Source organism: Actinomycetota bacterium (genome assembly GCA_035640355.1).
Taxonomy (GTDB): Bacteria; Actinomycetota; UBA4738; order UBA4738; family HRBIN12; genus CALGFI01.
This window is the reverse complement of record DASQWI010000021.1, coordinates 1-89,210: the sequence shown is the minus strand read 5'-3', so window position 1 is coordinate 89,210 and position 89,210 is coordinate 1. Positions and strand designations below refer to the sequence as shown.

Sequence of the window (89,210 nt, the reverse complement as noted above, 5' to 3'; positions counted from 1 at the left end):
CGAGCGAGATCGGGACCCAGACGTAGCCGATGTTGCGCTCGAGGCGGGGTGACCAGATCAGATCGGTGACGGTGCCGACCGGCTCGCCCCGGTGCAACGCAGGGCGCTTCTCGGCGAGCTCGAAGGGGAGCGCTTCGCCGGGCACCTCGAGGCCGACGAGCTTGCGATCGACGCCCCGCGCCCGGATCTCCTCGAGCGCCGCCTTGCCGATGTAGTCGGCTGCCTTCGGCTCGACCAGCCGCTCGAGCCCGGTCACCTCGAAGGGGTTGTTGTCGATCGTCATGTCGGAGCCGTAGTTGAAGATGCCGGCCTCGATCCTGCGCGCCTCGGATGGCGCGATGACGCGAAGTCCGTGAGGCTCCCCGGCGCGCACGATGCGTTCGAACAGCTCGTCCGCACGGCTCGTGTCCTGCAGATACAGCTCGAACCCGACCTCGCCCGTCCATCCGGTCCTGCTGACGACAACGCGGATGCCGTCGACGTCCGCTTCGGCGCAGAAGTAGTAGCGGAGGTCGGCAACCGCGTCGCCCAGTAGGTCACGCACGACGTCCTTGGATCGCGGACCTTGGATCTGCAACGGGGCGACGTCCGCCTCGAGGATCTCGACGTCGAGTCCTCGCGCTCCTGCCACGCCGGCGAGGTACAGAAGCGCGTCCGAGTCGGCGAGGGCAAGCCAGAACCGGTCCTCGGCAAGGCGGAGCAAGACTGGGTCGTTCACGATGCCGCCCCACGGCGCAGTGATCAGCACGTATCGCGCCTGCATGACCTCGACCCTGGACAGGTCGCGGCACGTGATCGAATCGATGAGCTCGAACGCGTCCGGACCGCGCACCTCGATACAGCGCTCGACCGCGACATCCCACAGGGTGACGTCGTTCACCAGCGCCCAGTACTCGGTTATCGGATCGTCGTACAGCGTCGGCAGCAGCATGTGGTTGTACAGACCCCAGCTCGTGCACCCGTGGCGCTTCGTCGCGTCGAAGTACGGCGACTTCCGGTACCAGGGCTGGACGTAGAACGTGAAGGTCTCGGACGGCACGATCGTCAGCGCGCGCGTTCGAGCCGCATCAGTTGAGTGAGGGATCGAGCGGCATCGTCGCCATCAGCCGGTACTTCGGCCCTTTCCGTCGCACGACGGCGCTCCACAGATCGTCGGGCTCCTCGGTGAACACGTCCTCGACGCGGGCGGACTCGACGATCCACGACCCCTCTTCGATCTCCCGCTCGAGCTGACCGGCACCCCACCCCGCGTAGCCAGCGAACACACGTGCGCGCCGCAGCGGTCCGATCCCTTCGGCGTCGACGCCGTCGGGCAGGAATCCGATCGAGCCGAACGCGATCACCTCCGCGAGCTCGGGACGCTCGAAATCCGCGACGACGACGGCAGACTGCGGCTGCACGGGACCACCGACGAACACGCGTTGCCCCAGCCCGACGAGCGTTGCCAGGGGAGGCGCGGCATCGACGACGTCGACCTCGGTCGCTCGGTTCAGCACGACGCCAACGGCGCCTGCATCGTCGTGATGGCCGACGAGCACGACTGCCCGCCGGAAGTTCGGGTCCCACAGCGACGGACCGGCGACGAGGAGCGAACCACCGAGCGACTCCACGGGTGCATCATCCTCGACAAAGCCGCTGCGCGACCATGACTACGACACCGGGATGTCTTTGTTCGTATCGAGAAACGGAAGCGTCGCCGTCACGGCCGGTACCGGCCCGTCCTGGGAGAGCACCTCGACCTCGTTCCCGGGCGCGGCGAGCTCGATGGGCACCCACGCGTATCCGATGTTCCTCTTCAGTCGGAACGAGTACGACGCGCTGGTCAGCCGGCCGACCGTTTCGCCGCGGTGCCGAACGTCCCAGAACTCCTCGAGCCACAGACGGAATGGGTCGCCGCCGATCTCGACGCCGACGAGCTTGCGATCGACGCCTTCGGACGCGATGCGCTCGAGCGCTTCCCGGCCGATGTGGTCGACTCCGGGTTCGACGAGCCGCTCCATCCCCGTCACGTGCAGCGGCGTGTCCGCGATGCCCATGTCGTTGCCGTAGTTGAAGATCCCCGCCTCGAGCCTTCGTTGGTCGGACGGCGCGATCGCCCGGATCTCGAACGGACGGCCCGCTTTCATGACCCGGTCCCAGAGCTCGGTACCGCGCGCGCCGTCGCACAGGTAGATCTCGAATCCGACCTCGCCGCTCCACCCCGTTCGGGACACCACGACGGGGATGTCGCCGACCGAGCCCTCCCAGCACCGGTAGTACCGGAGGTCCGCGACCTCATCGCCGAACAGCGATCGGATCACGTCCTTGCTCCTTGGCCCCTGCACCTGCAGCGGCGAAACGTCGGGCTCTCTGATCGACACGTCGAGTCCGGCGAATGCCTGCACGCCGAGCGCAAACAGGAGCGCGTCGGAGTCGGCGGTCGACAGCCAGAACCGGTCCTCGCCCAGCCTCAGCAAGATCGGGTCGTTAACGATTCCGCCACCGGGCGCGATGATCGGCGCGTACTTGCACTGCAGCACTTCACAGCGCGAGAGGTCTCGGCACGTCAGTAACTGGGTGAACGCCGCGGCGTCTGGGCCGGTGATCTCGACCTGCCGTTCCACCGCAACGTCCCACAGCGTGACGTGGTTGACCAGGTGCCAGTACTCGGCCTCGTCGTCGTCGTACAGCGTCGGGATCAACATGTGGTTGTACAGGTCCCAGCTCCGACAGCCCGCCTCGACCGACCGCTGCCAGTACGGCGAACGCCGGTACCACGACGCCGTGTAGAACGTGAACGAGTACGGTTCGTTCATCTACTTCAGGACGCCGCGTCTGCGGTCGAGCCGTATCTCGCGGACGCAGTTGTACGCCGGGATGCCGCAGACACCGCCGCCCCCGTGCGTCGCGCTCGAGCACTGGTACAGCCCGTGGATCGGCGTGCGGTAGTCGGCGTAGCCGGGCGCCGGCCGCAAATGGAACAGCTGATCGGCCGACAGCTCGCCGTGGAAGATGTTGCCGCCGATCAGGTGCCACTCGTTCTCCATGTCGTACGGGCCGATCACCTGTCGCGCGATCACGGACTCCTTGAACCCCGGCGCGGCGTCGTCGTAGGACTGGATCACGCGATCGGCGTACGCCTCGAGTTCGTCCCGGTGCGGCTCCTTCGACCACTCGTGGGGCACCCACTGCGTGAAGAGCGACACCACGTGCGCGCCCTCCGGAGCGAGCGACGGATCGAGCGCCGTCGGGATCACGCCGTCGCTGAACGGGAGCGTCGACGCCTTGCCCGCGCGCGCTTCCTCGAACGACCGTTCCAGCTGATCGATCGACGGCGCGATCTCGAAGCCGCCGCTGTAGTCGTTCCACTCGGGGTCCGCGGCCAGTGTCGGGGCCTTGGACAGCGCGCAGTTGATCTTCACGACGCCCGAGCGACTGGACCAATGCTCGATATCGCTGACGAACTCGTCCGGCAGCTCGGCCCGATCGAGCTGACGCAGGAACGTGATCTGGGGGTGACACGCCGTGATCACGATCGGCGCGCTCAGCTCGTCGCCGCCCTGGAGGGCGACGCCTCGCGCCCTTCCGCCGCGAACGAGTACGCGCTCGACCTTGGCGTTCGTGCGGATCTCGGCGCCGAACGTCCTAGCGCTCCGTTCGATCGCCCCAGCGACGGCGCCCATTCCTCCCTCCGGCACGCCCCACGAGCCAAGCGTTCCGTCGCCAACGTCGCCGATCGAGTGATGGGCCATGACGTAGCCGGTCCCCGGCTCGTACGGGCCCGCCCACGTGCCGATCAGCCCGTTGATGGCCATCACCGCCTTCACCTGTTCGGACTCGAAGAACCGGTCGAGGATGTCTGCCACGCTCATCGTGAGCAGCCGCGTGACCTCGCCCACGGTTCGGACGTTGAGACCGCGGAACCGCCACGCCAGACGGATCTGCTCGAAGAGGTCGCGCGGCCGCTTCGACCCGAGCTTGGGCGGCGTCGTCATCAGCAGCGGACCGAGCACCCCCGCGAGCCCAGCGATCCACGCGTCCCACCGTTCGATCGCGTCGGCGTCCTTCTTGGAGAACTTCGCGAACTCCTCACGGTTCTTCGACGTGTCCTCGTACTCGATCATCAAGCGCCCATCGGGGAACGGAACGACGTACGGGCCGACCGGATGCACGCGGTATCCGTGTCGCTCGAGTTCGAGGTCCCGGATGATCGTGTCGGGCATCAGGCTCATCACGTACGAGAGCGTCGTCACCCGGAACTCGGGATGATCGGGCCACGGTTGATCGGTCGCCGCCGCGCCGCCCGTCTTGTGTCGAGCCTCACAGACGACGACGCGAGCGCCGCTCTTGGCCAGGTAGGCCGCTGCCACGAGGCCGTTGTGGCCTCCGCCGATCACGATGGCGTCGTACGTGTTCGCCTGCATGCCGTAAGCGCGCATGGAACCACATCGCTGAACGGCCGTTCAAGCCGACCCGTCAGGTTGGATGAACGGCCGCTTCGCTCAATCGTGCCACCCGCCGGAACGCCCGGGGGGCCTGATCATGACGATCACTCCGGCGCGAGAGCGACGGGCTCGCCGAGGACGGTGGCTCCCGGCGCAGCCGGCGGCGGGATGGATTCGTCCTCGGCGACCGGCCGCAGGTTCCGCAGCGGGACCAGCAGCACCGCGGCGGCGAGCGCCGTGGCGCCGCCGATCAGGTACACGCCCTGCGGTGTCACCGCGTCGAGCACCGGTCCCGCGACGATGTACGAGATCGCCAGTCCCAGCGAGATGACCGCCTCGAACGCGCCCATCGTGCGACTCCGGATCGCGTCGGGCGTCCGTCGTTGCATGATCCCGTTCTCCGCCACGATCGTGAGCCCGTCCGACGTGCCCATCACGAGGAGCGCTACGAGCACGAGCGCGAATGCCGGCGCGAGACCGACCCCGAACGCCGAGATGGCGATGCCGAAGGCCGCGGCGACGAGCCATTTTGGTTCGGACCGGCGGTTCATCCAACGGCCCGCGGCCGAGCCGAGCACCGAGCCGAGCCCCCAGCACGCGATCAGGAACCCGAATCCAACCTCTCCCGCGTCGAAGTGCTCGGCAAGGGGAGCGTCGGCGACCATGCTCATGCCCATTCCGATGACGAAGACGAGCCACGCGGCTGCCAGGCGCCGCAGCACGGCGTCACGCCACAGGAACGTGAGTCCCGCCGCGAAGCCGTCGTGCTCGCCGTGCTCGGCTGGTTCGCGGTCATCCTGGAACCGGGCGTGCACCGAGAGCGTGATCAGGACCGACAGGACGAACGAGACCGCGTTGATCCCGAACACCCACGACGCGTCGCCGAAGGCCGCGAGCAAAACGCCGCCGATGACCGGCCCCACGGCGATGCCCGCGTTCACACCCACAGTGACGAGGCTGTTCGCCCACGACAGGTGCTCGTCGTCCCGAATCAGCGAAGGGATCGCGGCACGCGACGCGGAGAAGAACGGCAGCTCCGCGAGTGCCGAACCGAACGCGAGCGCGATCAGCAGACCGGCGTCGTCAACGATCGCCATCGCGGCGAAGAAGCCCGCCGAGACAAGCTCGGACACGATCATGACGCGGCGCCGGTCGAAGCGGTCGCCGAGCGCTCCGGCGAACGGCCCGAGGATGCCCGCGACGCCGAACGTGAGCAGCAACGACAGCGCCTGCATCCACGGCGAGTGCGTCTGGTCCCAAACGGTGAAGCCGAGCGCGGTGTACGCGGCGGCCCCGCCGGTGATGGAGATCAGACGGCCGGCCGCGATACGACGAACGGCGGTCCTGGGCGGCGTCGGCTTGGTTGAGGTGCGCATCGGACGACTCCTACGGCTCGGTGGAACGAGGGTTTCGGTGTTCTGGGAGCCCGCCGGGCGGCGGGCGCGGGTGTTAGCCCGCAGCCGGGAAGGGCATGCGGAGGCCCTTCCGATCCCTGATGAACACCTGGAGTCGCAACATAGCCGCGGAAGGATAGCACGCGATCGCACGCCGTTGGAAGAGCTCCGTCGCGAAGTTCGTCGACGTTTCGATTCAGTCGGGCAACACGATGAACCGCGCGGGACCGGCCTCGATCTCGGCGCGGATCCGTTCGATCACGTCGGCGGGCACAGGGCTGTCGAGGGTAAGTCCCATCAATGCGGTTCCGCCCCGCGTGGGCCGGCCTACGTCCATCGTCGCGATGTTGATCTGGTGTTCGCCGAGGATCGTGCCGACCTTGCCGATGATCCCCGGCCGGTCGATGTACGTGAAGAACAGCATGAACCGCGCCGGCGCCATCTCGATGTCGTAGTCGTTCACCTGCATGACCCGTTCGGCGTTCCGCTTGCCGACGAGCGTTCCTGCGACGCTCACCGGTCCCTCGTCGGTATCGGCGCGGACGTGGATCACGTTCACGTAGTCGCTCGAGACGGTCGAGCGCGTCTCGCTGATCGCGATCCCCCGCTCCCGAGCGATGGTCGGCGCATTCACGTACGAGACAGGCTCGTGAACGACGCCGGACAGCACCCCCTTCACCACGCCGAGGGTGAGCACGCGCGTGTCGCTCTCCGCGATCCGGCCGAGGTACTGCGCCTCGACACGCCGAACCGCGCCCGGCGCGAGGCCGGTGACGAGCGCGCCGAGCTTCTGCGCAAGCGGGAGGTACGGCCGGACGGTCTCGGTGACCTCGGCCGCTGCCGAGACGTTCACGGCGTAGGGGACGAACTCCCCGGAGAGGGCAAGCCGCACCATCTCTGCGATCGCGGCCCCGGCCTTGTCCTGCGCCTCCGCGGTGGCGGCCCCGAGGTGCGGCGTGACCACGACCTGATCGAACTCGAACAGCGGCGAATCGGTGGTCGGTTCGGCCTCGAACACATCGAGCGCGGCGCCGGCGAGCTTGCCGTCCTCGATCGCCTTCGCCAGTGCATCCTCGTCGACGATGCCCCCGCGCGCCGTGTTCACGATCCGCGCGCCCTCCTTCATCAGCGCGAGCTCGCGTTCGCCGATCAGCCGTTCGGTGTCGGGCGTCCGCGGAAGGTGGATGGAGATGAAGTCGGCCTGCACGAGAAGCGCCTCGACCGTCGGCATGAGCTCGATGCCCATCTCCTTGGCCCGCTCCTTCGGAACGTACGGGTCGAACGCGATCACGCGCATACCGAACGCCGTCGCCCGCTGCGTCACGAGCGCGCCGACGCGTCCCAGGCCGAGGACACCGAGCGTCTTGCCTTGGAGCTCGACGCCCTGGTACTTGGCGCGGTCCCACTGTCCCGACTTGAGGTCGTCGTTCGCGCGGGGGATGTTGCGCGCCTGCGCGAGCATGAGGGCGATCGTGTGCTCGGCCGCCGACACGATGTTGGACTGCGGCGCGTTCACCACCATGACGCCACGTCGCGTTGCCGCCTCGACGTCGACGTTGTCCAGACCGATGCCGGCGCGTGCGATCACCTTGAGGTTCTCGCCGGCGGTGATCACGTCGGAGGTCACTTCCGTCTGCGAACGCACGACGAGCGCGTCGTACGGCGCGACCGCCTGCTCCAGGTCACCGTCAGCGAGCTCCAGGCGCACGTCGACCTGGAAGTCGCGGCGAAGGAGCTCGAGCCCCGCATCCGACAGCGGCTCGGTGACGAGGACCTTCATGTGTGTTCGCTAGCCGCGCTCGGTGCCAGCCCCGTCCCTGGAGGCGTGCTCCTGAAACACGCCCTCGGCGGCGGCAACCGCCGCGCCCCGCTTCACCGGGTAGCCCAGCCGTTCCAGCGTCATCTCGAGCGCGGCGAGCCCGCGCGCGATGTCGAGCTCGCTGTAATAGCCGAAGTGCCCGATGCGGAAGACCTTCCCGCGGAGCGGTCCCTGACCCGGCGCGATCACCACGCCGAAGTCCGAACGGATCCGGTCGCTGATCGTGTCGGCATCGATCCCCTCGGGCGCGCGGATGGCCGTCACCGTCCAGTTGTCCTGCAGCCCCTCGCCGAACAGGTCGAGGCCGAGCGCCTGCACGCCGTCCTTGACCGCGCGTGACAGCATCTGGTGGCGACGCATCGCGGCGTCGACCCCGTCCTCGAAGTAGAGCTCGAGCGCGGCGGCGAGGCCCTGCATCACGCTGATCGCGGGGGTCCACGGGTTCTCCGGATGCGGCAGCTCGGCATACCGCTTGTACGAGCTCCAGTCGAAGTAGAACCGTGACATCGTGGAGCGCTCGTGCGCCTGCCATGCGCGTTCGGAGATCGCGACGAACGCGAGCCCGGGTGACGCGGACAGGGCCTTCTGCGACCCGCCGACGGCGACGTCGACCCCCCACTCGTCGAAGGCGAACGGAACCGCGCCCAGGCTCGAGACGACGTCGACGATCACGAGCGCGCCCGCGTCGCGCGCGACGCGCGCGAGCTCTCGAACCGGCTGGATGACGCCCGTCGACGTCTCGGAGTGCGTGAGCAACACCGCCTTGACGCGAGTCTCGGCGAGCGCGGCCGCGACGTCAGACGGGTCGACGCGACGGCCCCACTCGTACTCGACGGTCCGAACGACGAGCCCATGCGCCTCGGCGAGCTTGGTCCAGCGCTCGGAGAAGTAGCCGGCCAGTGGCACGAGCACCTCGTCCCCGGGCGAGAGGACGTTCTGGACCGCCGACTCGAGTCCGCCCGTTCCCGATGACGTCATCACCAGCACGTCGGCGCGATCGGTCCGATAGAGCTGCTTCAAACGCTCCGTCACCTGTCGCATCAACGCGCCGAAGCCGGGTCCGCGGTGGTAGACGAGCGGGCTGCCTTGCGCCAGCAGCACCTCGGGCGGGATCGGCGTCGGCCCCGGGGCAAGGAGGATCTCGGGCCGGTTCATCCGCATTGCTCCTAACGGGGGGTCGTTCGAGGAACGAACGCGGTCAGCGTATCACCGGCACCGCTGCGTCCCGACAGCGATCGCGGACGTCAGGGTGCGATCAATTGCTCGGCGGCTTGAGCTTTCGCAGATCGACCTCGGGGTCGGCGAGCCGTGCGGGGTCCGGGCGGACGCCCCCGACGATCAGCGGCATCGAACGGCGCACATCGTGCTTCCAGTTCATGCTGAAGGTCGAGAGCAGCCGGCCGTCCTTCAGCAGGAACGCGGCGAACCTCCGCTCGTCGACGTTCCCTCTGATCACCGTCTGGTCCCATTCGGTCGCGAACCCCGACATCTGGATCTCAGTGTCGTACTGGTCGGACCAGAACCAATGCGCGTCGTCAAACACCTCGTTCGCGCCGAGCATGTTCTTCGCGACGTGCTCCCCCATCTTCAACGCGTTGTCGAAGTGCTCCACGCGGATCGACCCGAACACCGGATGGTCGTGCCGCGCGACGTCGCCAATCGCCCAGATCCCGTCGATCGACGTCCGCAACGTCGCGTCGACGGGGATGCCGTTGTCCGTGGGAACGTCGCTCTTCTCAGCCACCTCAGTGACCGGTTGCACGCCGATACCGACGACGGCCATCTCGCCCTCGATCCTCCGACCCTCCTTGGTCACGAGCGCCTCGAACCGGCCGTCACCCTCGAACCGTTCCGCCCCGTCGTGGAAGATCATCTCCACGCCGTGATCGCGGTGGAGCGCCTCGATCGCTCCGCCGAGCTGGGGACCGAGGACTCGTTCGAGCGGCGTGCCGGCAAACTCGACGACGGTGACGTCGAGGCCGAGCTGCCGCAGCGACGCAGCGACCTCGGCGCCGATGAATCCCATCCCCACGAGGACGGCCTTGGACGCGTTCTTCGCCGAGCTCCTGATCGCGTCGGCGTCCGGCGCGAAGCGAAGGTCATGGACGCCCGGGAGCTCGAGCCCCGGAAGCGGCAGCCGGCGGTTGCGCGATCCAGTCGCAATGACCAGCTGATCGAACGCAACGCGGCTGCCATCGCCGAGCTCGACCTCTCGGGCCGATACGTCGACTCGCTCTACGCGAACACCGAACCGCGCATCGACGTTGTTCTCCTCGTACCACTCCGGAGGACGAACGAGGTGATGGTCCGACTCGCCGCGGAGGTACTCCTTCGAGAGCGGTGGCCGCTCGTACGGCGGCATCGGCTCCTCGCCGATGAGCACGACGTCGCCGTCGTATCCGGCGTCGCGGAGCGATCCGGCCGCCGTGCCTCCGCCTTCGCCTGCGCCGACGATGACGAACGTCGTCATCGGTTCCGGAGTCTCATCGCGGGCTGAACTTCCGTGCGGTGCCGATCGTCACTGCTCGTTGATGAACACCTGGACCTCGCCGCCTTCGACGCGTAGCTGGAACGAGTCCACGGACTCGGTCGCCGGTCCGCCGATCACCTCGCCCGTCGTGACGTCGAACTGACTGCCGTGACACGGGCACTCGACGGTCGTGCCGTCGAGCTCTCCTTCGGCAAGCGAGCATCCCTGGTGCGTACAGACGTCGTCGAACGCGTGCAGGTCGCCTTCGACGTTCGCGATGGCCACCATCCGGTCGCCCGCGCCGAACGAGCTCATCTCGCCCTCGGCGACCTCACCCTCCGGCCCGACCTTGACCCACTCACCAGCCATGCTCGATTCCCTCCTGATGTCTTGGCCCGATGACGTGGCCGCTCGACCCTCGCTGTACTTCCGTGATGCGGCGCGAACGTGCGGCAGCGTATCGCAACCCGCTTTGCCACTCCGACTACCTCAGGCGCGGCGCCGAGCGAGCAGATCCGGCGTCAAGTAGCCGACACCCGCGACGAGATACAGCCCGGCGAGGATCAGGAACCCCCACCGAAAATCGATCGGGAGCATCGACGGGATCAGGGCACCAGCCACCCACGCCACCTGGAACACGACCTCGTACCGAACGAACACGCGCCCGTGCGCGCCACCCGGCGCAAGGCGCTGCATCAGACTCTGGAACGCGAGCCGCCCGAGCTCGGCAGACGCGCCGACGACGACGCCGAAGACGACGAGAACCGGTAGCGAGAACGCGACGAACGCGAGCACCGCACCGATCCCGGCGCCGATCACGCACGCGACGACCACCGCCTCTTCTCTCAGCGATGACGGGAGGCGGGGCGCGATGAGATCGCCGACGTAGCCGCCGGCCGTTCCGGCCGCGGCGAGGACGCCGAACCACCACGCCGGCTCGCCGCTTCGTCGAAGGGCGAACGCCAGCGCGAAGAGCAGGAACCCGGTCGCGGCGCGAAGGCCGGCGGCCCCGATCGCGGGCGCCGCGAGGGCGGGGATCGCGCCTGTACGGGTCACCTCGGCCTCGCCGCCGCGGAGCCTGGGGTGGGGCAGTCGAAGGTTCAAGAGCGCGGCGACCGTGTACGTGATCGCGGCGCCGTACAAGGTCGCCTCCGCGCCGCCGAACCGCAGCAACACCAGGGCGGGCCCGGCCCCCAACACCGCACCGGCCGCGGCGATCCGGCCGAGCCGCGCGTTCGCGCGCACCAACCCCTCGGTGCGACCGGCGTACGCGACGGCGAGCCCGTTCTTGGTGATCGCGTGCACCTTCGACAGCGCCAGGAGGATGAACGCCGCGGGGAACAGCAGGAGCGTCCCGAACCGCGGAGCCGCGTACAGCGCCACGACGGCGCGCCCGAGCGCCGCGACGAACGAGATCTGGCGCCGGGGCCCCGCTCGGTCGAGTAGCGGGACGAGGAACGGAGCGGCGAACGCCAGCGGCGCCGTCGTCAAGGCGAGGTAGAGCGCGACACGCCCTCGCGCCTCCCCCACCGGAAGGTCGAAGAACACCGAGCCGGCGAGGGCGATCGCGACGAACGCGTCACCCGCGACGGATACGAGGTGAGCGAGCCCGTACCGCTCGAGCGGTTGGTCGGAGCGCCACATGCGGCCGATCGGACTGATCAGCGCCTCGAGCAGACCGACCAAACCGAGCAGGATCAGCTGCCACCACGGGTACCGCCGGGAAGCCGGATCGACCCTCACCGGCGCGATGAGCTCAGCTCTCCGACAGCCGCCGGAGCAACAGCTCGCGGACGGCTTTGGCGTCCGCCGAGCCGCGCGACTTCTTCATCACGGCACCCAGGACGGCGTTCAGGGCGCCCTCCTTGCCGCGGCGGTACTGCTCGACCGGCCCTGGGTTCTCGGTGATCGCTTCCGTTACCCACGTCTCGAGCGCAGACGTGTCGGTCACCCGGCGCAGCGCCCGGCGATCGACGATGTCGTCCACCTCGTCGCCCGTCTCCACGACATCCTCGAGCACCTGTTTCGCCGCGGTCTGCGACAACGTTCCGTCCTCGATCAGCCGCACGAGGTCGGCGACGTGCTGCGGCGTCACCTTCGTCTCGTCGAGCTCCACGCGCGCCTTGTTCAGCAGCCCGGCGAGGTCCTGCGTCACCCAGTTCGCAGCGGCGCGCGGATCGGCACCGAGCGCGACGACGTCCTCGAAGAACCGAGCGGTCGACGTTGAAGCGACGAGGAGCCGTGCCTGTTCCGGTTTCAGCGCGTGGCCGGCCACGTAGCGGGCGCGCGTTGCAGCGGGAAGCTCCGGCAGCGATGCGCCGACCCGATCGACCCACGACGGCTGCGGAGCGAGCGGCGGAAGATCCGGCTCGGGGAAGTAGCGGTAGTCGAACGCCTCCTCCTTCGAGCGGAGCGTGTGCGTGCTCCCCCTTTCCTCGTCGAAATGCCTGGTCTCCTGGACGAGCGTCTCGCCGGCATCGAGCGCCGCGCGCTGCCGCTGTTCCTCGTACCTGAGAGCGCGGTCGAGCGACCGGATCGAGTTGAGGTTCTTGATCTCGACCTTCGTCCCCAGTTCCGCAACCCCGACTCGCCGCGTCGAGATGTTCGCGTCACACCTGAGCGAACCTTCCTCCATCCGAACATCGGACACGCCGACCGCCTCGAGGGTCGCGCGGAGCTCGGCGAAGTACGCGCGCGCCTCGTCGGGTGAGCGCATGTGGGGCTCGCTCACCACCTCGACGAGCGGGACGCCGGCTCGGTTGTAATCGATCAGCGCGTAGTCGGCCTGATCGATGCGCCCGGACCGACCGACGTGCGTCGTCTTTCCGGTGTCCTCCTCCATGTGCACGCGAGTGATCCCGATCCGACGGGTCTCGGCGCCGACCTGGATCTCCATGTGCCCATCGATGCAGATCGGGAGGTCGTACTGGCTGATCTGGAAGTTCTTCGGCATGTCGGGATAGAAGTAGTTCTTCCTGTGGAACAAGCTCTCATCGGCGATTCGGCAGTTGAGCGCGAGCCCGATCCGAACGATGTACTCGATCGCCTTCGCGTTCGGGACGGGGAGCGACCCGGGGAGACCCAAGCAGACCGGGCACACGTTGGTGTTCGGCGGCGCGCCGAACTCGTTCCTGCACCCGCAGAACATCTTCGTCTCGGTCGAGAGCTCGACGTGGCACTCGAGGCCGATGACGCTCTCGTACTCCGCCATGACGCGCGAAGCGTATCCGACCGCCGTGACCCTCCTTACGCACCACGGGGCAACCCGAGGCAGTCCAATCGGTAACGGGCGAGAACCAATGAGGGGACGAATCGCTCGAGAGCGCCGCTACAGTGGCTCGATGAGGCGGGCGAACCATGGTGACCGCACGAGCGCCTCCCCCGCAATGATCTGGACCGCCCTCACGGCCGTCTACATCATCTGGGGCACCACCTATCTGGCGATCCGCGTTTCGAACGAGACGCTCCCACCGCTGATCGCCGCGGGGTTCCGGTTCTTCGTCGCCGGGCTCGTGCTCTACGCCGTGACGGTGCGGCGCGGCGACGTCGAGGGCGACCGTCCGACGCGCCAGAACTGGATCGCAGCGGGCCTCGTCGGTGCGGGTCTCGTCGCGGGGGGGAACGGGCTCGTCGTGCTCGCGGAGCGAACGGTTCCATCGGGCACAATCTCGCTGATCATCGCGCTCGTTCCGTTGTGGATGGCGCTGGTCGATCGGGTGCTCCTGCGACACGAGGTCGGGTGGCTGACCACGATCGGCCTGGTCATGGGGTTCGGCGGCGCCGCGCTGCTGATCGGCGGGACGGCGTTCGACGGGTACGCGCCGCTGTCGGGTCTCCTCGTCGGCGTCGTCGCCTCGATGAGCTGGACGGCGGCGTCGCTCTATTCGCGCAACGCGCCGCTCCCGAAGCGTCCGCTGGTCGGAGCGGGCATGGAGATGTTGATCGGTGGGCTGATCCTCGTCCTCGCCGGCGTCGCGCGCGGCGAGATCGCGTTGATCCGGTACGAGGACTTCTCGGTGGAGTCACTGCTCGCGCTGGGCTACCTCATCACGATCGGGTCATGGGTGGGCTACACCTCGTACGTGTGGTTGCTCCGGAACGCGCGCACATCGCTGGTGTCGACGTACGCGTACGTGAACCCCGTCGTCGCCGTGTTCCTCGGATGGCTCATCCTGGACGAGACGATCACGCTCCGAACGTTCATCGCCGGCGCGATCGTCGTGATCGGCGTCGCCATCATTATCTCGACGGGCCGACCCGAGCGCGGTGAGGAATCCGGCGACGATTTGCCTGAACGCGAAGAAGCCGTCGCCTAGCGCTACGCGGCGAGGTCCGTGACCAGTCGAGGACGTCCGTCGAAGGCGATCGATTCCTCGAGCGCGAACGCCGTCCGGAGCACCACGTCCTCGCGCAGCACCGGCGCGGTGATCTGCAAGCCGACCGGCAGGCCCTTCTCGTCGAGGCCGCTGGGGATCGAGATCGCCGGCATGCCGGACAAGTTCGCCGGGATCGTGAACACGTCGTTCAGGTACATGGCGAGCGGGTCGTCGACCTTCGCGCCGATCGGGAACGCCGTCGTCGGAGACGTCGGCGACACCAGCACGTCGAAGTCGCTGAACGCGGCCTCGTAGTCGCGGATGATCAGCGTCCGCACCTTCTGGGCCTGCCCGTAGTAGGCCTCGTAGTAGCCGGCCGAGAGCGCGTACGTCCCGAGCATGATCCGGCGCTTCACCTCGGCTCCGAACCCCGCGCCCCGCGTCCGGGTCATCATCTCGACGGAATCGGCGCCGTCGACGCGCAGCCCGTACCGAACGCCGTCGTACCGCGCCAGGTTCGACGACGCCTCCGACGGCGCGATCAGGTAGTACGCCGACAGGGCGTAGTCGGTGTGTGGCAGCGACGTCTCGCCGACGGTGGCGCCGAGCCCGGCGAGCCGGTCGATCGCGTCGCGGACGCTCGACTCGACGCCGGCCTCGACGCCCTCGCCGAACGCCTCGCGCACGACGCCGACGCGGAGGCCGTCGATCCCGCCGTCGATCCCCTCCGTGTAGTCGCGTCGCGGCGTATCGAGGCTCGTGGCGTCAAGGTCGTCTTTCCCGGCGATGCACGAGAGCAGCGTGGCGGCGTCGCGAACGCCTCTCGTGAACGTCCCGATCGTGTCGAGCGACGACGCGAACGCGATCAAGCCGTACCGGCTGATCAGCCCGTACGTCGGCTTCAACCCGACGACGCCGCAGAGCGACGCGGGCTGACGGACCGAGCCGCCCGTGTCCGTCCCGAGGGCCCAGATCGCCTCGCCCGCCGCGACCGCCGCCGCGCTCCCGCCGCTCGAGCCGCCCGGCACCATCGCCAGGTCCCACGGGTTGTGCACCGGCCCGAACGCGGAGTTCTCGTTCGACGAGCCCATGGCGAACTCGTCGCAGTTCGTCTTACCGAGAAGGACCGAGCCGTCCTCTTTCAGTCGCTTCCACGGCGTGCAGTCGTACGGCGGCACGTAGCCGTCGAGGATCTTCGAGCCGCACGTCGTCTCGACGCCGCGCGTGGAGAGCACGTCCTTCAGGGCCAACGGGATGCCGGCCACTGCCGGCGCGCCGCCCGACGCGATGCGAGAGTCCGCCGCTGCTGCTTGCTCCTGCGCAGCGTCCCGGCGACGGGCCAGGAACGCGCGGACACGGTCCTCGACCGCCTCGGTCCGTTCGAAGCACGACGCGGTGATCTCGACGCACGACGTCTCGCCGGCGCGAAGCATCGCGCCGAGCTCCGTTGCGGTGCGGTCGCAGAGCGCAGTCACGTCATTCGACCTCGACGATGCGCGGAACCTTGAACCGGTCGTCCTCGACCTCCGGCGCGTTCGCCAGGACCTCCTCGACGGGGAGGCTCGGCGTGAGCTCGTCGGGGCGAAGCACGTTCGACCGCGGGATCGCGTACGCCGTCGGAGGCACGTCCTCCGTCGCCACCTCACCCACCTTCGCCGCGTTGTCGAGGATCACGGCGAGCTGTACGCGGAGGCGTTCCTTCTCCTCGTCGGAGAGCTCGAGGCGCGCGAGCCGAGCGACGTGATCGATGTCAATCTCGACCGGCACGCCCGAAGTCTAGTCGCGAGCTCTCAGTCGCCGTCCCGGAGGAGGCGTTCGGCCGCCTCGGGCGTGAGACCGCTTAGCCTGCGTTGGCCGAGTCGCCGCAACAGCTCCCGCCAGCCGGGGTCGTCACCGAGGGCGGATCGCAGGATCGGCCTCGCCTGCTCGATCATGTCGTACTGCGTCGCCATCCTGACGGCCGTCCAGAACGACAGCTCCGGATTCCCCGGAACGAGCGCAAACGCCGCCTCCGATTCCTTCGCCGCGGCTTCGACGTCGCCGGCATCGCTCAGCTCGGACGCTCGTTCCTCGTGGTCGTACGCGCGCTTCAGCCGGAGCAGCCGAGCGAGCTCGTGGAGCGGCTTTGGATGGTCGTCCACGCGAACGTCGACGAGCACGTCCTCCCACGGCTTCTCGGTCCGCTCCCCCCGAACGACCAGGATCCTCGCCGCTTGCTTGCCACGGATGTCGCCGCCTTCGGCCTCGGCGGCTTCCAGCGCGGCCAGGAATCGGTCGGCGAGGTCGCCCCAGGTCGTCTCGAACGCGACGGTCATCGCATCCCACACGGTGTCTCGACGCATCATGTTCGCCTGGCACGAGAAGCCGTCGCCGATCCGGTGGCCGGCTTCGGGGATGCAGCTTTCGCCCGTGTGAACGGCGACGCCGCCGTGCGCGTCGAGGACGGCCACCTGCCGGTGCGCACGCTCCTCGTCCATCGCCACTCGTTCCGCGAGCGCCTCGGAGGCGCTCTTCCCCGAGCGCATCAGATCGAGCGCGAGCGGACCGTGGTCGATCAGCGCCGATGCCTGTGTGGCGACCGCACCGACGCCCGCCTCCGCCCAACACACGATGCCCGCCGCGAACCAGTGCGACTGCACGGCGACGCCAAGGTCGCCCTGGTCCGGATCGCGAGCGACGATCGAGTACGTCATCGCGTCACCTGAACAGCCCGAACCGCGGCTCGACGCGCTGGGCCATCGCGGCGGCGGCGAACGCGTTTCCCACGAGCCACACGTCGGTGATCGGGCCGACGCCACCGGGGACCGGCGTGATCGCCTCGGCCCTCAGCGCGACGCCGTCGAAATCGAGGTCGCCGACCATCCGCGTCTTGCCGGTCGATGCGTCCTTCACCGCGTTGATGCCCACGTCGATGGCGATCACGCCGTCACGAACCATCTCTCCGGTCACCAAACCGGGTTTGCCCGCGGCCACGATGAGGATGTCCGCCTGTCGTGTGAAGTCTCCCAGCCGTCCCGCCGCAGCGGTTCGGCTGTGCGCGGTGATCACCGTCATGTTCCGCTCCAGGCCGAGCCACTGCGCGGGCTTTCCGACGCTGTTCGAGCGGCCCACGACGACGAGCGTCCGACCGGAGTAATACGTCGACGCGTCGTGGCCCTGAGACGTGACGTACGAGTCGAGCAGGTAGAAACACGATGCCGGCGTCGACGGCAGGAATCGCGGTTGCCCCTGGGCGAGGAGACCGGCGTTCAACGGGTGCACGGCCTCGATGTCCTTGGTCGGCTCGAGCGCGCTGTTCACAGCGGCTTCGGGAACGTGGTCGGGTAGCGGTTGCAACACGAGCACCCCCGTCACGCGAGGATCGGCGTTCATCTTGCCGATCGTGGCCACGACGTCGGCGAGCTCTGCGTCCGCGGGGAGGCGTTCGGAGACATACCGGTACTCGAGCCCCTCGGCGAGACGGCGCACGTGCTTCTCGTACGCCTGCGCGTCGAAGGACTCGCCCACCATCACCGTGGCCAGCCCGGGACGAACCGCCGAGAGCCGCAGAACGCGCAGCTCCTCCTCGATCTCTGCTCGGAGCTGCTCGGCGACGGCGTTGCCGTCGATCACGGTCGCACCCATCGTCACGCCGGCCCGAGCCGGCTCATGAACTCGTCCTCGTCGATCACCTCGACGCCGAGCTCTTCGGCCTTCGCCAGCTTCGACCCCGCGTTCCCGCCGGCCACGACGAAGTCGGTCTTCTTCGAGACGCTCGATGCGACACGCGCGCCGGCCGCCTGCGCCGCCGCGGTTGCTTCGTCTCGCGAGAGGCGATCGAGTCCGCCGGTGAGCACCAGCGTCTTGCCTTCGAGCCTTCCGCGTCCGGATCGCTTCGGCCGTTCGTCGGCCATCCGAACGCCGGCGACACCGAGCTTCTCGAGCAGCGCGTTGTTCTCCGGATCCTGGAACCACTCGTGCACGCTCCGGGCGATCTCCAATCCGATCTCCGGAACATCGTCGATCTGCTCTGCCGACGCCTCGCTCAACCCGTCGATGGAGCCGAACGCCCGAGCGAGCACCTGCGCGACGTGCGTACCGACGTGCGGGATGTTCAGCGCGACGAGCAGGCGCCACAGCGGCTGCTTCTTCGCCTTCTCGATCGCCGCGAGCAGGTTGGTGATCGACTTGTCCGCGAATCCCTCGAGCTGTGCCAGGTCATCCGCAGACAGCGAGAAGATGTCGCCGGGATCCTTGATCAGTCCCCGGTCCAGGAGCTGGATCCCGGTCTTGTACCCGAGGCCCTCGATGTCCATCGCGCCGCGCGACGCGAAGGCGAACAGCCACTCGATGTTCTGTGACGGACAGCCGCGCTTGTTCGGACAGCGCCGGTACGCCTCACCGGGCCGTCGGACGAGCTCGGTTCCGCACGACGGGCAGCGCTCCGGGAACGTCCACCTCCGGGCGCCGCGCTTCCGCTTCGACAGCACGGGGCCGACGACCTCGGGGATGACGTCACCGGCTCGTCGAACGATGACGTGGTCGCCCACGCGGACGTCCTTGCGAGCGACCTCGTCCTCGTTGTGCAGCGTCGCCGTCGTGATGGTGACGCCGGCGACGTGTACGGGCTCGAGGTTGGCGAACGGGGTGACGATCCCCGTACGGCCGGTGTGCACGTCGATGCTGCGGAGCACGGTCGTGCGCTCCTCCGGAGGGAACTTGTAAGCGATCGCCCACCGCGGAGCATGGCTCGTGGCGCCGAGCTCCTCCTGCAACGGGATCTGGTCCAGCTTCACCACGACGCCGTCGATCTCCCAATCGACGCTGTGGCGGTTCTTCTCCCAGTGGTCGAGGTAGGCGATCACACCGTCGAGGTCGTCGACGACCTCGCTGGTCGGCGCGACGGGGAGCGCTGCGTCGCGGCACCATGTGAGAAACCCGGAGTGTGAGTCGAACCTGATCCCCGCGGCGAACCCGAACGAGTGCACCCACAATGCAAGTGGACGGCTCGCCGACACCTTGGGGTCCTTCTGTCGAAGCGAGCCCGCCGCCGCGTTCCGAGGGTTCGCGAACGGACGTTGTTCCGCGTCGAGCAGCTGTTCGTTCAGCCGTTCGAACCCCTTGACCGACAGATAGATCTCTCCGCGCACCTCGAGGTACTCGGGCGGGTCCTTCACCCGCAGTCGCTGCGGAACGCTTCGAACGGTGCGGACGTTCGCGGTGATGTCCTCGCCGATGCGGCCGTCGCCGCGCGTCGCGCCCTTGGCGAGCAGACCCTTCTCGTACGTCAGGGCGACGGCAATGCCGTCGATCTTCGCCTCGCACGAGTACCGAGCACCGGTCCCCACCGCCCGCTCGACCCGTGCCGCCCACGCCTCGAGCTCGCCGTGGGAGAACGCGTTGTCGAGCGAGAGCATCCGCGCGCGATGCTCGACCGGCGCGAATAGGTCGGCGGGCGAGATTCCAACTCGCTGCGTCGGGCTGTCGGGCGTGACGAGCTCGGGAAACCGCTCTTCCAGCGAGGCGAGCTCGCGCGTGAGCTCGTCGTACTCGGCGTCGGAGACCTCCGGGTCGTCCAGCACGTAGTACCGGTACGAGTGGTAGTTGAGCTGGTCGCGGAGCTCTTCGACGCGCACCTGTGCGCCGGCGAGCTCGCGCTCCGTCTTGGAGACCTGCTTCTGGGCGGCGCTCACGCGGCGAGCTCCACGGGCCCGGCGAGGCCGATGCGATCGCCCACCACGACAACCCCACCGAGAACGCCGCGAACCTTCTTGAGGTAGGTGAGCGCTCCCGCGAGGCCGTTCTTCTTCGGCAGGATGGCCTGAACGCCGGCAGCCGCGGCGTCCGCGAGCATGCAGGAGTCCGCCAACACGGCGAGACCGTCGACGGGCGTATGCCCGTGGCCCATCGTCATCGAGATGCCGACGCCCTGCTTGCTCGGCGGGACGACGATGGCAACGGTCGAGTCGTTCGACCGGCGAAGCACGGTCAGCTTTTGCCGGCGCCGTCCGAGGATGAAGTAGTCGCCGCCGCAGTTCACCGTGACCTCATCGACCTCTTTCGCCAGGAACCGGCCGACGTGGTCGGTGACGGCGCCTTGGAAGGAGTACATCGGACCGACGCCGGCAAGGCGAGCCGCCGCGACGATCTCGCGCACGATCTGAGGCGCATCCTCGGGCACCGCGATGGGTCGCTTGCTGTTCCCGACCTGGGGATTCCGCAGCGTGTAGGCGTGCAGCTGCTCCCAGAACGAAAGCGCCGCGGCACGTGACTCCTCGTTGATGTCCTTGCCCGCCTGGATGTGCAGGGTCATGTCCTGCACCTGGATCTCGAAGGTGCGGGGCTTGCGCCGGAGGAGTCTCATGCGTGCATGCCTTCGCGTTGTGACGGGCGGATGATATCCGCAGGCAGGCACGCGCTCCGGGTGCGTCGCGGCGACGCGAGGACCGCGCCCCCATCGAACGTCAGCGGATCGAACGAACGATCCTGCCGCCGCCGAGGAGCTCGTCGCCGTCGTACACGACGACGCTCTGGCCGGGCGCGACGCCGCGCTGCTGCGTTCGGAACTCCACGCGCATCTCGCCGGCCGTCGACTCGACAACCGCCGGAACGTCGTCGCCGCGGTAGCGCAGCCGGACCTCAGCCTCGAACGGTCCGTCTGCCGGCGGTTGTCCGGCCACCCATGACACGCGATCGGCGACGAGCGCCCGCCGCCCGAGCAGGTCGCCCGTCCCCACGAGGACACGGTTGGAGGAGGCGTCCACGTCGACGACGTACGTCCGCTCGCCTGTCGAGACGCCGAGTCCGCGCCGCTGCCCCACCGTGAACCGGAACGACCCGTCGTGTTCGCCCACGACCCGGCCGTCGGCGTCGACGATGTCCCCGCTCCGAACCAGTGACGGCATATGCGTCTCGAGGAACGCCGCATGATCGGCACCGGGCACGAAGCACACCTCTTGCGAATCGGGCTTGGTGGCGACCGGCAGCCCGAACCGCGCCGCCAGGCCTCGCGTCTCCGCCTTCGGCATGCCCCCCACCGGGAACAGCGATCGCGAGAGCTCGCCCTGGCCGAGCGTGTGCAGCATGTACGACTGATCCTTCGCCACGTCGTGACCCTTGCGCAGGTGCCACGTGCCGCTCTCGTCGCATACGGTCCGGACGTAGTGACCCGTCGCAACGTGGTCGATGCCGAGCTCGTTCGCGCGCCGAAGGAACGCGCCGAACTTGATGTGCTCGTTGCAGCGCGTGCACGGGTTCGGCGTCCGGCCGGCCTCGTGCTCGGAGAAGAAGTCGGTCAGGACCGTCTCAGCGAACGTCTCGCTCATGTCCACGATCTCGAACGCGAATCCGCCGATCCGTGCCACCTCGGCGGCGTCTGCGCGCGCCGCCGGACCGCAACAGCCGTGGTCGACACCGTCGGACGAGTGGATCAGCTCCATGTGCGAGCCGAGCACCTCATAGCCCTGCTCGCGCAGGAGGCACGCCGCAACCGACGAATCAACACCGCCGGACATGGCGACGAGCACCGATCCCTTGGAAGGCATGACTCGATGCTACGACGCCCTGCGCCGCACGCCTCGGCAGGACTGGTCGAGGAAGGGCGCGGGTATCCTCGCCGAGCGGATGCAGATCGTCGTGTTGATCAAGTACGTCCCCGAGCCGCTCGGCACGCCGACGCTCGGCGACGACTTCCTGCTCGTCCGGGAGGGCGTCGAGGGCGCGCTCGATCCGGGAGACGAGTACGCCGTCGAGGCGGCCCTCCAGCTCGTCGAGGCGCAGGGCGGCGAGGTCACGCTCGTCTCGATGGGACCCGAGGTCGCGATGTCCGCGATCCGCAAGGGGCTTTCGATGGGCGCGCACCGGGGGATCCTGGTCTCCGACCCGTCGCTCCGTGGCGCCGACGCGCTCGTGACGGCCAAGGTTCTGGAGGCCGTTGTCCGGCGGAACCCATTCGATCTAGTCCTCGCCGGGGTCGAGTCGACCGACGGCTATACCGGCACGCTCCCGATGACCGTGGCCGAGCTCCTCGGCATCCCCAGCGCGACGTTCGCGCGCACGGTCGAGGTGTCCGACGGGATGCTTCGCATCGAGCGGCAGACGGAAGGCGGATTCGACGTGGTCGAGTGCCTACTGCCGGCGCTCGCCACGGTGACCGGAAGCGCCGCCGAACCTCGCTACCCGACACTGAAGGGGATCATGTCGGCGAAACAGAAACCCGTCGAGCAGGTCACGATCGGAGACCTGGGCCTTGCGGCCGATGACCTGAAACCATCACAGCGCGTCACGGCCGCAACTCCGGCTCCCGAGAAGGGACCCGGCGAGATCCTGCAGGCCGGCGACGACGCATACGCAAAGGTCGCGGACCTCCTGGCCGACGCGAAGGTGATCTGACGTGATGATGTGGGTCTACGCCGAGGTCACGAACGACGGGCCCAAACCGTCGGCGCTCGAGCTCCTCGCCAAGGCCCGCGCGCTCGGCGGCGACGTCGCCGCTATCTCGCTCGGTCCCGGGGCGACAGCGTCTGCGAACGAGCTCGGCGAGCACGGGGCCGCAACCGTCTACGCCAGCGACGACGAGGCGTACGACGATGGCCTCGGGCGGCCGCAGGCGTTCGCGCTCGAAGCGCTCGCGCGCGAGCACTCCCCTGACGTCATCTTGTTCTCGACGAGCTACGACGCACGTGACGTCGCGGGTCGTCTGCAGGCGCGGCTTGGCACCACGTTGATGAGCAATGCCACCGACGTGCCGGGCGACGACGCCGCGCAGGCGCAGATCTTCGGGGGGAGCCGAATCATCGACGTCGCGCTCGAAGGCGCCACGCCGAGGCTGGTGCTCGTTCGCCCCAAGTCGTTCGTCCCCGAACGCGTCGGCGGAAGAGCGAACGTCGTGCCGGTCGACGTCCAGATCCCCGACGACCTGCGGTCGGCGAAGCGCGTCGAACGCCATGAGGAAGAGGCGGCGGGTCCGAAGCTCGAGGACGCGAAGGTCGTCATCGCCGGCGGCCGCGGCCTGCAGGACCCGTCGAATTTCAGGCTGCTGGAAGAGCTTGCCGAGGCGATCGGAGACGCAGCCGTCGGCGCGAGCCGCGCGGTCGTCGACGCTGGCTGGGTTCCGTACAGCTACCAGATCGGCCAGACAGGCAAGGCGGTTCGCCCCGAGGTGTACATCGCCGTTGGCATCAGCGGTGCGACGCAGCACGTCGTGGGGATGAAGGCGTCGAAGCGGATCATCGCGGTCAACCGTGACGGCGACGCGCCGATCTTCCGCCTGGCGGACGTGGGGATCGTCGGCGACGCGCTCAGCGTCGTTCCCAAGCTGATCGAGGCGATCAACTCCCGACGGGGGTCCGGGGGGTAGCACGGTGAGCGAAGCGAACGTCGTGCGAACCCTGGTCTCAACCCTCTGACTGGCGTCGGGATGATCGGGGCCCGGTTCGACGACCTGACGCCGGGCCAGGAGCGCTCGTTCGAGTTCGCGGATCCGGTGGGCGTTCTCGAGGCCCGACGCGCCGACGAGGTCGGGCCGATCATCGCTGCCGCGGAGGCCGCCGCGTCGCGAGGGCTCTGGGCCGCCGGGTTCGTCGCGTACGAAGCCGCCCCGGGACTCGACCGCGCTCTCGTCGTGCGCGAGCGAAGGGCGGGAGATGTCTTCGACGACCTGCCGCTCGGGTGGTTCGCCCTGTTCGACGCCAAGATCGACGTTGCCCCGATGCAGCCGGTGGCGGCGCGTTCCACGCTGCACGAGGCCATGCCGTGGCGCGCGTCGGTCGATCTCGCGCGATACGAGACGACGATCGAACGCATCCGCGAGCTCATCGCCGCCGGCGAGACGTATCAGGTGAACCACACGATTCGGCTGAACGCGCGGATCCGCGGCGACGAACGCGGACTCTACCGCGACCTTGCGCTCGCTCAGCGAGGGGGGTTCGCGGCATACCTGAACATCGGCCGGTATCGCGTCCTGTCGGCCTCTCCTGAGCTGTTCCTCCGCGTGGACGGCACCCACGTGACGACCCGACCGATGAAGGGAACCGCGCCGCGCGGGCGCTGGCTCGAGGAGGATGAGCGGATCGCCGCGGAGCTCGTCGCCTCTGAGAAGGATCGCGCCGAGAACGCGATGATCGTCGATCTGTTGCGGAACGATCTCGGGCGCATCGCTCTCGCCGGCACGGTCGCGGTGTCTCGGATGTTCGAGCCGGAGCGCTACGAGACGGTATGGCAGCTCACGTCGACAGTTGCCGCCGATCTCGCACCCGGAACTGCGCTCGTCGACGTGTTCCGGGCGCTGTTCCCGAGCGGTTCTGTGACCGGAGCGCCGAAGGTTTCGACGATGCGCATCATCCGGGACGTGGAGGACTCACCGAGGGGCGTGTACTGCGGCGCGGTCGGATACCTCGCGCCGAGCGGGTCCGGCGAACCGCGGGCGAACTTCGGTGTGGCGATCCGAACCGTGGTCGTCGACTCGCAGTCGGGAACGGCTGAATACGGAGTCGGCGGCGGGATCACGTACGACTCTTCGCCGGAAGCCGAGTACGGAGAGATCCTGGCGAAGGCCCGCGTGCTGTCCTCGGCCCGGCCTGCGTTCGAGCTGCTCGAGTCGATCCGGTTCGAGCCGGACGAAGGGTTTCGTCACCTGTCCGAGCACCTCGAGCGGCTTCGGTCGTCAGCTCAGTACTTCGGGTTTCGGTTCGATGCGGAGTCCGCCCTGGCGGCGTGCAAGCGTGCGGTCGAGGACGCCGCCGAGCCGGTGCGGATCCGACTGACACTCGCACGTGACGGAACGGTCGACGTCACCTCGAGCGCGCTCGAGCCGAGCCCTGGGCCGCGCGTGCGGCTGGCGATCGATGACGAGCCCGTCGATCCGGACGACGCCTTTCTGTTCCACAAGACGACGCTGCGGGAACCCTACGAGCGCCGGAGGGCGAAGCGACCCGATACCGACGACGTCTTACTCGTCAACACTCGGGAAGAGGTCACCGAAAGCACGATCGCCAACGTCGCCCTCCTGTTCGGCGACAGATGGGTCACACCACCACTCGACGCGGGGCTCCTGCCCGGCGCTTACCGTGCCGTGCTGCTGCGCGATGGGACGCTGACCGAACGACGCGTGACGCTCGACGAGCTTCGTCGCGCGGACGATGTGGCACTCGTCAGCTCGGTCCGGGGGTGGCGGGCCGCGGAGATCGTCCCGTGAACCTCGACGACGTACGCACCGTGCATCTCGGGCAGTTCACGCATGAGCACGCCGAGGAGATCGCCGGGGAGCTGGAACACGCGGGGATCGCCTGGTGGTACAAGGCGCCCGGCTTCTTCAGCCAGATCTGGGAGCTGGGCGTTCGGCTGTTCGTCGATCGGGATCGCTTGGACGAAGCGCAGGCCATCGCCGCGAAGGTGTTGGCGCGTGGTACATCGGCAGAAGAACGGGACGGGCCCTCGCGAAGCGAAGGCCCGTCCCACGGCGAGGACTACCCCGAGGGGGAGGGCTCCTCGTCCGGCCACACGTAAGAGTGCATGCGCTCTTCGTCGAGCGGGCATGCGCAGAACGGGCATCGCGGCGGCCGCTCGTAGACGAGCACCGCGTTCTCGCAGAAGGGGCACTCCGCCTCCCGCATGTCGGGGGCGTCGACCTCGTCGTTCAACATGAGCGCTCGCTCCGTTCCGGGGGGGAGCAGTCCTACCCGAATTTTCGGGAATGGCGCGAACGCGCTTGACGAGACCTTCTTCTTAGGCCGGACGCACGCGAGTGCGGCCGCACTTCTACTGTCTTCGGAACCGTTACGCGGCTTCCATCTCCTTGCGGCTACGGCGTTTGCCGCGCGAGATGTACTCGTGTACCGGCTCGTGTTGCCAACAGAAGTTCCACTTGTTGTAGATGGACAGCTTGGTACTGCAGCCCTCGGCCGCACACACTCGATCACCCGAGTACGTTCGGTTCGCCCGAGGGAGTTCGCGGACGCGGGCTCCGCGGTAGGCCGTTTCGCTCATGCTCTCTCCTCGGTTCAGCTCAGGACCCGTCCCCCGACCTGGTCCTCAGCTATTCGAACCGCGGAGGGCGCCGGTTCGTTCCCGAGGCACCCGAAACCGCCCGAGGGCGGCCCAGGACGGCCCAAGTCGAACGTCAGCGCTCGACAAGGCTGTCCAGGACCGCCCGCGTGGGGGCGGTGAGCTGGATGACCCGGGCCTCGAAGCCCAGCTCCTCCCAGAACTCCATCGCCCCGCGGTTCGGCGCGAACGTCTTGAGCTCCACCCAGTCGATCTCCCGTTCCGAGGCGAACCGAGCGGCCTCGGCCACGAGCTCCCGACCGACTCCGCGGCCCCGGAACCCCGCCCGGACCACCACGCCCGAGAGCTCGAGCGCCCGCTCGTCGGAGAAGCGGGAGGGGACCCTCGCCTCGCCGTACGCCATGCCGACCACCTCGCCGTCCGGGCCCTCGTCGTCCTCGGCCACGAGCACCACCGCATCTGGGTTGTTCATAGCCTCGCGGTACTTGGCGCCCACTTCGTCGTAGAAGCCCGGGCGCGGCGTGAACACCCGCCAGTCGGCCTGCATCCGGTCGAGCTCCTGGAACAGCGCCACGAGGGACGGCACGTCCTCGGGCCGCGCTTGCCTCACCCTCACCGCTATCTCCCCTCGAACGTCGGGTCGCGCTTCTCGAGGAACGCGCGCATCCCTTCCTTCTGATCCCCCGTCGAGAACAGCTCGGCGAATGCTTCACGCTCGATCCCGAGCCCCTTATCGAGGTCCGTCCCGAGCGACGCCGCGAGCGAGCGCTTGGCGGCCGCGTACGCTCGCGTGGGCCCTCCGGCATACACACGAGCCGCCTCGACGGCGGCCGCGTAGGTCTCCGCACGCGGCGACACCCTGTCGACGAGCCCGATCGCCAACGCCTCGTCCGCCGTGACGTGGTCACCGGAGATGATCAGGCGGCGTGCCGCGGAGAGACCGATCAACCGTGGCAATCGCTGCGTGCCCCCCGAGCCGGGAATGACGCCGAGGCGGATCTCCGGGAGACCGATCCGCGCGTCGTTCGCCGCGAATCGAAGGTCGCACGAGATCGCCACCTCGCAGCCGCCGCCCAGAGCGAAGCCGTTGATCGCCGCGATCACGGGCTTGGGGATGGCCTCGATGTCTCGACACGCCGTCTCGAGGGCGCCGAGGTGCGACGTGATCTCGTTCGGCCCGAGGTCGGCCATCGCCTTGATGTCGGCGCCGGCAGCGAAGATACGTTCTCCGCCCCAGATCACGATCGCGCGCGTGTCGTCGGCCGCGACGGCCCGCGCCGCATCGGACAGCTCGACGGCGACCTCGCGCGACAACGCGTTCGCCGGGGGTCTGTCGATCCTGATCGTCGCGACTGCGTCGTCGCGTTCGACACGCACGAAGTCGCCCATGGCGCGCCTATCCTCGCAGACGGTCCCGCGCTAGCGTTCGGCCGAATGGAACCGACGGCCGGCGAGGTTGCAAACGTCACGAAAGCCCTGAGGCGACTCGGGCGACCGGCGGCGTGGCGCGAGGTCACCGACGGCGGATACACCCCCGCCCGCCGATGGGTCGTCACCCTCGACGACGGCCCCACGGCGTTCGTCAAGGTGGCGACCGACGAGCTCACCGCGAGTTGGATCCGCGACGAGCACACGACGTATTCCGCGTTGCGGGGTGCGGCGTTCATGCCTCGGTTCATCGGTTTCCACGACGACGGTGAGCAGCCGGTCCTCGCGCTCGAGGATCTCTCGAGCGCGGTGTGGCCTCCGCCGTGGTCGACAGATCGGATCGACTCGGTCCTTCGGTGCCTCAACGACGTTGCGGCGTCGCCGCCGCCGCTTGGACTTCCGAAAGCCGCCGACGACCATCTCGGACTGCGTCGGTGCTGGAGCCAGATCGAGCGCGACCCCGAGCCGTTCCTTCGCCTCGGCCTCTGTTCGGATGACTGGCTATCAGACGCGCTCCCGGCGTTGCGTGCTTCGGCCGAAACGGCGCCGCTCGACGGCGGCGAGCTCCTGCACTTCGACGTGCGCAGCGACAACATCTGCTTCCGCCCAGACGGTCGCGCCGCTCTCGTGGATTGGAACTGGACGAGCGTGGGCAACCGGTGGCTCGACATCGCCGCGTGGCTGCCGAGTCTCCACGCGGAGGGCGGCCCCCCACCGCAGGACGTCGCGCCCGACGTCCCGCCGGGCCTCGGGTCGGTCGTCGCGTCGTACTTCTGCTATCACGCCGGTCAGCCGGCGATAACCGAGTGGCCGAACGTCCGCGCGGTTCAGCTCCGGCAGGCCCGGACGGCGCTGCCGTGGGCCGCTCGAACTCTCGGCCTGCCGCCGCCGTGAGCACATCCGTCGATTTGCACCTGCAACAGGATGCTAACCTCGACGACGTGGCCCTTCCCCGAACCGACGTGATCGAGCTTCTACGCCAGCGAGGCCTTCGCATGACGCCGCAGCGCCGGGCGATCGTCGCGGAGATCATGCGGACGCAGGGACACATCTCTCCCACCGAGCTCGCGCGAACCGTCCAGGGCGAGATGCCCGGCGTGAACGCCTCCACGATCTATCGAACCCTGGCCTTGCTCGAGGAGGTCGGCGTGCTCGCGCACGCGCATCTCGAGGGCGGCGCCGAATACCACCGCGCCGAAGAGGCCGGTCACGTCCACCTGACGTGCTCGAACTGCGGCGCCGAGGACGACCTCTCGATGGACGAGGCCGGTGCGCTCGTTCGGCTGATCGAGCGGCACCATGGGTTCCACCCCGACCTGACGCATTTCGCCATCGGAGGTCTCTGCGCCGATTGCGGTCGCGAGCTGGCAGCGACGTAGTGAAGGGGCGGCCAGCCCGCTAACCAGTGAAGACCGCCGGAAGAACGGCGTCCTTGCCGATGAGAAACAGCGTCCCGATCGCCAGGCTGAACACCGCTGTGATCACCGCAACCGTGGCGTAGATCGCGAAGTTCTTGGACGCTCGGAGGAAGCCGAAGGCCGACCCAAGCGTGATCACCGAATTCGACGAGACAAGGCCCACGATGAACGCGCCAAGGACGGCGACGCCAGCCACCCTGCCGCCCGCCCCCGCCGCTGTCACGAAGATGATGACCTGTGTCGGCGTCTCGGCCCCGATCCCGTGCAACATGCCGACGGCGAACGACGTTCGCTTGCCGTAGTTGGCGAAGGCATCGTCGTGTTCTGGTCGCGCGTGATGGTGATGCCCCGGCCGACCATGGTGGCCGTGGTGCCAGTCGGACGGATCGGTCGATTCGTCGGACCCGCCGCCATTGACGACCGTACCCGAAGCGGTGCCCCTGCCGACCTTCGATCTCGCCCAACACGCCCCCCGCCGAACCCCGGAGAACACCAGCATCCAGCGGCTCCGCAGACGGAAGTCGCGCCCGTGACGGATCAGCGAGACGAACACGTACACGCCCAGGACCACGAGCGTGACGCCCACGACCTTGGTCATGAACTCGTCGACGTTCTCGGGCAGACGTTCGCCCGCGACGATCGCAAGGACGCCGAGGGCGAGAACGATGCACGCGTGGCCTACGACGTACAGCGTCCCGAACAGTATCGAGTCACGGCGGTCCTCTTGCGAGCTGGTAATGTCGGTGATCGCCGCGATGTGGTCCCAGTCGATCCCGTGGCGGAACCCGAACCAGAATCCCGCAACGAGCAGCCCGAAGCCGAGTCCGTCTTCCGCCAGCATCCCCACCTCGTCGCCATGACGCGAGAAAGCGCTTCCGTCGACGGATAGTACGCCCTACCTGCAGTCTGGTGCAACAGATAGTCGACGCAACTGGCTCAGAACCGCGGGGTCTCCGTGTACTCGCCGAACACTGCTTTGAGCGTCTCGACGACCTCTCCCTCGGTGCACAGCGCCCTGGCGCAGTCGACGAGCGGCTCGACCAGGTTCGAATCCTCCGTCGCTGCCCGGCCGCGTAGCCGGTCGAGCGCCGCCGCGGCGGCGTCGCCGTCCCGCCTGGAGCGGAGCTCCGTCACCCGGTCGATCTGCGCGCGCTCGATCTCAGGCGGGATCTCCAAGGTCTCGATCGGCTGATCCGGCTCGACGAAGTCCGTGACGCCCACCTTGATCAGGTCGCCCCGCTCGTATCGCTCCTGCTCGCGGAACGCCGACTCCGCGATCTCCTGCTGGAAGTGCCCGCGGTCGATCCCCGCGAGCACGCCGTCGAGCATCGAGCCGTTCCCCATGGCCAGGACCCGCGCGAACTCGGCCTCGGCGAGTCCCTCCATCCGGTTCGTCAGCGACTCGAGGAAGTACGAACCGCCGAGCGGGTCGATCACGTTCGGGATGCCCGTCTCGTGGGCGAGGATCTGCTGCGTCCGCAGCGCGAGCTTCGCCGCTTCCTCGGTCGGGAGCGCGAGCACCTCGTCGAGGGCGTTCGTGTGCAGCGACTGGGTCCCCCCGAGCACCGCTGCCAGCGCCTCGATCGCCGTCCGGACGACGTTGTTCATCGGCTGCTGTGCCGTGAGCGACACGCCGGCCGTCTGTGTGTGGAACCGCAGGCGTATCGCGCTTGGATCCGTCGCGCCGTACCGCTCGTTCAGCCACCGAGCCCAGATGCGCCGCGCGGCCCGGTACTTGGCGATCTCCTCGAACACGTCGATGTGAGCGTTGAAGAAGAACGACAGGCCCGGCGCGAACCGGTTGACGTCGAGGCCACGCTGCCGACCGAGCTCGACGTACGCGAACCCGTCGGCGAGCGTGTAGGCGAGCTCCTGCCACGCGTTCGCCCCCGCCTCGCGGATGTGGTACCCGGAGACGCTCAGCGGGTGGAACTTGGGGACGCGCTCGAGGCAGAACTCCATCAGGTCGCCGATGAGGCGCAGGTGGGGCCGCGGCGGAAAGATCCACTCCTTCTGGGCGATGTACTCCTTGAGGATGTCGGTCTGGAGCGTTCCGTCCAGTCGGTCCCATGGCACGCCCTGACGTTCGGCCGCCGCCAGGAAGTACGCGAAGACGATCACCGCCGGTCCGCTGATGGTCATCGACGTCGTGATGTCGCCGAGGGGGATGCCCGCGAAGAGCTCGGCGAAGTCCTCGACGCTGTCCGTCGCCACCCCGCAACGCCCCACCTCGCCCTCTGAGCGCGGGTCGTCCGAGTCACGTCCCATCAACGTGGGCATGTCGAACGCGACCGACAGTCCGCCCTGCCCCCGATCGAGCAGGAACCGGTAGCGCGCGTTCGTGTCGGCGGCCGTCCCGAACCCCGCGAACTGGCGCATCGTCCACAACCGGCCGCGATACATCGTCGGATAGACCCCGCGCGTGAACGGAAACTCTCCGGGACGGCCTAGCTGTGTCTCCGGGTCGAAGCCCTCCAGATCCTCAGCGGTGTACACCGTTTCGACCGGCTCGCCGGAGAGCGTCAGGCGCTCGCGCTCGTCGTCGTTGGTGTCACTCGCGCGGCGCCGCTCGCGTTGCTCGACCATCCTTCGCGGCCTTTCCCGATCAGCGTTCGGACGGAACCCTCTCGGCCAGGATAGCCGCGGCTCGATACGGATCGACCCGCCGTTCCGCAAGGTCGTTGGCCAGCGCGACGTCCGAAGTGAGGAGCTCGCGCGCACCGGCACGGAGGCGTTCGGCTGTGAGCGTCTCGACCTCGCGTAGGAGACGAGCTCGACGCGTCTGGTCGAGCTCGCCCGAGGTCTCGAGGTACGTTCGGTGTTCCTCGATCGCGTCCCACAGCTCGCCGATGCCGTCTGCCTCCGTTGATGAGGTCTTCACGATCGGCGGAGTCCACGGCGTCTCGGCGCCCATGTGGATCATCTGACGGAGATCTCGCATCGCCGCCTCCACGCCCTCGCGGTCGGACTTGTTCACCACGAACACGTCGGCGATCTCGAGGATGCCGGCCTTCGCCACCTGCACCTGGTCGCCCCACCCGGGCGCGACCACGACGAGCGTCGTGTCGGTCGCCGCTGCGACGTCGACCTCCGCCTGCCCGACGCCGACCGTCTCCACCAGGATTCGATCCCGACCGGCCGCGTCGAGGATGCGAACGGCCTCCGGCGCGGCGAGCGCCATGCCGCCGAGGTGCCCGCGCGTGGCCATCGAGCGGATGAAGACGGCGGGATCGGTCGCGTGTGCCTGCATCCGAACGCGGTCGCCCAGAAGCGCGCCTCCGGTGAACGGCGACGTCGGGTCGATCGCCAGGACCGCGACGGTCTGATCACGCCGACGTGCCTCGTGGACGAGCTGCGCGGCGAGCGTGGACTTTCCCACGCCCGGCGAACCGGTGAGACCGATCGTCCACGCGCGACCGGTGTGCGGAAACAGTCCCTTTGAGAGCTCCTCGAGACCCTCGGCTCCGTCCTCGACCATCGAGATGGCCCGGGCGATCGAACGCGGATCGCCGCTCAGCACACCGGCGACGAGGTCCACGCCGGAAGCGTACCCGCAGCTCGTCGACCGACGTGACCGAGCCGCAGCCGGTTGACGAGCCGGAGCGCCCGCGCGGACGATGCGCTCCGGTGAGGCTCAGCAGCGGTCAGCGACGGACGCTCGGCGCGATCTGCGACACGTTCGCGCCGCCGCTGGACGGACGGCCGTCCGCGTCTGAGCTCGGCGTTCCGGAGACGCTCATCGAGGCCGCCGACGCGAATCTGAGTCCGAGTGAACGGACGCAGCTCCGCGTGCTGCTCTCGGTGTGGGAGTGGCAACGCGGCCGGCGCTTCACGTCGCTCTCGTTGCCGGAACGCGAACGCGTGCTCCTTTCGTGGTGCGACAGCCGGATCGCGGCGCGACGAGCGGCGTTCCAGTCGCTCCGCAAGTCGATCCTCGCGCTGTACCACATGCTGCCCGCCCCAGACGGCGGTCCGAACCCGGTGACGGCGCGGTTCGGCTACCCAGGGCCGCGACGCCCAGCCGAAGATGCGCCCCGAAAACGGTCGATCGTCCCGCTTCCCGTCGAGCGCGATGTCGAGCTCGAGTGTGACGTGTGTGTCGTGGGCTCGGGCGCCGGCGGCGGGACCGCCGCCGGCGTCCTCGCCGCCGCGGGTCTCGACGTCATCGTCATCGAAGCCGGCCATCACTACGACGACATTGACTTCGATGGCGACGAGCTCCGCGGCTGGCTGACGCTGTACCTGCAAGGCGGCGCGACGGCGACGCACGACCAGAGCGTGGGGATCCTGGCGGGCGCCTGTCTCGGCGGCGGAACGGTCGTCAACTACACCACGTCGTTCCGAACGCCGGAAGAGGTCAGACACGAGTGGGCACACCGATCCGGCGTGACGGCGTTCGCCGGCGAGGAGTTCTCGCGCGCTCTCGACGCGGTCTGCGCTCGCCTCGGAGTCAACCTGGATCACGGCAAGGCGTCCAGTCGCGACGAGATCATGCGCCGAGGGTTGGAGTCGCTCGATTGGCACGTCGAGGCGATGCCCCGGAACGTTCTGGGGTGCACGCAGGACGCCGACTGCGGCTACTGCGGTTTCGGCTGTCGGGTGGGAGCCAAGCAGTCGACGGTCAAGACGTGGCTCGCCGACGCACATGCGGCCGGCGCTCGCTTCGTGGTGGGGACGCGCGCGGAACGCGTCACGCTGGCGAACGGCGCCGCGACCGGCATCATTGCGAGAACGCGAGAAGGTCACCGTGTTGCCGTCCGCTCTCGTGCGGTGGTCGCCGCTGCGGGCTCGCTGCACACACCCGCATTGTTGCGGCGGTCCGGCCTGCGCAACGCGAACATCGGCCGGCATCTCCGGCTCCATCCGGTCACGGGACTCCTCGGCGTCTTCGACGAGGAAGTCCGCCCGTGGGAGGGAACGATCCAGGCCCTCTACTCGGACCAGCTGCGCGACCTACACGACGGCTACGGCGTCAGGTACGAGACGACGGCGCTCCACCCAGGGCTCATGGTCGGGTTCGCGCCGTGGCGTAGGGCTGCGGACCACGCGGAGTTCGTTCGCGCACTGCCGAACGCCGGCGTCATCGGCGTTCTCCTTCGGGATCGCGGAGCGGGAGAGGTCCGTGTGCGGCGGAGCGGCGACCCCATCGCGCGATACCGATTGTCCGACTACGACGTTGAACACGTGCGCCGCGGTGTGGACGGCGCGGCGCGGATCCTCGAGGCGGCCGGCGCCCGGCGAATCCACTCGGTCCACTCAAAGGACATCGCGTACGAGCCGGGACGCGGCAGCCGCGAGCGGTTCCTTGCCGAGGCCGACGCGTGCGGCTGGCGGGCGGGGCAGTGCGCGTTCTACTCGTTCCATCAGATGGGGACGGCGCGCATGGGATCGACGCCCGAATCGTCGGCCTGCCGGCCTGACGGCGAGACGTGGGACGTTCGAAACATCTCCGTTTGCGACGCTTCGTCGTTCCCGAACGCGTCCGGAGTGAATCCCATGGTCACGATCGAGGCGATCGCGTACATGAACGCGAACGCGCTGGCAGCGAAGCTTCGCTAGCCGCTACCGAAGCGTGTAGATCAGCGTCAGCCCGATGACGTTGAACACCACGTGCGCGACGATCGGAGCGAGGATCGTTCCTCGCCGCTCGTACCACCACGCGAGCGCGATCCCGTTGAAGAACATCACGCCGATCAGCAACAACGCGTCCTGCCAGTCCGCGTCGAGGAAGTGGATGAGGCCGAACCCGACCCCCGACGCGAGCAGCCCGCTCAGCAGGCCGTAGCGATCGCGCACCGCGCGGAACAGCACGCCGCGGAAGAACAGTTCCTCGCTCAGCGGCGCTATGACGATCCCGTAGACGACGGTGACGATCACCGTCGCGGTCGACGGTTCGGACGGCACCTGCTCGGGCGCCTCGACGGGCTCACCGGAGATGACGCCGAGAAGCAGCGCGAGGATCACCCCCACCACGAACACCATCGCCGGGTACAGCGCGAGACCGAACCCGATCGAGGAACGGATCTCGGCCCACCACTCGCGTCGAGCCGGGAACCCCAGGATGTCGCGCCAGTCTGGGTGCCTTGCCGAGAGCCACCCCAGGAGCGTGCCGGCGATCACGATCGAGGCGACGGCGCTCGCCGACAGCACGGCGAGGTCTTCGTTCTCGATCCAACCGAGGATCGGAATCGTCGTGATCCCTCCCAGGATGAACGCGACGACGTACACGGCGATCGCCTCCCACGGCGTCCAGGTGGCGCGCGGTCGCGACTGGAGACGCGTGACGTCTTCGTGTGTCGGACCGACGGGGAGCCGGTCCGGTCGCGGCGGCACTCGATCGAGATCCGGCCCAGGAAGGTCAGCGCTCATTCCGCCCCCATCTTGCCGGTGGGTGCGAGAAGCGACACGCCCACCATTCCTCCCAGGCCGAGCCCGAAGAAGAGTCCTGCGGCGGCCGGTCCGGTGTCGTTCACGAGATAGGCCACGACCCCGGCGACGAACGTCACGACCACGGCGTCGCGCCACGCGGGCCATCGCCGGAAGGTGGCGCGGATGGGCGGCGGCGGCCGGAGCGCGACGAACAACGCGATGGGGAGACCGACGACGGGGATCAGCGCCGCGGGGTTGCGAGCGATGAGGTCGACCCCGGCCTCGAGACGCTCGACGAGCGTGCGGGTCACTCCGCCGAGGCCATTCGTGTCGCTCTCGAACCTCGTCACGTGCGTTTCGAACGGTAAGAGCGCGTGGCTCACGAGGATCACGGCCGTCCCGATCGCGGTGACGGCCACCGTGACGGCGGCCCCCTTCGCGATCGCCAGCCGGTCGCGCTCGCGAACCGCGAGCCACAGTCCGGCCGCGACGAACGACGTGACCGCTCCGCCCAGGTCGGCGCCGATGAACGGTAGGCCCGCGAACAGCCCTGCGCCGCAGAGCAACGCGAATCCGGCGAGCGTGCCGAGACGATGCGCCACCCACAGACAAGAGCCGACGAGCAAACCGAGAGCCACGTTCGGCAACCCGTAGAACCTCCCCCCGTCGAGCTGCGACCCGCCGAGCAGCGGCGTCAGCATCCCCGCCCATCCGGACGCCGCCTCGAGGACGAACGCGATGAGGACGGCGATGCCGATGCCGAACGGCACGAGCGTCGTCTCCGCGCGTTCGAGCGGAGAGAACGCCATCGTTCCGAACACCGTCACGATCGCCACCATCGGCACGGCCGTCGCGTACGACAGCTCCGGAAGGTGACCCGCAGCGAGCAGCCCGGTCGCGAGCATGGGTACGGAGAGTGAGGCCCACCCCATCACGCGACGCCACGCGACCGGCACCCGTGCTCCCCGCGCGAGCAGACCGATCGCCAACAGGCCCGCACCGATCACGTACGCGGCGGCGGCGGTCCCGATCGGCACGTACAGTCGCCGCTGCGCGAGGTAGCGCTCGTACAACTGATACGGCGGCGGACCCTCGATGATCCGGATCGGCTCGCCGGCGGTGGATCCACGGTCAGCGTTTGTACCCAGGTACGCGGCTACGGTCGGCCGAACGTCGTCCCCAAGGACGACGCCGTCCCGACGAGTCGAGTCCGACGTGAGCGAGCCCTGCTCGCCCGTCTCCGAGAACACGTCGCCGGGCTCACCGAGCCCGCCGGCAGCGAGCACGATGCCACCTTCAGCGGCGGGCGATGGGTCGCCGAAGTCTGTTCCGATGACGATCACGAGGACCTCGTCGGGTTGGACGAACAGGTTTCCGAGGACGGCTCGCTCGACGAGGTTCGCGAGGTCCCCCTCGGCGACTTGGGAACCGACGATCGTTCTCACCACGCCGCGTCCGGCGCCGGCGTGGAGGATGTCAACGAGCGGCTCGGACCGTGCGAGCAGCGCGGCACCGCCCGCTCGGGCGAGCGATGCGACATCGGGCATCGCCAGAAGCTCCTCGAAGGACGAGTCGGCGACGAACACGATCATCACGCGCCGGTCTTCGTCGATCTGCGCGCGCACTGGTTGGAGGGAGATCACGGTCGCGAACGCAACCCCCGCCATAACCAGGAGCGCGCCGAGCCGCGCTCGGGTCACGAGTAGGCGACGGACAACTCGCGTTCGCGCCGGGCAGTGGCGCCGAGCATCGACAGTTTCGCCTCGAAGTCTTGGTACCCGCGGTCGACGTGGTACATGTCCTCGATCTCGGTGACGCCGTCGGCGGCGAGGGCCGCGATCACCATCGCCGCCCCGGCGCGGATGTCGAGCGCTCGAACCGGCGCCGCGGAGAGCCGCTCGACGCCGCGGATCACCGCGTGGTGTCCCTCGGTTCGGATGTCGGCGCCCATTCGGTTGAGCTCATCCACGAACATGAACCGGCTCTCGAACACGTTCTCTGTCACGATGCTCGTGCCGTCAGCACCCGCGAGGAACGCCATCATCTGTGGCTGCAGATCCGTGGGGAACCCCGGATACGGCAACGTCACGAGATCCACCTCATTGGGACGAGAGCGCAACGAGACCGCAACACCGTCCTCGGTGATGGAGACGTCCGCTCCGGCGTCCGCGAGCTTGGAAAAGACCAGATCCATGTGGTCGGCTCGCGCGCCCTCGAGCACCACGCTTCCACCGGTCGCGCACGCCGCGATGGCGAACGTCCCGACCTCGACGCGGTCTGGGATGACGGTGTGCTCCACGGGCTCGAACGCGTCCACGCCTTCGATCTCGATCGTCGGGGTTCCCACTCCTTCGATGCTCGCCCCCATCCCCGTGAGGAACGACGCGAGGTCGACGAGCTCCGGTTCGCGCGCGGCATTCTCGATCACCGTGGTACCTCGCGCCGCGACCGCCGCCATGAGCGCGTTCTCCGTCGCGCCGACGCTCGGGAAATCGAGCGTGATGACCGCGCCACGGAGGCCTTGTGCCGTCGCCTCGAAGAACCCGTGCTCCGAGTGGAACTGCGCGCCCATCTTCTCCAGCCCCCGGACGTGCAGGTCGATCTGGCGGGAACCGATGTTGCACCCGCCCGGCATCGCGACGCGCGCGTAACCGAACCGCGCGAGGAGGGGTCCGAGAACGAGGATGGATGCGCGCATCCGACTGACGAGCTCGTACGGCGTCTCGCGCGGCGTGACATCGGTCGCGTCGATCATCAGGGTGCCATCGGTCCACGCGGGCGCCGCGCCGAGGTGCTCGAGCACCTCCACCATCGTTACGCAGTCCTGGATCCGGGGGACGTTGTGGATCACCGAACGGCCGGGCGCGAGGAGTGCGGCGGCCATGAGCTTCAGCGCCGAGTTCTTGGCGCCGGCGATGGGAACGCTGCCCGAAAGCGGCGTTCCGCCTGTGACCACCAACCGATCCATGCGCCCGCTCCCCAAGCCTTCGTTCAGAACCACCCTGGCCGACCGCTACTGCGCCGGTGAACGCACGATCCTAGATCCAGACCTTCGCCCGGCCGGGACCTCAACGCCCGGCTTCGGCCTCGGCGACGTCGCCAGCCTGGGACGCCAGCACGTCGACGCGGGTTCCATCATCCCCGCTCGTGACGTGCATGAATCCGCCCTCGACGGCCGTCCGTTCCCAACGTCCATCCTCGCGCTGGATCCGAAGAGGGGCGTTGGCCAGGCGGATCAGAAGTGGCGCGTGACCGGCGAGGATCCCGACATCGCCTTCGACGCCGTGCGCGACGACCATCTGCGCCGTTCCAGACCAGACCTCGCGCTCGGGCGTGACCACGTGGACGTCGAGCGTGGCCATTACGACCCGGGGGTCCGCACAACGTTCGCTTCGCTCACTGCTACCCCCACCCCCGCTACGCGGCCTGCTTCATCTTCTCGGCGGCCTGGACGGCCTCCTCCACGCCGCCGACCAGGAGGAACGCCTGCTCGGGCAGGTGGTCGTACTCGCCCTCGGTGAGCGCTCGGAACGACGCGATCGTCTCGTCGACCGGGACGTACTTGCCGGGGATCCCCGTGAACTGCTCGGCCACGAAGAACGGCTGCGACAGGAACAGCTGGATCCGCCGCGCCCTGGCCACGATGACCTTGTCCTCCTCGGACAGCTCGTCGACACCGAGGATGGCGATGATGTCCTGCAGGTCCTTGTAGCGCTGAAGGACCTCCTGCACGCGACGCGCGACGGCGTAGTGCTCGTCGCCAACGTACCGTGCGTCGAGGATCCGGCTCGTGGAGTCGAGCGGATCGACGGCGGGATAGATGCCGAGCGCGGCGATGTCGCGCGAGAGGACCGTCGTGGCGTCCAGATGGGCGAACGCCGTGTGCGGCGCCGGGTCCGTGATGTCGTCCGCGGGAACGAAGATCGCCTGCAACGACGTGATCGAACGCCCCTTCGTCGAGGTGATCCGCTCCTGCAGCTCGCCCATCTCGTCGGCGAGCGTCGGCTGGTACCCCACCGCCGAGGGCATCCGGCCGAGCAGCGTCGACACCTCGGAACCCGCCTGCGTGAACCGGAAGATGTTGTCGATGAACAGCAACACGTCTTTTCGTTCGACGTCGCGGAAATACTCGGCCATCGTAAGCGCCGAGAGACCGACACGGAGACGCACGCCCGGCGGTTCGTCCATCTGACCGAACACCAGCGCGGTGTTCTTGATGACGCCCGACTCGGTCATCTCGAGGAACAGGTCGTTCCCCTCGCGCGTGCGCTCGCCGACGCCCGCGAACACGGAGACGCCGCCGTGCTGCTGAGCCTGCCGGCGGATCATCTCCTGGATGATCACCGTCTTTCCCACGCCTGCGCCGCCGAACATCCCGATCTTGCCGCCCTGCACGTAAGGCTCGAGCAGGTCGATGACCTTGATGCCGGTCTCCAGAATCTGCTGCTTCGGCTCGAGGTCCTCGAACGGCGGCGGGTCCCGGTGGATGGGCCATCGGTCGGACGCCTCGATGCTGGAGGGTTCGGCGTCCAGTGGCTCACCGAGCACGTTGTACACGTGCCCGAGCACGCCCTCGCCGACGGGCACGGTGATCGGACCGCCCGTGTTCGTGACCGGTGCTCCGCGGACGAGCCCGTCGGTCGGCCTGAGCGCGATCGCGCGCACGATTCCGTCGCCGACGTGCTGCGCGACCTCGCACGTGATCGTCTGGGTCTGGTCGCCGAGCGTCACGTCGACCGTGAGCGCGGTGTTGATCTCTGGGAGCCCGTCCGGGGGAAACTCGACGTCCACCACCGGGCCGATCACGCGCACGACCCTTCCTTCCGAACGTTCCTCGTCAGCCATGTTCATGCTCCTGTTCTGACTCTCGTCATTCGCTCGTCGCCTGCGCGAGCGCCTCGGCGCCGCCGACGATCTCCATGATCTCGGTGGTGATCTCGTCCTGGCGCGCGCGGTTCGCCTGGCGCGTCAGAACCTTGATGAGCTCCTCTGCGTTGTCCGTCGCCGCCGCCATCGCACGCTGACGCGCGGCGTTCTCCGAGGCGGCCGATTCGAGCAGCGCGAAGAAGATCTTCGTGATGAGGTACTGCGGGAGCAGCTCGTCCAGGATCGCCGCAGGCTCCGGCTCGAAGATGTACTCGGCCTGCGGCGCGCGCTCGGCGCTCCCGCTGACCTCCTCGGGCGCGATCGGCAGGAAGCGCTTGTCCGTCGCGCGGAACGTGAACGCCGAGCGGAAGTCCGTGTAGACCGTGTGCAGCTCGTCGATCCGGCGTTCGCGGAAATCGCCGATCAACCGCTCACCGATCTCCGCCGCAGCGTCGTAGCGAGGAACCTCCGAGAAGCCCGACCACGACGTCTCGACGGGGATCCCGCGGAACCGGAAGTACCCGATGGCCTTCTTGCCCGATGCGTACATCACGGGTTCCATGCGGTCCCGCCGGATCCGGTCAACGAGGCCGTCGAGGCGCTTCAAGACGTTTGCGTTGTAGGAGCCCGCGAGCCCGCGATCGGACGTCATCACCAACACCCCTGCGCGCTGTGGTTGTTCGCGCTCCTCCAGGAGCGGATGCACGAGCGATCCGGTCTGCCGGGCGACGTCCTCCATCGCGGCGGTGAGCAGGTCGGCGTACGGACGCGCCTGGAACACGCGCTCCTGCGCCTTCACGATGCGCGAGGCGGCGATGAGCTCCATCGCGCGGGTGATCTTCATCGTCGACTGGACGGAGCGAATCCGCCGCCTGACGACGCGGAGCTTGGCTCCCATCGGCTATCCCGTCGGGCCGGGCGGCTCCACGTCCGGCCCCTCGTCGTCGTCCCCTTCCGACGAGAGTCGATCCCATCCGACGTCTTCTCGAAGCGCGTCGCGCGCAGAGCCAACTCCGGCGGCAGCGGCGCTTCCCGGACCGGCCTCGGTGGGCTCGAAGGCACGGCGGAAATCCTCGAGCGTCTGCTTCATCGAGGTCTCGGCTTCCTCGGGGAGGTCCCCCGTTGTCCGGATCGTCTCCAGTACGTCGGTCCGCGAGGAGAGGTGATCGATGAACTCGTCGACGAACCGCTTCGCGTCGTCGACGGGCAGCTCGTCGAGATGGCCACCTGTCGCCACCCAGATCGCCACGACCTGCCGTTCGACGGGCACCGGTCGGTACTGAGGCTGCTTCAGGATCTCGACGACGCGCGCGCCCCGCGCGAGCTGCTGCTGCGACGCCTTGTCGAGCTCAGAGCCGAACTGCGCGAACGCCTCGAGCGCGCGGTACTGCGCGAGGTCGATGCGTAGGCGTCCCGAGATCCTGCGCATGGCGCGGATCTGCGCATTGCCGCCCACTCGCGAGACCGAGATGCCCACGTTGATCGCGGGGCGCACTCCAGCGAAGAAGAGGTCGGGCTCGAGGTAGATCTGCCCGTCGGTGATCGAGATGACGTTCGTCGGGATGTACGCGGAGACGTCGTTGCCTTTGGTCTCGATGATGGGCAGCGCGGTGAGGGATCCGCCGCCGAGCTCGTCCGAGAGCTTCGCGGCGCGCTCGAGGAGCCGTGAGTGGAGATAGAAGACGTCGCCGGGGAAGGCCTCACGACCCGGCGGGCGACGCAACAACAGCGAGAGCGTTCGGTACGCGGTCGCCTGCTTCGACAGGTCGTCGTACACGGCAAGTGAATGCAGGCCCTCGTACATCCAGTGTGCGCCGAGGGCAGCTCCCGAATAGGGCGCGATGTACTGGAACGGGACGGGGTCTGCCGCCGATGCGTTGATGACGACGGTGTAGTCGAGCGCGCCGTTGTCCCGCAGAGTCTCGACCACTTCGGCGACGGTCGAAGCCTTCTGTCCGACCGCGACGTAGATGCAGCGCACCTGCTTCTTCGGATCGCCGCTCGCCCAGTTGTCCCGCTGGGCGATGATTGCGTCGATCGCGATCGCCGTCTTCCCCGTCTGCCGGTCGCCGATGATGAGCTCGCGCTGGCCGCGACCGATCGGCGTCATCGCGTCGATCGCCGTGATGCCCGTCTCCAGCGGCTCCTTCACCGGCTGTCGGTCCACGACGTTCGGCGCCTGCACCTCCAGGTTGCGGCGAGCCTTCGCCGAGACCGGCCCCACGCCGTCGAGCGGGTTGCCGAGCGGGTCGATGACGCGCCCCAGGAATCCGTCGCCCACGGGGATCGACAGGATCTGATGCGTCTGCTTGACGAGGTCGCCCTCCTCGATGTGCTCGGACTCACCGAGCACGACGCAGCCGATCTCGTCCTCGTTCAGGTTGAACGCGAGCCCGAGCACACCGCCGGGGAACTCGAGAAGCTCGTTGGCCATCGCGTTGGGGAGGCCCTTGACGCGCGCGATCCCGTCGCCGGCTTCGATGACGCGCCCAACCTCCTCCCGCTCGACCGAGGGCTTCCAGCTCTCGACGTTCCGTCGGAGAGCCTGGGCGATCTCACTCGGATCGAATTCCGGTTCGGCTACCACTTCGTCACCAGCTCCCCACTGTCCCTCGGGGGTTCGCACAACGCTCGCTTCGCTCGCTGTGCTACCCCCCGAACCCCCGTTACACCAACAGGTGTTGTTTGGCTTCTTCCAGTCGGGTCCGAACGGACCCGTCGAAAATCTCGTCCCCCACACGCGCGACGACGCCGCCGATCACGGTCGGGTCGACGACCACTCTGAGCTCGATCCGGCGTCCCGTGGCCTCCGACAGCGCCTCTTGCAGGCGTTGGCGCTGCGTCTGGTCGAGCGGCACGGCCGAGCGAACCTCGGCCAGGGCGCGCTGCCGTCGCTCCGCCACCACTTGGGCCAGCGTGTCGATGATGGTCTCGACCTCGCGTGCTCGCCCCTGCTCGACCAGGAGCGTCAGCAGGTTCAGGGCGATCGGGTTGACGCGGTTCCCGATCGCGTCGCGGATCAGGTCGCGCTTGTTCTCGATCGGCAGCGCCGGATCCACGAGCGCCTCGCGGAATCGAGCCTGCTGCTCGAGCATCCGCGCGAACGCATAGAGCTGTGCTTCGACCGTGTCGAGCTCCCCTTCGGCCTCGGCCACGGCGAACAGCGCGTCTGCGTACCCGCGAAGTACATCGTCGCGTTCGGCCATGGCCCTACCCGGATCCCCGGCCGCCGCTGCCTGACAGCTCATCGATGTACTCGTCGATCAGCCGCTGATGCGCGGTCTCGTCGATCGCCTGCCCCACCACGCGCTCGGCGATCTCCACGGCGATCTGCGCCACCTCACCGCGGAGCTCCTCGAAGACGCGATCGCGTTCGGCACGGATCTCCTCCTGCGCGCGCGCGACCGTCGCTTGCGCCTCCTGCTCGGCGCGCTGTTGGAGGTCGGCGCGCATCTGGTCGGCCGCTCGTCGGGCCTCCTCGACGATGCGGTTCGCTTCCTCGCGCGCGCCTGCCAGTTGCTTGCGGTACTCCTCGAGCTCACGCTCGGCCGTTCGGCGCGTCTCCTCGGCCTGTTCAAGGTCGCCCTGGATCCGGGTCCGTCGGTCCTCGAGCAATGCGTTCACTCTGGGCAAGACCCACTTCCACATGAAGAAGAACACGATGGCGAAGCCGATCGCCGCGATGATGAGCTCGCTCGCGTGCGGAAGGATGTTCTCGACCTCGCTGGGCTCCTCGACGGGCTCTTCCGCCTGAGCCAGGATGATGAAGATGACTGAGAACATTCGTCGGCCCCTCAGATGATGAACGAGAAGGCGATGCCGAATAGAGCCAGCGCCTCGATCAGCCCGATGCCGATGAACATGTACGTCCGGACCTGTCCGGCGTACTCGGGTTGCCGGGCCATCGCCTCGACGGACTTCCCGATCAGGATCCCCAGACCGATGCCCGGCCCGATGGCCGCAAGGCCGATGACGAGGCCCTTGCCGATCGAGGTGATCGCGTCGAGGTCGCCGGTGACCTGAGCTAGGACTTGGAACATTCAGCAGCCTCCCTGTCTAATGCTCCTCCGCCACCGCCTGCCCGATGTACGAGGCGGTGAGGATGGCGAAGATGAACGCCTGTAGGACCGCAACGAAGATCTCGAAGCCGACGAGGATGACGGCCAGAGGGAACGAGAACGGGACAAGGATCCACGTCTTCGGACCGTTCACAAGGAAGAAGATCGTCCCAAGGAAGAAGATCGCCAGCAGGAAATGACCGGCCAGGAAGTTGGCCCACAGACGAACGGTCAACGTGATCGGCCGGACGACGATGTTCGAGATGAACTCGATCAACGGAAGCAACGTGTAGCGGAGCACCCCCGGCGCCTCCTCGATGATGCAGGTGTGTCGGAGGTATCCGAGGAAGCCGTGCTTGGCGATCCCGGCCCCGTTGTACGTCACCCAGGAGATGACGGCCAGCACCAGTGGGATCGCGATGCGGCTCGTCGGGGCAAGGCTGAATCCGGGGAGCACTTCGAAGAAGTTGGCGATCAGGATGAAGAAGAAGAAGGAGGTGAGCAGCGGTAGGTAGCGAGCGGCTGTAGGGCCGAGCATGGGTATCGCGATCTGCTCGCGGACGAATTGGATGCCGAGCTCCATGAGTGCCTGGAACTTCCCTGGCACGGCCTGGGGCCGGCGGAACGCGAGGAAGAACAGCACGACGACGATCAGCGTCGTCATCAGCACGAGAAACGTGATGAAGTTGATACACACGCTGGCGCCGAAGATCGAGATGGGCGAACCCCAGCAACGGAAGAGGAAGTCCTCCGTCCCCGGTGGTTCGAACTCCGCGCCGATCAACGCCGTCCCTCGAAGGACCACAGATCGACCTGCATCCGCCCCGAGAGGGTGCGCGCCTCGTACACCAACAGCACGATGGTCGCCGGGACGACCGAAAGCGCGAAGGACGTGGGCGAGAACCAGGAGAGCGTGTTGAGCCCGACGAGCACGATGACGATGACCGTCATGCGCAGGAAGAAGCCTCCCATGGCGACCGCGAACACAACGGCCGGTGATACGCCCGCGGCCCAGGCGATCGAGAGCGCACTGGCGACGGAGTTCGCGGTGACAACGGCGACGCCGATGGCCGCCGATGAGCCGGCCCCCGCGCCTTCGACGAGCATCCCCAGCGAGAAGGCGACTGCGAGGGCGAGCGGGACGAACCGAAGCACCTTGCGCGCGAGCTCCCGCTCGGGCTCAACCCTCAGCGTCGTCGCTCCCCCTCCCGTATCGCAGGTACACCGCGTAGACGCCGAGGGCGGCACCCAGGACGAAACCGATCCCCGTGAACACGTGCTCCGTCCCGAATAGGGCGTCGACGAGGTAACCAAGGGCGCCCATCACCAGCATCCCCGCGATGAGCGTGCTCGTGATCGCCCACCCAACGCCCATGCCCGACCATGCGTCGCTTCGTTGCGGCCGGGCCATCGGCGTGGGGAGTATATCCGTGCGCTCGTTGGTACGTCAAAGCCGCGGCGACACGTTTCCGCAGGTCAGAGGCCCTATTTCGACGCCGGAGCCCCCGCTTGTGAAAGTTTTCACGAGGCCCCGCGACGCGGTGGTCGGATGCAGTCAGGCGCGGCGGCGTTGGGCGATCACGTTGGCGATCGCCGCGAGGATCCCCGCGCCGAACAGGATCGTGGCCATCACGTTCACCTGCGGCGGGAGCCCGATCCGCTGAGCGCCGTAGACCCACAGGGGGAACGTGGAGTCCTGTCCCGCGACGAAGTTGGAAATGACGAAGTCGTCGAGCGACAACACGAACGCGAGAAGGAAACCGGCCATGAGCGCCGGCGCGATCAGCGGCAGCGTCACCTTGAAGAACGCGGTCACCGGACTCGCGAACAGGTCCTGCGCCGCGTCTTCCAGGTTTCGGTCGAGGCCCTGAACGCGAGCGCGAACGGTCACGGCGACGAACGCGATCGAGAACCCGATGTGCGAGAGCAGAATCGACCCGAACCCGAGCGGGACCTCGGCCAGGATGAACAGCGACAGCAGCGAGGCGCCGAGAACGATCTCCGGCACGGCGATGGCCAGGAAGATGACGAAGTCGACACCGCGAACGCCTCGGAACCGATAGCGCCCCAGGGCCAGACCGAACAACGCTCCGAGCACCGTCGAGATTGCGGCCGACGGGAAGGCGACCTTCAGCGAGAGACGGAACGCGTCCGGTAAGCCCGGGATGTTGAAGACGTTCTTCCACCAGTCGAGGGTGAACCCCCAGAACTGAGGAGTCTGGGTCTGCCGGATGCCCGGGATGTCGTTGAACGAGTACAGGATCATCGTCACGATCGGGCTCGACAGGTACAGGATCATGGCGATCGTGTACACGGGCAGGATGAACCGGGTCCACCGCTTGTTCGGCCGGTTGAGCGGCGCGCGCTGGTGCTCCTCGAGCGGTCGCGTGGCGGTGGCGACGGCGCTCACGCCTGCGCTCCCGCCGCGCGTTGAACGTCCTCCGTCCCGAGAATCCGCGCGTAGAGGGTCGCAAGGACGAGCATCGCCACCATCAGGATGACGGACAGGGCCGCGGCATCCGGATAGTTGAGCTCGGTCAGGAACTTCGTCTGGATGATGTTGCCGATCATCGTGGTGCCCGGCCCGCCCAGCACGTCGGCGTTCACGTAGTCGCCCGTCGCGGGAACGAACGTCAGCAGGAACGCCGCGAACACACCGGGTAGCGATAGCGGCCACACCACGCGGCGGAATGCCTGCCACCGGCTCGCGTAGAGGTCCTTCGCCGCTTCGACCAGACGTTTGTCGATGCGCTCGAGCGAGACGTAGAGAGGCAACGCCGTGAACGGCAGGAAGCTGTAGGTGATGCCCGCGATAACCGCGAACGGCGTCGCCAACAGGCGGAATTCGTCAGGGAGGAGCCCGACAGCCTTCAGGAAACCAAGAAGCGGCCCGTGGTCGCCGACGATGAACTTCCACTGGATCGTGCGGATGATGAACGAAACGAAGAACGGCGCCAGGATCAACAGCAGCAACGACGTCTTCCATTTGTCTCCGTAGAACGCGATCCAGTACGCGAGCGGATACGCGAGGATCAGCGCCACGGCGGTCACGATCGCCGAGTACTGGATCGACCTGATGAACTGCCGCTCGTACTGGCCCAGGACATCCGCGTAGTTGCCGAACTCCCACGTGAACGAGAAGCCGCCGGCGAGGAGCCCACCGCTCTGCAACGACGTGTAGACCATGATCGCCAGCGGGATCAGGAAGAAGACGGTGAGATACAGCCCACCGGGCGTCAACAGGAAGTACGGGACGAGGCGGCGGCGAGCGCTGAGCCTTCGGCTCTGGGCCTCCTCGGCGCGCTCCGGTGTGTCGACGGCTTGCGTCGTCACGCCGGAGCGCCCGTTCGGATCAGCCTTGCGAGATGGGCAGGAAGATCGAGTCCCACTCCTCCGTCTCCTCCTGCGTCCGCAGGTCGCGCCCGAACGACGTCCTCGAGATGAACTCGTCGCTCGGGTACAGGAACTCGCTGCGAGCCGTCTGGTAGAGCTTGTTCGCGTAGCCCTTGAACCCTTGCTCCTCTGCGCGTGCAGCGTCTTGCTCGATCAGACGTTGTGTTTCCGGGACCGGCGACATGTACAGCACCCATTCCGTCAGCTTCGTGGCGTTCTCGGGGTCGTAATAGAAGTCCATTACCTCCATCGCGCCAACGGGGTTCTGAGCGGCGGCCGGGACCATCATGTTGTCGATCCACAGGAGCGCACCACCCTCGGGGAATACGAAGTGCACGTCGATCCCGAGCCAGACGTTCGAGTACAGGACGTCGCCCGACCACGCCATCCCGGCATTGAGATTGCCCTGTTGCATCTCGGGGAGATAGTCGTTTCCGTAGTACGCCCGCACGGTCCCGGACTCCTGCTGCATCCGGAGCCAGTCGGCGGCCTCGCGCCACTCCTCCGGCCCGGACTCCGTCGGGTCGATGCCCAGGTTGATCATGACCCAGTCGGGCATGTCGCCCTCGAGCATCCCGATGCTGTTCGTTCCCACCTTGTCCGGATTCGCCAGGTCGTCCATCTTCGTGAGCTCGCCGTCCACGAGCTCGCCGTTGTAGAAGATCCCGGTGATCCCCGACTGCCACGGCATCCCGTGGGTGTTGCCGGGGTCGTAGAACGGGTCTTTCGCCCAGCTCGCCGCGTTCGTGTCGAAGTTCGGTCGCCGATCGGGATCGAGCGGGTAGACCCAGTTGTTCGCCACGAGGGTCGTGAAGTACCGCCCGTTCGTGATCACGATGATGTCCCAGCCGGGATCGTCCCCCGCGGCGAGGAGCGGCTGCAGACGACCGAAGAATTCCGCATTGTCGTTGATGACGTCCTCGTAGTTGACCTGGATGCCGGTCTGTTGGGTGAACGTGCGCAGCGTCGGGTGGAACACCTCCCCCTCGTTGTTCTTGGCCTGGTCCATGTAGGCCGGCCAGTTCGCGAAGTTGACCAAGTCGCCCGGTTCACCGGAGTAGATCTGCCCCACGTCCAACCCGCCGTTCCCGCCGTCACCGCCGGTCCCGCCGTCGCCACCACCGCACGCGGCGAGGAACGAGGCGAGACTGAACCCGGCGATGCCGGTTCCGGCGCCCTTGAGGACGCTCCGCCGGGTCAGGCGCCGCCGCATTACCTCGTGCATCATCGCGGGATCGACGATCCGATCACCTCGTTCGGTCATTCCTCTTCCTCCTCGATCGACACACCTTCCTGCGGAAGAACGGCGAACGTGTGCTCTCGCTGCCACGAAAGACGTACGCGCTCGCCAGGCCTCGGGGCCGGGGTTGAGCCCAGGTTCTGGACCCAGACGGTCAACTCGTGCCCGCCCGGCCCCTCCACCTTGAACTGGTGGCTCACGCCGATGTAGGTGGACATCCGGAGCAGGCCGGTGACGGAGTTCCAGTCGGAGACCGGCTCGGGGCCGTTCTCCGGCGCGATGGTGATCTTCTCCGGGCGGACGCCCACGAGCACGTCGACGCCCGTGTGAAACGGCGCCCGATCAGTCGGCATGTGGACGACATCTCCGCCCTGCAACAGGACCGACGTCGTGCCGTTCCGCTGCTCCTTGAGCTCGCCCTCCAGCAAGTTCGATGCGCCGAGGAACCCGGCGACGAACTGCGTCTGCGGGTTCTCGTAGACCTCCTCTGGTGGTCCTACCTGCTCGATCCGCCCGTTGCGCATCACGGCGAGGCGATCAGACATCGTCATCGCCTCCTCCTGATCGTGCGTCACGTAGATGAACGTGATGCCGACCTCCTGTTGGATCCGTTTCAGCTCCAGCTGCATCTGCTTGCGGAGCTTCAGATCCAGCGCGCCGAGCGGCTCGTCGAGCAGGAGAACCTGGGGCTCGTTCACGAGTGCCCGCGCCAGCGCAACCCGTTGCTGTTGACCTCCGGACATCTGACCGGGTTTACGCTTGTCGAAGCCCTCCAGATCGACGAGCTTCAACGCGTTCCGCACGCGCGCGTCGATCTCGTCGCCCGGCACCTTCCGCCGCCTGAGGCCGAACGCGACGTTCTCGAACACGTTCAGGTGCGGGAACAGCGCGTACGACTGGAAGACCGTGTTGACGTCGCGCTTGTGAGGCGGCTGATCGGTGACGTCGCGGCCGCGCAGGTAGATCGTGCCCCGCGTCGGCTCCTCGAACCCGCCGATCATCCGAAGCGTCGTCGTCTTGCCGCAACCCGACGGTCCGAGCATGCTGAAGAACTCGCCGACGGCGATGTCAAGGGAGAGATCGTCGACGGCGATCGTCTCGCCGAAGTCCTTGGTGACACGCTCCAGCCGAACGTCAACCTCGGCCAATGCGCCTCCCTGGTTTCGACGCCGCGTGGATCCGGCCTCGTTCGGACCGCGATTATGACGTATTACGCCGCACCGACGGACCTCGGATGTCCCGAGTCGCCGAGGCGTTGCGTCAGGAAGCGCCCGGCGCCCGATCCCGACGGGCGGGGCGTGGCGGCGGCCGATCCGCGCGGGCGGCCACCGCGGTGACGGGCGTTCCGGCTCCGTTCCCCTCGAGGGGGCGATCGCTCCCCCGCGGAGAGCGGTCGCGGATGAGCCTGGGGAGGACGGCGGCGACTATCACCGCAGCCCCGACGATCGCGCCCACCATCAACGTGCCGTCGATGAAGGCGATGACCAGCGCGGATCCCGAGATGAGCGCGCTCCACAGATACATCAGCAACACCGCCTGACGGTGCGTGTGGCCGATGTCCATCAATCGGTGATGGATGTGCTCCTTGTCGGCGTGCCCGATGCCGATACCGCGCCGCATCCTCCGGATGACCGCCAGCACGACGTCGAGGAGCGCGATCGACAGGACGAGCAGCGGCAGCGTGATGGGGATCACGATCGCCGCCAGCGCGCCGCTCGTTTCCTCCGGGGGTCCGTTCAGGTTCCGCACGGCGCCCGAGATCGTCGCGACCGCCAATACCAGCCCCAACAGAAGCGCGCCCGAATCGCCCATGAAGATCTTGGCGGGGTAGAAGTTCCACGGAAGGAAGCCGATCGCGGCGCCAGCGGCGATCACCGCGAGTAGAGCCGCCGACGAGGCCTCGATGGCGTTGCCCTGCGGCGACCACGCGATGTACGCGAAGAACGCGATCGCGGCGATGGCCACGATCCCGGCCGCGAGCCCGTCCAGCCCGTCGATCAGGTTGACGGCGTTCACCATCAGCACCACCCAGATGATCGTGAGGGGGACGGCGATGTCCGGGGAGAGCGAGAGCAACCCCTGGCCGGGGAAGTAGAACCAGATGAACTGCACGCCGATCAGCACGAGCACGCCGGCGATCAGCACCTGACCGGCGAGCTTGCCGAGCGCCGACACCCCCCGTGTGTCGTCGATCACGCCGAGCACGACGATCGCCGTGCCGGCGATTGCGACGGCGTCGAGATCGGAACCCGTGTCGAACAGATTTCGAAGGAACGGTACGAACCTCGAGGCGATCAGACCCGCAGACAGCCCGATCCAGATGCCGATCCCCCCCGCCGTGGGCGTCGGCTTGGGATGCATCTTGCGATCGGACGGCCGGTCGATCCACCCGAGGCCGCTGGAGAGGGCTCGAACGAGCGGCGTGACCGCGAACGTCACGATCGCCGTGATCGCGAAGACGAGCAGGTAAGAGCCCACCTCCGGCGATGCTACCGCCTGTCGTATCGGCGGCGCCCGACGCGTGGCGCTCGCGGGTTAGCCCGGATAGACCGGGAAGCGGTTCATGAGCTCGCCGACGCGAGCGCGGCACAGCTCCTTGACGCGCCCATCGGTCCGGTTCCTGAGCGCCTCGCCGATGATGCTCGCGACCTCCTTCATCTCGGGCTCGTCCATCCCCAGTGTCGCCGGGCCCGGTGTCCCCACGCGGATGCCCGACGGATCCAGCGGCGGCATCGGGTCGAAGGGGATGCCGTTCTTGTTGATGGCGATGCCGACGTCGTCGCAGACGGCCTCGGCCTCCTTGCCGCCCAAGCCGACCGGGCGAACGTCGCACAGCGCGAGGTGCGAGTCGGTTCCGCCCGACACGACGCGGATGCCCTCGTCCGCGAGGCCCTGCGCAAGCGACCGCGCGGAACGGACCACGCGGGCGGCGTACTCGGCGAAATCCGGGCTCATCGCCTCCTGCAGGCAGACGGCCTTCGCCGCGACGACGTGCTCGAGCGGCCCTCCCTGCATCATCGGGAAAACGGCCTTGTCGATCGCCTTGGCGTGCTCCTCCTTGGACAGGACGATGGCCCCTCGGGGGCCGCGGAGCGTCTTGTGCGTCGTGAACGTCACCACGTCAGCGAACGGAACGGGGCTGGGGTAGGCGCCACCCGCGCAGAGCCCGATGAAATGCGACGCGTCGACCCACAGGAGCGCGCCGACATCGTCGGCGATGCTGCGGAACGCCACCCAGTCGATGACGCGCGGATACGCCGTGAACCCGGCCAGGACGATCTTCGGTCGCTGCTGCTTGGCCAGATCGCGGATCCGGTCGTAGTCGAGCTGCTCGGTCTCGGGGTCGACCTCGTACCCGACGAAGTTGAACCACTTTCCCGACACGTTCACCGGCGACCCGTGGGTCAGATGCCCTCCGTGCGCGAGCACCAGGCCGAGCACCTTGTCGTCGGACCTCGGCTCAAGGAACGCACCGAACACGGCCAGGTTGGCCTGCGCTCCGGCGTGCGGCTGCACGTTCGCATGGTCCGCTCCAAACAGGCGCTTCGCTCGTTCGATCGCCAGCGTCTCCACAACGTCCACGAATTCGCACCCGCCGTAGTAGCGACGGCCCGGATACCCCTCGGCGTACTTGTTGTTCATCGTCGACGCCTGCGCGGCGAGGACGGCGGGGCTCGCATAGTTCTCCGACGCGATCAGCCGGAGCGTCGAGCGCTCCCGGTTCACCTCGTTGGCGATGGCACCGGCGACGTCGGGATCCGTCTCCGCCAGTGCGTCCCAGTCGGCGACGAAGTCGTTCGTCATCTCATCGTTCTCCGCGTTCGATCTCGGCGATCTGCTCGAGCCTCTTCGCGTGACGGCCGCCGTCGAACGGCGTCGCGAGCCACAGCTTCACGATCTCCTTGGCGAGCTCGGTGGCGACGATGCGGCCCCCCATCGCCAGCACGTTCGCGTCATTGTGACGGCGCGAGAGCTGCGCGAGGTGGAGGTCATTGCACAGGGCGGCGCGCGTACCTCTGACCTTGTTCGCGGCGAGCTGCTCACCCTGCCCGGAGCCGCCGAGGACGATCGCGCGGTCCGCGCGGCCGTCGATGACCGCGCGCGCGGCCGCGGCGCAGAAGTCCGGGTAGTCCACCGTCTCCTCGGAATCCGTTCCGACGTCGAGCACCTGGTGCCCCTCTGTCCGGAGGAACGTCTTCAGCTCCTCTTTCAACAGATACCCCGCGTGGTCGCTCCCCATCGAGACGCGCATCAGTCCGGATCCGAGATCGATGCCGCCCGGACCGGCGCGGGACCGAACATGGCGTCCACCAGCCGGACGCACCACTCTTCGAGCTCCGCCGCCACTGCCCGATAGGTCGCGAGCGGCATGCCGAGGGGATCGATGATTCCCTCGTCCGCCGGATTGCCGAGATCGCCCGCACGCCGGAGCTCGTCGGCGCGCTCGACGAGGTCGCGCAGCGTCGCATGCGGATCGACGGCCCGTTCGCCCGCCGACGGATGCTCTCGCGAGGGGATCCGTTCGAGGAGGCGCACGATCTCCTTGAGCGTGAACGTGCGCGACGCGGCACGCGGATGAAGGTCTTCGACGTGATCGCGATGTTCGCTCGACATGGCGATCACCAACTCCGCGTCGGACAGGTCGCGTTCGTGCAACCTGCGCCCGCGATGTGCCGCGAGTTGGAAGCCTCGCTCGGCCGCTGCGACGATCGACCCGTCCTCGGCGAGCGAGCCGGCCCATCCCGACGTTCCGGCCGACGCGACCGATGGTGCGCTCTCTCCGAGGCGCTCCCGGAGCGTCGAGCGCAGGATCGCCTCGGCGATCGGCGAACGGCACACGTTGCCCGTGCAGACGACGAGGATCGATGCCACGAGGTTCGGGAGTGTACCGGCGAACCCCCGCCTTCACGCTTCCGACAGAGCGTGGACCACGGCACTCTCGGCGAGGGCACCGACGCGAAGGAACCGAGGCTCGCCGCCGGTCAAATCCACGACGGTCGACGCCCGGCCATCGACCGGAGAGCTATCGCAGAGGTAAACGGCCACGCGATCGCCGAACACCGCCCGGACGCCGTCGCACGCCGCCGGCGTCGACTCACCCGAGCGATTGGCGCTCGTCACCGCGAGCGGTCCCGTCAACGTGAGCACAGCCAGCGCGAGCGGATGATGGGGCATCCGAACGCCGATCGTCTCGGCGTTCCCGCCGAGCTCCCAGCCTCGAGACAACTCCGTCCGGGGAAGGATCAACGTCAAGGCCCCCGCCCAGAACCGCGTCGCCAGACGCAACGCTGGCTCGTCGAACGATGCGATCTGCTTCGCCGCCGTCAGCGACGGCACGAGCACCGGAAGCTCGAGGTCAGATGGCCGCGACTTCGCCTCGAACACGCGGGCGGTAGCCGCCGGGTCGTCGGGACATGTCCCGATGCCGTACACGGTGTCGGTGGGAACGACGATCAGCTCACCGCTCACCGCGGCGTCCGCCGCGTCACGGATCGGGTCCGTCACGGCCTCCGGGCGATGACCACGCGATCGCGCCCAGCGAGATCTGGCGCCACACGAACGTCCATGAACGATCCCCGGAAAACCTCCGCGATGGTCTCGCCGAACGCGCTTCCGACCTCGACCGCGAGCACGCCGCCGTCCCGCAGCCATCGGAGCGCCTCGGCCGCGAGCCGTTCGTACACCTCGGGTCCCCCGAGGAGGGCGAGCGTCGGGTCAGCCTTCACCTCCGGCGGAAGACCCTCGTACTCCTCCGGCGTGACGTACGGCGGATTGCTCACGACGAGGTCGAACCATCCCCGGAGCTCGTCGGGCAGCGGCATGAGAAGGTCACCCTCGAGGACCGCGACATCGATTCGGAGCCGCCGAGCGTTCGCCAGCGCCAGGTCGACCGCCTCCGCAGAGCGATCGGTCGCGAACACCCTCGCGTCCGGCCGTTCGTCCTTGATGGCGAGAGCGATCGCGCCGGTCCCCGTTCCGACGTCCGCGACAAGCGGTCCCTCGGAGTCCCGGATTGCGCCGAGGGCGTGTTCGACAAGGACCTCGGTCTCGGGGCGCGGGACGAACACGCCCGGCCGAACCTCGACTTCGATACGTCGGAACGCCTGCCGTCCGGTGAGGTGCTGCAGCGGCGTTCCTGTGCACCGCTGACAGATCGCTCGCCCGTACATCCTGGCCTCACGAGCGTCGAGTCCCTGAGTCCGCGAGAAGAGCCCGGCTCGATCCGTCCCGAGCACGTGCATCATCAGTTGCTCGGCGGTCGCGCGTGGACTCTCGACGTCGTGCCGTTCGAGGTAGTCCGTCGCGCGGCGAACGACCTCCGCGGGGCGCAATGGGTCACTCCTGCTCGGACGCTCGCGCGCCACGGCGGCCGTCGGGATCGCCGTCGGTCGCGGTTGCGAGCTGTGACGCGCGCTCGGCCGCGAGCAGCGCGTCGACGAACTCGTCGATGTCGCCTTCGAGTACGTCCTGCAAGCGGTGAACCGTCACCTTCACGCGGTGATCGGTCACGCGGTTCTCCGCGAAGTTGTACGTCCTGATCTTCTCGGCGCGCTCCCCCGTTCCGAGCTGCGAGCGCCGGGTGGCTGCCTCCTCGGCGGCAGCCTCGTCTCGCGCGCGGCTGAGCAATCGCGCGCGCAGGTAGCGCATCGCCTTCTCCCGGTTCTGCAGCTGCGATCGCTCCTCCTGCGTCGCGACGACGATGCCGCTCGGCTTGTGCGTGATCCGAACGGCGGAGTCCGTCGTGTTGACCGACTGACCGCCGGGCCCGGAGGAGCGGTAGACCTCGATCTTCAGATCCTCGGGCTTGATCTCGACCTCGACGTCTTCGGCCGCAGGGAGCACGGCGACGGTTGCCGTCGACGTGTGGATCCGACCGGAGGACTCGGTGACGGGAACGCGTTGCACTCGGTGCACGCCCGACTCGTGCTTCAGCCGCGAGTACGCCCCCTTGCCGCGTACCTCCAAAACGACCTCCTTGAACCCGCCGAGCTCTGCGGGCGACGCGGAGAGAACATCGGTCTTCCATCCGCGGCGCTCCGCGTAGTGCCGGTACAGCTCGAGAAGCTCCGCCCCCCAGAGCGCCGCCTCGGTTCCGCCGGCTGCGGCGCGGATCTCGACGATGACGTCCTTGTCGTCGTTCGGATCGCGGGGGACGAGCAGCTCCTCGAGCCGGGATCGCAACGTGGCGATCTTCGCCTCGGCGGCCTCCGCCTCGGCACGGAGGAACGAGGCCATCTCGGGGTCGGCCTCCTCGCGCGCCAGCGAGCGCGCCTCCTCGGCTTCACGCCGCGCTTCGCGGAACTGCCGATACGGCACGATGATCTGTTCCAGCTCAGCGAAGTCCTTGCCCAGCCGGCGCATCCGATCGCGATCGGCGGCGACGTCAGGCGAGGCCATCTCGACCTGCACGCGTTCGTAGCGCGCCTCCACATCGGCCAGACGTGTGTCGAAGTCCATGGACCGATTATCCAGGCCCGCGAGAGAGCGCGGTTGGTCCCGGGAAGGTGGAACGTCTATTCGCGGGAAGCGTCGTCCGGCTCGTCGCCCCAAAACAGGTCGAGCCGTGGGATGTCAGGCATCTCGAGGTCGAGCACCTTCGTTCCCTCCCAAAGTTCCTCGTACGAAGGATCGTCCAGAACGTCGTGCTCCTCGACGTGCTCGACGAACACGTTGTCGCGCGGCGTGGAGGGCTCGTGGTCGTTCGTCACGTCGATAACGCTCTCGGTGGCGTCGCCGGCCTCGATGCCATCCGAGTCTTCGTCGATGTCGGCCTCGGCGATCTCCGGCATGACGATCGTCGCCTCCAGATCACTCGCCACGCCGAGCAGTCGGTCCCGCATCTGCGCGAGCTCCCCGACCAAGCGGTTTCGTCGGGTCGAGAGGCCCAGGAGGGTTCGGTCAGCATGCTCCTTTGCCAGGCGGAGGGAGCGCTCGGCGGTCTCGCGCGCCTGCTCGTCCTTGGCCTTCGCCTGGCTCCGGATCCGATCGGCATCGGCACGCGCTTCCTCGAGCATGCGCTCTGCTTCCCGACGGCTTTCGACCTGGACCCGCTCGGCCACCTCGTCCGCCTCGCGGATCACCTTCGCCACGCGCTTTGCGAGCCGCTCGTATGGGTCGACCTTCGGCTGAGCGAGCTCGCGCAGTGCGGCGTCCGCTTCGAGCCGCGCCTCGCGAAGCATCGAGGCCATCACCTCGACCTGGTCGGCGAGCTGGTCGAGGTAGTCGCGTACCTGATGCGGGTCGTATCCGCGCCGGATCGTGACGAACTCCCGGCGGCGAATCTGGTCGGACGAGAAGAGGACGGGCACGTCCAGCTCTGTCGCGGACATGGGGAAGGCCTCCTGTTTTTTTGCGGGTGCCCGAAGGCGGGACCAGGACGCTACACGCGGCGAACGCCGATGCAAGCACCCAACCGCGCTTACGCCTCTGCGCTGCGGGCCTGCTGCTCCCGTTTGAGCACCTCGTTGAACGAGGCGATCGCGACCTCGATCTGACCATCGTCGGGGGGCTTCGTCGTGATCTTCTGGAGCCACAGCCCGGGTGTCATGACGATCCGCATGAACGCGGACTTCGGGTACCGCGCGCCGAGCCGCAACAGCTCGAATGCGAGCCCGGCGATGATCGGGATCGCCAGCAGGCGAGAGCCGATGCGCCACCACAGTCCGGGTGCACCGAATAGGGCGAACACGAAGATCGTCGTCACCATGACGATCAACAGGAAGTTGGTGCCACACCGGACGTGAAGCGTCGAGTAGGGATCGATACGGTCGGGAGTGAGAGGCTCCTCGTGCTCGTACGCCGCGATCGTCTTGTGCTCCGCGCCGTGATACGCGAACACACGTCGGATGTCTTTCGCGCGACCGATCACCAACAGATAGCCGAGGAACAGCCCGACACGGAACAGGCCCTCGAGGACATTCGTCATGATGCTCGACCCGATCCTTCGCCCAACCCACCCGAACGTCGCAGCGGGCAGCACGATGAACAACCCGATGAAGATCACCGCGGCGATGACGAACGAGACCGCCATCTGACGCGACGTCAGCTGCTCGTCTTCAGGCGCGGACTCGCGCGCCGAGATCGACAGCGCGCGGAACCCGATCGCCAGCGCCTGCCCGAGCGCGATCACCCCTCGCAGGAACGGCTTGCGGAGGATCGGATGACGCTTCGCGACGGAATCGATGTCGTGCGACTCGACGTGGATGTCCCCTGCGGGTCTCCGGATGGCCACCGCCCACACGTCGCGGCCCCGCATCATGACGCCCTCAACCACGGCCTGGCCGCCGTAGAAGTGCTCGGGCTTGGCCACCTCATCCGCCACGCGCTGCGTCATCGATCGCGCCGAAGCACGACCCGGATCAACCCGGCTGTTGTTGCTTGGCGTAGCGACGCTGGAAGCGCTCGACGCGCCCCCCCGTGTCCACGAGCTTCTGCTTGCCCGTGTAGAAGGGGTGGCAGTTCGAGCAGATCTCGACGCGCAGGTCCGACCTCGTGCTGCGGGTCTGGAACGTGTTGCCGCACGAACAGTGGACCGTCGCGACCTTGTACTCGGGATGGATGTTCTGCTTCATGACTTCGAACACTCCTCGATGGCTGTGGACGCCGAACCTCAGGACGGCGCCTTGGCGATCTCCTTCAGGAACTGCTCGTTCGACTTCGTTTGGCGGATCTTGTCCGTGAGCAGCTCGAGCGCGGCGCCCGGGTCGAGTGCGTGGAGAACTCGGCGGAGCCGCCACACGAGCGCGAGCTCCTCGGTCGGGAGGAGCAGCTCTTCCTTGCGCGTGCTCGAGGCCTCGACGTTGATAGCCGGGAACAGCCTCTTCTCTGCCATCTGGCGGTCGAGACGGATCTCCATGTTCCCTGTGCCCTTGAACTCCTCGAAGATCCCCTCGTCCATCCGCGAACCGGTCTCGACGAGCGCGCTCGCGATGATCGTCACCGAGCCGCCCTCCTCGATGTTCCGCGCGGCGCCGAAGAACCGCCTCGGTGGGTACAACGCCGTCGAGTCGATACCGCCCGACAGGATCTTCCCGGACGCCGGAGCGGCGAGGTTGTACGCGCGCGCGAGCCGAGTGATCGAGTCGAGGATGATAGCGACGTCCTTGCCCATCTCGGCGAGGCGCTTGGCCCGCTCGAGGACCAGCTCGGTGACCTGGATGTGCTGGTCCGGCGGCTTGTCGAACGTGGAGTAGACGACCTCCGCGGGCTGCACGGTCCGCTGCCAGTCCGTAACCTCCTCGGGACGTTCGTCGACGAGCAGGATGATCACGTGGGTGTCCGGGCTCGAGTTGATGATCCCGTTCGCGATGTTCTTGAGGACCGTCGTCTTGCCCGCCTTCGGCGGCGAGACGACCATGCCGCGCTGACCCTTCCCGATCGGCGTGATCATGTCGATGATGCGGCCGGTCACGTCGGTCGGCCCGGTCTCCAAACGGAACCGATCGTGCGGGAACAGCGGCGTCAGCTTGTCGAAGTTGGGGCGCGACTTCGCCGTCTCGGGATCGACGCCGTTCACCGTGTCGATCTGCAGCAGCGCGAAGTACTTCTCGTTGTCCTTGGGATGACGAACCTTGCCGGTGACGGTGTCGCCCTTGCGGAGCATGAACCGCCGCACCTGCGACAGCGAGACGTAGATGTCCTGCTGCCCGGGAAGGAACCCGGTCGTGCGGAGAAACCCGTACCCCTCCGGCAGGATGTCGAGAAGACCCGTCGCCGTCGGCGCCGTGGCGAGCTCCTCCTCGCGCGTCTCGACCTCGCGCTGGCGACGCTCCTCGCGGGCGCGCCGCCGCTCCTCGCGGGACGGACGTCGGCGCGGTCCCTGTCCGTCGCGGTACGGCGGACGTTCGCCTCCACCACGCTCGAACCGCTGCTCGCGCGGCCGTTCGCGGACTCGGTCGTCCTGCCGGACGCCGCCGTTGCCCGACGGGGCCGGGGCGTTCTCGCGCCGTACGTCCGTGCGCGTCTCCCCGGTGCCACCTTCGGATCCGGCGGACTGCTGGTCCGCGGGAGGCGGCGAGGCCCCGCTCGGCGTCCCGGCGGGCGACGGCCCGGTCGCCGCGGCGCTTCCGGCGCTCGGGTTCTGGCCGTTCGCGTGCGCCAGGATGCGTTCGATCAAGTCGGCCTTCTTCAGGCCTCTGTGGCCCTCGATCCCGAGGTCGGACGCGATCTGATGCAGTTCGGCCGCGACCTTGCCCTCGAGGGCGCTCTTCTCCATGGTTGCCACTCAGGCTCCTTTCTGCAGTTCCTTTTGCAGGGACTTCCAGTCCTGCAGGAACTTTTCAAGTCCAACGTCCGTAAGCGGATGCTTCACCAGCTGCGTGAACACCGAGTACGGCATCGTGGCGATATCGGCACCCGCGAGCGCGGAGTCAACGACGTGCATGGGATGACGGAGCGAGGCCGCGAGGACGTTGGTCTCATAGCCTTGAACCTCGTAGATCTCGCAAATCTTCCGCAGCGCGTCCATCCCATTGGCGGCCACGTCATCCAACCGGCCGAGGAACGGCGACACGATGTACGCCCCGATCTCGGCCGCGAGGATCGCCTGCGCCGGCGAGAACACCAGCGTGACGTTGACCTTGATCCCCTCGTCGGTGAGGCGCTTCCCCACCGTCAGGCCGTTCGGCGTCATCGGCACCTTCACCACGGCATTGGTCGCCATCTGGGCGAGATCGACGCCTTGCTCGTACATGGGCTCGATCTCGAGCTCGGTCGTCTCGAGCGAGATGGGGCCCTCGACCTCCGACAGGATCTCCTTCCACACCCGCGCGGGGTCGTCGGCCTCTTTGGCGACGAGTGACGGATTCGTCGTCACGCCGCCGAGCACGCCCCACCGATTGATCTCACGGATCTCGTCGATGCTGGCCGTGTCCAGGAACAGCTTCATCGGGCCCCTCCCTCCGTCGCCACGCCAACGGGCGTCGCCTGGCCGACCGCCCGCTCCGTCGCACGATCCATCACCAGGTCGATGATCGCGGCGAGCGTTCGGTCGAAGTCGTAGTTGGGCAATACGGGAACGCCGTGGCTCAGCGCCTGGCTCTTGATGTAGCGCTGTACTCGGCGGATGTTCTCGAACTCGGTCAGGTAGCGATTCGCGGCGCGGCCCGAATGGTCCGCGGCGCGGGCCGCGAAGTGGCTGCGGTGCGCGTCCTCGTCCTCGACAGAGAGGATGAGCGGAACAGCCAGCGCCCGGTCCTGCCACCTGGATGGGTCGACGAATCCCGGGACGACGTGCGCGCCCTCGATGATCAAGCTGGTCTGCTCGAGGGCGGCGCGCTCGAGGAGCGCGTTGACGCCCACGGCCACGGCCGCCGTCTGCTCTCGGAAGCCGACGACGACGGCGTCGCGCGACGGATGTTCACGGAGCACCGAACCGGCCTCGAACGACGATGTGTGCAGCGAGGGCATCAGCTCGCGAGAGAACAGCGCACGCATCACCTCGCGCACGGCGTCGGTCGCGACGACGCGGACGATACCGAGGCGCGTTGCAAGCTGCGTGGCCAACGTCGACTTCCCGACGCCGGTCGTGCCCCCGATCAGCACGACGACCGGAACGTCCAATGCCGCCACCTCGCGCCACCGCCGATAGTTCTCCGCGTAGCGCTCGCCTGCGAGCTCCTCCACCGCCGAGAGCGTCAGCTCGGAGAGCTCGTCGCTCGATACCGACGGCGCGCTTCGCGCCAGCAGTCGCTCCTCGACCACCTCGGCAACCTGGTACGCGCGCGACGGCGACAGCCCCGTGACCATTACCTCGGAGGCGTGCAGGCCCTTCGAGAACGGGAGCCCGGTCTGTCCGTCCTCGATCACGATGTGCGGGCTCCGCCGTTCCTTGTTGTTGTTCGTCGAACCGATCTCGTTGGTCATGCTTGCTCCGAGCCGCCACGGGCGGCGTGCCGCTCGATCGCGAGCCCGATGGTCCAACGCAGCGCCTCGACGAGATCCGGCTCGCCGTCCACCGCGACGGGTCGGTTGTCGACGAAGACGACGTCCGCTCCGCGGGCGATCGCTCGTTCGCACGCGACGTCTACGGCTGCGGCTTTGAGCTCGGTGAGGAGCACCTCGTACCCTCCGGCGCCATCCATCTCACGCGCCAACCCCGCCCTATCGGCGAGGCGGGCGCTCAACCCCACCACGCGGCAGCCGTGATTCGCTTCCAGGGACCGAGCCTGCCTGTCGGCGACCGGTCCCTGCGCCGTCGTAGTGAAGAACACGTCCTTGCCCTCCACGTCGCCCAGCGGCTGTGGATGAAGGTCCGCCACGATGAGCCGGGCATCACCGCGCAGTCGCTTGACGTGGGATCGGAGGACAGAGAAGTTCTCGCTAGAAGAGATTCTCCGCCCGGCTGGGCTGTGGCCCATCGTAACAACCACCAGGTCCGACAGCAACAGGCGGTAGGGGCCGAGGTACTCGGTCAGGTTCCTCTCGGCCAAAGCGGCATTCGTCACGAGCACGCCCGCATCCCACGGCACTGGGGGGACGGACGCCCCGCTCCCCTCGAGGACCACGACGCCCGCCCCGAGCCCCACGGCGAGCTCGGCCGCCTCGCGCGCGTTCGTCGCGACCGGGCGGCCCGCGAGTCCGCCGCCGGCCCGTCGCGCGCCGATCGTCGTCACACCCGTCGTGACGGCGTCCTCCAGGTAGTCGGACGCGGCGTGCCGTCCGCTGCGGACGAGCTCGAGCAGACGCTCGAGCGTGACCGAGCCGGCCTCGGCCACCTGCGGCCGGGGTGGACCGCCCCGTCCCATGGCGACGACGATCGGGTTCATGCCGTCGGCCAGCGCGGTTCGAGCGACCTCGCCCGCCGCCGCGGTCTTGCCGGTGCGCTTGCCGGTTCCGATCACAGCGATGGTCGCGACCCCCAGCGGCGGGCCGTCGATCGGGGGGTCGAACCGGAAATCGCCGCCCACGTACGGGAGGCCTCGGGCGAGCGCGACCGCGACGAGCTCCATGCGTTCGCGATCACCGAGCACGGGTTCGTCGGACACGTCGAGAACCGCTTCGACTGAGCCACGACCGAGCCGGTCGAGCGCCCGTGCCAACGAGGCGGTGGGTTCGCCGTCCGCGTGGATCAGCGGAAGGCCGAGCTCGAGGTCCTTCCCGGGGCGGAGCTTTTCCGTTCCCCCGAGGAACAGCGCCGCAACGGGCTCGAGACCGCGCGAACGCGAGGTCTCGAGCGCCCAACGCGTCACCGGTGGGTAGTGCTCGCCGTCGACGAGAACGAGGACCTTCATCTGGTCGCCTATCGCATGGCGGCCGGCGCGATCGTGATCTTCGGAGCTACTCCCCGATCTGCGCGCCGGTCACGGTCGTCCGTTGCTGAACGGGTGGTTCGAGCTCACGGTGGAACTGCTCGCCTGTCGAGAGCGAGAAGTGGGCGATCACGCTGCCCCCGCCGAACGGGTACTTCCGCGTGATCCTGACCTGATCGCCCTCGAACTCGAGCACGTTGTAACACGGCTTCGTGTAGCCGCGGACGCGGAGCGAGGCGACCGTCCCCGCGTTCGCGACGTACAGGTCCTCCAGACGCCACACGTACGGCACGTGCTTGTGTCCGGAGAGCACGATGTTCACGCCGCTGGTGATGAGCACCTCGAGCAGGTCACCCGCGTCCATCACCGTGCTGCGTTCGCGACCCGTGCCCGGTATCGGCAGCAGGTGGTGGTGCAGCACGAACACCTTCAGCTCCGCCGGAACGTCGAACTGCGACCGGATCCAGTCGTACCGTTCGCGGCCGACCTGCCCCTCGTTGATGTCCGGCTCGCTGGAGTCGACGCCGACGATGCGAACGCCGTGCACGTCCACGCTCCAGTGCCGGTCGCCGATCAGCTCCTCGAAATGGAGGTACCCCACGTTCCGCGCGTCGTGGTTGCCGGGGACCGTATACATCGGCGCCGTGATGCGCTGCGCGTAGGCGAGCCAGTTCTTGTACTCCTGCCGGTATCCCTCGTTGGTGAGGTCACCACTGCAGATGACGACGTCTGGGTTGAGCTCGTTCAGCTCCACCAGGACGCGATGCATCAGGTTCGGAACGAAGTACGGGGAGCCGACGTGCGGGTCGGAGATGTGGCCGATCGTCACCACGGGTTCGCAGTGTAGCCGCACCAACGACGCTTCCAGCGGGCCGCGCGTGGGACGATGGACAACGTGAACGGCCTCGACCTCGTCCTCGTCGGCGCACTTGTGCTGGCGGCGCTGTCGGGGTTCCGGCGCGGGCTCGCGTTGCAAGCGTTTGGCTTCGGCGGACTGCTGATCGGGCTCGTCGTCGGCGCGCTCTTCGTGCCGCTCGTCTCGGGGATCGCCGATCAGTCGATGGCGCAGGCGACGCTGGCGATCGTCACGCTCATCGTGTTCGCCGGAATCGGGAACGGCGTCGGGTGGTTCGTCGGCACCAGGCTCCGCACGCGTACGCGCTCCTCGAAGTACGGCCGGGCCGATGCCTTAGGTGGATCGGCCGTCGCGATCCTCGCGTCGCTGATCACCATCTGGTTCATCTCGCTGAATCTGGTGAACGGGCCCTTCCCCGACCTCGCGCGACAGATCCGCGGGTCTGCGATCGTTCGCGCGCTCGACGACACGCTGCCCCAGCCGCCGTCGCTCCTCGCGCAGGTCCGGCAGTTCTTCAACCGGTTCGGATTCCCGGACGTGTTCGCTGGGCTCCCGCCCGTTCCCGCCGAGCCGGTTCGCCCTCCCAGCAGCGTCGACGCCCGTGCGGCGTTCGCGGCCGCCGACGACAGCACCGTTATGGTCGTCGGCCCGGCGTGCGACAGGATCCAGGAGGGTTCGGGGTTCGGGGTCGGCGGCGAGTACGTCATCACGAACGCGCACGTCGTCGCCGGCGTCGACGAGCCACAGATCGTCAGCAGCGGCGGTGAGACGTATGCGGCGACGACGGTGCTCTTCGACGCGGAGCTCGATCTCGCCGTCCTGCACGTCGACGGTGCTCCCTGGCCCAGCCTGTCGCTCACGCCGCTCGACGCCGACCGTGGCGCCGGAGGAGCGGTCCTCGGTTACCCGGGCGGAAGAGAGCTCGAGGGGAATCGCGCCGCGGTGCTTCGCGCCCTCGACGGCGTGATCGGACTGGACATCTACGGGCGACGCCGGACGGAGCGGTTCGTGCTCGAGCTCCAGACGCACGTCCGGCCCGGCAATTCGGGCGGTCCGTTCGTGCTGTCGAACGGCTACGTCGCCGGCGTCGTGTTCGCCGCGTCGACGGCCGACCAGAACGTGGGCTACGCGCTCGCGGCGAGCGAGGTTGCCCCGGTCCTCGAGCGTTCGATCGGACAGACCCAACCGGTCGGCACCGGTCCCTGCATTCGTTAGCCGAAGGTCCCAGGCCGAACGGACGGGTCGGGCCACGTCGGGTGACGCCGTTCGGGCAGACCCTGCTCACGGCCGTGTATCGGCTCAACACGGCTCCCGATACGGCGGAGGATGATCCCTCACAGACGTCCCTTGGTTGCCGTGATTGCCGGCGCGCTCATCGTGGCGGGCGCCATCGCAACCTGGATGCCCGCTCGCCGAGCGAACGCAGCACTGCTCTCCGCCACGGTCGGTACGACCCGCGCCGTCGTCCCAGCCGGCTGGTCCGAGAATCCGGGCCGCGCCCCACGCGGGCGAGACGGACTGCGCCACCTCCTCGTTCACGTCGAACGCGCCATGGCGATCACGGCGCGTCCTGGCGGCGGCCGGACGATTGGAACGATGCCGGCGGGCTCGAGGTACTACGACATCCCCACGGTCGCCTGGGTCCGCGACGTTTCCCCCGACGGCCGTTACGGGCTCGTCGGCGTCCCGTACGTCGGATACCGGGCAACGGGATGGATCCGACTCCGCGGACTCGACCGCTCGCACACGCGTGTGAGCGTGGAGGCGGATCTGTCGGAACACAGCATCACGGTGCGCCGCGGCGATCACGTGCTATTCCGCGCCGGGGCCGCGACGGGCGCGCCCCCGTCACCGACACCCATCGGCCGGTACTTCGTGACCGACCGAGTGCCGTTCCCCAACGGGGGGGTGCTCGGGACGTTCGCGTTCGGGATCTCGGGGATTCAGCCGAACCTTCCGCCGGGATGGGGCGGCGGCGATCAGCTCGCAATTCACGGAACCAACGACGCATCCTCGATCGGACGCTCCGCGAGCGCCGGATGCCTCCGAGTTTCGGAGGGAACGCTCGCGCGGTTGCGGCGGGTGCTCCGCTTGGGGACTCCGGTCGTGATCCACCCGTAGCGGCTATCCAGTCGGGGCCGCTACTCCTCCATCACGACGCGAACGTCGCCTTCGCGCGACAGCAGCGAGAACGACGTGATCTCACCCTCGCGACGGAACACCACGCTGATCCGGCTGTCGCCGACAGCGAGGTTTCGGACCTCGACCGTGTTGAGCCACGTCGGCAGGTGCGGCAGGTTGACCGTGAGCAGGTTCTGATGGGCTCGTGCCGAGATGCCGAGCATCGCCTGCAACATGAGGAAGGGAGAACCGGCGGCCCACGCTTGGGGCGAGCACGCAACCGGATAGCTCACGGGCCGGTTCGGCGTACGCCTGGTGAATCCGCAGAACAGTTCGGGCAGCCGCATGTAGTCCGCGTTCACCGCCGCGTCGAACAGCGCCGTGGAGACGCGGTTGGTCGAACGAGCCATGCCGTAGCGCTTGAGCCCCGCGGCGATGAGCGCATTGTCGTGCGGCCAGACCGATCCGTTGTGGTAGCTCATGGGGTTGTACGCCGCGGCCGCCTTGCTCATCGTGCGGATACCCCAGCCCGAGAACATGTCCGGCGAGAGCAGGCGCTTGGCGAGCGGAACGGCCTTCTCGTCGTCGACGATGCCACAGTACAGCGCGTGCCCCGGGTTGGAGGTGATCGTCCGCACCTGGCGTTTGTCGGCGTCGAGCGCCTGGGCGAAGTACTTCTCGTCGCCCATCCAGAACGCCTCGTTGAACTTCGCCCGCAGCGCGGCAGCCTCGTCCTCGAGTCGACGCGCGTCGTCGTCGCGACCGAGCGCGCGATACACGTCGCCCATCCGTTGCTTGGCCAGGTAGACGTAGGCCTGAACTTCGCAGAGAGCGATCGGTGGTTCGGCGAGCCGCCCGTCGGCGTGGACGACGGAGTCATATGAGTCCTTCCACCCCTGGTTCTTGATGCCTCGCGGCGAACGCGAGAGGTATTCGACGAAGCCGTCGCCGTCCAGGTCGCCGTACTCGTCGATCCAGGCCAGCGCCGCTTGTGCGGCCGGCAGGAGCTTCTCGGCGAACTCCAGGTCGCCCGTCCACCGGAAGTGCTGGGCGTACAGCAGGACGAACCACGGCGTGGCGTCGACCGAGCCGTAGTAGGGCGAGTGCGGGATGAGGCCGGCGCGCGCCAGCTCGCCCTGTCGGATCTCGTGCAGGATCTTGCCCGGTTCCTCATCGCGCCAGTCGTCTTCGATCGTCCCCTGCTTCGACGCGAGGAGCTCGAGCGCGTCGCGCGCCGGCCGTGTGTTGACCATCAGCAGCTGGTGGGAGGCGATCAGCGAGTCGCGGCCGAACACGGCGACGTACCACGGGATGCCGGCGGCGAGCACGGCCCCGCCATCGCTTTGCGTGTAGAGCGCGCGGAGATCCCGCAGACTGCGGTCGAGCAGTTCGTTGAACAGCTCGTTGTCGGTGACCACCTGCGTCGACTCGCGCTCCCACTCCTCGTACGACCGGCGCAGCTCGTGCACCGCATGGTCGAAGTCCACCGACGACGGGCGGCCGTCCTCGATGATCGGGTCGACGGACAGTCCGATCAGCTTCGTCTGGTACGGGCCGAGGTGAACCCGGAACGTAGCCGTCGCTTCGAGGTCGTCGACGTCGATGCGATCGGCGCGCGCGCCGAACTCGATCCTGGTGATCCGACGAACGCCGTCGCGTCCTTCGTAGACGAAGTCGATCCGGCCGTCCTCCACCTTCGGTGCCGCGGGGGGTTGCGATCCGTCCCGGGTCATCCCCCGGACCTCGAAGATGTCGGCGAAGTCGGCCCCGAACGCGAACTCCACGTCGATCGTGACGGGGAACGGGTTGTAGTTCTTCATCCGCACCCGCTCGAACAGCCGTCCGCTGATCGCTCGGATCCGCCGGATGTTCAGTGTCTGCTGAGGGACGGCGAGCACCTTTTCGTCGTACAGGTCCGGGTTGGTGAGATCGACGTGCGACATGTAGCCGCGCTCGGACGACGACGACAGCAGGACCGGCGCGCGCCCGTTGATCGTCAGCCGGAACCGGGAGAGGAACCGTGTGTCCTTGGAGTACAGCCCCAGGCCGTAGTCGGCCTCCTGCTCGAGGTTGCCTTCGAGATCGGAGTACAGGAAGGCGTCGCCTTCCTTGACCGCGAGCGTCTTGCTGGCGAGATCGGTGATGAGGACCGGCGACACGCCCTCTTCGGGACGCTCGGCACCGGGAGGTGATTCGACTTCCGCTCGCCTCGACTCACCGCCGAGCGGGTTGACGCTCATCGGGTCACGCCGTTCCCATCGACACCCTCCGGCGGTCGACCGAGTCTAGGTTTCGGGTGTGAGCGGTTCAATGACATCGATCACACCATCGTCGCAGGACCGTGCGGAGATAAGGTCCCGCCGCGCAGCCACGAGCAATCGTCAAGACTGGAAGACCTCGACCCCGGTCGCTCGAACGTGCACTCGGAGCACCCGCCAGCCCTCATCGGGGTCGGCGATGCGCCGACCATCGGTTTCGAACGCCAGCAGCGCCGGCCCCGAGCCGGACAGACACACCGCGTAGCCCTCCGCACGGAGCCGACGGAACACGTCCCGGACGGTCGGCGCGAGCGTGAGTCGCGCGTCCTGATGGAGCCGGTCGTCGAGCGCGCCGGGTAGCTTCGACGGGTTGCGAAGCAGTGCAACGATGGTCATCGCCGAGCGCCCGATGTTGTACACGGCGTCGTCCCGAGCGACCGTGTCGGGCAGCGCACGGCGCGCGTCCTCGGTCGAGATCCGCACACCGTCGGGGATCAGCACGACCGGCCGGAGGTCTGGATGGGGGTCGATGCGCTCGACCTGTCCGCCGCTCGCGATCACGAGCCCTCCGAAGGACGCCGCCGCCGCGTTATCGGGATGCCCCTCGAGCGCAGCGGCGATGCCGAAGGTCGTCTCGGCGTCGCTGTGGTAACCGAGGAGCGCTCGGGCGAGCGCTACGCCGGCGACGGCGGCGGCGGCGCTCGAGCCGAGGCCGCTCGCCAGCGGGATTCGATTGACGCCGTGAAGGCGATGGGCAGGGATCGAGTGGTCACTGTTCGACGCAGCCAACCGCATGGCGCGGCTCACCAAGTCGGTGCCGTCGGTGGGGAGCTCGTCGGCGCCCTCGCCCTCCCACGTCACTCCGCCGTCGGCCTCGGTGTCGATCGTTACCTCGTTGCAGAGATCGAGGGCCAGGCCGAAACAGTCGAACCCCGGTCCGAGGTTCGCCGACGTCGCGGGAACCCGCGCCGTGAGTCGCATGCCCGCGACGTTACAGGCCGAGCTCAGCCGCGACGGCGTGCGCGTCGGCGGGGATGGACGGCGGGTGTGCCGCGCCGGTGATCGCCCACTCCGGGTCCTTCAGACCGTGACCGGTCAGGACGCACACGATCGTCGACCCCTCGGGGAGACGATCCTCTCCAGCGAGCCGCAGCAGTCCCGCAACGCTCGCCGCCGACGCCGGCTCCGCGAACATCCCTTCTCGGGCGATGCGCCGATAAGCCGCGAGGATCTCGCGGTCGGTGACGGCGAGGATCGCGCCCTCGGACTCCTTTGCCGCCGCGAGCGCCTTGTCCCACGACGCCGGGTTCCCGATGCGGATCGCCGACGCGATCGTCTGGGGCGTTTTCACCGGGGCACCTTCGACGATGGGAGCAGCCCCCGCCGCCTGGAACCCGAACAGCCGTGGCGGCTCGTGGATCACGCCGTCGTTCAGGTACTCGGAGTAGCCGAGCCAGTGGCTCGAGATGTTCCCGGCGTTGCCCACGGGAACGCAGTGCACGTCCGGCGCGCGGCCGAGCGCGTCGCAGATCTCGAACGCCGCGGTCTTCTGCCCCAGCAGGCGGTGCGGGTTCACCGAGTTGACGAGCGTCACCGAAAAGGTGGACGCGAGGTCCTGTGCGAGCGCGAGCGCCGCGTCGAAGTTCCCCTCCACCTCGAGCACACGCGCGCCGTGCACAAGGGTTCCCGCCATCTTGCCCAGCGCGACCTTGCCCTTGGGGACCAGCACGGCGCACGTCACTCCCGCCTTTCCGGCGTACGCGGCGGCGCTCGCGCTCGTGTTTCCCGTCGAGGCGCAGACGACGGCTTTCGAGCCCTCCTCGAGCGCCTTGCTGATCGCGACCGTCATGCCGCGGTCCTTGAACGACCCGGTGGGGTTGGCCCCCTCGTACTTCAACCACACGTCACACCTGGTCTCGTCGGACAGGGCGTCCGAACGCACCAGCGGCGTTCCGCCTTCGCCCAGGGTGACGACGGGCGTGTCGGGGCCGACCGGGAGACGGTCGCGATACTCCTCGATCACGCCGCGCCAGGGGCGGGCCACTACTCTTCGGCCTCCACTCGAAGCACGCTTCGAACCTCCTCGACGGCTTGCACGGCGTGCAGCTCGGCGACCGCGTGCTGGAACGCCCCCTCCCGGGCTCGGTGCGTCACGAACACGAGCTGCGCGTCTCGGCCCGTGCCTTCCTGCCACACGCTCTTGATCGAGACGGCGTTGTCGCCCAAGACGCGGGCGATCTCGGCCAGCACACCCGGACGGTCCTCGACGCGCAGCAGGATGTAGTACTGACCCGTCATCTCGACCATCGGGCGGATCGTTCTCTCGTAGAAGCACGTGCAGCCGATGCCGCGCGCATCGGCAACGAGGTTCCGAGCCACCGTGATGAGGTCACCGACGACGGCGGTCGCGGTTGCACCGCCGCCCGCGCCGCGACCGTAGAACATGAGCTCGCCGACCTTCTCGCCCTCCACGAACACGGCGTTGAACGCGTCGCGCACGCTCGCGAGCGGGTGCGTGGCCGGGATCATCGCCGGGTGAACCCGCACGGCGATTCGTTCGGTGTCGTCGAGCTCCGCGATCGCGAGGAGCTTTACGACGTAGCCCAGCCGGCGCGCGAACTCGATGTCTTCCGTCGTGACACGGGAGATGCCTTCGCGGAACACGTCGCTGGCCACGACGCGGGCGTTGAAGGCGATGGAGGCGAGGATCGAGCACTTGGCCGCCGCGTCGTGCCCTTCGACGTCGGCGCCCGGGTCAGCCTCGGCGTACCCGAGCCGTTGCGCCTCACGCAGCGCATCGTCGAAGGAGCTCCTGTCGTCGGTCATCCTGGTGAGGATGTAGTTCGTCGTGCCGTTCACGATGCCGAGGACACGACGAACGCGCTCGCCGGTCAGCGATTCCTTGAGGGGCCTGATCAGCGGGATGCCACCGCCGACGGCGGCTTCGAAGTACAGGTCGAGGCCCTTCGCGTCCGACGCGTCGAACAGCTCACGTCCGCGAGTCGCCAGCAGCTCCTTGTTCGCCGTGACCACCGGCTTGTCCCGATCGAACGCGGCAAGGACCAGGGACCCCGCCGGCTCGTTGCCGCCGATCAGCTCGCAGACGATGTCGACGTCGAGGTCCTCGACGACCTCCATCGGATCGGAGACGAACCGCGACGCATCGAGCGGCACGTCGCGTCGCTTGGCCGGGTCCCGGACGGCGACACGCGCCACCTCGAGATGGCAGCCGGCGCGACGCTGGATGTCGTCGCGATGCTCGTGGAGCAGACGGATGACGGCGGCGCCGACGTTGCCGCAGCCGAGCATCCCGACGCGGAGGACGCGCTCGCTCACGGCGTGGGTCCGAGCCACAGCGCCATCAGTATCTCGTCCTCGTAGCCGTAGGACTTCTTGGCGTGCCGAACGAGCCGCCCCTCCTCGACGAACCCGAACTTGCGGTACAGGGCTCGCGCGCGGTCGTTGTGCGGGTACACGGTGAGCTCGACACGCCGGACGCCGACGCGTTCGGCCCACGCGACCGCTTCCTTCAGCAGCTCTGCACCGATCCCGCGCCCGCGGTGGCTGGAAACGACGAACATGCCGAAGGTCGCGACGTGCTTGGTTGCCGGATGGTCGTCGAGCCGGTGGATCGACAGACCGCCGACGACGCGCTCGTTCTCCACCGCGACGAGGTGCGCCGCGCTCTGCGACCACGGCCGGCGGAACCGCCGCCGATAGAACCTCGGCGTCCGGTCCACTCGTTCTGACTGGATGAAGCGCCGTTCTTCCGCCACCGATCGGAACGCCTCCAGAAACGATCCGGCGTCGCTCGGGCGCCCGAACCGGACGACCACACCGGCAGACCCGACGGGCGTTCCGGTCCGCTGCTCGAGCTCGGTCATCGGGCGCGCTCGACGTCCTCGGAGCGTTCCATCGACTCGGGTGCCGAGACGCCGAGCAGTTCCAGGAGGTTGGCAATCACCTGCTTCGTCCCGACGCACAGCCACAGCCGCGCCTGCGTCAGAGCTGCGTCGTCCGAGAGCACCGAGCACTCCGTGTAAAAGCGGTGGAAACGCCCCGCGATGTCCTGTGCCGCGTGCGTCAGCCGGTGCGGCGCGCGCCGTTCCGCTGCCGTTCGGATCTGGCGTTCGACGTCGGCGATCGCACGGAGGAGGTCGAGCTCGGCCTCGTGCGACAACCGCCACAGGTCGACCTCGTCGATGGAGCGAAGCTCGACGCGGCGCTCGGCGGCCTTTCGCAGGATGGAGGCGATCCGCGCGTGTCCGTATTGGACGTAATACACGGGATTGTCCATGCTCTGCTGCCTCACGGCCTCGATGTCGAAGTTCATCGTCGCGTCCGGGCTGAACATCAACAGGTGGAACCGCGCGGCGTCCGTACCGACCTCGTCCATCAGCTCGTCGAGCGTCACGAACGTGCCTGCGCGCTTGCTCATGGGGACAGGCTCGCCATCACGCAGGAACGCCACCCACTGGTAGACCACGAACTCGAGCGAGGACGGGTCGTAGCCGAGCGCCTGCGCCGCTCCGCGAACGCGGGCCACGTCGCCGTGGTGGTCGGCTCCCCACACGTACACGACGTGGTCGAACCCACGCGAGAACTTGTCGATGACGTAGGCGCAGTCCGCGGCGAAGTACGTGTGCCGTCCGTTCGAGCGGATCAGGACGCGATCCTTGTCGTCGCCGAACTCGGTCGAGCGGAACCACACCGCACCGTCCGCCTCGTACGCCAGGCCCGCCTGCCGCAGGCGTTGCACGGCCAGCTCGATCTCGCCGCGTTCGGCGAGCGTCCGCTCGGAGGTGTACACGTCGAAGCGCACGCCGAAGCGATCGAGCGTCGAACGGATCTGCGGCAGCACCCGCTGAACGGCTTCGTCCCGGAGCCGAAGCATCCGCTCGTCGGGCGGCAGGTCGGCGAGGCTCGGCCCGACCGCGCGAAGGATGTCCTCGGCGATGTCGGCGAGGTACGCGCCGTGGTAGCCGTCCTGCGGCACCTCGGCTTCGCGCCCCACTGCCTGGAGGTATCGCGCGACAACGCTGTCGCCGAAGCGGTCCATCTGTCCGCCGGCGTCGTTGAAGTAGTACTCGCGCAGTACCTCCAATCCCGTGAACTCGAACAGGCGAGCGAGCGCGTCGCCGATCGCGGCGTTCCGCGCGTGCCCGAGCGTCAGCGGCCCTGTCGGATTCGCGCTGACGAACTCGACCTGGACACGCCTGCCGCTCGGCGCCGACCGTCCGTACATGGCCCCCTGTGCGGCGACGTCGCGGAGCGCTCGATGGAGCCAGTCGTCCCGAACGCGGAAGTTGATGAAGCCCGGTCTCGCGATCTCCTTCGACTCGATCACGTCGGACACCGGGAGGTTGGCGACGATGATCTCCGCCACCTCGAGCGGCGGCTTACCTACCCGGCCCGCCACCTGCAGCGCGAGGTTCGTCGCGAAGTCGCCGTGCTCCTTCTGTTTGGGCTTGGTCAGGACGATCTCGGGCGGTTCGCCGTCGAGGTCGAGCCCCGACGATGCCAGCGCGGATCGCAGCAGGTCCGCGAGCGCGTCCTCGATCATGGCGATCCGTCCAGGGAGAGCATCACAACGTTCGCTCCGCTCACCATGCGGCCCTCACGTCCTCGGACGTGGCGGGCGCCGAGCATCAGCCGCCCGATCGGGCGAGCACGCGGCGGACGGTCTGCACGAGCTCGTCGGGCTCGACCGGTTTGGTGACGTACGCCTCCACGGTCGAAGCGTAGCCCCGCGCACGAGCGTCGTTGCGATCGGTCCCGGACAGCACGACGACGGGCGTCGAAGCGACACCATCGAGCTCGCGCAGGCGCTTGACCACCTCCCACCCGTCGAGGTCGGGAAGTCCGAGGTCGAGCACCATGGCATTGGGACGGGCGGCGACGGCCATCTCCAGCGCGCCGGCGCCGCTCGTGGCCGTCACCACATCGAAACCGGCGGCCCGGAAATTCACCTCGAGCATCATGAGGATCGACTTCTCGTCGTCGACGAGGAGCACCTTCGGAGCCATGGGCCGAGCATACGTGCGGTCTGTTCGGCGAAGCCCGGTTGCTAGACTTCGTTGCCTCGCCCTCGTAGCTCAGAGGATAGAGCGCCGGCCTCCGGAGCCGGGTGCGCAGGTTCGAGTCCTGCCGAGGGCGCCACCAACACGAGGGCGCCGATGAATCGTCGACTCCTACTGATACGACACGCTAAATCGAGCTGGAACGACGCCTCGCTCTCCGACCGCGATCGGCCACTCGTCGGGCGGGGGCGCAAGGCCGCAGAACGGATGGGTTCCCACCTTCGGGACGAGGGGCTGCGGCCCGACGTGGTGCTCTGCTCTCCGTCGAGGCGGACGCGGGAGACGCTGGATCTCCTGGAGTTTTCCGGCGCCGAGGTGATGTACCTCGACGAGCTCTACGCCGCGAGCCAAGACGAACTGCTCGCGAGCGCGCGGGAGGTTCGCGATGACGCCGAGGTCGTCGCCGTCGTCGGTCACAACCCCGGCATCCAGGACCTCTCGATCGAGCTCGCGAGCGACGACGCGGCGGCAGGAGCGGTTCGGCTCCGCCAGAAGTTCCCGACCTGTGCGGTGGCCGTCTTCGACGTCGACGGCGCGTGGCGCGATGTTGCTGCCGCACGCGTTCGGCTCGTGTCGTTCGTCGTGCCCAAGGAATTGCCGTAGATCACGCGCCTCGCCGAAACGAGAGCGCCGAACCTCGCGAGACGCCGCTGATATCGTTCGGGCCCAACGTGGATCGTGACGACCTCCGCGCCGCAGTCTCCAACGACATGCCGCGCACGATCGATGAGCTGGCGCGGCTCGTCCGCATCCCCTCGATCGCGTTCCCCGACTACGACACCGCGCCGGTTCGCTCATCGGCCGATATGACCGCGGAGATCCTCGAGGCAGCCGGTTTCACCGGTGTTCGGGTGATCGAGCTTCCCGACGGGGTGGAGCATCCGGCAGTGTTCGGCGAGGCGAAGGGGCCGGAGGGCGCCCCGACGATCCTGCTGTACGCGCACCACGACGTGCAGCCGGAGGGCCCGCTCGAGGAGTGGACGACCCCGCCGTTCGAACCCTCCGTTCGGGACGGACGGATCTACGGGCGCGGAACGTCTGACGACAAGTGTGGGATCGTCATGCATGCCGCGGCCCTCCGGGCATGGGACGGCAAGCCGCCCGTGACCGTGAAGGTGATCGTCGAGGGCGAGGAAGAGGCGAGCACCGCGCACCTGGACTTTCTGATCGGCGCGCACCAGGAGCTGCTCGCCGCGGACGCGGTCGGTGTCGCCGACGGGGGCAACTGGCGCACGGGCGTTCCTGCGATCGGGACCAGCATGCGAGGCGTCGTCGATTGCCGGGTCACGGTTCGCACGCTCGATCTCGCCGTGCACAGCGGCTCCTTCGGCGGCGCGGTACCCGACGCGCTGATCTCGCTCGCGCGAATGCTGGCCACCCTTCACGACGACGACGGGAACGTGGCGATCAAAGGCCTGCGGAGCTGGCCCTGGGATGGTGTCGAGATGACCGAGGAGGAGCTCCGGGAGGAGGCGCCGATCCGCCCGGGAGTCGGGTTGATCGGCTCGGGAACGATCGCCGAACGTCTGTGGTCGAAGCCGGCCGTGTCGGTCCTCGGGATCGACGCGCCGCGCGTTCGCGAGGCGTCGAACCAGCTCGTACCCGTCGCGGCGGCAAAGGTCAGCGTGCGCATCCCGCCGGAGCAGGACGCCGACGAGGCGATGGAGCTGCTGGCGAAGCACCTCGAGGAGCACGCTCCCTGGGGCGTCGAGACTCGCGTCGACAGGGGCCAGCCCGGCGCCGGGATGCGCGTGGCGAGCGACGGGCCTGCGTTCGCCGGGATGCTGCGCGCGATGGAGGCAGCGTATGGACACCCCGCCGTGCAGAGTGGAAGCGGCGGGTCGATCCCCCTCGTGCCGGTGCTCTCGCGGACCTTCCCGAAGGCAGAGATCCTCGTGTACGGCGCTTCGGACGAGAAGAGCCAGTACCACTCGATCGACGAAAGCGTCGACCTCGGCGACCTGGAACGCGCGGCCCTGGCCCAGGCATTCCTGTTCGCCGAGCTCGCAAACGGGTGACTCACGCTGCAGGCGATTCCACCGGGGCTGCTACGGTGGGCGGCATGAGCGAAGCCGCGGTGCCGCAGCCACCGGAGGTCGTCGGCCCGCCAAAGCCGGGCGATGAGGGGTCCGAATCGATCACCCAGCCGGCGAAGCTCCTACGGATCGCGAGCATGGTTCGCGAGCTCCTCGACGAGACGCGCCAGGCGTCGCTCGATGAGCCGGGCCGGGTTCGACTGCGCCAGATCTACGAGCGCGCGGTGGGCGAGCTCGTCGAGGTGCTCTCACCCGACCTGCGCGAGGAGCTCGAGACGCTCGCGCCGCCGATGAGCGGTGTGCCCACCGACGCCGAGATCCGCGTGGCGCAGGCGCAGCTCGTCGGATGGCTCGAGGGACTGTTCCATGGGATACAGGCCGCCTTGTTCGCGCAGCAAGCGGCGGCGCGGGCGCAGTTCGAGGAGCTTCGGCGCCGGGGCCTTCCGGCCGGTCAAGCACCCGGCGGCGAGAACCCTCCTGGTCCCGACATGCGCGGCCAGTACCTCTAGTCGGTTATCGACGCACGCCCTCCCACGCCTCGCGCCACGCCGGCGCGCCGGTACACGCTCGTCCGCGCTCATCGCCGCAGTCCACGGTGGGCGTACGCCACAGCTCGAGCGACGCGAGGAAGTCGCGGTCCCCGCACCGCCCGAACCGCAGGCTGTCCGCGAGATCCGCGAAGTCGCCGAGTTCTTCACGGATCAAATCGCACGCGTGCGCGTTGCTGGGAGCGCCGCCGTACCACCGCGCCATCTCGTCCTGAACCTCAGCGGAGAGCGTCCGGCCCATCCACCGCAGCATGCAGTTCGGGTGCTCGGCGTCCGCGGCGACCATCCACGTGTCCGCCCAGCCCGTCGCACCCTCCTTCGGGATGAGCGCCGCGATCGGCCGGTCCTGGATCTGCAGCAGGCTGAGAGCGATCGGCCATCCGGTCCCCACCACCACGTCTCCACTACCGAACGCCTCGATCGTGTCCGTGAAGAACGTCCAGTACAGACCGACGAGGGGGGCTTGCCGCTCGAGCAGGTTCGTGGCGGCCTCGAGCTGCGGCGGCGTCAGCTCGTACGGATCGTCGATTCCGAGCTCTGGCTGAGTGGCAGATAGGTAGAGCGCGGCGTCGGCGATTGACATCGGCGAATCCAGCATGGCGATCCGGCCGCCGTATTTCGTGTCCGGCTCGTACACGACGTCCCAGCTGGTCGGTTTGGGACGAACGGCCCGCTCGTCGAACATCAGGAAGTTCGGCCCGTACAACGCGGGAACACCGAACACGTCGCCCTCGACGATGTAGTGACGTGCGTTGCTGCCGCGGAGCGGCGCGAGCACTCGGTCCCATCCCGGGATGATCTCGGGATCGACCGCGGCGACCGTCCGCCGATTGATGAGCTCGCGCGCGACGTCGCCCGGGACCGAGGCCCCGTCGAATCCGGAGTCCTCGGTGGTCAGCAGCTCGAGCATCTCGTCGCCGGAGTCCGCGTATTGAACGTTGACCGTGCACCCCGTTTCGCGCTCGAACGGGGTGACCCAGTCGAACGCCGGGTCGCTCGACCCGTCCTCGACGTAGCCGGCGAACGCAAGCAGGTTGAGCTCCCCTTCGGAGTCCCCGACCTCGCCCAGGACGACGATGGGCTCGATGACCGGCGGCTCCTCGTCGTCGTCGTCGGAACATGCGGCGCCGACGAGCAAACTGGCGGCGACGAGCGCGACAATGGAGCGTCGTCCGAGCATAACCGTCGAAGGCTACCGGCGGTGATGCTCCCTACGGTGGAGCCGCGGTCCTCGCGGCCGGCGTCCGCGCGTCGGGGCCGGCGGCGAGTCGCTGGGCGATGTAGATCGGCACGAACATGACGAGGATGACCGCCAGCGCGACCACGTTCACGACGGGGCGGTTTCGCGGGAGCCGGAGGTTGTTGTAGATGAATTTTGGGACCGTCGTCGTGCTGCCGGCCGTGAAGTTCGTCACCACGATCTCGTCGAACGACAGCGCGAACGCCAGCAACGCGCCCGCCACGAGCGCCGTTCGTATCGCAGGGAACGTTACGTAGCGGAACGTCTGCCAGCCGTCGGCGCCCAGATCCATCGACGCCTCGATGAGCGACGTCGGCGATCGGCGCAGCCGCGCGATCACGTTGTTGTAGACCACAACGATGCAGAACGTCGCGTGACCGATCACGATCGTCAGGATGCCGAAGCTGATCCCGAAGTTGTTGATCGACGTGTTCAGCGCGATCGCCGTGACGATGCCCGGTAGCGCGATGGGCAGAACGAGGAGGAACGAGACAGAGTTCCGGCCGAAGAACCGAAACCGATGAACGGCGAACGCCGCGGCGCTTCCCAGCAGCAGGGCGACCAGCGTGGCCAGCACGGCAACCTCCAGCGAGTTGGCGAGCGCCTCGCGAACCTTGGGCTCACGCCACGCGACGCCGAACCACTTCGTCGTGTACTCCTCGATGGGCCAGGCCTGTCCGATGCTGTCGTTGAAGGCGTAGAGAACGACGATCCCGATGGGGACGTACAGGAACAGCAGTGTGAACACGGTTCCGCCCTTGATCAGCCACCTCGCGGTCCGAGACTCCACCGCTACAGCGCCTCGAACGCGCCGGCCCGCTTGGCCCCGTACAGGTAGACGGCCATGATGGCCACAGGCACGAGCGCGTACGCCGCTGCCAGCGGCAGGTTTCCGGCAACACCCACGTTGTCGAAGATGACGTTGCCGATGAACTGCGTGTTTCCGACGAGCTCCGGCGTGATGTAGTCGCCGAGCGTCAACGAGAACGAGAAGATCGAGCCGGCGACGACGCCCGGCAGGATCAGCGGCAGCACTACGCTCCGGAAGGTGGTCCATCCTCTGGCCCCGAGGTCGGCCGACGCCTCGAGGAACGACGAGGGGACCCGCTCGAGCGCCGCGTACACAGGAAGCAGCGTGAAGGGCAGCCACAGGTAGACGAACGTGATCCAGACCGACCAGTTCGACCGGCCGAGCTGCAGAGCTCCGAACGGGGTCAGCTCGACCAGCCAGTTGAGGAAGCCGTTCGGGGTGAGGATCAGCTTCCACGCGAAGATCCGGACGAGGTAGTTCGCCCACAGAGGCAGCACGACGGCGATGAGCAGGGCGTTCCGCATCCGCGGCGTCGCCATCCGTGCGGCGTAGTAGGCGAGCGGGAACGACAGCACGAGGTCGGTGAGGGTCACCGCCACCGAGATCCCGACCGTGCGAAGCGCGATCGTCCGGTACACGTCGACGTCGAGGAGCGTCTGGAAGTTCGACAGGCTGAAACCGCGAACGATCTCCGCGGTGAACACGTCGAGGTGCCAGAACGCCGCGAACAACAAGAGTGCGAGCGACCCGAGGTAGATCACGAGGAACCACGTCAGTGGTCCCCCGAGCGACAGCCCCAGCTTCAGCCAGGGGTGGCGGAACAGGAACGCCGACAGCCGGCGGGCCGCGCTCTCGCGCGGCGGCGCTTCGGCGATGGTCGCCACGTGATCCCCTTCCTCGCCGAGGTGCCGACGTTCGGTTCACTCACCGAGCTTCGCCCCGGCCTTGGGCGCGGCGCTCCGGGGATGACATCCCCCGGTGCGCCCGTCGATCCACTCGAAACTACGCCCCCCGGATCTCGGTCCAGGCCTGCGTCCACTCCGAATAGTCGATGCAGGAGTCCCCGCGGTCGTCGCCGCACGCGACCTGCGGCGTCTTCCACAGGTGGATCGAGTTGAGGAACTCCGCGTCTCCGCAGAACGAGTACTCGACCGAGTCCACGAGGTCCTCGCCGCCCTGGCCGAGGGACTCGGCGATCAGGTCGCACGACTCGGTGTTGGATCCGGCGGCGCCGTAGTAGACGCCCACCTCGGCCTGCACGTCGGGCTGAAGGGTCCACTCCATCCACTTCAGCATGCAGTTGGGGTGGGGTGCGTTGGCCGAGATCATCCATGTGTCGGCCCACCCGGTCACCCCCTCGTCGGGGATGATCGCGGCCGCTGGGGCGTCCTTCGAGTACGTGAAGTTCACCGGCCACGCCGTCCCGATCACCATCGACCCGTCGAGGAACCCGTCGATCTCGTCGGTGTACAGCGACCAGTACGAGGCGACGATCTCACGCTGCTCCTGGAGCTGGGCGATGACGGCGTCGAACTGCTCCTGGGTGAGCTCGTAGGGATCCGTGATCCCCAGATCCGGGTTCGTGGCCATCAGGTACATGGCCGCGTCGGCGATGAAGATCGGGTCGTCGTACGCCGTGACCTTTCCCGCGTAGGGCGAGTCGGACTCGAACGTGACGTCCCAGCTCGTCGGGGCGGGGTCGACGACGTCCGTGTTGTACATGAGGAAGTTCGGCCCATACATGTACGGCGTGCCGTACATGTTCCCGTCGACGACGTAATGGGAGTTGTTCGTCCCCGTGTCCGGGTGGAGCGGCGCGATGACGTTGTCCAAGTCCGGGAACAGCGCTGGATCGACGGCACCGACGTCACCCGCGGCGATGAGTCGGTTGCTGGCGTTCCCCGAGGCCGACACGCCGTCGTAGACCTCGCCGCCGCCCTGCCGCATGAGCGTGACCATCTCGTCGGAGGTGTCCGCGTAGGTCTGGTTCACTTGGCACCCCGTCGCGTCCTCGAACGGCGTGACCCAGTCGTACTCCTCGTATCCCTCCGTCGTCCCGTCCTCGGTGTATCCGTGCCAGGCGATCAGCTCGAGCTGACCCTCGAGCTCGCCGATCTCGTCGTAGACCACGGGCGGCTCGGTCATGCCGTCGCCGGCGCCGGCGCCGCCGTCATCCTCTCCACACCCGGCCGCCACGATCGCCAGAACGAACGCGACGGCGAGCGTGCGTTGGATCTTGGTCATGCGTCCTCCTCCCCCTGCTCCGAGGATCCTGGGCCGGCGGCGTCCTGCACCGGCCGGTTGTTGTCCTTGTTCCACGCCAGGCGAACGGCCTGTCCCTTCACCCGCAGCGCCTCCATCGATGACGTGGTGAGGTTCTGCTGGAAAACGACCAGCTCGCCGCCGGCGTCGAGCGCCACGATGTACTTCGTGAGCGCGCCGATGTAGACAACGTCGCGCACGTGACCGGTCGCAGACCACTCGTCGTGGTTCGCAGACGAGGCGACGCCGGTCATGTGGATCTTCTCCGGCCGGATCGTGAAGGCTTCGGGCGACCCCGTGATCCGGCTGGCGACCTCGCCGGATAGCACGTTCGACGTACCGACGAACCCCGCCACGAACCCCGTCGCGGGTCGCTCGTACACCTCGGCCGGCGTGCCGACCTGCTCGATGCGCCCGGCGCTGAACACGGCGAGCCGGTCGCTCATCGTGAGTGCTTCCTCCTGATCGTGGGTCACGTAGACGAACGTCAGCCCGACCCGCCGCTGGATCTCCTTGAGCTCGATCTGCATCGCCTGGCGCAGCTTGAGATCGAGCGCGCCGAGCGGCTCGTCGAGCAGCAGCACCTTCGGCCTGTTGACCAGCGCGCGAGCGAGCGCGACGCGCTGCCGCTGACCGCCCGAGAGCTGCGATGGCTTCCGCCCCCCGAGCCCGGACAGTCGAACCATGCCCAGCGCCTCGGCCGCACGTTTGAGTCGCTCCGCGGCCGGAACCTGCTTGACCTTCAGGCCGTACTCGACGTTCTCCTCGACCGACATGTGTGGGAACAGCGCGTAGTCCTGGAAGACCGTGTTGACGTCGCGGTCGTACGGGGGGAGATCGGTCACGTCCTGGCCGCCCAGGAAGACACGCCCTTCGGTCGGCGCCTCGAACCCCGCGATCAAGCGGAGACACGTCGTCTTGCCGGATCCGGAGGGACCGAGCATCGAGAAGAACTCGCCCTCGGCGACGTCGAGGTCGATGCCGTCGACGGCCGTGACCTCACCGAAGCGCTTGCGCACCCCGGCCAGCCGGACGGCGGCACCCGCACGTGCGTCGGTACGGGCGTCGTCGAGCTCTGTCACCGGCTGCGCCAATCCCCCTCCGTCCGGCGTGTAGACGCCTGTGCGCGAACCGCGCAATCTTGAACGGGAAGGTCCGCAGCGGCAACCCAGCGACGCGGTTGGGTCGGTGTCAGCGAACGACCGGCGCTTCGACGTCCTGAAGCGCAGACGCGAGTCCCGACGTGAGGGAACGGACGACGCGAGGCCCCTGGAAGATCAGTGCCGTGTAGATCTGTACGGTCGCCGCTCCCGCCTCGAGGCACATTCGCGCTTCCGCCGCCGACCCGACCCCGCCGCAGGCGTTGACCGGCACCTCCGCGCGCGTGGCGGCAACGACGCGCTCGACGATGCGTGGTGTTTCGTCGAACAGTGCACGTCCCGACAGCCCTCCCACGGCCCTCGACAGGCGCCACTCCCGAACGAGCCGGGTGTTGGAGCACGTTAGGCCGTCGGCGCCGCCGTCGATCGCGACCGAGGCCATCGCGAGCACTGCGTCGCGTTCGGCGTCCCCACGGAACGGCGGGAGCTTCACGAACAGCGGTGTCCGATGGGCACCAAACGCGGCCAGCAGTTCCGCGAGGTGCGCCTCGTTGTCGCGGTCACGCCCCCACGACACGTTCGGACAGCTCGCGTTGAGCTCTATCGCGTCTACGTGCGGTTCGAGGAGCGCGTGCGTCTCGACGACGTCGTGAACCGCCTCGTCGGCGATGCTGGCGAACCGGGGGGAGGTTCGAGGTGTCCCAGCGAGCGCCCGAGCCGCCGCAACCGCCCCGGGGTTCGGTAACCCCATCGCGTTCACCATCGACGACCGATGCTCGTACCGCACGATCGTCGGGCGCGGGTTCCCCCGTCGCGGAGCGCGGGTGAACGTGCCCGCGACGACGTAGCCGAATCCGAGACGACCGAGCGCACCGAGGCGGCGACCCGTCTTGTCGAAGCCGGCGGCCAGACCGACGGGGTTTGCCAGTTCGATCCCGGCGAGCGACGTTCGCAGAGCGGGATCGGTGACGGCGCCGCCGATGCGCTCCCACGGGAGCGGCAGCCCCAGCGCGGTGTGCGCGACGTGATGGGTCGTCTCCGGCGGAATGGCGAACAGCCCGCGCCGCACCGTTCGGTACAGGTCCATCGGTCCCCCCACCCCGAAGCCGAACAACGCTCGCCGGCGCTCGCTCTGCAAGTACCCCGGGCCCCCTATGCTACGCGTCGATGTCAGACGACATCGCGCACAGATTGCTCGAGGTGTCGGAGCTCCACGGCGACTTCGTGTTGTCCTCGGGGAAACGGTCGCCCGTCTACTTCGACAAGTTCCGCTTCCTCAGCGACCCGGACCTGTTGAGAGAGACGGCTCGCGCCGTCGCGCGGCTTCTCCCCGAACACGTGACGCACCTCGCCGCGCCGGAAGGAGCGGCGACGCTGCTCGTCGCGGCGGTCGCGCTCGAGACGAGCCGGAGGATCGTGGTGGTGCGTAAACAGGCGAAGGCGTACGGAACGCAGTCGCTCGTCGAAGGGGATGCGCCGGACGGCGCGCAGATCGCGCTGATCGAGGACGTCTCGACGACGGGCACGCAGGTGCTCGCGGCGGCGAGTGCGCTCGAGAACGCAGGTTGCACGATCGCGCTCATCGTGCTGGCGATCGATCGAGGCGGCGCAAAGCGACTGCGAGAGGCGGGATACGACGTGTCGTCCGTCGCGGTGGTACGCCGGAGCGACTGAGCGAACGGGGTCGTCGAGGCGACGTCAGCTGGTCGTGAGCGCGCGATCCGAGACGGCGGGCATCTCGCACCGCCACACTTGGAGGCGCCACAGCAGACGGCTTCCTCGCGCGTGGAGGTGGAGGATCCCCTCCTTCATCATCCTCGCCACCGCCTTCGAACTCGCGACGACGTCGGGCAACGGGAACTCGCGCTCGAGAAGCGACTGAAGGTTCGCGGCACCGAAGATCCGACGCGCCACCTCCAGGATGCTGTTCTCCGCCTGAATCGTTCCGGTTGGGAGATACAGGCGGCCACCCGGTCGCAGGCACCCGTTCTCACGGATGCTCTCCAGCATCGCCGCGGGAAGCTCCGCACCGGTCGGACCGCCCGCGTGACCTTCGGGGAACCAGCCGGATACGGCGGCGATCTCGTCCGGGATCCCCGATACGTCGCCGATGATCACGTCGGCCTGGATGCTTCGAACGGGCTCGAGCAGGTTGCCGACGCGGAACTCGACGCGGTCGTCGACGCCGAGCCGCTCGGCGTTCCGGGTTGCGACGGCGACCGACGCTTGCGACAGATCGACCCCGTAGACGTGCCTGGCTCCGAGGTTGGCGGCGACGAATGACAGGACGCCGCTTCCCGACCCGACGTCGATCACCGTGTCGCCGGGCTGGATCTCGAGCGCCTCGGCGATCGTGCGGCTCGTGTGCGTGGGTGCGAAGACACCGGGGTTGACCTCGATCGTGAACGGGCCGGTCCGGCCCTTCCAGTCGAGCAGATCGGGTGCGCTCATTGGTGGCCAATGGTGCGGGTTGGAGAGCCGCTCAGTCAACCGATCAAACGACCGGTTGTTCGAACGCGGCGGCCTCTCCAGGCACGACGTCACCGCGGTCGATCGCCGCGGCGAGCGCATCGGCGCGATCGGCGACGTCCGTGGTGCGGATGCCCCGATGCATCGAGGGGTAACGCCGAAGGCGGCCGGAGCCTCTCGTCAACAGCCTAATCGCCCCGTGGGCGTTTCCCCTCAGCAGGTGGGTATAGCCGGCGCCGAGCTGCGACAGTCCCTTGAAGAACTCGGCGTCGTCGGTGTCCCGCGACTGCTTCCACGCCGTCTCCCAGGCCTCGTGCGCGGGGAAGAACCGCCCGTGGTTCAGATGCTCTCGCGCGAGACGGTGGTTCTCCTCGACGGAGAACGACTCGTAGTCTTCGAGATGCAACGTGTTCTCGGTATCCCACGGCTGTGGACGGCCGAGCTCGTCGCGCGGCCGCTCCGGCTTGTTGCGCGTCGTCGTGGGCTTCCCCGTCTTGCCCGTCGCCTCGCGCGCCATGCGTTCATCGTACGGTTTCTCCGCGCCGAACCGGCACGGCGCCGCGGAATCGTTGCTGGCGCGGCCCACGCACGGCCGATACCCTGCCGACATGGACCCGGCGCACGAGACGGCGGAGAAGACCGAGCCACCGGTCACCGAAGCGCAGGCGCGGGGCGCCCAGGAGGTCCGACGTCGCGCCGTGATCGCCTCTCCGAGCGGGATGCCGACATGGATCCCCAAGCTTCTGTTGCAGATCGTCTTCACGGTATTCGCGGCCTACGCCGCGTTCTCCATCTTTCGTCGGCTGCGAGACCTCGTCGTGTGGCTCATCACCGCGCTGTTCCTCTCGTTCGCCCTGGAACCAGGCGTCAACTGGCTGGTCGGGCGGGGGTGGCGGCGCGGGGCCGCCACGGCGGTTCTGCTGTTCGCGCTCGCCCTCCTCGTCGTGGTGATCATCGCGCTGATGGTTCCGCTCGTGATCGACCAGGTGCAGGAGCTCGTTCAGCGCCTCCCCGGTTTCCTGGCAGAAGCAAGCGTCTACACCGAGCGATGGTTCGATATCGAGCTCACCAGCGAGCGGCTCCTCGAGCAGATCGCCGGGGCACAGACGAGCGTGGCTCGTCTCGCCGCGAACGTCGCCTCGATCGGTGCGTTCCTGGTGAGCGTGCTGTTCCAGCTGCTGACGATCGGCCTGTTCACGTTCTACCTCGTCGCCGACGGGCCGAGGTTTCGGCGCGTCGTCTGCTCGCTGCTCCCGCCGCGGCGGCAGCGAGAGGTTCTCTCCGCGTGGGAGGTGGCGATCGACAAGACGGGCGGATACCTGTATTCGCGCCTGCTCCTTGCCGTCATCAACGCCGCCTTCACGTACGTGGTCCTCCGGGTGCTCGGCGTGCCGTTCGCGTTGCCGCTCGCGATCTGGCAGGGGTTCGTCTCACAGTTCATCCCGGTCGTCGGCACCTACATCGCGGCTGCGGTGCCGCTCCTCGTTGCACTCCTCGAGGACCCGATCGGGGCGCTGTTCTTCCTGATCTTCGTCCTGGTCTATCAGCAGATCGAGAACTACCTGCTGGCGCCGCGGATCACCGCTCGAACAATGCAGCTCCATCCGGCGGTCGCGTTCGGCGCGGCGCTGGCCGGCGGTTCGATCAACGGACTCCTCGGCGCGTTCATCGCCCTGCCCGCAGCGGCCGTGATCCAGGCGACCGTGTCGACGTACCTGACGCGCCACGAGGTGATCGAGTCCCAGCTGACGCGCGAGGACGAGACGACGCTCAGCCCGGCGGAGATCGCCGGGACGGACGAAGACTCCGACAAACGCGAGTCCGGGATCATGGCGCGGATGCGGTCGCGGCTCCGCCGAAACGGCGACTGACATCCGCCGATACGCTCGGGACCGTGACACAACGCTTCGATGTGATCGTCGTCGGAGCCGGCGCGATCGGCACCTCTGCCGCTCGATGGCTCGCCTCCCGTGGACGAAGCACGTTGCTGCTCGAGCGGTACGAGATCGGGCATGCCCGGGGGAGCTCGGGTGGACCGACCCGGGTCTTCCGTCTGACCTATGACCACCCCGACTACGTCCGAATGGCCCGCCGGGCGCTCGAGGAGTGGCGTGCCCTGGAGGGAGAGGTCGGCGAGCCGCTGATGGTCACGACGGCCGGCCTCGACATTGGAAGGGCCGGGCGGTCGTCGGCGGAGGCGCTGGAGGCGGCGGGCGAGAGGTTCGAGTACCTCCCCGACAAAGCGGTGACCGAGCGATGGCCGGCGCTCCGCCTCGACTCCACGACCGAGGTGTTCGTCCAGGAGGACGGCGGCGTCTGCATGGCCGAGCGCACCGTGCTCGCACAGGCCAAGCTCGCCGTAGACCTCGGCGCAACGTTGCTCGAGAACACGCACGTGCTCCAGGTGGTGGCTCGCGGAGACCGAGCCGAGGTCCGGACCGACGCCGAGGCGTACGACGCGGGAGTCGTCGTCGTCACCGCCGGTCCGTGGGCGCGTCGGCTGCTGCTCGGCGCGGGGATCGACGTCCCGCTCGAGCCGAGCTTCGAACAGGTCACGTACTTCGCGCTCGACGACCCCTCACCGCTGCCGACCGTGATCGACTGGGACGTGACGCCGCCGCGGACGCCGTACACGGTCCCCGATCCGACGCGCCCCGGCCACTTCAAAGTGGCGTTGCACATGTCGGGGCCGCCGGTGGACGCCGACGAGCGATCGTTCGAGCCCGATCGGGAACGTGAGCGCCGCGTGATCGAGTACGCCGCGGACAGGTTCGCGCCGCACGTTCCCGACGGCGGCACCGAAACGTGCCTCTACACGAATACGCCGGACGAGGACTTCGTCTTCGATCGCATCGGCCCGATCGTGGTCGGCTCGCCGTGCAGCGGACACGGGTTCAAGTTCGCCCCCCTGAGCGGCTTGGTCCTCGCGGACCTCGCGGTGGGGCGGGAGCCGGCGATCCCGATCGACCGCTTTGCCGCGAGCCGCTTCGCCTAGACCTCGGCCCAAAGGTACGGTGCTCGAGATGAACACCCGGCGGGTACGTTGACCGGCGGCCGGGCATCACCCCGGGGCGGCGAGCAGCTCTCGTCCGCGGATCTCACGACGAAGTCGCGGTTGAACCTGCTGTCTCAGGTGGTGCGGGGGATGCGAGGACGTCAGTGGCGCGTCGTACCGCATCCGGGGCCGATCGGCGGCGAGCAACACACCGGTGGAAGGTCGGGCGCACTGCGCGCGGCGATCTTCGGCGTCAACGACGGCCTGGTCTCGAACCTGTCGCTGATCTTCGGCGTTGCCGGAGCCAGGGTGGACAACGAAGTCGTCATCCTGGCCGGCATCGCCGGTCTGCTCGCGGGGGCGTTCTCGATGGGGGCGGGCGAGTACATCTCCGTGCGCGTGCAGCGCGAGGTGTTCGAACGACTCATCCATCTGGAGGCCCATGAGATCGGTTCGGAACCGGAGGCCGAACGCGAAGAGCTGGCCGCGATCTACGTCCGCAAGGGGCTGCCGGTTGACCTCGCCGACCGCCTGGCGACCGAGCTGATGAAGGATCCCGCCGTCGCGCTGGAGACGCATGCGCGCGAGGAGCTCGGGCTCGATCCCCAGATGGGCCTCGGGTCGCCCGTCGCGGCCGCCAGCGCGTCGTTCGTGACGTTCGCCTCCGGCGCACTCCTTCCACTGCTGCCGTTCCTGTTCGCGTCGGGCGGCGCCGCGATACTGGCCTCCGCCGTGCTCTCGGGCGCGGCCCTGTTCGGTGTCGGCGCGGCCATGACGTACCTGACTGCGCGCGGGGCGATCTACTCGGGAGCTCGAATGCTCGCGATCGGCGCTGTCGCCGCGGCCATCACGTACATCGTGGGCAGGGCGCTCGACGTCGGCGTGGGGATCTGAAGATCAGCGCAGCGTCACGGTTCGAGCGGCTCCGCCGGCGCGCCGATCATCTCCTCGAGCGCGCTTCGGAGCGACTCGTATCGGCGGTCGCCGAGCTCGCGGCGAGCTCGCGCC

The 89,210-nt window shown here is 68.1% G+C and carries 87 protein-coding genes, 1 tRNA gene and 1 pseudogene; 18 read left to right on the top strand and 71 right to left on the bottom strand.

Annotation, left to right across the window (positions count from 1 at the left end; translation table 11 throughout):
- From VFA08_11570 to gatB, 11 genes are all read right to left on the bottom strand, one after another.
- Positions 1-1,039: glycine cleavage T C-terminal barrel domain-containing protein (locus VFA08_11570; GenBank protein ID HYZ14222.1), on the bottom strand; the 1,039-nt coding region annotated here is incomplete at its 3' end.
- 28 nt (positions 1,040-1,067) lie between these two features.
- Positions 1,068-1,610, bottom strand: a complete 543-nt coding sequence (locus VFA08_11565) for a YqgE/AlgH family protein (protein ID HYZ14221.1) — start codon at positions 1,608-1,610, stop codon at positions 1,068-1,070.
- Positions 1,611-1,649: 39 nt separating this feature from the next.
- Positions 1,650-2,795: a glycine cleavage T C-terminal barrel domain-containing protein gene (locus VFA08_11560; GenBank protein HYZ14220.1), complete on the bottom strand. Its 1,146-nt coding sequence runs from the start codon at positions 2,793-2,795 to the stop codon at positions 1,650-1,652.
- Positions 2,796-4,418 carry an NAD(P)/FAD-dependent oxidoreductase gene (locus tag VFA08_11555; protein ID HYZ14219.1) on the bottom strand — a complete coding sequence of 541 codons (1,623 nt, stop codon included), beginning with the start codon at positions 4,416-4,418 and terminating at the stop codon, positions 2,796-2,798.
- Between the two features lie 110 nt (positions 4,419-4,528).
- Positions 4,529-5,800 (bottom strand): MFS transporter, encoded by a 1,272-nt coding sequence (locus VFA08_11550; protein HYZ14218.1) that lies wholly within the window; start codon positions 5,798-5,800, stop codon positions 4,529-4,531.
- 214 nt (positions 5,801-6,014) lie between these two features.
- Positions 6,015-7,598, bottom strand: a complete 1,584-nt coding sequence (gene serA, locus VFA08_11545; protein ID HYZ14217.1) for a phosphoglycerate dehydrogenase — start codon at positions 7,596-7,598, stop codon at positions 6,015-6,017.
- Positions 7,599-7,607: 9 nt separating this feature from the next.
- Entirely contained in the window at positions 7,608-8,792 is a 1,185-nt protein-coding gene (locus VFA08_11540; GenBank protein HYZ14216.1) for an alanine--glyoxylate aminotransferase family protein, read from the bottom strand.
- Between the two features lie 100 nt (positions 8,793-8,892).
- Complete coding sequence (locus VFA08_11535) at positions 8,893-10,107, bottom strand: FAD-dependent oxidoreductase (protein ID HYZ14215.1); 1,215 nt, start codon at positions 10,105-10,107, stop codon at positions 8,893-8,895.
- Positions 10,108-10,155: 48 nt separating this feature from the next.
- Positions 10,156-10,476 carry a non-heme iron oxygenase ferredoxin subunit gene (locus VFA08_11530; GenBank protein HYZ14214.1) on the bottom strand — a complete coding sequence of 107 codons (321 nt, stop codon included), beginning with the start codon at positions 10,474-10,476 and terminating at the stop codon, positions 10,156-10,158.
- Between the two features lie 120 nt (positions 10,477-10,596).
- Positions 10,597-11,850, bottom strand: coding sequence for a hypothetical protein (locus VFA08_11525; protein HYZ14213.1), 1,254 nt, complete (start codon positions 11,848-11,850; stop codon positions 10,597-10,599).
- A 13-nt stretch (positions 11,851-11,863) separates the two neighbouring features.
- A complete protein-coding gene (gene gatB, locus VFA08_11520; GenBank protein HYZ14212.1) occupies positions 11,864-13,318 on the bottom strand; it encodes an Asp-tRNA(Asn)/Glu-tRNA(Gln) amidotransferase subunit GatB in 1,455 nt (484 codons plus the stop codon).
- 175 nt (positions 13,319-13,493) lie between these two features.
- Between gatB and VFA08_11515 the strand changes: the two genes are divergently transcribed.
- Positions 13,494-14,423 (top strand): EamA family transporter, encoded by a 930-nt coding sequence (locus VFA08_11515; GenBank protein ID HYZ14211.1) that lies wholly within the window; start codon positions 13,494-13,496, stop codon positions 14,421-14,423.
- Between the two features lie 2 nt (positions 14,424-14,425).
- Here the strand turns inward: VFA08_11515 and gatA are convergent, their stop codons facing one another.
- The 7 genes from gatA to mnmA all read right to left on the bottom strand — a co-directional run bounded on the left by gatA (position 14,426) and on the right by mnmA (position 21,946).
- The gene (gatA, locus tag VFA08_11510; GenBank protein HYZ14210.1) at positions 14,426-15,856 is read right to left on the bottom strand and encodes an Asp-tRNA(Asn)/Glu-tRNA(Gln) amidotransferase subunit GatA; all 1,431 of its coding nucleotides are present in this window, start codon (positions 15,854-15,856) and stop codon (positions 14,426-14,428) included.
- A 43-nt stretch (positions 15,857-15,899) separates the two neighbouring features.
- A complete protein-coding gene (gatC, locus tag VFA08_11505) occupies positions 15,900-16,190 on the bottom strand; it encodes an Asp-tRNA(Asn)/Glu-tRNA(Gln) amidotransferase subunit GatC (protein ID HYZ14209.1) in 291 nt (96 codons plus the stop codon).
- A 23-nt stretch (positions 16,191-16,213) separates the two neighbouring features.
- Positions 16,214-17,116 carry a DUF1028 domain-containing protein gene (locus VFA08_11500; protein ID HYZ14208.1) on the bottom strand — a complete coding sequence of 301 codons (903 nt, stop codon included), beginning with the start codon at positions 17,114-17,116 and terminating at the stop codon, positions 16,214-16,216.
- Positions 17,117-17,120: 4 nt separating this feature from the next.
- On the bottom strand, positions 17,121-18,047 hold the full coding sequence (locus VFA08_11495) for a tetrahydrofolate dehydrogenase/cyclohydrolase catalytic domain-containing protein (protein HYZ14207.1): 927 nt from the start codon (positions 18,045-18,047) through the stop codon (positions 17,121-17,123).
- Between the two features lie 2 nt (positions 18,048-18,049).
- Positions 18,050-20,095: an NAD-dependent DNA ligase LigA gene (gene ligA / locus VFA08_11490; protein HYZ14206.1), complete on the bottom strand. Its 2,046-nt coding sequence runs from the start codon at positions 20,093-20,095 to the stop codon at positions 18,050-18,052.
- A complete protein-coding gene (locus tag VFA08_11485) occupies positions 20,092-20,766 on the bottom strand; it encodes a hypothetical protein (GenBank protein HYZ14205.1) in 675 nt (224 codons plus the stop codon). Before VFA08_11485 ends, ligA begins: the two co-directional genes overlap by 4 nt.
- A 100-nt stretch (positions 20,767-20,866) precedes the next feature.
- On the bottom strand, positions 20,867-21,946 hold the full coding sequence (gene mnmA / locus VFA08_11480; protein ID HYZ14204.1) for a tRNA 2-thiouridine(34) synthase MnmA: 1,080 nt from the start codon (positions 21,944-21,946) through the stop codon (positions 20,867-20,869).
- Here mnmA and VFA08_11475 point away from each other — a divergent pair.
- From VFA08_11475 to VFA08_11460, 4 genes are read left to right on the top strand one after another with little or no spacing between them, the layout of a single operon-like run.
- Positions 21,945-22,793, top strand: coding sequence for an electron transfer flavoprotein subunit beta/FixA family protein (locus VFA08_11475; protein ID HYZ14203.1), 849 nt, complete (start codon positions 21,945-21,947; stop codon positions 22,791-22,793). The two genes, mnmA and VFA08_11475, sit on opposite strands and share 2 nt — an antisense overlap.
- A gap of 4 nt (positions 22,794-22,797) precedes the next feature.
- Positions 22,798-23,760 carry an electron transfer flavoprotein subunit alpha/FixB family protein gene (locus VFA08_11470; GenBank protein ID HYZ14202.1) on the top strand — a complete coding sequence of 321 codons (963 nt, stop codon included), beginning with the start codon at positions 22,798-22,800 and terminating at the stop codon, positions 23,758-23,760.
- Between the two features lie 60 nt (positions 23,761-23,820).
- Entirely contained in the window at positions 23,821-25,596 is a 1,776-nt protein-coding gene (gene pabB, locus VFA08_11465; protein ID HYZ14201.1) for an aminodeoxychorismate synthase component I, read from the top strand.
- Positions 25,593-25,907 (top strand): hypothetical protein, encoded by a 315-nt coding sequence (locus VFA08_11460; GenBank protein HYZ14200.1) that lies wholly within the window; start codon positions 25,593-25,595, stop codon positions 25,905-25,907. The genes pabB and VFA08_11460 overlap by 4 nt, the downstream gene beginning before the upstream one ends.
- 270 nt (positions 25,908-26,177) lie before the next feature.
- Here the strand turns inward: VFA08_11460 and VFA08_11455 are convergent, their stop codons facing one another.
- From VFA08_11455 to VFA08_11445, 3 genes are all read right to left on the bottom strand, one after another.
- Positions 26,178-26,387 carry a hypothetical protein gene (locus tag VFA08_11455; protein ID HYZ14199.1) on the bottom strand — a complete coding sequence of 70 codons (210 nt, stop codon included), beginning with the start codon at positions 26,385-26,387 and terminating at the stop codon, positions 26,178-26,180.
- Between the two features lie 133 nt (positions 26,388-26,520).
- The gene (locus tag VFA08_11450; GenBank protein HYZ14198.1) at positions 26,521-27,021 is read right to left on the bottom strand and encodes a GNAT family N-acetyltransferase; all 501 of its coding nucleotides are present in this window, start codon (positions 27,019-27,021) and stop codon (positions 26,521-26,523) included.
- A gap of 2 nt (positions 27,022-27,023) precedes the next feature.
- The gene (locus VFA08_11445) at positions 27,024-27,794 is read right to left on the bottom strand and encodes an enoyl-CoA hydratase-related protein (GenBank protein HYZ14197.1); all 771 of its coding nucleotides are present in this window, start codon (positions 27,792-27,794) and stop codon (positions 27,024-27,026) included.
- Positions 27,795-27,839: 45 nt separating this feature from the next.
- Here VFA08_11445 and VFA08_11440 point away from each other — a divergent pair, with 45 nt between their 5' ends.
- Both VFA08_11440 and VFA08_11435 read left to right on the top strand, forming a co-directional pair.
- Positions 27,840-28,727, top strand: coding sequence for an aminoglycoside phosphotransferase family protein (locus tag VFA08_11440; protein ID HYZ14196.1), 888 nt, complete (start codon positions 27,840-27,842; stop codon positions 28,725-28,727).
- Between the two features lie 101 nt (positions 28,728-28,828).
- A complete protein-coding gene (locus tag VFA08_11435) occupies positions 28,829-29,212 on the top strand; it encodes a transcriptional repressor (protein ID HYZ14195.1) in 384 nt (127 codons plus the stop codon).
- 19 nt (positions 29,213-29,231) lie between these two features.
- On the opposite strand, the gene VFA08_11430 is transcribed toward VFA08_11435, so the two are convergent.
- From VFA08_11430 to meaB, 3 genes are all read right to left on the bottom strand, one after another.
- Entirely contained in the window at positions 29,232-30,092 is an 861-nt protein-coding gene (locus tag VFA08_11430) for a hypothetical protein (protein ID HYZ14194.1), read from the bottom strand.
- A gap of 95 nt (positions 30,093-30,187) precedes the next feature.
- Positions 30,188-31,837, bottom strand: a complete 1,650-nt coding sequence (locus tag VFA08_11425) for a methylmalonyl-CoA mutase family protein (GenBank protein HYZ14193.1) — start codon at positions 31,835-31,837, stop codon at positions 30,188-30,190.
- Positions 31,838-31,856: 19 nt separating this feature from the next.
- A complete protein-coding gene (gene meaB / locus VFA08_11420) occupies positions 31,857-32,789 on the bottom strand; it encodes a methylmalonyl Co-A mutase-associated GTPase MeaB (GenBank protein HYZ14192.1) in 933 nt (310 codons plus the stop codon).
- An 89-nt stretch (positions 32,790-32,878) separates the two neighbouring features.
- Between meaB and VFA08_11415 the strand changes: the two genes are divergently transcribed.
- On the top strand, positions 32,879-34,810 hold the full coding sequence (locus tag VFA08_11415) for a GMC family oxidoreductase N-terminal domain-containing protein (protein HYZ14191.1): 1,932 nt from the start codon (positions 32,879-32,881) through the stop codon (positions 34,808-34,810).
- 3 nt (positions 34,811-34,813) lie between these two features.
- On the opposite strand, the gene VFA08_11410 is transcribed toward VFA08_11415, so the two are convergent.
- From VFA08_11410 to VFA08_11255, 32 genes and pseudogenes are all read right to left on the bottom strand, one after another.
- The gene (locus VFA08_11410; GenBank protein ID HYZ14190.1) at positions 34,814-35,620 is read right to left on the bottom strand and encodes a type II CAAX endopeptidase family protein; all 807 of its coding nucleotides are present in this window, start codon (positions 35,618-35,620) and stop codon (positions 34,814-34,816) included.
- On the bottom strand, positions 35,617-37,320 hold the full coding sequence (locus VFA08_11405; GenBank protein HYZ14189.1) for a hypothetical protein: 1,704 nt from the start codon (positions 37,318-37,320) through the stop codon (positions 35,617-35,619). The genes VFA08_11410 and VFA08_11405 overlap by 4 nt, the downstream gene beginning before the upstream one ends.
- Complete coding sequence (gene murA / locus VFA08_11400) at positions 37,317-38,588, bottom strand: UDP-N-acetylglucosamine 1-carboxyvinyltransferase (GenBank protein ID HYZ14188.1); 1,272 nt, start codon at positions 38,586-38,588, stop codon at positions 37,317-37,319. Before murA ends, VFA08_11405 begins: the two co-directional genes overlap by 4 nt.
- A 100-nt stretch (positions 38,589-38,688) precedes the next feature.
- Complete coding sequence (locus VFA08_11395) at positions 38,689-38,982, bottom strand: F0F1 ATP synthase subunit epsilon (GenBank protein HYZ14187.1); 294 nt, start codon at positions 38,980-38,982, stop codon at positions 38,689-38,691.
- 55 nt (positions 38,983-39,037) lie between these two features.
- Positions 39,038-40,465 carry a F0F1 ATP synthase subunit beta gene (gene atpD / locus VFA08_11390; protein HYZ14186.1) on the bottom strand — a complete coding sequence of 476 codons (1,428 nt, stop codon included), beginning with the start codon at positions 40,463-40,465 and terminating at the stop codon, positions 39,038-39,040.
- A 25-nt stretch (positions 40,466-40,490) separates the two neighbouring features.
- Positions 40,491-41,384, bottom strand: coding sequence for a F0F1 ATP synthase subunit gamma (locus tag VFA08_11385; protein ID HYZ14185.1), 894 nt, complete (start codon positions 41,382-41,384; stop codon positions 40,491-40,493).
- A gap of 156 nt (positions 41,385-41,540) precedes the next feature.
- Positions 41,541-43,073, bottom strand: a pseudogene (gene atpA / locus VFA08_11380) (F0F1 ATP synthase subunit alpha).
- A 79-nt stretch (positions 43,074-43,152) separates the two neighbouring features.
- Positions 43,153-43,692: an ATP synthase F1 subunit delta gene (gene atpH, locus VFA08_11375; GenBank protein ID HYZ14184.1), complete on the bottom strand. Its 540-nt coding sequence runs from the start codon at positions 43,690-43,692 to the stop codon at positions 43,153-43,155.
- Positions 43,693-43,696: 4 nt separating this feature from the next.
- Positions 43,697-44,269, bottom strand: coding sequence for a F0F1 ATP synthase subunit B (gene atpF / locus VFA08_11370; protein ID HYZ14183.1), 573 nt, complete (start codon positions 44,267-44,269; stop codon positions 43,697-43,699).
- A gap of 11 nt (positions 44,270-44,280) precedes the next feature.
- The gene (gene atpE, locus VFA08_11365) at positions 44,281-44,526 is read right to left on the bottom strand and encodes a F0F1 ATP synthase subunit C (GenBank protein ID HYZ14182.1); all 246 of its coding nucleotides are present in this window, start codon (positions 44,524-44,526) and stop codon (positions 44,281-44,283) included.
- Positions 44,527-44,542: 16 nt separating this feature from the next.
- Positions 44,543-45,349 (bottom strand): F0F1 ATP synthase subunit A, encoded by an 807-nt coding sequence (atpB, locus tag VFA08_11360; protein ID HYZ14181.1) that lies wholly within the window; start codon positions 45,347-45,349, stop codon positions 44,543-44,545.
- On the bottom strand, positions 45,325-45,699 hold the full coding sequence (locus tag VFA08_11355; GenBank protein ID HYZ14180.1) for a hypothetical protein: 375 nt from the start codon (positions 45,697-45,699) through the stop codon (positions 45,325-45,327). Before VFA08_11355 ends, atpB begins: the two co-directional genes overlap by 25 nt.
- A gap of 25 nt (positions 45,700-45,724) precedes the next feature.
- On the bottom strand, positions 45,725-45,955 hold the full coding sequence (locus VFA08_11350) for an AtpZ/AtpI family protein (GenBank protein ID HYZ14179.1): 231 nt from the start codon (positions 45,953-45,955) through the stop codon (positions 45,725-45,727).
- A 144-nt stretch (positions 45,956-46,099) separates the two neighbouring features.
- Positions 46,100-46,954, bottom strand: coding sequence for an ABC transporter permease (locus tag VFA08_11345; GenBank protein HYZ14178.1), 855 nt, complete (start codon positions 46,952-46,954; stop codon positions 46,100-46,102).
- Positions 46,951-47,877 (bottom strand): ABC transporter permease, encoded by a 927-nt coding sequence (locus tag VFA08_11340; GenBank protein HYZ14177.1) that lies wholly within the window; start codon positions 47,875-47,877, stop codon positions 46,951-46,953. Before VFA08_11340 ends, VFA08_11345 begins: the two co-directional genes overlap by 4 nt.
- A gap of 19 nt (positions 47,878-47,896) precedes the next feature.
- The gene (locus VFA08_11335; GenBank protein HYZ14176.1) at positions 47,897-49,201 is read right to left on the bottom strand and encodes a spermidine/putrescine ABC transporter substrate-binding protein; all 1,305 of its coding nucleotides are present in this window, start codon (positions 49,199-49,201) and stop codon (positions 47,897-47,899) included.
- Positions 49,198-50,325, bottom strand: coding sequence for an ABC transporter ATP-binding protein (locus VFA08_11330; protein ID HYZ14175.1), 1,128 nt, complete (start codon positions 50,323-50,325; stop codon positions 49,198-49,200). The genes VFA08_11335 and VFA08_11330 overlap by 4 nt, the downstream gene beginning before the upstream one ends.
- 112 nt (positions 50,326-50,437) lie before the next feature.
- A complete protein-coding gene (locus VFA08_11325) occupies positions 50,438-51,655 on the bottom strand; it encodes an MraY family glycosyltransferase (GenBank protein HYZ14174.1) in 1,218 nt (405 codons plus the stop codon).
- Between the two features lie 57 nt (positions 51,656-51,712).
- Positions 51,713-52,981: a serine hydroxymethyltransferase gene (glyA, locus tag VFA08_11320; protein HYZ14173.1), complete on the bottom strand. Its 1,269-nt coding sequence runs from the start codon at positions 52,979-52,981 to the stop codon at positions 51,713-51,715.
- A gap of 1 nt (position 52,982) precedes the next feature.
- Positions 52,983-53,429 (bottom strand): ribose 5-phosphate isomerase B, encoded by a 447-nt coding sequence (rpiB, locus tag VFA08_11315; GenBank protein HYZ14172.1) that lies wholly within the window; start codon positions 53,427-53,429, stop codon positions 52,983-52,985.
- Positions 53,429-54,049 carry a hypothetical protein gene (locus VFA08_11310; protein ID HYZ14171.1) on the bottom strand — a complete coding sequence of 207 codons (621 nt, stop codon included), beginning with the start codon at positions 54,047-54,049 and terminating at the stop codon, positions 53,429-53,431. The genes rpiB and VFA08_11310 overlap by 1 nt, the downstream gene beginning before the upstream one ends.
- A 33-nt stretch (positions 54,050-54,082) precedes the next feature.
- Positions 54,083-54,682, bottom strand: a complete 600-nt coding sequence (locus VFA08_11305) for an L-threonylcarbamoyladenylate synthase (GenBank protein HYZ14170.1) — start codon at positions 54,680-54,682, stop codon at positions 54,083-54,085.
- Positions 54,679-55,509: a peptide chain release factor N(5)-glutamine methyltransferase gene (gene prmC / locus VFA08_11300; protein ID HYZ14169.1), complete on the bottom strand. Its 831-nt coding sequence runs from the start codon at positions 55,507-55,509 to the stop codon at positions 54,679-54,681. The genes VFA08_11305 and prmC overlap by 4 nt, the downstream gene beginning before the upstream one ends.
- Positions 55,510-55,513: 4 nt before the next feature.
- Positions 55,514-56,635 carry a peptide chain release factor 1 gene (gene prfA, locus VFA08_11295; protein HYZ14168.1) on the bottom strand — a complete coding sequence of 374 codons (1,122 nt, stop codon included), beginning with the start codon at positions 56,633-56,635 and terminating at the stop codon, positions 55,514-55,516.
- A 56-nt stretch (positions 56,636-56,691) separates the two neighbouring features.
- Positions 56,692-57,507, bottom strand: a complete 816-nt coding sequence (locus VFA08_11290) for a DivIVA domain-containing protein (protein ID HYZ14167.1) — start codon at positions 57,505-57,507, stop codon at positions 56,692-56,694.
- 89 nt (positions 57,508-57,596) lie between these two features.
- Complete coding sequence (locus VFA08_11285; protein ID HYZ14166.1) at positions 57,597-58,511, bottom strand: DUF1385 domain-containing protein; 915 nt, start codon at positions 58,509-58,511, stop codon at positions 57,597-57,599.
- Between the two features lie 25 nt (positions 58,512-58,536).
- On the bottom strand, positions 58,537-58,749 hold the full coding sequence (rpmE, locus tag VFA08_11280) for a 50S ribosomal protein L31 (protein HYZ14165.1): 213 nt from the start codon (positions 58,747-58,749) through the stop codon (positions 58,537-58,539).
- 38 nt (positions 58,750-58,787) lie between these two features.
- Positions 58,788-60,392 carry a transcription termination factor Rho gene (rho, locus tag VFA08_11275; GenBank protein HYZ14164.1) on the bottom strand — a complete coding sequence of 535 codons (1,605 nt, stop codon included), beginning with the start codon at positions 60,390-60,392 and terminating at the stop codon, positions 58,788-58,790.
- 9 nt (positions 60,393-60,401) lie between these two features.
- Positions 60,402-61,064 carry a fructose-6-phosphate aldolase gene (gene fsa / locus VFA08_11270; GenBank protein HYZ14163.1) on the bottom strand — a complete coding sequence of 221 codons (663 nt, stop codon included), beginning with the start codon at positions 61,062-61,064 and terminating at the stop codon, positions 60,402-60,404.
- On the bottom strand, positions 61,061-62,041 hold the full coding sequence (locus VFA08_11265) for a hypothetical protein (protein HYZ14162.1): 981 nt from the start codon (positions 62,039-62,041) through the stop codon (positions 61,061-61,063). The genes fsa and VFA08_11265 overlap by 4 nt, the downstream gene beginning before the upstream one ends.
- Entirely contained in the window at positions 62,038-63,408 is a 1,371-nt protein-coding gene (locus VFA08_11260) for a 2,3-diphosphoglycerate synthetase (protein HYZ14161.1), read from the bottom strand. Before VFA08_11260 ends, VFA08_11265 begins: the two co-directional genes overlap by 4 nt.
- A 46-nt stretch (positions 63,409-63,454) precedes the next feature.
- The gene (locus VFA08_11255) at positions 63,455-64,258 is read right to left on the bottom strand and encodes a metallophosphoesterase (protein HYZ14160.1); all 804 of its coding nucleotides are present in this window, start codon (positions 64,256-64,258) and stop codon (positions 63,455-63,457) included.
- A 63-nt stretch (positions 64,259-64,321) separates the two neighbouring features.
- Here VFA08_11255 and VFA08_11250 point away from each other — a divergent pair, with 63 nt between their 5' ends.
- Together VFA08_11250 and VFA08_11245 are read left to right on the top strand one after the other, a co-directional pair.
- A complete protein-coding gene (locus VFA08_11250; protein ID HYZ14159.1) occupies positions 64,322-65,497 on the top strand; it encodes a MarP family serine protease in 1,176 nt (391 codons plus the stop codon).
- Between the two features lie 141 nt (positions 65,498-65,638).
- Entirely contained in the window at positions 65,639-66,403 is a 765-nt protein-coding gene (locus VFA08_11245) for a L,D-transpeptidase (GenBank protein HYZ14158.1), read from the top strand.
- Between the two features lie 20 nt (positions 66,404-66,423).
- Here VFA08_11245 and VFA08_11240 read toward each other — a convergent pair whose 3' ends face one another.
- The 7 genes from VFA08_11240 to VFA08_11210 all read right to left on the bottom strand — a co-directional run bounded on the left by VFA08_11240 (position 66,424) and on the right by VFA08_11210 (position 74,687).
- The gene (locus tag VFA08_11240; protein ID HYZ14157.1) at positions 66,424-68,643 is read right to left on the bottom strand and encodes an amylo-alpha-1,6-glucosidase; all 2,220 of its coding nucleotides are present in this window, start codon (positions 68,641-68,643) and stop codon (positions 66,424-66,426) included.
- A 141-nt stretch (positions 68,644-68,784) separates the two neighbouring features.
- Positions 68,785-69,642: a homoserine kinase gene (gene thrB / locus VFA08_11235; protein ID HYZ14156.1), complete on the bottom strand. Its 858-nt coding sequence runs from the start codon at positions 69,640-69,642 to the stop codon at positions 68,785-68,787.
- Between the two features lie 10 nt (positions 69,643-69,652).
- Positions 69,653-70,705: a threonine synthase gene (gene thrC, locus VFA08_11230; protein ID HYZ14155.1), complete on the bottom strand. Its 1,053-nt coding sequence runs from the start codon at positions 70,703-70,705 to the stop codon at positions 69,653-69,655.
- The gene (locus VFA08_11225; GenBank protein ID HYZ14154.1) at positions 70,705-72,015 is read right to left on the bottom strand and encodes a homoserine dehydrogenase; all 1,311 of its coding nucleotides are present in this window, start codon (positions 72,013-72,015) and stop codon (positions 70,705-70,707) included. Before VFA08_11225 ends, thrC begins: the two co-directional genes overlap by 1 nt.
- On the bottom strand, positions 71,994-72,545 hold the full coding sequence (locus VFA08_11220) for a GNAT family N-acetyltransferase (protein ID HYZ14153.1): 552 nt from the start codon (positions 72,543-72,545) through the stop codon (positions 71,994-71,996). The genes VFA08_11225 and VFA08_11220 overlap by 22 nt, the downstream gene beginning before the upstream one ends.
- Positions 72,542-74,224: an arginine--tRNA ligase gene (gene argS / locus VFA08_11215; protein ID HYZ14152.1), complete on the bottom strand. Its 1,683-nt coding sequence runs from the start codon at positions 74,222-74,224 to the stop codon at positions 72,542-72,544. The genes VFA08_11220 and argS overlap by 4 nt, the downstream gene beginning before the upstream one ends.
- An 85-nt stretch (positions 74,225-74,309) precedes the next feature.
- The gene (locus VFA08_11210; protein ID HYZ14151.1) at positions 74,310-74,687 is read right to left on the bottom strand and encodes a response regulator; all 378 of its coding nucleotides are present in this window, start codon (positions 74,685-74,687) and stop codon (positions 74,310-74,312) included.
- Between the two features lie 58 nt (positions 74,688-74,745).
- Here VFA08_11210 and VFA08_11205 point away from each other — a divergent pair.
- The 4 genes from VFA08_11205 to VFA08_11190 all read left to right on the top strand — a co-directional run bounded on the left by VFA08_11205 (position 74,746) and on the right by VFA08_11190 (position 77,286).
- Positions 74,746-74,820 (top strand) — tRNA-Arg (locus VFA08_11205).
- A 17-nt stretch (positions 74,821-74,837) separates the two neighbouring features.
- On the top strand, positions 74,838-75,344 hold the full coding sequence (locus tag VFA08_11200; GenBank protein ID HYZ14150.1) for a histidine phosphatase family protein: 507 nt from the start codon (positions 74,838-74,840) through the stop codon (positions 75,342-75,344).
- A 68-nt stretch (positions 75,345-75,412) separates the two neighbouring features.
- A complete protein-coding gene (locus VFA08_11195) occupies positions 75,413-76,759 on the top strand; it encodes a M20/M25/M40 family metallo-hydrolase (GenBank protein ID HYZ14149.1) in 1,347 nt (448 codons plus the stop codon).
- 44 nt (positions 76,760-76,803) lie between these two features.
- Complete coding sequence (locus tag VFA08_11190; protein HYZ14148.1) at positions 76,804-77,286, top strand: proteasome activator; 483 nt, start codon at positions 76,804-76,806, stop codon at positions 77,284-77,286.
- A gap of 4 nt (positions 77,287-77,290) precedes the next feature.
- Here the strand turns inward: VFA08_11190 and VFA08_11185 are convergent, their stop codons facing one another.
- The 6 genes from VFA08_11185 to VFA08_11160 form a co-directional block, all read right to left on the bottom strand.
- The gene (locus tag VFA08_11185) at positions 77,291-78,505 is read right to left on the bottom strand and encodes an extracellular solute-binding protein (GenBank protein HYZ14147.1); all 1,215 of its coding nucleotides are present in this window, start codon (positions 78,503-78,505) and stop codon (positions 77,291-77,293) included.
- Positions 78,506-78,536: 31 nt separating this feature from the next.
- Positions 78,537-79,355 carry an ABC transporter permease gene (locus VFA08_11180; protein HYZ14146.1) on the bottom strand — a complete coding sequence of 273 codons (819 nt, stop codon included), beginning with the start codon at positions 79,353-79,355 and terminating at the stop codon, positions 78,537-78,539.
- Between the two features lie 2 nt (positions 79,356-79,357).
- Positions 79,358-80,260, bottom strand: a complete 903-nt coding sequence (locus VFA08_11175) for an ABC transporter permease (GenBank protein HYZ14145.1) — start codon at positions 80,258-80,260, stop codon at positions 79,358-79,360.
- A gap of 118 nt (positions 80,261-80,378) precedes the next feature.
- A complete protein-coding gene (locus VFA08_11170) occupies positions 80,379-81,620 on the bottom strand; it encodes an extracellular solute-binding protein (GenBank protein HYZ14144.1) in 1,242 nt (413 codons plus the stop codon).
- Positions 81,617-82,720, bottom strand: a complete 1,104-nt coding sequence (locus VFA08_11165; protein HYZ14143.1) for an ABC transporter ATP-binding protein — start codon at positions 82,718-82,720, stop codon at positions 81,617-81,619. The genes VFA08_11170 and VFA08_11165 overlap by 4 nt, the downstream gene beginning before the upstream one ends.
- A gap of 109 nt (positions 82,721-82,829) precedes the next feature.
- Positions 82,830-83,876 carry a dihydroorotate dehydrogenase 2 gene (locus VFA08_11160; GenBank protein HYZ14142.1) on the bottom strand — a complete coding sequence of 349 codons (1,047 nt, stop codon included), beginning with the start codon at positions 83,874-83,876 and terminating at the stop codon, positions 82,830-82,832.
- A 29-nt stretch (positions 83,877-83,905) separates the two neighbouring features.
- Here VFA08_11160 and pyrE point away from each other — a divergent pair, with 29 nt between their 5' ends.
- Entirely contained in the window at positions 83,906-84,412 is a 507-nt protein-coding gene (gene pyrE / locus VFA08_11155; GenBank protein HYZ14141.1) for an orotate phosphoribosyltransferase, read from the top strand.
- Positions 84,413-84,436: 24 nt separating this feature from the next.
- Here the strand turns inward: pyrE and VFA08_11150 are convergent, their stop codons facing one another.
- On the bottom strand, positions 84,437-85,189 hold the full coding sequence (locus tag VFA08_11150; protein ID HYZ14140.1) for a 50S ribosomal protein L11 methyltransferase: 753 nt from the start codon (positions 85,187-85,189) through the stop codon (positions 84,437-84,439).
- 43 nt (positions 85,190-85,232) lie between these two features.
- A complete protein-coding gene (locus tag VFA08_11145; protein HYZ14139.1) occupies positions 85,233-85,724 on the bottom strand; it encodes a DUF309 domain-containing protein in 492 nt (163 codons plus the stop codon).
- 91 nt (positions 85,725-85,815) lie between these two features.
- Here VFA08_11145 and VFA08_11140 point away from each other — a divergent pair, with 91 nt between their 5' ends.
- The 3 genes from VFA08_11140 to VFA08_11130 all read left to right on the top strand — a co-directional run bounded on the left by VFA08_11140 (position 85,816) and on the right by VFA08_11130 (position 89,096).
- Positions 85,816-87,078 carry an AI-2E family transporter gene (locus tag VFA08_11140; GenBank protein ID HYZ14138.1) on the top strand — a complete coding sequence of 421 codons (1,263 nt, stop codon included), beginning with the start codon at positions 85,816-85,818 and terminating at the stop codon, positions 87,076-87,078.
- 23 nt (positions 87,079-87,101) lie between these two features.
- Positions 87,102-88,202, top strand: a complete 1,101-nt coding sequence (locus VFA08_11135; GenBank protein HYZ14137.1) for an FAD-dependent oxidoreductase — start codon at positions 87,102-87,104, stop codon at positions 88,200-88,202.
- A gap of 120 nt (positions 88,203-88,322) precedes the next feature.
- Positions 88,323-89,096: a VIT1/CCC1 transporter family protein gene (locus tag VFA08_11130; protein HYZ14136.1), complete on the top strand. Its 774-nt coding sequence runs from the start codon at positions 88,323-88,325 to the stop codon at positions 89,094-89,096.
- Positions 89,097-89,210 lie beyond the last annotated feature (114 nt).

Bases quoted from the DNA above. Each gene is read 5' to 3' on its own strand.
- rho (HYZ14164.1), bottom strand. From the start codon at position 60,392: ATGGAGAAGAGCGCCCTCGAGGGCAAGGTCGCGGCCGAACTGCATCAG.
- VFA08_11485 (HYZ14205.1), bottom strand. From the start codon at position 20,766: ATGAGACTCCTCCGGCGCAAGCCCCGCACCTTCGAGATCCAGGTGCAG.
- glyA (HYZ14173.1), bottom strand. From the start codon at position 52,981: ATGACGAACGACTTCGTCGCCGACTGGGACGCACTGGCGGAGACGGAT.
- serA (HYZ14217.1), bottom strand. From the start codon at position 7,598: ATGAAGGTCCTCGTCACCGAGCCGCTGTCGGATGCGGGGCTCGAGCTC.
- VFA08_11540 (HYZ14216.1), bottom strand. From the start codon at position 8,792: ATGAACCGGCCCGAGATCCTCCTTGCCCCGGGGCCGACGCCGATCCCG.
- VFA08_11410 (HYZ14190.1), bottom strand. From the start codon at position 35,620: ATGAGCGCTGACCTTCCTGGGCCGGATCTCGATCGAGTGCCGCCGCGA.
- prfA (HYZ14168.1), bottom strand. From the start codon at position 56,635: ATGGACTTCGACACACGTCTGGCCGATGTGGAGGCGCGCTACGAACGC.
- VFA08_11495 (HYZ14207.1), bottom strand. From the start codon at position 18,047: ATGGGTGCGACCGTGATCGACGGCAACGCCGTCGCCGAGCAGCTCCGA.
- VFA08_11435 (HYZ14195.1), top strand. From the start codon at position 28,829: ATGACGCCGCAGCGCCGGGCGATCGTCGCGGAGATCATGCGGACGCAG.
- VFA08_11425 (HYZ14193.1), bottom strand. From the start codon at position 31,837: ATGGTCGAGCAACGCGAGCGGCGCCGCGCGAGTGACACCAACGACGAC.
- VFA08_11200 (HYZ14150.1), top strand. From the start codon at position 74,838: ATGAATCGTCGACTCCTACTGATACGACACGCTAAATCGAGCTGGAAC.
- VFA08_11530 (HYZ14214.1), bottom strand. From the start codon at position 10,476: ATGGCTGGTGAGTGGGTCAAGGTCGGGCCGGAGGGTGAGGTCGCCGAG.
- fsa (HYZ14163.1), bottom strand. From the start codon at position 61,064: ATGAAGCTGTTCCTGGACACGGCCAGCATCGACGAGATCCGTGAGATC.
- VFA08_11455 (HYZ14199.1), bottom strand. From the start codon at position 26,387: ATGAGCGAAACGGCCTACCGCGGAGCCCGCGTCCGCGAACTCCCTCGG.
- VFA08_11240 (HYZ14157.1), bottom strand. From the start codon at position 68,643: ATGAGCGTCAACCCGCTCGGCGGTGAGTCGAGGCGAGCGGAAGTCGAA.
- gatB (HYZ14212.1), bottom strand. From the start codon at position 13,318: ATGGCGGAGTACGAGAGCGTCATCGGCCTCGAGTGCCACGTCGAGCTC.
- atpE (HYZ14182.1), bottom strand. From the start codon at position 44,526: ATGTTCCAAGTCCTAGCTCAGGTCACCGGCGACCTCGACGCGATCACC.
- pabB (HYZ14201.1), top strand. From the start codon at position 23,821: ATGATCGGGGCCCGGTTCGACGACCTGACGCCGGGCCAGGAGCGCTCG.
- pyrE (HYZ14141.1), top strand. From the start codon at position 83,906: ATGTCAGACGACATCGCGCACAGATTGCTCGAGGTGTCGGAGCTCCAC.
- VFA08_11385 (HYZ14185.1), bottom strand. From the start codon at position 41,384: ATGGGAGCCAAGCTCCGCGTCGTCAGGCGGCGGATTCGCTCCGTCCAG.
- murA (HYZ14188.1), bottom strand. From the start codon at position 38,588: ATGGATCGGTTGGTGGTCACAGGCGGAACGCCGCTTTCGGGCAGCGTT.
- rpiB (HYZ14172.1), bottom strand. From the start codon at position 53,429: ATGCGCGTCTCGATGGGGAGCGACCACGCGGGGTATCTGTTGAAAGAG.
- VFA08_11185 (HYZ14147.1), bottom strand. From the start codon at position 78,505: ATGCTCGGACGACGCTCCATTGTCGCGCTCGTCGCCGCCAGTTTGCTC.
- VFA08_11210 (HYZ14151.1), bottom strand. From the start codon at position 74,687: ATGGCTCCGAAGGTGCTCCTCGTCGACGACGAGAAGTCGATCCTCATG.
- argS (HYZ14152.1), bottom strand. From the start codon at position 74,224: ATGATCGAGGACGCGCTCGCGGACCTGCTGCGATCCGCGCTGGCATCG.
- thrB (HYZ14156.1), bottom strand. From the start codon at position 69,642: ATGCGACTCACGGCGCGGGTTCCCGCGACGTCGGCGAACCTCGGACCG.
- VFA08_11535 (HYZ14215.1), bottom strand. From the start codon at position 10,107: ATGACGACGTTCGTCATCGTCGGCGCAGGCGAAGGCGGAGGCACGGCG.
- VFA08_11440 (HYZ14196.1), top strand. From the start codon at position 27,840: ATGGAACCGACGGCCGGCGAGGTTGCAAACGTCACGAAAGCCCTGAGG.
- VFA08_11470 (HYZ14202.1), top strand. From the start codon at position 22,798: ATGATGTGGGTCTACGCCGAGGTCACGAACGACGGGCCCAAACCGTCG.
- VFA08_11515 (HYZ14211.1), top strand. From the start codon at position 13,494: ATGATCTGGACCGCCCTCACGGCCGTCTACATCATCTGGGGCACCACC.
- VFA08_11265 (HYZ14162.1), bottom strand. From the start codon at position 62,041: ATGACCAACGAGATCGGTTCGACGAACAACAACAAGGAACGGCGGAGC.
- VFA08_11290 (HYZ14167.1), bottom strand. From the start codon at position 57,507: ATGTCCGCGACAGAGCTGGACGTGCCCGTCCTCTTCTCGTCCGACCAG.
- VFA08_11145 (HYZ14139.1), bottom strand. From the start codon at position 85,724: ATGGCGCGCGAGGCGACGGGCAAGACGGGGAAGCCCACGACGACGCGC.
- VFA08_11445 (HYZ14197.1), bottom strand. From the start codon at position 27,794: ATGGGCGACTTCGTGCGTGTCGAACGCGACGACGCAGTCGCGACGATC.
- VFA08_11190 (HYZ14148.1), top strand. From the start codon at position 76,804: ATGAGCGAAGCCGCGGTGCCGCAGCCACCGGAGGTCGTCGGCCCGCCA.
- VFA08_11555 (HYZ14219.1), bottom strand. From the start codon at position 4,418: ATGCGCGCTTACGGCATGCAGGCGAACACGTACGACGCCATCGTGATC.
- VFA08_11350 (HYZ14179.1), bottom strand. From the start codon at position 45,955: ATGGCCCGGCCGCAACGAAGCGACGCATGGTCGGGCATGGGCGTTGGG.
- VFA08_11285 (HYZ14166.1), bottom strand. From the start codon at position 58,511: ATGACGCAGCGCGTGGCGGATGAGGTGGCCAAGCCCGAGCACTTCTAC.
- VFA08_11560 (HYZ14220.1), bottom strand. From the start codon at position 2,795: ATGAACGAACCGTACTCGTTCACGTTCTACACGGCGTCGTGGTACCGG.
- gatA (HYZ14210.1), bottom strand. From the start codon at position 15,856: ATGCTTCGCGCCGGCGAGACGTCGTGCGTCGAGATCACCGCGTCGTGC.
- VFA08_11170 (HYZ14144.1), bottom strand. From the start codon at position 81,620: ATGACCAAGATCCAACGCACGCTCGCCGTCGCGTTCGTTCTGGCGATC.
- VFA08_11150 (HYZ14140.1), bottom strand. From the start codon at position 85,189: ATGAGCGCACCCGATCTGCTCGACTGGAAGGGCCGGACCGGCCCGTTC.
- rpmE (HYZ14165.1), bottom strand. From the start codon at position 58,749: ATGAAGCAGAACATCCATCCCGAGTACAAGGTCGCGACGGTCCACTGT.
- atpH (HYZ14184.1), bottom strand. From the start codon at position 43,692: ATGGCCGAACGCGACGATGTACTTCGCGGGTACGCAGACGCGCTGTTC.
- VFA08_11500 (HYZ14208.1), bottom strand. From the start codon at position 17,116: ATGACGTACTCGATCGTCGCTCGCGATCCGGACCAGGGCGACCTTGGC.
- VFA08_11395 (HYZ14187.1), bottom strand. From the start codon at position 38,982: ATGGCCACGCTCGACGTCCACGTGGTCACGCCCGAGCGCGAGGTCTGG.
- VFA08_11335 (HYZ14176.1), bottom strand. From the start codon at position 49,201: ATGACCGAACGAGGTGATCGGATCGTCGATCCCGCGATGATGCACGAG.
- mnmA (HYZ14204.1), bottom strand. From the start codon at position 21,946: ATGCCTTCCAAGGGATCGGTGCTCGTCGCCATGTCCGGCGGTGTTGAT.
- VFA08_11550 (HYZ14218.1), bottom strand. From the start codon at position 5,800: ATGCGCACCTCAACCAAGCCGACGCCGCCCAGGACCGCCGTTCGTCGT.
- VFA08_11260 (HYZ14161.1), bottom strand. From the start codon at position 63,408: ATGAAGGTCCTCGTTCTCGTCGACGGCGAGCACTACCCACCGGTGACG.
- VFA08_11475 (HYZ14203.1), top strand. From the start codon at position 21,945: ATGACTCGATGCTACGACGCCCTGCGCCGCACGCCTCGGCAGGACTGG.
- atpD (HYZ14186.1), bottom strand. From the start codon at position 40,465: ATGGCTGACGAGGAACGTTCGGAAGGAAGGGTCGTGCGCGTGATCGGC.
- VFA08_11430 (HYZ14194.1), bottom strand. From the start codon at position 30,092: ATGCTGGCGGAAGACGGACTCGGCTTCGGGCTGCTCGTTGCGGGATTC.
- VFA08_11140 (HYZ14138.1), top strand. From the start codon at position 85,816: ATGGACCCGGCGCACGAGACGGCGGAGAAGACCGAGCCACCGGTCACC.
- atpF (HYZ14183.1), bottom strand. From the start codon at position 44,269: ATGTTCTCAGTCATCTTCATCATCCTGGCTCAGGCGGAAGAGCCCGTC.
- VFA08_11220 (HYZ14153.1), bottom strand. From the start codon at position 72,545: ATGACCGAGCTCGAGCAGCGGACCGGAACGCCCGTCGGGTCTGCCGGT.